Here is a 115343-nt window from a genome sequence, read left to right on the forward strand (position 1 = left end):
GCAATTCCGATGAACTTAATCGGCGAAAAAGGCAAAGCACTTTATTTAACCAGCGGACACTGGTCGGCGACTGCAGCAAAAGAAGCTCGCAATTTCTGTGAAATTGATGAAATCAATATTTTAGAGCAGGGTGATGAACTTAAAGTGGGCAACCTTGATTTCAGCGAGATTGCAGAGCAGTACGACTACGTTCATTACTGCCCGAACGAAACCATCAGCGGTGTGGAAATTTTTGAGGAGCCGAAAGTAGGCAATGCAGTGTTAGTGGCGGATATGTCGTCTAACATTCTGGCTCGCCGTATTGACATCAGTAAATTTGGTATCATTTACGCTGGTGCTCAGAAAAACTTAGGACCTGCTGGGATCACTCTTGTGATCGTGCGTGAAGACTTGATTGGCAAGGCTCGCAAAGCAACGCCATCTATTTGGAATTACGAAACTCAAGCTAACAATGATTCAATGATCAACACGCCACCGACATTTGCTTGGTATCTCTGTTCATTGGTATTCAAACATCTGCTTGAACTAGGCGGTTTAGCTGAAATTGAAAAACGCAATCAAGCCAAAGCGGAACTGCTTTATCGTTATCTTGATAACAGCAATTTCTACCACAACACCGTCGCCAAAGCGAACCGCTCTTTAATGAATGTCACCTTTACCACAGGCAACGACGAACTCAATGCAAAATTTGTGGCGGAAGCGACCGCTTGCGGATTACAAGCCTTAAAAGGTCACAAAGTGTTAGGCGGTATGCGTACGTCAATCTACAACGCAATGCCAATTGAAGGTGTACAAGCGTTAATTGCGTTTATGCAGAAGTTTGAAGTGCAAAATAAATAATTTGACGTATTGAACGGACGCCAAGCGTGGCGTCCCTACAATAACGTTTGAATTATGAATACAAAAAATTAAATCCGAAGTATTTGTAGCAACTGTGTTTACACACAAAAAAGTTATTCAATTTTGACCCACAGATTCTGTGGATAAGTAGCGTGTAGCATCCCATTTTTCATTGCGTCTAACCAACGCATTCATAATGGTTAGCAGTTTACGCATACACGCCATAATAGCGACTTTCTTCGCTTTGCCTTTTGCAACCAATCGGGTGTAAAAGGCTTTAAAAACAGGTTCAAAGCGAATTGCCGATAGTGCTGCCATATATAAGGCATTACGAACAATCGCTCGACCACCATAGCAAAAGGATTTTCCTTTCCATTGACCGCTTTCCTGTGGATGCGGAATAACGCCAACGAGTGAGGCAATTCTTTTGCTGCTTAGCTTGCCTAATTCCGGCAGGCTTGACATCATCACGGCGACGCAATTTTTGCCAACGCCTTTGATGTCTGAGATAAGGTCAGCTTTATCACTAAAATGCTTACTTTGGTCGTCGATATCTTTATCAAGTTCGGCGATTAATTTATCAAGCATTTCAATGTGTTGTTGGATATTGTCCAACTGGGTTTCGTGGCTTTGTTGCAAACGATTTAGCTCTGCTACTCGCATATCGACAAGCTGACGACGGCGAACCACAAGGGCTTCCAGCTGTTCTTCTTGCTCAGAAAGCGGAACATACAACTGATGCTCTACTTCGCCTTTAAGCTCACAAGTGAGCCCATAGAAAGCGAGATTAACCGCATCTTTTGCATCGGTTTTGGCTCTCGTTTGAGATTTTGCAAACTCACTGGCTTTCAGTGGATTAGCAATAAATACACGATAACCTGCTCGAGCAAGGGCTTTTGCCACGGGGATTTCTAATCCACCCGTTGCTTCAAGCGTTATCAGAGCCACATTAAACTGGCTTAAATAGTCCAAGGTATGTTGAATACCTTTGGCGTTATTGGTTTCGGTTTTGGTCTTTTTCTGATGGGAAAAACCAATCACGAAATTGCGTTTAGCAACATCAATACCACAATAAATCGGAGCGTTCATCGGTAACCTGCCTTGTATTCGGGTTTATATTTCAACTGTTCGGTTTTGCTGATGAAGTTATCCACGCCTACGCTACAGAACGAGTTTTAGCTCTAGGGACACCCAAGCTGTGGATAACGTTATGGTTTATGTTGCTAGTTTACTATAATTTTAATATACAAGGGACACAACGCTTCGTGTCCAAATAGCAAAATGTAATTTATTGATTTTTATTGAAATTTCTCACGGAGATATAGTATAATGCACAGCACAGCACAGCACAGCACAGCACAGCACAGCACAGCACAGCACAGCACAGCACAGCACATCTGGCTGAAAATTTAGCCAATCAACAAGCCTTTCTCAACAAACTCGATGCCGACCTTTGGAAAGCCGCCGATAAACTTCGCCAACAGCTTGACGCTGCCAACTACAAACACATCGTTCTCGGTTTAATCTTCTTAAAATATGTTTCCGACAGCTTCTCGGCACAACAAGAAATCATTAAACAACGCTACACCGATCCAACGTCCGATTTTTATCTCGATCCGACTGCTTACAGCGAAAGCGAACTTGCCGATATTCTCAATGCCGAACTGGAAGAACGGGACAACTACGCCCAAGACAACGTATTCTGGGTGCCGCAACAAGCCCGTTGGGACGAAATCAAAGTCGTGGCTCGTGCTAACATTGGCGACAAAATCTGGGACGAGAAAACCTTTAAAGGCATTGCCAACTTGATTGATGACGCTTTTGATGCTATCGAACAAGACAACCCTAAACTCAAAAACGTCATTCAACGCATCAGCCCTTATAAAGTTGATGAAAGCATTTTATTAGGCTTAATCGATCTCTTTTCCGACACCAACTTCACCCGTCCAACCCTAGACGGTAAGCCGATTTCCTTGGCGGCGAAAGATATTCTTGGTCACGTTTATGAGTATTTTCTCGGGCAATTCGCCCTTGCGGAAGGCAAAAAGGGCGGTCAATATTTCACGCCAAAATCCATTGTTACCCTGATTATCGAAATGCTCGAACCCTACAAAGGACGCATTTACGACCCTGCAATGGGGTCGGGTGGCTTTTTTGTGCAAACAGAACGTTTTATCCGCGAACATCAAGGCAACGTCAGCGAAGTGAGCATTTTCGGACAAGAGTTCAACCCAACCACTTGGAAACTTGCCGCAATGAATATGGCAATTCGTGGCATTGAATTTGACTTCGGCAAAGGCAACGCCGACACCTTCAGCAATCCTCAACACCGTGATAAAAAAATGGATTTTGTGATGGCAAACCCACCCTTTAATATGAAAGACTGGTGGAACGAAAGCCTTGCCCAAGACCCACGATGGCAATACGGCATACCGCCCGAAGGCAACGCCAACTTTGCGTGGCTACAACATATGATTTACCACCTTTCGCCAAACGGACGAATGGCGTTGTTGCTTGCCAACGGCTCAATGTCGAGCAACACCAACAACGAGGGCGAAATCCGCAAAAATATCCTTAAAGCCGACCTTGTGGAAGCAATGATTGCCTTGCCAAGCCAACTCTTTACCAACACCCAAATTCCAGCCTGTATCTGGATCCTAAACAAAAACAAAGCACGCAAAGGCGAAGTGCTGTTTATTGACGCACGACAACTCGGCTATATGAAAGACCGTGTTTTACGCGACTTCACCGCAGACGACATCGCCAAAGTCGCCGACACCTATCACAACTGGCAACAATCCGCCGACTACCAAAATATCCCTGCATTCTGCTACACCGCAAGCCTTGACGAAATCGCCCAAAACGACTTCGTCCTTACCCCAGGGCGTTATGTCGGTGCTGCCGAACAAGAAGATGACGGCGTGCCATTTGCAGAAAAAATGCAAGAACTGACCGCTCTTTTACAACAACAATTTAAGCAAAGTGCAGAATTAGAAGCCAAAATTAAAGCGAATTTGGGAGGGTTGGGGTATGAGTAGTTGGAAGAAGTATAAGTTGGGAGAATTGCTTGAATTAGTTATAGATCATCGCGGAAAGACACCTAAAAAATTAGGATTTGATGACTTTCATTCTAATGGATATCCTGTTTTATCAGCAAAACACGTCAAAACATCAGGATTAGTAAATTTAGATGTAATGAGATTTGCTAATCAGGAAATGTATGAAAAATGGATGAAAATTCCTACTAAAAAAGGAGATATTGTATTAACTTCAGAAGCCCCTTTGGGAGAGCTTTTTTATATTGATGGTTCGACACAGTATCTATTAGGTCAGAGGGTTTTTGGTCTTAGAACAAAAGCAAACTTAATTAATCCTATGTATTTATTCGCTTGGTTGAGTTCGCCAGAAGGTCAATCAGCTTTACAAGCAAGAGCGACTGGTTCAACAGTACAAGGTATTAAGCAATCAGAGCTATTAAATATAGAATTATCTATTCCAGATTTAATAGAGCAGGAAAAAGTTGCAGAGATCTTATTCAATTTGAATAACAAAATCCAACTCAACACCCAAATCAACCAAACCCTAGAACAAATCGCCCAAACGATTTTTAAAAGCTGGTTTATTGATTTTGACCCCGTTCACGCCAAAGCCAACGCACTGGCAAGCGGACAAACCTTGGAGCAAGCCACCCAAGCGGCAATGGCAGTGATCAGTGGTAAAAACACGCAAGAATTACACCGCTTGCAGACGGCAAATCCCGAACAATACCAACAACTATGGGAAATCGCAGAGGCATTTCCGAGTGGGTTTGATGAAGAGGGCGTGCCGTGGGGGTGGGAAGAAAGAGAACTATCTTACTTATTTGAGTTTTTAAGCGGTGCTCAACCACCTAAATCAGAACACATTTATGAAGAAAAAGAGGGGTATGAAAGATTTATTCAAAATAGAGATTATTCTAACGATAATCATAAAACTTATATTCCTATATCCAAGAAAAATAAACGTTGTACTGAAAAAGATATTTTAATGGATAAATATGGAGAAGCCGGAAAGGTTAGGTATGGAATTAAAGGTGCTTATAATGTTGCTTTAGCCAAAATAGTTCCTCAAAAAGATAATTTGAGAGAGTTTTTAAGATCTTATTTCACTCAAGATAAAATAAGAAATTATCTTTCATCTTCATCTATGGCATCAACAAGGAACTCTTTAAATTCCACAACATTTACTAGAATGAAAGTAATTGTTCCAAATGATTTTTTATTGTCTACTTTTGATAAGTTGGCAAATGAAAAAATAGACAAGATCTTACAAATTAAACAGGAAAATATTGAACTGTCAAAATTAAGGGATTATTTATTGCCGAAGTTGTTGAGTGGGGAGGTTTAGTGTGAGTAATATTTTAAATCTCAGAAGTATAAAATCAGCGGATATAAAATTAGATATTTTTTCTCAAAATTATACTAAAGAAGAATATTCAAATGGAGACAGTATTTTTCAATGTATAAGGACTAATTTTAGGCATAATCTGAGGGCTAAAAAATCCCTCACGCTGTTTTTATTTCTGCCAAATCTCCCCTAACCCCTCTTTGCTAAAGAGGGGAACGGATTGAGGTTGGTTATATGTTCATCTGAAAAATTGACAATATTTATGTAGAACTTTGTTCTTTAAATTTTCAATGAAACCAGCTTTCCTCTTTGCTAAAAGAGGGGGACGGATCGAGGTTGGTTATATGTTCATCTGCAAAATTGACAATATTTATGTAGGACTTTGTTCTTTAAATTTTCAATGAAACCAGCTTTCCTCTTTGCTAAAAGAGGGGGACGGATCGAGGTTGGTTATATGTTCATCTGCAAAATTGACAATATTTATGTAGGACTTTGTTCTTTAAATTTTCAATGAAACCAGCTTTCCTCTTTGCTAAAAGAGGGGGACGGATCGAGGTTGGTTATATGTTCATCTGCAAAATTGACAATATTTATGTAGGACTTTGTTCTTTAAATTTTCAATGAAACCAGCTTTCCTCTTTGCTAAAAGAGGGGAACGGATCGAGGTTGGTTATATGTTCATCTGCAAAATTGACAATATTTATGTAGGACTTTGTTCTTTAAATTTTCAATGAAACCAGCTTTCCTCTTTGCTAAAAGAGGGGGACGGATTGAGGTTGGTTATATGTTCATCTGCAAAATTGACAATATTTATGTAGGACTTTGTTCTTTGAATCTTCAATGAAATCTGCCCCCCTCTTTAGCAAAGAGGGGCTGGGGGAGATTTGGCAGTAGTGATTAACAAAGAAAACAAGATTATATTCAAAAAGGAAAAAACAATGCTCATCAACGAAAACACCATTGAACAAGCCTGTTTGCAACATTTGCAGGAATTGGGCTGGGATTATACGCACGGTTCGACCATCAATGCTGATGGGGAAAATCCTTGGCGGTTGCGGACGGACGAGGTGGTGTTTCGGGCGGTGTTGCGTGAGGCGGTGGAGCGGTTAAATCCGCAGTTGCCGTCTGCCACGGTGGACGAAGTGGTAGCGTTGGTATGCAAAACGGATATTACGGATTTAACGGAACGCAATCAGCAAGCCTATCGCTATTTGCGTGAGGGGGTTCGGGTGGAGTATCGGGAAAATGATGAGCAAAAAGTGGAGTTTGCCCGTTTGATTGATTTTCAACAGCCGAGCCGGAACCGTTTTGATGTGGTGAACCAGCTGACGATTGCAGGGCGGAAAGGCAATCGCCGTCCTGATGTGATTTGTTATATCAATGGTTTGCCTGTGGTGGTGTTGGAGTTGAAAAATCCCTTGAAAGAGAATGCGGATTTGCCGCAGGCGTTTAATCAGTTGCAGACTTATAAGCAGGAAATCGGCGATCTGTTTGTGTATAACCAAGCCCTTGTGATTAGCGATGGCATTCTGGCAAAAGTCGGTTCGCTGACGGCAGATTTGGAGCGGTTTACCCCTTGGCGTGTGGTGGACGAGAAGAACAAGCAATGTATTGCCTTTGAACACGAGTTGGAAGGCTTGGTGCGTGGTTTGCTTAACCCTGTGAGTTTGTTGGATTATATCCAGAATTTTATTGTGTTTGAGCAAACATCAAGCGGTCGTTTGGTGAAGAAAATTGCCGCTTATCATCAATTCTACGGCGTGAATGAAGCGGTGGATTGTACGCTGTGGGCGGCAAGCGAGCAGGGCAATGGCAAAATCGGGGTGATGTGGCATACACAAGGTTCGGGCAAGTCGTTGTCGATGTTGTTTTATACCGGCAAATTGTTGTCGCAAGCGGAATTACGCAACCCGACTATTGTGGTGGTTACCGACCGCAATGATTTAGACGGTCAGCTTTATGCCACTTTTTCAGGCGGTCAGGCGTTAATTCGTCAGCAACCTGTGCAAGCAGACGGCAGGGAAGCATTGCGTGAAGAACTTGCCAAGCGAGAAACAGGCGGTGTGATTTTCACCACCATTCAGAAATTCGGTCTGCAAGAGGGCGAGCAGGCACACCCTGTGCTAAACGAGCGACACAATATTATTGTGATTAGCGATGAGGCTCACCGTTCGCAATATGGGTTTAGCCAAAGTATGAAGCTCAACGAAGCAAACCGCACGGGGACATATCGGGTGGGCTATGCGAGGCATTTGCGTGATGCTTTGCCAAATGCGTCTTTTATTGGTTTTACCGGCACGCCGATTAGCCTTGAAGATAAAGATACGCAGGAAGTGTTCGGTAAATATGTGTCGATTTACGATATTACCGATGCGGTGGAAGATGGGGCGACTGTGCCGATTATCTATGAAGCACGGCAAATTCCCATTGCACAGAGTGCCGAGTTTGAGAATGTGGTGCGTGAAGCCCAAACCTTGCTTGATGAAGATGATGAAAGTAGCTACAACTTCCGTTTGCGTGAAAAATTGATGGGAACAGACGGACGTTTGAGCCGTTTGGCGGAAGATTTTGTCAAACATTTTGAACAACGCACCGCTTTAATTGATGGCAAGGCAATGGTGGTGGCGATGAGCCGTCAGATTTGTGTGAAATTGTATGAAAAAATCACCGCACTTCGTCCAGAGTGGCATAGCGATGATGTGAATGAAGGGGCGATTAAAATTGTGATGACGGGCTCGGCGAGCGATCCTGAGGAAATTCAAAAACACATTTATTCTTCGCAAGATAAAAAGCTGTTGGAACGCCGTTTTAAAGATCCGGACGATCCTCTAAAAGTGGTGATTGTGCGTGATATGTGGCTAACAGGTTTTGATGCCCCTTGTTGCAATACGATGTATATTGATAAGCCGATGAAAGGGCATAATTTAATGCAGGCGATTGCAAGGGTAAACCGTGTGTTTCGCAATAAAAGCCGTGATAATGGCGGTTTGATTGTGGATTATGTGGGGCTAACCAGCGAACTTCGGGAAGCCACCGAGCAATACACTCGCTCGCACGGCAAAGGGCAGATGACCCACAATATCGCCGAAATTAAGGCGAAGATGTTGGAATACATTGATGTTGTGCGTGGGCAGTTTGCCACACCTGTGAACGATCAGCCGTTTAAGCTGTTTGATGCCTTGAAAATCGAAGATGAACTGGCGTTGTTCCAGCAAGTGATGTTGGGGGCGAACTATATTTTAGCCTTAGATCATCAAATGGTTGCGGATAAAACGGAGAAAACCCCAAGACGCAATGCGTTTTTAAAAGCGGTGCGTTTGGCGAAAAAAGGCTTTAGCTTATGTGGTGCAGACGGCGATGTTCAGCAATATCAAAAAGAGCTTGCCTTTTATGATGCGGTGCGTGCGATTTTGGCAAAACGTGAGCCAAATTCAACCGCTTCAAACGAAGAACGCCAGTTGCAGTTGGTGGCATTATTGAATAAGGCGGTGGACGCAAGCGGTGCGATTAACCTGTTTGATTTGCTTAACCGAGAACAGCCGAACATCAATATTTTGTCGGACGAATTTTTAGAGAAAATCAAAAACAGCCAAACCAAAGAACTTTGGTTGTTGGCAGTGGAACGTTATTTGCGTAGCCAAATCAATGAGAAAGGGGCGGGCAATTTGGCGGTGCAAAAAGATTTTGCCGAGCGTTTGAAACAGGCGTTAAATCAATACCACAACCAAAATCTCACCATTATGCAAGTGTTGGAAGAGTTGCTGAATATGAGCAAGGAATTTACCGAACGCTTGCAACGTGGGGAAAAATTGGGTTTATCACCTGCGGAAATCGCCTTTTACGATGCCCTTGCCCGCAATGAAAGTGCGGTGCGAGAATTGGGCGATGATGCCTTGAAAAACTTGGCAAAAGCGATTACCGATAAATTACGCAAATCCGCCACTATTGACTGGCAATACAAAGAAGCCGTGCGAGCCAAAATGCGAAACTTGGTGCGTGTAACGTTGAGATTATTCAAATATCCACCGGATAAATGCGATGAGGCAATCCAATTTGTGTTGGAACAAGCGGAAGTGATTGCGGATGAATTGACGACGGTATAAACTGCAACGAAATATCAAGAAAAAAGGAACAACAATGCAATTTATCAACATCGCCAATGAGGGCGTGAAAACCCTTGCCCCTTATCAAGCAGGTAAGCCGATTGAAGAACTTGAGCGTGAGCTTGGGATTTCAAATATTGTGAAACTTGCTTCCAATGAAAACCCTTTTGGTTTTCCTGAAAGTGCGAAACAAGCGATTTTAAAGCAGTTGAATGATTTAACTCGCTATCCTGATGCGAATGGTTTTGAGCTGAAAGCGACCATTGCGAAAAAGTTTGGGGTTCAGACGAACCAAATTACGTTAGGTAATGGCTCAAATGATCTGCTTGAGCTGTTCGCCCATACGTTTGCCAGTGAAAAAGATGAAATTATCTATTCGCAATATGCCTTTATTGTCTATCCGCTTGTCACCAAAGCGATTAATGCGGTGGCACGTGAAATCCTGGCAAAAGATTGGGGACACGATTTGAGTGCCTTTGAGCAGGCAATTAATAACAAAACCAAGTTGATTTATATCGCGAATCCAAATAATCCGACGGGGAATTTTTTATCGCAACAGGAAATTGAACACTTTTTAGATAGAGTGCCTGTAAATGTGATTGTGGTGTTGGACGAGGCTTATACGGAATTTACCGACCCTGCCGAGCGGTTAGATTCGTTTGCTTTAGTGCAGAAATATCCGAATTTGATCGTTTCTCGTTCCTTGTCTAAAGCCTATGGTTTGGCTGGTTTGCGTATTGGTTATGCGGTTTCGCACCCTGAAATTGCGGATTTATTAAATCGTGTGCGTCAGCCATTTAACTGTAATAGTCTTGCGTTAGCGGCGGCAATTGCAGTGATGCAAGATGATGATTTTATTGCGAAAGTGGCAGAAAATAATCGTAATGAAATGCAACGCTATGAGGCGTTTTTTAAGGCAAATCAGTTGGAATATATTCCATCGAAAGGCAATTTTATTACGGTAGATTTGAAACAGCCTGCACAGCCGATTTATCAGGCGTTGTTGCACGAAGGGGTGATTGTTCGTCCGATTGCAAGTTATGGTATGCCAAATCATTTGCGTGTGAGTATCGGGTTGCCAGAGGAAAATGATAAATTTTTTATGGCGTTGAGGAAGGTGCTGATTTAGAAGGTATAGTAGACAAATTTGTGGCGTACCACTTAAAAAAAATAGGCTTCCGATGGAAGCCTATTTTATTTGTAAGAAATGGGATTTTCTTAGAATTTATAAGAAATACCGGCAAAGTAAACGATAGGATCAAGTTTGATCTTCACTTCGTGTGATAAACCTAAAGCATCAAAATTTGATCCAAAACAAATATCTGTATCTATTTACAGTTAAACTGGTTTTATATATAATGTTTTTATATACAGTAGTCAGGTGAGGAAAATGTTATGCAAGCAACCATTGATATTCGTTTAGCCAACTTACAAAAAATGGATCAAGGTAAATTCAACCGACTTTTATACATTGTGGCAGAGCAAGTCGAAAAAGCATTTCCAAATGCGATTGTTCGAGTTCGACCTTCGGTATCCAATAGCGATCTTAGCGTTTTTGGGCTAGGCAAAGAGGGAAAACAAAAAGTAGCCACCTTTTTGGAGCAACTTTTTGAAGAAGGATCAGCCTTTGACGAATTACAAGACGAGTATTATTGATCGTTTTGTTTTTGCCAAAACTGACCGCTTGGTAAGACACGAACGCTGATAGGTTGTGAGTGATAATAAAAATCGAGCTGATAGGCGTGTAAATAAACTCTATCGGCTTTTTCACCACCATAAAGCTCACCAAAATAACTTGCACTCGTTGGGTTTAGGGCAAGGATTAGCAAGCCTGAAGTGACTTTATCAAGACGATGAACCAACCACACTTGCTCTACGCCAAGCGATTGAAAGTCAAGGGGAAAAGCGAGAATTAATCGAATTTAATAAGACAGAACATTTATAAATCTCTTCCTAAATAACTTACTAAAATTGGTGTAATAGACAAATTGGCACAGTAGACAAATTTATTGCTAAAAACGGGCTTAAAGCCTTATCATTCAAGGTTTAAACAATAAGGCGAGATATTCTCTCGCCTTATCTTATCTTTTTCCAAAAATTAGAAATTCGCATTACGCGGTGCGCGTGGGAATGGAATCACCTCACGAATATTTTGTAAACCAGTTACATATACGATTAAACGCTCAAAGCCTAAACCGAAGCCTGAGTGTGGCACAGTACCGTAACGACGTAAATCACGATACCACCAATAATCTTCTGGGTTTAAGCCCATTTCTACCATACGTTTATCTAACACATCTAAACGCTCTTCACGTTGTGAACCACCAATGATTTCACCGATTCCTGGCGCTAATACGTCCATTGCTGCCACAGTTTTACCATCATCATTTAAACGCATATAGAACGCTTTAATGTCTTTTGGATAGTTTTTCACGACTACTGGTGATTTGAAATATTCCTCTGCAAGGAAACGTTCGTGTTCAGAAGAGAGGTCAATACCCCATTCAACTGGGAACTCGAAGTTTTTACCTGATTTTAATAACACTTCAATCGCATCGGTATAGTCAATTTGAGCGAAGTCTGAATTAATAAAGTTCTCTAAACGGCTGATTACCGTGTTATCAACGTGTTTCTCAAAGAATTTTAAGTCATCTTTACGTTCTTCAAGTACTGCACGGAACACATACTTCAACATATCTTCAGCCAGTTTTGCATTATCCGCTAAGGTTGCAAACGCAAATTCAGGCTCAACCATCCAGAACTCTGCTAAGTGACGGGTAGTGTTTGAGTTTTCTGCACGGAATGTTGGACCAAAGGTATAGACTTTGCTTAATGCACAAGCATAGGTTTCGCCATTTAATTGACCAGATACGGTTAAGAAAGACTCTTTTCCAAAGAAATCTTGGCTGAAATCAACTTTGCCATCTTCACCACGCGGTAAATTTTCTAAATCTAAGGTTGAAACACGGAACATTTCTCCTGCACCTTCTGTATCTGAAGCGGTGATTAACGGTGTTGCAACCCAATAGAAACCTTGCTCGTGGAAGAAGCGGTGAATGGCTTGTGCTAAACAGTGACGCACACGTGCTACCGCCCCGATTAAGTTAGTACGAGGACGTAAGTGAGCAACTTCACGTAAGTATTCAATAGAGTGGCGTTTTGCTGCCATCGGATAAGTATCAGGATCTTCAACCCAACCCACGACTTCAACAGATTTTGCTTGTAATTCAACCGCTTGTCCTTCAGCTGGTGATTCTACAATCACACCAGTCACAATCACAGAACAGCCTGCAGTTAAACGTAATACTTCATCTTGATAATTGCTTAAATCGTTATTGATAATGGCTTGAATTGGATCGAAACAAGAACCGTCATACACGGCTAAAAATGATAAACCTGCTTTAGAATCACGGCGGGTACGAACCCAACCACGTACGGCAACTTCTTCCCCTACGGCAACTTTGCCAGAAAGAATCTCTGAAATTGTTGGAAATTTAGACATATTTATACCTTTTAAAATTTTGCTCAAGATTTTGTGGAAAAATCGTTAGATTTATCGCAGACGGTCGATTATAGAGAAATTTTCCTTGTAAGACTAGTAAAACAAGCGGTTAGATCCCCTTTAAAGAATACGATATTATGTGGCAGCTAAAAACTAGTGTTGTGTAGGGTGGGGATAACCCCAGTCCCTACGAAAAGTTATAATTTATGTAAGTGCTACATAATGTTAGGTTTTAGAAACTAAGATCTAAGCCTAAGATAAAATTTCTGCCTATTTGTGGTACATAGGGGTGATAAGAGTTGTGAATGTAAACGGCTTGATTTAACAAGTTATTTCCCGTCAAACTAACGGTATATTCCACACCTTTTATTTGTTTGCGGTAATTTAAACTCGCATTGAGTAATTGATAGCCTTTTGTTGAACTTTCTAATTTGGAGACTTTATTTTGTGTAAAGACTTTCATCCATTCAACTGAACCTGAGAGGTAGTCTGTCAATTGTGCGTTAAATCTTGCCCCTAAACGTATAGGCGGTAGACGTGGCGAAACACGATCTGCCTGTTTAATCATCTCTTTGCCTAAGTAAGGACGATAGTATTGGTCTTCTGGTTCATCATATTCAGGATCGTAATCAGGATTAAGAATTGGCTCTCCATAGACATCATTTAATCCTTTTATGTCGGGTAGCTGTTTTAATTTTCCTTTTACCATATCGCCAAATACACTGAATTGATAATCAGGCGTAAAACGGTAGTTAATAATGCCTTCAAGTCCATAAAATGTGGCTTTAGCTTGATTATAACGGCGCATAAAGAGGTTATTAGAGCGATATAATGTTTCATTGTAGATATAATTATCAAAATTATTGTAATAGGTTGATAATTTGTAATCTAATTTTTCTGTATGGTAGCCCAAACCTAATTCAAAATTATTGGAAATCTCTTTTTTTAGATCTTTGTTTCCATATTCAAACGAGTTTGTTGCCAAATGTTGTCCGTGATAATAAAGCTCCATCGGAGTTGGTAAACGTTCATTATGGGAAGCTGTAAACGAGAGCTGATAGTCTGGGTGGAAAAACCAATTAAATGCCCCAGTATAGGAGATGGCTTTTTCATCATAATCAGATAAATCAGGATCAACCTGTTTACCATAAGTCCTCTCATTGAATTTTTGTTGTTTTTGAATCTTAGCTAAATCATAGTCAATATGAATATTCTGCTTTTCAGTTCGCAATCCTAATTCAATCGCAAAGTTATCCCAAGCGTATTGTTCCAAAGCAAATAAGCTAATTTGCTTGTTGCGATTATCCACTAAAGGCCATTGAACTTCACGGTTGCTTGGTGTATTAGCGCTGCTTTGCAGGGTTTGATACTGTACGCCAAACATTCCAGTTAAGCCACCAATTGGCGTATGAAAAAACTCCAAGCGGGCATTTTTGCCTTGATTTTTGAAAATATTGACGGGTTTACCAAAATCTTTGCTCTTATCTACTCGGTTTGGGTTGATTGTATCGCCTGATTTTCCTGCGTCTTTTTCATCGTGATAGTAATCTGTTTGAGCATAACTTAGCTGAATTTTATCCAACATCGGCAAAGGTTGTTTAATCTCTCCCTTTATATCAATTCGTTTAGAGTGTAAATCTACCCAAGGTCCAATATGGGTATGATCGTGGTCGTGTCCATAAGGGTGATCGTGGCTATGGCTTGGATCGAGATCGTAGTCTGTACCACAATGAAAGTGAGGATTTTCTGTGACCATTTCATCACTCATTAAATGGGGATAAAGATTGGTATAAGAATGCTTTCCTTGCAATCTCATATCGTAAATATGGGCAATACAAGTATCAAATTTATGATTATGCCCAGGTAATCCATATCTGTCTTTACGCTGATTATAAGACGCTCCGAGATAACCTTTTTCACCAATAAAAGATAAACCAATAGTTCCTACTTTTGATTGATGATAAGTATCTGGCACATAATTTAATGTTTCACCTAGTTTAATTTGTGGCACTTTATAATTTTGCGATTGACGATCTAACCCTTCAAGTCGTAAAGCTAAATGTTTCCCAATTCCAATGGTTGTACCTAGTGCATACACTTTCTCTTTGCTTGCCGTATCAAATCGACTGGAAAGTGTCACTTCATAACCTTTTTTAGGCATTTTATTTGGAATACGTTGATCAACGATATTCACAATTCCAGCGGGAGAGCTACTTGCATAAAGCAATGTTGAAGCACCGCGTAAAATTTCCACTTGATTAGCAAGTAGAGTATCTGCAGTGATAGCGTGATCGGGAGAAATATTTGACATATCAACAACATCAGCATTATTTTGCAAAATCTTAACTCGAACACCTTCTTGCCCTCGAATAATTGGGGCGCTTGCTCCACCTCCAAATGGGGTACTATGTACGCCTAATTCACTAGATAGAGCATTCCCTAATGTTGCAGAACGATTTTTGAATTTCTCTCCATCAATAATAGCATCACTTACTTTTAGAAAACTTACCGAATTTCCCTCAGGAACTTTTCCCATTACAGAAATTTCATCAAGTTCAAGCTGCTCTGCATTAATACCTAAGCAGCATAGTAATAAGCTAAATGCTAAGCTAAATGCTGTTGTTCTGTTGTTGATCATTACCTCTCCTTTTAAAGCCATAAAAAAATAATGGGATAATGTAACAAAAAGACAAAAACGGATCAATAACCTCAAATTAATAATGGGTATATAACTTAAAAAATGAAAAAATAATTGTTCAGTACCACGATTTTGAATGAAAAAGTGATACACTTTGCTTTGAATTATTCTATTTGGGGTGCTTTATGTCGGAAATGCCTTCACGCGAATTTGCTGCGATTGATTTAGGCTCAAACAGTTTTCATATGATTGTTGCAAGGATTGTTAATGGCTCAATCCAAATCCTTTCTCGTATTAAACGTCGTGTACGTTTAGCAGAAGGATTGGACGAGCATCGCCACTTAAATCAAGAAGCTATAGACAGAGGCGTTGCTTGTTTAGCACTCTTTGCTGAACGTTTAAAAGGGTTCTCGCCTGAAAATGTGAAAGTCGTAGGAACTTACACATTACGCAGGGCATTAAACAATCAAGATTTTTTAACACAAGCACAACAAGTATTCCCATTTCCGATTAAAATTATCTCAGGGCAAGAAGAAGCACGCTTAATCTATTCAGGGGTAAGTCATACACAACCAGAAAAAGAGCGTAAATTTGTGGTTGATATTGGTGGTGGTTCGACAGAAATGACGATAGGGGATGGCTTCACTCCATTACGAGCAGAAAGTCGTCATATGGGCTGTGTGAGTTTTGCAAAACGTTTTTTCCCTGCTGGTGAACTAACTCAAGCACGTTTTGAACAGGCATATCAAACAGCGATGGAAAAAATCGATGATTTGGCGTGGGAATATCGTGAGTTAGGTTGGCAACACGTTCTAGGCTCTTCAGGAACAATTAAAACCGTGAGCAAGGTGTTGATTGCAAATGGCTATCGAGATGGATTAATTACAGAAGCACGTTTACAAACCTTAATTGATCGTTGTTTAGCATTTCATTCACTCAAAGAAATTCAGCTCAAAGGATTATTGGAAGAGCGTGCCGATGTCTTAGTGCCAGGGCTTGCCATTTTACTGGCGTTATTTCACACCTTCCATATTCAATCAATGCGATATTCCGATGGGGCATTGCGTGAAGGAATCTTATATGGTGTTGAGAGCGGATTCCAAGTTGGAGATATTCGACAACGGACAGCAAAAGCCCTCGCAGAACAATTTAATATCGATCAACATCAAGCAGAACGCATAAAAGACACCGCATTACGTTTGTTTGATCAAGTGACCGCTTGGAAAAATAAACGTCAAATACAGGAATTACGAGAAATCTTACAATGGGCAAGTTTATTGCACGAAGTCGGTATTTCAATTAACCACAACGGTGTTCACCGCCATTCTGCGTATATTATTGCAAACCGAGATTTACCAGGCTTCGACTCTGAACAACAAACTTTGTTAGCCACATTAATGCGTTATCACCTCAAAGGATTTAAACGACACGATCTCAAAATTGCAAGTCGCTTTCAGCACCCTGATATTTTAACCTTATTACGCATATTCCGCTTGGCAGTGTTACTAAATCGTTCACGTCAGGCAACGAATATTCCAATGGAACTTAATTTATCTATCCAAAATTCATCGTGGCATTTATCCTTTGATAAAGTATTCTTGGCGCAGAATCCTTTGATATTGGCGGACTTGCTTGATGAGGCTAGGTATTTACAAGCAGTTAATTTGACGATTGATTTTAGCTAAAAGCACCTTATTAAATTTATTATTATGCTATTAAAGTAAAAATTGAGTAAAAATAAAATTTTCTTATTTATTTCATAAAAAAAACTAAATACCATTGCCATTTGCTCTCTTTTTCGGTATATCTACACCCAGTTAATTTTTATCGAAAAGAGGACATTTTATGAGCCAAATTTATGAATCCATGCGTAGTAATATTCATATGTTGGGAGATTTTTTGGGCGAAACGATTCGCGATGCCCAAGGGAATGAAATTTTAGATTTAATTGAAAATATTCGTATATTGTCTCGTGCATCACGCTCAGGTGATGAAAAATCACGTGAGCAACTTCTTGATATTCTTGCCAATATTTCAAACGAAGATGTTATCCCTGTTGCTCGTGCCTTTAGCCAATTTTTAAACTTAACGAACATTGCAGAGCAATATCACACGATTTCTCGTCACAATAAAGATGCAGCGTTAGGTGAACGCTCTATGGGTGCTTTATTTACTCGCTTAAAAGCGCAAAATGTGCCTGCTGAAAAAGTAATTGCGACCGTTGAAAAACTGTTGATTGATTTAGTGCTAACCGCTCACCCAACAGAAGTTACTCGCCGTTCTTTAGTGCATAAACACGTTGAAATTAATCGCTGTTTAAGCCGCTTGGAACACGATGATTTAACCGATGCAGAAACCACAAAACTTAAACGTCGTTTGATGCAATTAATTGCGTTAGCTTGGCATACCAATGAAATCCGTACTCAACGCCCGACCCCTGTTGATGAAGCAAAATGGGGTATGGCGGTAATTGAAAATAGCCTTTGGAAAGCGGTACCTGAATTTTGTCGTCAATTAAATTTCCATTTAGAGAAAAACTTTGGTGTTCAGTACCCTGTTGGGCTTGCACCTGTGCGTTTTTCTTCTTGGATGGGTGGTGACCGTGATGGTAACCCGTTTGTTACCGCAGAAACGACACGCAAAGTGTTGCGTATGAACCGTTATAAAGCAGCCGAGCTTTTCCTTGAAGATATTAAATCATTAGCCGACGAGCTTTCTGTTATTCACGCAACAGATGCCTTCCGTGCAAAATATGGCGATCATTTAGAGCCATATCGTGTGGTGGTGAAAGATCTGCGTGCCAAACTTATCAAAACCTTAGCTTATTATGATGAACTCTTGCAAGATAAACCGCTTACCATTAGCCGTGATGAAATCTTAACCGATGACGAGCAACTTTGGGAACCGCTCTACGACTGTTATCAATCACTACATCAATGCGGAATGCGTATTATCGCTAACGGTGGCTTATTAGATTGCTTACGCCGTATTCGTTGTTTTGGTTTAGGTTTATCTCGTTTAGATATTCGTCAAGAAAGTACTCGTCACGAAATGGCGATTGCGGAAATTACACGTTATATCGGTTTAGGGGATTATTCACAATGGACGGAAGATGATAAACAAGCTTTCCTTGTGCGTGAATTAAGCTCTCGCCGACCGCTTGTCCCAACCAACTGGACACCAAGCCCTGAAACCAAAGAGATTTTAGATACCTGTAAAGTGGTTGCCGAACAGCCTGAAGGTGTGATCTCTGCCTATGTGATTTCTATGGCACGTGAAGCCTCTGATGTACTAGCGGTTCATTTACTTTTAAAAGAAGCAGGTTGCAAAACTACTATTCCTGTTTCACCGCTATTTGAAACCTTAGACGACCTCGATCATTGCGAGAAAGTGATGACAGATCTCTTTAATATCGGCTGGTATCGTGGTGTTATCAACAACAAACAGATGGTAATGATCGGCTATTCTGACTCAGCAAAAGATGCCGGTATGTTAGCCGCTTCTTGGGCACAATATCGTGCGCAAGAAGCATTAGTTAATCTGAGTGAGAAATACAATGTGGAATTAACTTTATTCCACGGTCGTGGCGGTACAATCGGTCGTGGTGGTGCACCAGCTCACGCTGCATTACTTTCACAGCCACCTCGCTCACTCAAAAATGGCTTGCGTGTAACAGAACAAGGGGAAATGATCCGCTTTAAACTGGGTTTACCTGCCGTTGCCGTATCAAGCCTAGACTTATACGCCAGTGCGATTTTAGAAGCCAACCTTTGCCCGCCGCCAGAACCAAAACAAGAATGGCGTGATATTATGGACAAAGGCTCAGAAATATCTTGTGACATCTATCGTGGCATTGTGCGTGGCGAACCTGATTTTGTGCCGTATTTCCGTGCAGCAACACCAGAACAAGAACTGTCAAAACTACCGCTTGGTTCACGCCCTGCAAAACGTAATCCAAATGGTGGCGTAGAAAGTTTGCGTGCAATTCCGTGGATCTTTGCGTGGATGCAAAACCGCTTGATGTTGCCTGCGTGGTTGGGGGCAGGTCAAGCCTTACAACAGTTGATTGAACAAGGTAATGAAGTGCTATTAAAAGAAATGTGTACCGAATGGCCGTTCTTCTCAACCCGTATCGGCATGTTAGAGATGGTCTTCAGTAAAGCGGATTTATGGCTTGCGGAACATTACGATCAACGTCTTGTGCCACAACATTTACACCGTCTAGGCAATACCTTACGCAATCAGCTTGCAGCGGACATCAACACCGTTCTCTCGCTTGCTCACGAAGGGCAATTAATGGCGGATTTACCTTGGGTTGCAGAATCTATTGCTCTGCGTAACGTTTACACTGACCCACTTAACTTACTTCAAGTTGAGTTGCTTCACCGCTTACGTGCTGAGGGCGAAAATCCAAATCCAGCCCTAGAGCAAGCGTTGATGATTACTATCACAGGTATTGCGGCAGGTATGCGTAATACGGGGTAGGGGAGTATATTCTGGATTACAACCTCTTAGTGAATTCTAAGAGGTTGTTTTTTAGATATTATAAAAACTATTTAATTATTGGGATTTCATTATGGAAAAATTAACACTAAATCCTATCGCTCGTGTTGAGGGCGAAATTAATTTACCGGGTTCAAAAAGCCTTTCAAATCGTGCGTTGTTGTTGGCAGCCTTGGCACAGGGGACAACGCAGGTAACAAATTTATTGGATAGCGATGATATTCGCCATATGCTCAATGCCTTGAAAGCCCTTGGGGTGAATTATCAGCTTTCTGATGATAAAACCGTTTGTACCGTTGAGGGCGTGGGCGGTGCGTTTCAGTGGCAAAATGGTTTGTCGCTGTTTTTAGGTAATGCAGGCACCGCAATGCGTCCTTTAACAGCAGCACTTTGTTTGAAAGGTGAGCAAGAGGCTGAGGTGATTTTAACGGGCGAGCCGCGTATGAAAGAGCGTCCGATTAAACATTTGGTTGATGCGTTATTGCAAGCGGGAGCTTCCGTGCAATATCTTGAAAATGAAGGCTATCCGCCGATTGCGATTCGTAATTCGGGGATTCAAGGTGGCAAAATTCAGATTGATGGTTCGATTTCTTCGCAATTTTTGACCGCACTTTTGATGTCTGCTCCCCTTGCCTCCGGCGATATGGAAATTGAGATTGTCGGTGAGTTGGTCTCCAAGCCTTATATTGATATTACCCTTGCGATGATGAAAGATTTTGGCGTGACGGTGTCGCACAATAACTATCAGACTATCTTTGTGAAAGGTAATCAGCATTATGTTTCTCCGCAAAAATATTTGGTTGAGGGCGATGCGTCCTCTGCCTCTTATTTCTTAGCCGCAGGGGCAATTAAGGGGAAAGTGAAAGTGACGGGGATTGGTAAAAATTCCATTCAAGGCGACCGCTTGTTTGCGGATGTGCTTGAGAAAATGGGCGCGAAAATCACTTGGGGCGAAGATTTTATCCAAGCAGAGCAGGGGGAGCTTAAAGGCATTGATATGGATATGAACCATATTCCTGATGCGGCAATGACGATTGCAACTACCGCTCTTTTTGCTGAGGGTGAAACCGTTATTCGTAATATTTATAACTGGCGTGTGAAGGAAACGGATCGCTTGACAGCAATGGCAACAGAGTTGCGTAAAGTTGGGGCGGAAGTGGAAGAAGGGGAAGATTTTATCCGTATTCAACCGCTTGCGTTAGATAAGTTCCAGCACGCTGAAATCGCAACCTACAACGATCACCGTATGGCGATGTGTTTCTCTTTGGTGGCGTTGTCAAATACGTCGGTGACGATTTTAGATCCGAAATGTACGGCAAAAACTTTCCCGACGTATTTTGATGAATTTGGGAAGATGTATTGTAATTTTAGTAGGGAAGAAAAATAATCTTATTGGGATTGAGGCTATTTTAAACAAGCATTAAGAGGATTCAAAAGACGGGTACTGTCTACCTGTTAAGGTTTTAATTACTATTTTTGTCTATTATGCCAAAGTCTTTATTAAGGGTAACAAATTAGGGGCTAAAGTAGCCCCTAAGAAATTATTCAGTAATTGGTACAATGCGTACAGCTGAAGCTCCCTTATCTCCATGAGTGAACTCAAAATGAACTTTTTGTCCCATTTTTAAAGAGCGGTAGCCTTCTCCTTCAATAACTGAAAAGTGAGCAAAAATATCACCTTCATATGAGTCCGAAGTGATAAATCCGAATCCTTTGGCGTTGTTAAACCATTTTACAATACCAACTTCCATAATAATGTTTCTCCCTTGGTTAGATTATGATGTAAATTTTAGTCAAATATGTAAAATGCGCAATAGGAAAAATTAAATTTTACGACATAGATCACAAATTTTTATTTAAAACCGAATTGTGAAAATCTTCCTATGCTTAATATTTTAGTGCATATTTAGAATATGATATACTTATTGCCTCTATAATGGGCTAAAAGGAATAATAATGGATACATTAAAGGTGGGCGATACTGTACCATCATTCTCTCTATTAGATCAAAATTTTAATTGGGTAACTCTAGATCAATTTCCAAACAAAAAATTTCTAATTTATTTTTATCCTAAAGCATTAACACCAGGTTGTACATCACAAGCATGTGGTTTACGTGATAGCAAGGAAGAACTTGATTCTTTAAATGTGATGGTTCTGGGCATTAGTCCTGATTCGCCAGAAAAGCTAGCAAAATTTCTTGAGAAGAATAGTTTGAATTTTATTCTATTGTCGGATGTGGATCATAAGGTAGCAGAAGCATTTGGCGTGTGGGGAAAGAAAAAATTTTTAGGAAAAAGTTATGATGGGGTTCACCGAATTAGTTTTTTAGTGGATGAGTATGGCAAAATTATGTCTGTATTTAATAAATTTAAAACAAAAGAACATCACCAGTTGGTAATTAACTTTTTAAAAGGAAATAGTGATGGCGAATAAAGCTATTTTTCTAGATCGAGATGGTACAATTAATATTGATCATGGCTATGTACATAATATTGATGATTTCAGGTTTATTAAAGGTGTTGGCCATGCATTAAAGCAATTACAAGATAAAGGATATATGCTAGTGATAGTGACTAACCAATCTGGAATTGCTAGAGGCTATTTTAGTGAAGCACAATTTCATCAATTGACAGAATGGATGGATTGGTCATTAGATGAAGACTATGGTGTGGTATTGGACGGTATTTATTATTGTCCTCATCATCCTGAAGGAATTGGTAATTATAAAAAGGCTTGTGATTGTCGTAAGCCAAAAGCTGGTTTATTGCTACAAGCTATTTCTGATCTGGATATTGATCCTTCAAAATCTATCATGGTAGGAGATAAATTAGAGGACATATTAGCTGCAAAGAACGCTGGGGTGAAAGTGAAAATATTGGTTCGGACAGGTAAACCAATTACACCTGAAGGTGAATTAAACGCTGATTATGTTATTGATAGTGTTGCTGATTTACCTAAATTCATAGATGGCCATGTAGATGAAATGATGTAGTGAACACATTTAAATGTTGATTAATCTTAAAAGGAGAATAGGTAGTTTTATTTAATCAAAGAATATTGAGGTATAATGGCATTTGATACATCATATTGTATTTTTAAATAGTATATAGATAAAAGGTTTGTTTATGAAAAAACATCACATTGAAACTATGATATCTTCTCAAGAAGTTCAAAACCGCATTACTGAGTTAGCAGAACAGATTAATCAACATTACCAACATAAAAATAGCCAGAGTCTGGTTGTTGTTGGACTGTTGAGAGGATCTTTTATGTTTATGGCTGATTTGGTGCGTAAGTTAAATTTACCTGTCGAGGTCGATTTTTTAACGGCATCAAGTTATGGATTAAGTACAGAATCGAGCAGAGATGTGAAAATCTTGAAGGATTTGGATAGTGAAATTCAAGGCAAAGATGTATTAATTGTAGAAGATATTATTGATACTGGTTTTACCCTTAACAAAGTGCATGATATTTTAAATTTGCGCGAACCTTCCTCACTTGCGATTTGTACTTTATTAGATAAGCCTTCTCGTCGAGAAGTGGATGTACCAGTAGAATGGGTTGGCTTTGCTATCCCTGATGAGTTTGTGGTGGGATATGGTATTGATTATGCACAGCATTATCGTAATTTAGATTACATTGCGAAAGTGATTATTGATGAATAAGAAGTGAAACTTTCAATTAAATTAACCGCTTGTTGATATAAACTTCAAGCGGTTTTTAATTTCTAATTGGGCTTTAGTATCTAGGAGAGTTTATGGGGAAAAAAATATTATTTGTTTATTTGGCGATGTGTTTATCTGCTTGGGCTACGCAGTCTCAGTCATCTCCAGAAATTGAGAAACTAAAATTACAATGGCAGAACGAGCAACAACATATCTACCGTCAATTGGAAAAGCAAAGAGTAAATTTTTTGCTGCTTGAGACTTTATTACGAGAGATGGAACGAGAGGGAAAATTTTCTAATGCGATATTTGAGCGAGTGGTGCATTTAGAGGCAATGTTGCTTGATTACCCTCTGATTGAAGAGATAAAATGGGCTATATTAAATACTAAACTAAAATTGAACGCTATTTCGCAAGAAGAAATTCTGCACTTTATCAAGCAATATCCGCATATCGCAAAACGCAATAAGCTGGAACAGTTCCCGATAGAAATGTGGTACAAACAGCAAAAATGGTCAGAGCTTCTAGCCTATAGCGACAAAGTCGGTGAGCTAAGCGTTGCTAATCAATGTCGAGTGTGGGCGGTTCAATATCAAAGCCAAGCAGATAAATTACAGTTAAATCCAGAAGCGGCACAAGCAAATAATCTGGCTCAACCTTTATCGCCTGAGTTAGCTCAGCTTTTAGCAAAGTTTGATGATTTTTGGATCAATAACGGCTCATTGCCCTCTGACTGTGCGAATTTGGAAGCCTTCTGGCGAGATCAGGGGTTAAAAACCGAAGATAAAGTGAAGCAAAAAGCGGTCAAATTATGGATAACAAATGCAAAAGCGGAGTTAAGCCAGTTAGCGTTAAATAACCAAGATGTCGAGTTAGGAAAATGGCTTGCCGATTTACAAAAACTCTTGTCTGAGCCGAATTATTTGCAACATTTTATTGCGAAACAACCGCTTAACGATCTCAATAAACAGCTTGTATTGCACGCTTTCCCCAAATTTCTCAAAACCTTGCCTGAACAAATGCAAAATGTGGATTTTGCCCCATATCAAACTTGGGCAGAGCAGTGGCAACTCAGCGAAAATCAAGTGCGTGAATGGAAAATCCAGTTTCTACAACGCTTTTTTGATAACACCTCTTCCCCGTTCCAGCAGTGGCGAGATGCACAGTTAGCCGAATTAAAAGAGGACAGTTTAACCGAACGCCGCTTGCGAACGGCGATTTGGCAGAAAAGCGATTTAAATAGATGGTTAGCACTATTAAGCCCAGAAACCAGAGCCAAAGCGGAATGGCGTTATTGGTTAGCCAAAAGCCAGCCGGCACAACAAGCGGCTATTTTCCAGCAACTTGCCACAGAGCGAGGATTTTATCCTATGTTGGCGGCTCAAGCCCTAGGGCAGCCTTATCAGCCCGTATTGCCGGCGATTAACAAATTAACAGAACAACAAACCCTTAAATTTAAGCCTCAGCTTGACCGCATTGCAGAGTTAAGGGCGTTAAAACGGCTGAGTGCTGCTAAAATTGCTTGGGTAGATTTACTGCAAGCGGCGAGTTTTGACGAAAAAATTGCATTGAGCGACTTTGCTTTGCAACAAGATTGGTTTGATTTAGCCGTTGAAGGAACCATTCAGGCAAAAGCGTGGGATTATTTATCGCTACGTCTGCCAAATGCTTATTCGGATTGGTTTGAACTCAATTTACAGCATAAAAAAATCACTAAAACCTTTGCAATGGCAATCGCTCGCCAAGAGAGTGCGTGGAATGCTCAAGCACGTTCGCACGCAAATGCAATAGGGTTAATGCAGTTATTGCCAACCACCGCAAGCCAAACAGCCAAAGCAAATCAACTGAGCTACACAGGCGAAAAAGATTTACTCGACCCTTTTAAAAACATTATGTTGGGGACAACCCATTTAGCAGAGTTAAATGAAACCTACCCAAATAACCGAATTTTAATTGCAGCGGCATATAATGCAGGGCCTCACCGAGTGAGCCGTTGGTTAGAACGTGCAAACGGCACTTTGGCGATGGACGAATTTATTGCCTCCATTCCTTTTGTAGAAACAAGGGGATATGTGCAAAATGTGTTAGCTTACGACTATTATTATCAGTTTTTGTATAATAAAACATTAGTTTTATTTACGAGAGATGAAAGAGAAAGAAGATATTAACTCTTTAATGAATAAAAAGAATAATGAAAAGTTTTATTGGAATACTTTAACTAAAGTCTATTTTACATATGAGGAACAATAGCGTGACAATGTTACGAAAATCCTTTTTTTTACCGCTATTTTTAACGGGCTGCGTGGTAACACCACCGCAATTTTCGATACCTGAACAGGTCAATTTTCAAGGTAAAACCTACCAAAAAGTGACCCAAAATCAGCTTGATGAAATGCAACAATCGCTTTTTTTACTCAAAGAAAGCTCGAAAGATCCGAATAACTGGCAACAAGGCATATTGTTGTTTACCGATAAAAACAGCCAACAAAAAAGTCTTGCTGATAGGGTAGAGTTACGTCAGCAAACCTTCGCTAAACAGTCTGATACCAAAGCGAAAGTAGCGATTGTTGGTGACGAGCTACAAAGCCAAGTGCTTTATCCACCGACAGAACGTTTCAATGATTATCAGCTAGAAGTCACTCGTGGACGAAATTCTCAGTGTGGCTACAGCCAAATGCAGTTCTCAGACAAGCGGTCAGTTTCTGCAAAAAATTTGCAAAATCCAACCGCTTATATTAAAGAGCTTCAACAAATGGCGTGGCAGTTTTCGCAATTAGCGTGGCAAATTGAGTGCAAATAATGGAAAAACAGTATAACCAATATGTAAAACGGGCGGCGAACTTTGCAGTAATTGTCGCTGCCACCTTAATTATTGCAAAGGCGTTTGCGTGGTGGCAGACAGGATCGATGGCGATTTTAGCGGCGATGACGGACTCGTTAGTGGATTTGTTCGCCTCTTTAACCAATATGCTCGTGTTACGTTTTGCTTTACAGCCGGCCGATGATGATCACACCTTCGGACACGGCAAAGCGGAATCCCTTGCCGCCCTTGCTCAAAGTGCCTTTATCACTGGTTCTGCAACATTCTTATTGCTACAAGGTATTCAACGTTTAACCGAACCACAATTAGTACAAAGCAGTGAATTAGGCGTTGCGATTAGCTTGTTCTCCATTGTTCTCACTGCAGCATTAGTTTGGTATCAGAAAAAAGTGGTAAAGCTCACCCAAAGCCCAGCGATTGAAGCCGATTCGTTACATTATCAGACGGATCTCTATATGAATGCGGCAATTCTTGTGGCAATGATTTTAAATATCTACGGCGTAATTTATGCTGATGCACTATTTGCCATTGGCATTGCCCTTTATATTCTGTTTAATGCTGCCAAAATGTGTTGGGAAGCGGTGCAATCTTTGTTGGATAAAGCCTTACCTCAAGAAGAAGTCGATCAAATTTGGGCGATTGCTTTACAACACCCTCGCATTATCGGCATACACGATGTCAAAACTCGCAGAGCAGGGGCAATTCGCTTTATTCAGCTACATTTAGAACTGGACGATCATCTGCCTTTGGTTGTGGCACACGATATTACCGACAGTCTTGAACAGAAAATATTGGCAGCCTTTCCCCATTCGGAAGTGATTATCCACCAAGAGCCGACGACGATTGTCAAACAAGAAAGAAGATAATTTGTAGGGGCAAATTACATTTGCCCCAGATATTACCGATGATTTTGGGGCTAATATAATTAGCCCCTTGTATTAGAATATGGGCAAAAGAAAACCCCATTACGAGTACCTTCATAATGGGGTTATAGAGAAAGTAGAGTTGCTTCGCCCCTTGTGCCATTAAGCACGTAGTGTAGATATAAGCCTACTTTCTCATCCACTATCACCCCGAATGGTATCTCAGGCACGTTTTCCGTAGCCCGCATTCACAAGGTTTGGAGGTCAAATGGATAACCCATTATATTACGTTGGCATTGATATTGCCAAAGCTAAATTTGATGTTGCCATTAAATTACAAAATGGCAAACATAAGCATAAAGTGTTTAAAAATAATCCAGAAGGATTTCAATCACTTATGCAATGGCTCAATACATTTGGTGAAACTTTTCACTGCGTGATGGAAGCCACCAATATTTATCACGAAGCTTTGGCAGATTTTCTGTTCCAACAGCAAATCACCGTTAGCGTGATTAACCCTAAATGCAGTGCAAATTTCACGAAAACCGATAATTTACGCTCTAAAACCGACAAAATCGACGCAAAAATGCTTGCTGATTATGCCGATGAAAAGCGTCATAAATTACCGATTTATCAGCCAATTTCACCTGCTCAACGGGAATTGTTGCGTAAAAATCGCCAACTTGACCACCTGAAAAAACAGTTGGCACAAGAAAAAACACGGCTAACAATGTTGCTTGACAGCGATTGCATTGCTTCAACACAGCAGATGATTGCCTTCATCAAAGCGCAAATTAAGGCTTTGGAAAAAACAATTAAACAGTGCATTAATGCAGATAATACATTGAAAAACAATGTAAAATTACTTTGCACTATTCCTGCTATTGGCTTTGCAACCGCCGTTCAACTGATTGCCCATTTAGGTGATGGAAATCGTTTTAAAAACGCGAAAGCAGCCGCCACTTTTGCAGGTTTAACCCCGATGATTAAAAGTTCGGGGAAAAGTTTAAATACCGTTATTGGTATTTCAAAAATCGGGCAATCCGACATTCGTAAGGCACTCTTTTGCCCTGCAATGAACTTTGCCTTTGGCAGCTACAAAAACAGCGTATATCGCTCGTTTGTGCTGCGATTGCTTGAATGCGGCAAACCTAAAATGGTGATTATCACGGCTTTAATGCGTAAATTAGTCACTATTGCACAGGCTGTTTTGCAAAAACAGACAGCATTTAATTTAGACACATTTATGAAATAAAATTTGTTGTGTCTTATGGTATCTACGTGTATGAAGGATTTCTATAAGTGATTATCCACCAAGAGCCGACGACGATTGTAAAACAGGAAAGAAGATAATTTGTAGGGGCAAATTACATTTGCCCCAGATATTACCGATGATTTTGGGGCTAATATAATTAGCCCCTACGTGTATGAAGGATTTCTATAAGTGATTATCCACCAAGAGCCAACGACGATTGTAAAACAGGAAAGAAGATAATTTGTAGGGGAAAATTACATTTGCCCCAGATATTACCGATGATTTTGGGGCTAATGTAATTAGCCCCTACGTGTATGAAGGATTTCTATGTACCAAGCCTTAGCCCAAGCGGAAGAAGCTGGCGTGGTTTTTGAGTATTAAGCGGTGTAATTTGAATGTTTTTTCGGTATTATGTATTAGCTACGTAAATATCTCAGTCCTTTTGAACCGAGGGCTGAGAGTAATTTGTTGTCTGAATATAAATACAAAGTTAACCCCGATGAAAACCGCTCAACTTTACCGTTATTCCTTACCTGTTGAAACAGGCATTATCTTACGTAACCGCCGTTTAAAACAACGAGATGGTTTGATTATTCATTTGAAACATGCTGACAAAGAAGGCTGGGGGGAAATCGCCCCATTGCCTGAATTTAGCCAAGAAACCTTAGCAGAGGCGGAAATTGCAGTTCGCCAATGGATTGAAAAGTGGCTAAATCATCAAGACGATTCTTTAACATCCTATCCACCGTCCGTTGCATTTGGGGTCAGCAGTGCCTTAGCAGAACTCAATGAAACATTAAGCGAAGAAGCCAACTTTCAAACTGTGCCACTCTGTTATGGCGACCCAGATGAACTTTATGCAGAATTGAACCAAATGCAAGGGGAAAAAATCGCCAAAATTAAAGTAGGGTTATATGAAGCTAATCGAGATGGGCTTATTGCGGATATGTTTTTAGAAGCGATTCCCGATTTAAAATTGCGGCTTGATGCTAATCGCTCATGGACGCTAGAAAAGGCGTTGCTTTTTGCAAGTAAAATTTCCCCTGAACGCAAAAAGCGCATTCAGTTTTTAGAGGAACCCTGCAAAACTCCAGAACTTTCACGTCAGTTTGCTGAACAGACAGGGATAAATATCGCTTGGGATGAAACAGTACGAGAGCCTGATTTTTTGGTAAAAAAAGAGCCAAATCTAACCGCTATTGTGATTAAGCCAACGCTCGTTGGTTCCCTTGAAAAATGTATTTCACTCATTGAACAGGCTCATCAGCAAGGTTTAATTGCTGTGATAAGTTCAAGTATTGAATCTAGTCTTGGGCTTACGCAACTTACTCGCTTTGCGACTCAATATACTCCAAACACTTTGGCTGGTTTAGATACTTTAGATTTAATGAAAGTACAGTTATTGCGGGAGTGGAATAATTCAACTTTACCGATAGTGCATTTAAATAGCCCGTATATTTTGGGATTAGACGACAATGTTAAGTAGGCTATGTGATAATGATTAAATAGCAGCCTGTTCAAGAGACGATGCGATGTAAAATATCCCATCTAAATCACCGCTTTCATCAGATTTCCCGCCTATTATTTCTAACTTTTTTAATAATTGACAATAAAAGTTGAAAAATGCTTGTTATTTTATTCTTTATTTTATGTAAATGTTGTTTTTTTTTTACAATGGAGTGGGGACATCTGTACACCCTGAAAATGTAAATAAAAGTTTATGATGCTTTATTAGGAAAAGCGTTAGAGAAGAAGATTATTATGGAAAGTTATTATGAATAAAATATTTAGAGTTATTTGGAGTCATGCTCAACAGGCTTGGGTGGTTGTGTCTGAGTTAGTAAAGTCTTATACCAAAACATCCACTTACACGGATAAAAGAGCTCAAGTATGCACCTCAGATTATTTTTTAGATAAACAGCAAGATAAATTTAAATTAAGTCTTTTAAGTCTAGTATTACTAGGTATATTTTTTAGTCCAGTAGGTTTAGCAGCAACTGCTAGCACAAGTAACGAAAAACCATATTTTCTAGATGGTGCTAGTGCATCGACTTCAGGATCTGACAACGGTACTATTGGTATTGGTAAAGAGAGTAAGGCTGCGCATGGTGCTATTGCTATCGGTCAGAAGTCAAAAGCTGAAGGTAGGCATAATATTGCGATAGGTTATGATGCAAATGCAGGAGAAAAGAACAACTCTATTGCGATAGGCAACAATACTGTAGTAAATGAGACTGAAGCAGTTGCTATCGGGAGTGCTTCAAAAGCGGGAAAGGGATCTGTTGTCTTAGGCAGACAAGCCAGTGCGGCAAATATTGAACAAGCAGTTGTAATAGGTCACTCTGCTACTGCAAGTAAGGCAAAATCTATTGTTATCGGGGCAAATGCCAAAGCGGAGGGGTATGGCTCCATATCAATCGGTGGAGATGATTTAAAAACAACGAAATATCAACCTGATGATACAGTCCAAGGCCAAGTCCAATCCCAAGACCAATCCCAAACACCAAAAATAACAACTGCGAGTGGTGGAGCCTCTATTGCTATTGGGGGTGGTTCTTTGGCTAAGGGCGAAGGATCTATTGTTTTAGGTCCTTTAGCATCTGCAAGTAAAGATGAAGGCATTGCTATCGGTGCGAATAGTAAGTCTACCAATGAGTACGGTATTGCGGTTGGTGGTAGTGCAACTGCTAATGGAAACTACGCCGTTGCTCTTGGTTGGAACTCGAAAGGTGTTGGGACAGATTCCATTGCGATAGGTAAGTCTGCGACAACAGCAGGGGCATCTTCTGTTGTTGTGGGTGCCCATATCGGTGTGACAGGTCAAAACTTAGTGGCAGTTGGAAGCCTAGCAAGTGCTGAAAGTCATGCTACTGCCTTGGGTTATAAAGCCTCTGCCGGTGGTATGAGCTCTGTTGCTGTGGGTGATAATGCCAAAACAAATGGTAGTGCTGCTAGAGCAACCGCACTTGGTCATAATACCGTTGTCACCGTGGGTGGCGGTGTGGCATTAGGTTATGGATCTAATGCAAGTACAGCTGGCGGTGTAGAGGGGTTAAAACAAACTCATTCTGTCACAACGGGAGAAAGCACTGAAGCTAACGGCTTTAAATCAACACAAAGTGTTGATAATAATGCTATTGGTGCGGTTTCTGTCGGTGGAGGCTCAGGTAATAAACTCATCAAACGCCAAATCACCAACGTTGCTGCAGGTAAAGAATTAACCGATGCAGTAAACGTGGCACAGCTTAAATCGCTTACAATGCAAATTGGTGGTGATAGCAACGCAAATAACCCTAAAGTAGGGATTTGGGATGGCAAACTTGAAGTTAAGGGCACTAATAATGAAATCAAGACCAATGCGTCTGGCTCAACCATCACAATAAGTTTAGATCAAGACGTTAAGACTAAACTGGCTCAGATTGCCGATAAAATGTCATCCTTTAAGATTAAAACGAATAACACTGAAGCTACAATTCAGAATGGAAATACGATCCAGTTTACTGCAGGAAGTAATATTAAATTAGAACAAACGGGCGGAAATATTACGATTTCTACGATTGGTAAGTTAATTAAAGAGACTAAAATAGTAGATGGTAATTTGCAAATTACTTATACGGATGGCTCCCATGATACTATTACTAAGGGGAAAGACGGTAAAAATGGTGAGAAAGGTGATAGAGGGGAACAAGGCCCTCCAGGGCCTAGAGGCGAAGCTGGTCCTGCTGGAGCAACAGGACCACAAGGTCCAGCAGGACCACAAGGACCTACGGGTCCAGCAGGGGCTAATGGTGTGAAAATTACTCCAGATGCGACTACGACCACAAAAACTGAAGGTGCAGGTGCAGATACGAAAGTAACTACTGCAACAGCAGGTGCTGACGGTACAAGCATTGTTCAGAAAGATACAAATAATCAACCATTGAAATCTGCGGATTATAAACTTGATGGCACAACGGTTAAAGCCAAAGATGCAGAAGGTAATAACTTAACAACAACCGTTAAAGCAGATGGCGTAACGGCAACGGATAAAGACTCTAAAAATACTGTCAATGCAGATGGTATGACTGTTGGTCCGAAAGACGAAAATCAAACGGATAAATCAGCTGCGACTTATGGCAGAGATGGTGTAACGGTTAAAGGAAATGACGGTGCAGATGCAATTGCCTTAACTAGCAAAGAAGGTCAAGATGGTAAAACAACTAACACCTTGGCACTTAAAGGCGAAAATGGCAAAGATGCAGTAAGCATTACTTCGGGGGCAGATGGCACAGCACCAGAAATTAGCTTTGCTAAAAATGGTGAGGGTACGGATGCTAAAGGCACGGGCTCTATCACTGGCTTAAAAGATGTTGAACGTAATCCAGACGGCACGGCGAAAGACAGAACGGCTGCAGCGAATACGGGTTATGTCGATGATCGCTTAAAAGAAATCAACGATCGAAAACCGTTTGAGTACTTTGAGAAAGATTCTGTAACAGGCGAAGTAAAAACTGAAACTGTAAATGGTAAACAAGTACCAGTTACGCTTGTTCGAGGAAAAGATGGTAAATTCTATAAAGAGAGTGACTTAAAAGGGAAAGTTTTCGATCCTGCAACAAATACATATAAAAATGCAGATGGTAGACCTGCAACATTAACTGAGGTTGCTTCAAATAATGTTACTGTTCAAGCAATGCCATCTGATGCAAGCAATACACCAATTGCGATGAGCAATGTGGGAAGTGGTTTAGGTTTGAAAGATGATGCTGAATCAAATAAAACGGCACTTACCCCTACAGATGCACAAAAAGCTATTGCTGGTGATAACAAAGACGGTAAAGGCGGCTTATTGGCTCAAACGGGTAATGCGTTAAATAATGTAGCGACAGTGAAAGATTTACAAGCCATTGCACAAGCGGGCTTAGACTTGACGGGTAACAACGCCGATACCACTGTACATCGTCCATTGGGTACGAAGTTAACCGTTGAGGGTGAAGGCAAATGGAATGGTAAGGACTCAGCGGCTAATAACCTTTATGTGGAAGCGCAAGTGGCAGATAACAAACTTGTTGTGAAAATGAACAGGGATTTAACGAACTTAAATTCTGTGACTTTAGGCACTGCGACAATGACTGGTGATAAGAATACAATCAACCTTACTGGTGCAGGAGAGAAAGTCGAGGAAGAGTTTGTTAAATGGGACCCAGTGACTAAACAACCTATTCTTGATGAGAATGGCAATCTCCAGAAATATAAAGAGAAAGTTGATCCCCGTGTGAAACTGAGTGGTATTGCTGATGGTGATATTTCACCAAATAGTACTGATGCAGTGAATGGTCGCCAAGTTTATGTTTTAACCAATCGTATCAGGTTCTTCCACACCAATGATGGTCATAATGCAGAGGAGCAAATTAACCATAAGTCGAATACAGTGGACTCTCGTGCAACAGGTTCATACTCTACTGCAGTTGGTTACAAAGCTCACGCGAAAGGGGAGAGTTCTGTTGCTTTAGGTAACGGGGCTACAGCTGGAGAGCAAGGCGTGGCTATTGGTCACGGTGCTGTGGCGTCAGGTAAACAATCTATTTCGATTGGTACCGGCAATGTGGTGAGTGGTAATAACTCAGGTGCTATTGGTGACCCTAATACAATTAAAGCAGATCGCTCTTATGCATTAGGTAATAATAACCAAGTGAATGCAGGTCAATCTGATGTGTTTGTTGTCGGTAACAACGTGAAAAACACAACCAGCAACTCGGTATTCTTGGGAACAAACTCAGGCTATGTGGCAGCAGGTGCAACCACTGCGGGGGCAGGTGCTTTAGAAAGCCAAGTAACAGGCGGCGTGTATAACGCTTACGCAGGTGGCAAAGCTACTGAAGTGAAAGGCGTGGTGAGCGTGGGTAATGTAAACAGCGATGGTACAATGGAAACTCGCCGTATTCAAAACGTTGCACCTGGTTTAATCTCTGAGCAAAGTACCGATGCGATTAATGGTAGCCAGTTGTATAATGTTGCACATAGATTGGGTGCGAAGTTAGAGAGAGAAGGGCGTCAACTTCGTGCGGGTATTGCTGCAACAACGGCTATGAGCAATATTCCACAAGTGACTTTACCAGGTAAAAGCACATTGGGTGCTGGTATTGGTACTTTCGAGGGACAAAATGCAGTTGCTGTTGGATTCTCAAGAATGTCTGATAATGGTCGTGTGATTCTTAAAGTTTCTGCAGGTGCAACTTCGCAAGGCAAATACAATGCTGGTGCAGGTATTGCATTACAGTGGTAAGATATTAAATATCTGAGTAAATATTAATAATAAAGGCTGCCTTCAAGTGTATTGATGGCAGCCTTTGATTCTTTGTGTGATTTTTAATAGGATGGTGCTGGTTAAGTCTGTTAGAGGTGTATTTTCTGTTCTTGCATAAGCTGACCTGCTCTTGCCATTTGCACCAACGCATAGCCATTGTTGCTATAAACTTGGCTTTGGGGTTTTAATTTAATTTGATGACCGTTTTCATTAAATTGCCATAAAGTTTGGTTTTCATAGAGCAAACATTGATGTTGCTGTAATTCCAAAGCGGTTTGTGGCGTGCCAAATTTTTCAAAAGTGGGTTTAGTGGTAGGTTTGAATAAATTTTTGATAGGCATTCAAAAACATTTCAAAATCTTCTAATCCACAAAAGGCGATACTTTCTTCATCATAGAAACTAAAGCCGTTTTCGACATCTTCGATTTCTTCAAATGTCATATCCAGATTATTTGCTTTCACCATCACTTCTTCAATGTTGATATAAAGGCTATATTCTTTACCTTCAAAAATCCATTCGTAGTTTTGATCTTTGGTTTGGCGACAATGCTCAATTTCGGCAAAAATGGCGGTTAACTCCTTTGGATTCGGTACAATCTCAGTGTTTAACCAACGAGCAAACGCTTCGTGATCCATTGAACATTTGGCTATGACACCATGCATGGTGTGAGTAAATTGATATTCCATTTGATCCTCCTGTTAAGCGGTCGGATTCGATTAAAAATTTGCAAAATTTTTGAGAAAACGCACCGCTTACTTTGTTTTGATGAGTTATTTCTTTTTTAAGATTTCGTTTAAAAAACGTGCCGTATGGGATTTCTTATCTTTTGCCACCTCTTCAGGTGTACCTTCAGCGATAATCTGTCCGCCGCCGCTACCGCCTTCTGGGCCTAAATCGACAATCCAGTCTGCGGTTTTGATCACATCTAAGTTATGCTCGATCACCACAATGGTATTTCCTTGATCACGCAAGCGGTGTAATACGGTCAATAATTGTTTAATGTCGGCGAAGTGCAATCCCGTCGTTGGTTCATCAAGAATATAGAGGGTTTTGCCCGTATCACGTTTAGATAATTCCGCCGCCAGTTTCACCCGTTGAGCTTCACCACCTGATAGGGTGGTAGAAGATTGCCCTAAACGGATATAGGATAAGCCTACGTCCATCAAAGTCTGTAACTTACGAGCAATCATCGGCACGGCATCAAAAAACTCACGCGCTTCTTCCACGGTCATATCTAACACCTGATGAATGGTTTTGCCTTTATAGCGAATTTCAAGGGTTTCACGGTTATAGCGTTTGCCTTTACAGTGGTCGCACGGCACATATACATCAGGTAAGAAGTGCATTTCAACTTTGATCACCCCGTCACCTTGGCAGGCTTCACAACGTCCGCCACGCACGTTAAAGCTGAAACGTCCGACAGTGTAACCCCTTGCCCTTGCTTCCTGAGTGCCTGCAAAGAGTTCACGGATCGGGGTAAATAATCCAGTGTAAGTCGCAGGGTTTGAACGTGGAGTACGTCCAATCGGACTTTGATTGATGTCGATTACTTTATCGAAATGTGCCAAGCCATCAATGCTCTTATAAGGGGCGACATCGCTGTTTTCTGCACGATTTAACGCATTTTGAGCAATCGGGAATAAGGTATCGTTAATTAAGGTGGATTTGCCCGAACCCGATACCCCTGTAATACAAGTAAACAAGCCAACAGGAATAGCTAAATCGACTTCTTTTAAGTTATTACCGCTTGCTCCTTTTAACACCAGCTGTTTGCTTTCATCTCGTGGGGTACGCTGTTTCGGGATCTCGATTTTTTCCTTACCAGATAAGAATTTACCCGTAATCGATGCTTCATTTTGCATAATTTCTTGAGCTGTGCCTTGAGCAATAATCTGACCGCCGTGTACCCCTGCCCCTGGTCCAATATCGACAATATGATCTGCCACCATAATCGCATCTTCATCGTGTTCAACCACAATCACTGTATTACCCAAATTCCGAAGATGAATAAGAGTGTTCAATAAACGTTCGTTATCTCGTTGGTGCAAGCCAATAGACGGTTCATCAAGCACATACATCACCCCCACTAACCCAGCACCGATTTGGCTGGCAAGGCGAATACGTTGGGCTTCACCGCCTGATAAGGTTTCTGCCGAACGAGAGAGCGAAAGGTAGTTCAACCCAACATTGACAAGGAAAGACAAACGCTCACGGATCTCTTTGAGAATTTTTTCCGCAATTTGTGCTTTCTGCCCAGATAGATGTAAGCCTTCAAAAAATTCTAAGGCTTCGCCGATACTTTTTTCCGACACCATCGGCAAGTTGGTTTTCTCTAAAAAGACATAACGGGCTTCACGACGTAAACGAGAGCCTTCACAATCGGTACAAGTACGATTATTAATATATTTAGCCAGCTCTTCACGCACTGCATTTGACTCGGTTTCCTTATAACGACGAGCCATATTATTCAGCACCCCTTCAAAAGTGTGAACTCGCTTAACGCTATCACCCCGATCATTCACATAGACAAATTCAATTTCATCTTTTGAACCATTTAAAATGATATTTTGAATTTTCTTCGGTAACTGATTAAACGGCATTTCAATATCAAAATCATAATGTTTCGCCACTGATTTCAACAAACCGAAATAGTAGAAACTACGGCGATCCCAGCCCTTAATCGCACCGCTTGCTAAGGACATATCAGGATTTTGCACCACTTTACGTTCATCAAAATATTGCTGAACTCCCAAACCATCACAAGTTGGGCAAGCCCCAGCAGGATTATTAAACGAGAAAAGACGTGGCTCTAATTCCGTCAGCGAATAGCCACAGTGAGAGCAAGCAAAACTCGACGAAAACACTAACTCTTCTGCATTTGGATCGTCCATATCGGCAATAATCGCTGTTGAACCTGAGAGTTCCAATGCCGTTTCAAAGGACTGCGCTAAACGGGTCGCAATATCGCTACGCACTTTAAAACGATCAATCACCACTTCAATCGTATGTTTTTTCTGCAATTCAAGTTTTGGCGGATCGGACAGATCACAAATTTCCCCATCAATTCTGGCACGGATATAACCATTAGCGGTCAGATTTTCTAATAATTTTGCGTGTTCACCTTTACGATCTTTCACCACAGGAGAAAGCAACATCAAACGCTTACCTTCAGGTTCTTCCAGCACTCTATCCACCATTTGCGAAATTGTCTGAGCCGCTAACGGCACATCGTGATCAGGACAGCGAGGCTCGCCCACACGGGCAAACAACAAACGCAAATAATCGTGGATTTCCGTCACCGTCCCTACCGTAGAACGAGGATTGTGCGAGGTAGATTTCTGCTCAATTGAAATCGCAGGGGAAAGCCCTTCAATGTGATCGACATCAGGCTTTTCCATCAAAGATAAGAACTGACGAGCATAAGCGGATAAACTTTCCACATAACGACGTTGCCCTTCAGCATAAAGAGTATCAAAAGCCAAAGACGATTTGCCTGACCCTGACAACCCTGTAATCACAATAAATTTATCTCTCGGAAGAACCAAATTCACGTTTTTTAAATTGTGGGTTCTCGCCCCACGAATATCAATATGTTGCATAACTGCCTTCTAAACAAATGTAAAGCAAAAATTTCCGAATTTTCGATTATTATCGCATAAATTGATTAACTGTACAAAATATCAGTTTTAGTAGATGATTTTTTTTTTATTTTCAGGCAGAATATCACAAATTTTACCAACACAATTTATTTAAGAGGATTTGATATGGCAGGTGTAAATAAAGTAATTATTGTCGGCAATCTCGGTAACGACCCTGATATGCGTACAATGCCAAACGGCGATGCGGTTGCAACATTAAGTGTAGCAACCAGTGAAAGTTGGAACGATAAAATGACAGGCGAACGCCGTGAAGTCACTGAATGGCACCGTATCGTTTTCTTCCGTCGTCAAGCAGAAGTAGCAGGACAATACTTACGCAAAGGTTCAAAAGTCTATGTAGAAGGCAAGCTCAAAACACGCAAATGGCAAGATCAAAACGGTCAAGATCGTTACACCACAGAAATTCAAGGCGATGTACTACAAATGTTAGACAGCCGTAGCAGTGGCGGTGATTTTGGCGGAAATCAAGGTAGCGGTTGGAACCAAGCACCAGCGCAAACCAACTACAATCAAGGCGGCTACAGCGACAACTATGCTCAAAATAACAACTTCAATGGGGGCAACGCAACCAGACCGCAACCAGCCCAAAAACCTGCGGCTCAAGCAGAACCACCAATGGATAATTTTGATGATGATATTCCATTTTAATCTTATATTAGAGATGAAAGCCCAGCAGTTTGCTGGGTTTTTTATTATAGCTAGGACTGCTTTAATCCCCCTGAAAGCATTAAGATGATGTTAACTAGGTAATTTTATAATTGGAATTATGCGTAAATTTTAAAATGGTTTCAATTATAATTGAAACTTTTTCTATTTAAAGGTAAAGTGTCGAGTATAAATTAAGGAATTTGCTATGAAGAAAGATTTAGTTTATCGCCAAAAATACCTTGAAACGGTGCGTCCGTTTATGGGAAAACGTCTAATAAAAGTGTTCACTGGGCAGCGCCGTGTGGGGAAAAGTTATTTGCTGTTTCAGATTATGCAAGAGATTCAAACGGCGGATGAAAATGCCCACATTATTTATATCAACAAAGAAGACTTGGCATTTAGCCACATTACAACCGCTGAAAACCTAAATGATTTTGTGCAGGAGCAGAAAAAGAGCGGTCAAAAAAATTACATTTTTATCGATGAAATTCAAGAAATTACAGATTTTGAACAAGCGTTGCGTTCGCTTTTATTAGATGACGAATTGGACTTGTATTGCACGGGCAGCAATGCCCATTTGCTTTCTCGGGATATCGCAGGCAGCCTGAGTGGGCGAGCCATTGAAATTAATGTCCACTCCCTTTCCTATTTTGAATTTCTTGAATTTATGAAACTGGACGATAGCGATAAATCAATGTCGCTGTTTTTGAAATACGGCGGTCTACCTTATTTGAAAGACTTGCCGTTGCAAGACAATATCGTGTTTGAGTATTTACGCAATATTTATTCCACCATTGCGATTCGGGATATTGTGAACCGCTATGCGTTACGAAATGTGCAATTTTTAGAGCAACTTACGCAATTTTTAGCAAGCAACATTGGTAATCTGTTTTCCGCCAAAAAAATCTCTGATTTTTTAAAATCACAGAAAATTACTACTTCAAGCACGCAGGTGCAAAATTATGCGGAATACCTTGCCAATGCCTTTTTGATCCACAAAGTGCCACGCTATGATATTGAAGGTAAACGGATTTTTGAGATTGGCGAAAAATACTATTTTGAAGATTTAGGTTTGCGAAACGCCCTGATTGGCTATCGAGTGCAAGACCGTGGCAAATTGCTCGAAAACTGCATTTTTAATCATCTTCAAATCGCAGGTTACGATGTCAAAATCGGTGGTTTAAATAGCCAAGAAATTGACTTCGTAGCAGAGAAAAATGGCGAACGCATTTATGTGCAAGCCACACTCACGATTAACGAAGAAAAAACGCTCGAACGAGAATTTGGCAACTTGCTCAAAATTCAAGACAACTACCCCAAATATGTGGTGACGATGGATGAATTTGAGGGTAATACCTTTGAGGGAGTGCAGTGCTTGAGTTTGAGGAGGTTTTTGAAGGAGATTTTGGGGCAAATGTGATTTGCCCCTACGATGAAATGTTTGTGTAATTGCTACATAAAAATCAATCCAACCCCTTCTCCTTCAACCACTTCGCCAAATACGTCCCAGAAAGAAACTGGAAATCCGTTTAAATATGCTTCACCACCCAGTCCAAATTGATCGATACGTTCTGCAATTTTTCCTTGATAACTTCCCGCTTGCACTAAGCCGGATAAGTCACCTTTGACATCAACTAGGAATACGGGAACGCCATCATTGCTAAAAGTTTCAGCAAGTTTTCGCAATGTAACAGTTTTCCCTGTTCCTGTTGCTCCTGCAATTAAACCGTGGCGGTTTGCCATTTTAGCGGTCAAAGAAATGAGATTGCCTGACTTGCTGTGTGCAATGGTGTAATTAATTTTTTCTCCTTATTTATATTTCTTGCCTTGTGGTGTTCTTGTTTTGGCTTTTTGTGGCTTTGGCAATGCTAAAAGCACTTCACTATCGTATTGACTAACAGGGATAGCGTGTCCGATATATTCTTCAATGGCTGGTAGATTTACGGCATAACGTTCACAAGCAAAGCTGATCGAAACTCCACTTTCCCCTGCTCGTCCTGTTCTTCCTATACGGTGAACATAATCCTCACGGTCGTCTGGTAAATCATAGTTAAAGACGTGTGTCACATCTGGAATATGTAATCCTCGAGCGGCAACATCTGTTGCTACTAAAATATCTAATTCCCCTTGCGTAAAACTATCTAATAATGCCAAACGTTTTTTCTGTGGTATATCGCCTGTTAGCAAGCCAACTCGATGTCCGTCTGCACTAAGGTAGCTCCAAATTTCTTCGCATTTATGTTTAGTATTGGCAAACACAATGCAACGATCAGGCCACTCTTCTTCCATTAATGTTAGAAGTAATGCCATTTTATCTTCATTAGAAGGGTAGAACAGTTCCTCTTTAATCCGATGCCCTGTGCGTTGTAGTGGCTCAATTTCCACATATTCTGCATTGTGCATATCTTCAAATGCCAGTTCACGCACACGATGAGAGAGCGTTGCAGAGAACAACATTGTGAAACGCTCTTCGGGTTTCGGACATTTTCGCATTAAATAGCGAATATCTTTGATAAAACCGAGATCGAACATTCGATCCGCTTCATCTAACACCACGACTTGAATTTTATCGAGATCAATAATGCCTTGTTTGACATAATCAATCACCCGTCCTGTTGTGCCGATTAAAATATCAACTCCACGCTCAATCTCTTTTAGCTGTTTGTCGTAGCCGTCACCACCATAGGCAAGAGCTAAACGCAGATCCGCATACTGCGTTAAAATTGATGCATCAGAGGCAATTTGTACCGCAAGTTCACGGGTTGGTGCAAGAATTAAAGCACGAGGTTGATTATGTTTGGTTGGAATATCGTGATTTAATAGATGATGAAAGGTCGCAACGAGGAATGCAAGGGTTTTCCCTGTTCCTGTTTGGGCTTGCCCTGCAATATCTTGTTTGATCAGCGTATAAGGTAACGTTTTCGCTTGAATGGGTGTACAAAATTCAAAGCCTTTGCTATCAAGAGCAGCCAAGACACTGTCGTGAATCGGAAAATCAATAAAACGTTGTTCAGTAAGGTGTTTAGACATTATGTTCTCCTATAAGCAACAAGCGGTAAATTTTGAGCAGAACGTTGCAACATACAACAAGTGCTATGCAAATAACGGCTGAATATTAAAACTTGGGCGTTGTTCAAGCTGCCAAAGATCGTATTGGGATTGTAAACCAAGCCATAATTCTGGGCTAGTTTTTAATAATTGGCTTAATCTAAGAGCCATTTCAGGTGAAATTGCGGCTTTGCCATTTAAAATACGAGAGAGCGTGACACGAGTGACACCTAAACGTTTAGCCACTTCTGTGACATTATATCCTTCAATATATTCTCTTAAAATAAGCCCTGGGTGAGCTGGATTGTACATTTTCATTGATAGCTCCTTAATGATAATCTTGATAGTCCACGACTTCAGCGTGACCATTTTGAAATTTAAAAGTTAAACGCCAATTTCCACTTACCTTGATAGACCAATGCCCAGCTAAATTATCTTGTAATTGGTGTAAATTCCAGCTAGGTGCATTCATATCTAAAGCACTTTTTGCTTGGTTTAGAGTGGCTAATTGAAAAGCAAGTTTACTAGCGTGATTTGCTTGAATACCTGCGGTTGATCCTGTTTCAAAAAATAATTTCAATCCTTTATGCTTAAATGAAATAATCATTTGACCTCCTGATTGTATCGCCAAACTATACAAAAAAAGAGATAAGATGTAAAGCAATAAGATACATCCCCCACAAATTCCCATTGTTCTCTTATTGAAAGGATTTATAATAAAAGCCTTATTTATTTCAAATCAGGAAAATTATGATGTCAGCAAACACCATCAATCTTAAAAATCGCCATTTTTTACGTCTAATGGATTTCACCCCAAATGAAATTCAATACCTGCTAGATTTATCTGCAAAATTAAAAGCAGACAAAAAAGCAGGTCGAGAAGTCCCAACAATGCAAGGCAAAAATATCGCATTGATCTTTGAAAAAAGCTCAACTCGCACACGTTGTGCCTTTGAAGTGGCTGCTTTCGATCAAGGGGCGAATGTGAGCTATATTGGACCTAGCGGATCGCAGATTGGGCATAAAGAGTCAATGAAAGATACCGCTCGTGTACTGGGTAGAATGTATGACGGTATTCAATACCGTGGTTATGGACAAGTGTTAGTTCAAACATTAGCAGATTATTCAGGTGTACCTGTTTGGAACGGTTTAACCGATGAATTTCACCCAACTCAAATTCTTGCCGATTTCCTTACGATGATCGAACATTCAAATAAGCCACTCAATCAAATTAAGCTCGCTTATTTAGGTGATGCGCGTAACAATATGGGAAATTCCTTTGTTGAGGGCGCGGCATTAATGGGGGTAGATTTACGTTTAGTTGCTCCTAAGCAGTTCTTCCCTGAACAAACATTATTAGATGAAGTCGCAGAAATGGCTACGAAAACAGGAGCAAAAATCACCTGTACGGAAGATGTTGCAGAAGGGGTTAAAGGTGTTGACTTCGTCTATACGGACGTTTGGGTATCAATGGGTGAACCAGAATCCACTTGGGAAGCTCGTATCAATTTAATGAAGCCTTATCAAGTGAATGCTGAATTGATGAAATTAACGGGCAATCCAAATGTAAAATTCTTACATTGTCTACCCGCTTTCCACGATGACCAAACCCTTGTAGGTAAAGAAATTGCAGAAAAATATGGAATGAACGGCTTAGAAGTAACGGATGAAGTATTTGAATCCGAAGCCTCTATTGTTTTTGATGAAGCAGAAAATCGTATGCATACGATTAAAGCGGTGATGGTGGCGACATTGGCAGGGTAGAGTAGGTGCGGGATTTACTTGCATCTTTCCCCCCATCCGCCCTTCGGGCACCTTCCCCCGCAAGCGGGGGAAGAATTTATGGCTGTGCAAACGAATAACACCATTTACCCTCTAACAAAAGGGTGTTTTAATGCTAACGCATGCATGGTTTCGTGTAAAAGGGTAGAAATTCCTTGATTTTCTGGGGTGAGCTTGTCAGAAAATTTCAAGGCATTCAGTCTTAGTTTTAGTTTGCTTCTTGATATTTTTATTACAATCATCAGAAAAAACTGCTATCTAAAGTCAAAAAAACTGCGTAGAATATGGATAGATCAATTACGCAAACGATTACTTATAGGAGGAACCAATGTTAAGACGTGATATGAATATCGCAGATTATGATCCAGAATTATGGCAAGCTATTCAAGGCGAAAATCGTCGTCAAGAAGAGCATATTGAACTTATTGCTTCTGAAAACTATGCAAGTCCTCGTGTGATGGAAGCTCAGGGTTCACAATTTACCAACAAATACGCAGAAGGTTATCCTGGTAAACGTTATTATGGCGGCTGTGAATATGCAGATATTGTAGAGCAGTTAGCGATTGAACGTGCGAAAGAGTTATTCGGTGCAGATTATGCCAACGTACAACCGCATTCAGGCTCTCAGGCAAATGCGGCAGTTTATGGTGCATTATTGATGCCAGGTGATACTATTTTAGGTATGAGCCTTGCACATGGCGGACACTTAACTCACGGTGCTTCAGTTAGTTTCTCAGGAAAAGTGTATCACGCAGAACAATACGGTATCACTGCTGAAGGGGTTATTGACTATGATGCACTACGTAAACAGGCTCACGAAGTTAAACCAAAAATGATTGTAGGTGGCTTCTCTGCTTATTCTCAAATTGTTGATTGGGCGAAAATGCGTGAAATTGCAGATGAAGTTGGCGCTTATTTATTCGTCGATATGGCTCACGTTGCAGGTTTAATTGCAGCAGGTGTTTATCCAAGCCCACTCCCTCACGCACACGTTGTAACAACGACAACACATAAAACTCTTGCAGGTCCTCGTGGTGGTTTAATTCTTTCCAATGCGAAAGATGAAGAAATCTATAAAAAACTACAAAATGCGGTATTCCCTCGTGAACAAGGTGGCCCATTAGTTCACATTATTGCTGCAAAAGCAGTTTGCTTTAAAGAAGCATTAGAGCCTGAGTATAAGGTTTATCAGCAACAAGTGGTGAAAAATGCAAAAGCCATGGTGGAAGTATTTAAACAACGTGGCTATAACGTTGTTTCAAATGGTACAGAAAACCACTTATTCCTTGTTGATTTAGTGAGCCACGGTTTAACGGGTAAAGCGGCAGATATAGCTTTAGGTAAAGCAAATATTACTGTTAATAAAAATGCAGTACCGAACGATCCACAAAAACCATTCATTACTTCTGGTATTCGTGTTGGTACTCCATCTGTAACTCGTCGTGGTTTTAAAGAGGCTGAAGTACGGGAACTTGCAGGTTGGATGTGCGATATATTAGATAACATCGGTAAGGATAACGAAGCTGCGGTAATTGAAGTGACTAAAGTGAAAGTTTTGGATATTTGTAAACGTCTACCTGTTTATCCATAAAATTAACAAAGAGATTTGTTGTGTTATCCTCTTGTCATTATTTGTTTTAGTTACAATATTGACAAGGGGATAATTTATTTGAGGATAACATATTGAATCCTTTAAATTTTATTATGAAAAACCATATCCTAACCATCAGTCAGCTCAATTACTCCGTTAAACAGATGCTTGAAGTCGAATTTGGCAGTGTTTGGCTTATCGGCGAGATTTCAAACTTTTCGCAACCTGTTTCTGGGCATTGGTATTTAACCCTGAAAGACGAACAAGCGCAGGTGCGTTGTGCAATGTTTCGTATGAAAAATATGCGAGTGAATTTCCGTCCGCAAAATGGAATGCAAGTATTAGTGAGAGCGAATGTTAGCTTGTATGAGCCACGAGGTGATTATCAAGTGATCATTGAAACGATGCAACCTGCTGGCGATGGCTTGTTACAACAGCAATTTGAACAGCTTAAAATGAAATTGGCTGGGTTAGGGTTATTTGCTCAAGAACATAAAAAGCCTATTCCTACGTTCGTTAAACGTGTTGGCATTGTAACTTCATCAAGTGGTGCGGCGTTGCAAGATATTTTGCATATTTTACAACGTCGAGACCCAAGTCTTGAAGTGGTGATTTATCCGACCTTAGTGCAAGGCAAAGAAGCGACAGCTGATATTGTGCAGATGATCGAGCTGGCGAACCGCCGTCAAGAATGTGATGTGCTGATTGTTGGGCGTGGCGGTGGCTCATTGGAAGATTTATGGTGCTTTAATGAAGAAGCGGTCGCTTGGGCGATTTATCACTCTCAGATCTCGATTATCAGTGCCGTTGGACACGAAACCGATGTGACTATTGCAGATTTTGTGGCAGATTTGCGTGCGCCAACGCCGTCGGCTGCGGCAGAGTTGGTCAGCCGTGATCAACAAGAGTTGTTACGACAGTTACAACATCACGCTGATAAAGTGAATTTAGCTTTTGATCGCTTATGGAGTGAAAAATTAGCCCGATTTGACCGCTTGCAACTTCGTTTACAGGCGCAACACCCACAGCGTCAATTACAGCAACGTGTCCAACAGCTTTCGCACTTAGAAAAACAGCTGAAACAGCAGATGGAACAGCTATTGTTGCGTAAACAACAGTGTTGGAAAAATACACTACAACGAATGGAACGAAATCCGCTTCCTTACCGTATTTCAGCTCAAACACAACATTTGCACAAGCTAGAGCAACGTTTAAGCTATGCCATTGAGAAGAATATCAGCCAACGTCGCCAGCAATTTCAAACCCTTTGCACGCAGTTAGACGGCTTAAGCCCGCTTGCTATTTTAGCAAGAGGCTACTCCGTAACACAAAACCAACAAGGCAAAGCACTGCTATCCACTCAGGATATTTCAATCGGTGAAACGATAGTCACTCGTTTAGCACAGGGGAAGGTGGTAAGTCAGGTGGTGGGTATTCTCTAGAATGTATTAAGGGGAATACCATTCCCCCCAATCCCTAATCTACAATTTCAACTTCAACATTACCACTTAGCCCTCGAAGTTGCGTGCCTTTTCTTGCTCGTTCGCCACGATAATGCTCAATATCTGTTGGTTTTAGCGTAATTTTACGTTTACCTGAAACGAAAACCAGCGAACTTGTTGGGTTGATTATAAGTAATCGAGAAAGTAGCTCTGCTCGTTCTTTCGCAGCTTGTGCAGAAATGTTGATGATCTTATTTCCCTTGCCTTTAGATAACTCAGGCAATTCAGAAACTGGGAAGACTAACACTCGCCCTGTATTGCTCATTGCCACTAACAGATTTTCTTCACCCTCTTTTAACAACTGCGGTGGTAGCACTTTTGCATTTTCCGTTAAGGAAATAACCGCTTTCCCTGCCTTGTTGCGAGAAACCAGATCTTCAAATTGGCAAATAAAGCCATAGCCCGAATCCGAAGCCATTAGTACCTTACGACTTTCCTCAGCCATTAGCACATATTGCACCGTTGCCCCATCAGGTAAACTGATTTTGCCCGTAATAGGTTCACCTTGCGAACGAGCGGAAGGCAGGCTAAGAGGATCAAGAGCATAGCTACGCCCTGTGCTGTCAATAAAGACAACTGGCTGATTGCTCTTACCATAAGCGTGGGCAAGGTAGCTATCGCCAGCTTTGTAACTTAGGTTCTGCACATCAATATCGTGTCCTTTAGCACAACGTACCCAGCCTTTTTCGGAAAGAATTACCGTCACAGGCTCTGTTGGCGTTAAATCGCTTTCTGAAATCGCTTTCGCTTCAGCACGCTCCACAAGTGGTGAGCGGCGAGGGCTGGCAAAGGCTTTGGCATCGGCTTCAATCTCTTTCTTAATCAAGTTATTTAAACGACGCTCTGAACCTAAGATCCCTTGCAAATGTTCCCGTTCTTCTTCAAGTTTCTGCTGTTCTGCTTTTAACTCGTGTTCTTCCAGTTTTGCCAAATGACGTAATCGTAAGTTTAGAATGGCTTCGGCTTGCTCATCGCTTAATTGAAAACGTGCAATTAATTCAGCTTTGGGATTATCTTCATTGCGAATAATCTCAATCACTTCATCAATATTAAGGAACGCAATCATCAAGCCCTCTAAAATATGTAAACGGCTGATGATTTTATCCAAACGGAAATTTAAACGACGCGTGACCGTTGTTCTACGGAATGCTAACCACTCAGTAAGAATGGTCAGCAAATTCTTCACCGCAGGTTTACCATCAAGCCCAATCATATTCATATTGATACGGTAGCTTTTTTCAAGATCAGTGGTAGCAAACAGATGATCCATTAAGCCATCATAATCAATACGGTTAGAACGTGGTTCTAACACAATGCGGATAGGGTTTTCGTGATCAGACTCATCTCGAATATCATCAACCATCGGCAATTTTTTATTTCGCATTTGCGTGGCGATCTGTTCAATCACTTTAGATGGCGAGGCTTGGTGAGGTAAGGCATTGATAACAATATTATTCTCTTCTCGTTTCCATACCGCTCGCATTTTAATAGAGCCTCTACCCTGCTCATAAATCTTTGCAATTTCTGAGCGAGGCGTAATAATTTCAGCTTCTGTTGGGTAATCAGGCCCTTGAACCACTTCCAAAATATCGCTAAGACTAGCGGTTGGATTATCTAAAAGTTTTACTGACGCCGCAGCAAGTTCATTAATATTGTGTGGTGGAATATCTGTCGCCATACCAACAGCAATACCTGTTGTGCCATTTAACAAAATATGAGGTAAACGAGCTGGCAGATATTTAGGCTCTTCTAATGAACCATCAAAGTTTGGCTGATAATCAACCGTACCCTGTCCTAACTCTCCCAATAGAATTTCAGCCATTTTGGAGAGTTTTGATTCGGTATAACGCATTGCAGCAAAGGATTTAGGATCGTCTGGCGCTCCCCAGTTTCCTTGTCCATCAATTAATGGATAGCGATAAGAGAACGGCTGTGCCATCAAAACCATTGCTTTATAACAGGCACTATCACCGTGCGGGTGAAATTTACCTAGCACATCACCGACAGTACGTGCAGATTTTTTATATTTTGCTGCAGCATTTAAGCCAAGCTCAGACATCGCATAAATAATACGACGTTGCACAGGTTTTAGACCGTCGCCAATAAAAGGCAAAGCACGATCCATAATGACATACATTGAGTAATTGAGATAAGCGTCTTCCGTAAAACGCTTAATCGGCATTTGTTCAACGCCTTCGTAATTGATTTCAGTGGTCATTGGAATATAAATACTATTGAAAAATAAAAGAGCTTATCTTGACAATTCTCTCTTATTTGTAGAGAACTGTCTACTTAATTAGTAAAGTGTTGCACATGCGAGATGTTCAAGCTATTTTTGATAAAGAAGAGATATTCTCAACCAAAGCTCGTCGAACACAATTAAAGAAAAATATAAAACAAAAATCAATAGAAGATTATATTGATTCAAATACAGAAAAAGTAGAAGAAAATGTCACCACTTCAGAATCTACAGATATTGATGAAGTAAAAAAGAATGAATCTTCTGTATCCTCTAAGGAAGTAGTTGAAAATACAACTTTGGTGTCAGATGTTGCTGCTCAGAGTAGTAGTGTTATTTCTAATTTAGCTTATCTCGGTGGAGGGATTTTAGGTGTTGGAGCGGTTGTAGCAGCAATAAGTCAAGGTGGAAAAGAAAAAGCTTCTCAGAATTTGGGATAGGGTCACTGGAGGTAATGACATCATTTTTGCTCAGTTGACTACTCATTTAGAATTGTCCGAAAAACACTTTGGTATTATTTGATGAGAAGTAAGGGGGAGACTGGATTAGAAAGCAGTCACCCCCTTTGATTTTTAGTAAATTAGGGGCATTTTTATATAAACTTAACCATCGCCCTGACCACAGCTTCTGGTTTTTCTGCGTGAACCCAATGGTCTGCACCGCTAACAATAAAGGATTTTGCTTGTGGGAATTGAGCTAAGATGGTTTGGGTGTCTTTTTCTTGTAAGTAATCCGATAACGCTCCTTTGATAAAGAGAGTAGGTTTATCCACAAAAACATTTTGCCAATCCATTAGATTGGGGTAGTTTTGTTTTAAACCCGATAGATTAAATTTAAAGAATTCTGGGCTTTGTGGATCGAATGATTTCAGCATAAATTGTTGTATGCCTTCATCTTGAATACCTTTTGCAATTGCTGTTTTGGCCTCTTGGCGGTTAGCTGGTTTGGTAGCTTTAACCGCAAAAAGTCCTGCAAAAATGTCGTCGTGGCGGTTGAGGTGATAAGCAACGGGGGCAATGTCAATGATGATTAGTTTTGCCACAAGCTCAGGGGCGATGTTGGCTAACATCATTGCTGTTTTTCCTCCCATTGAATGCCCAACGAGAATAACATTGTTAAGTTGTAAGTGGTTGAGTAGATCTCGCAGATCTTCTGCCATTAAGGTATAGTTCATTTCATCACTGTGGAAAGATTGCCCGTGATTGCGTAAGTCGATGCGGAGTAGATTAAACTGTTCCGCAAAGGCTCTGGCAATTACGCCTAAGTTATTCATATCACCAAATAAACCGTGAATAAAGACCATTGTTTGTGGTGATGAAGTCGCTGGGTTGGTTGCTGTTTGAAATTGGTGATGAAGAAACATTTTTTCCGCCATAATTTAATTAAAATTTATTCAATTATCGTGTTTAGATCCTGTTAAAAAGATCGGAAATGCGTATAATGCCTAGAATTTTCCAGTAATCAAGTTATTTAGGGGACAAGATGAAAACAATCGAAGTTGATGATGAATTATACCACTATATTGCAAGCAGAACTCAGGCTATTGGGGAAAGTGCGTCAGATATTTTACGTCGTTTACTCCGTTTACCAGCATCTCCCCAACCTTTTGTACTTGTGCAAGAGAATATGATCAATGAATTGAAAGATCTTGCAAAGCTGCCTAAGCAAAAAAAGAAACAACTCCATCAACAAGATAAGGTGATTAAGCAAGTTGAATTTGTGTTGGCTTCGAGCCTTTTTAACAATGAAAAAAAAGGCGTAAATCGCTTTTTACACTTGTTGTCTGCCTTGTATAAAGCAGATCCTGAGGGCTTTTCTCATGCGACGGAAAATGTGCAGGGCAGTGAGCGAATTTATTTTGCTCGTGATGAACAAACTATTCTTGCGACGGGTTCGAGTGTTAAAGCGAAGCAAATTCCAGAGTCGCCATTTTGGGTGATTACGAATAATAATACGGAACGAAAAGGGATTATTTTGTGTGCATTAATGAATGCAATGGAATTACCTGAAGAGTTAGTTGCTCGTATTAAAGCTCAATTCAATTAATTTATGTCAAGGGTAGTATTTCCGACATTCCCCACAATATATTGGGCAGAAAAACAGGCTCAAGATATTGCTATTGTTTGGGATAGAGGAAATGCTACCTTGTTTTCTTACTTACCCCGTCAAATTTCGTGGCAACAGTTGCAACTGTTGATTGAACAAGCGGTGAGATTGCTTGAGCAGTTAGCATTGCCGAATAGCTTGGTGGCTTATTCAGGTTCTCACCGTTTAATCGGTTTGCTCTGTTATTGTGCTGTGTTGGCAAGTGGCAGAAAGATCTTAACGCTTAATCCTGCAATGAGCGAGATCCAACGCCAACAGATATTGCAACAAAACCAAGTATCTATTTTGCTGACCGATCAGGATTTTTATTCTCTAGATAGGGGTTTTCAGTTATCTAGAAATCAAGACAATGGCTTATTTTCTTTCGATAAACCAGCCACTTTTACCCTTACGTCAGGTTCATCAGGCAATCCCAAAGCGGTAGTGCATTCTATTGCTCAACATCTTGCCAATGCAATCAGTGTCTGTGATTTTGTTCAATTTGATCGCCATTGTTCTTGGTTGTTAAGTTTGCCTCTTTTTCACGTTTCGGGGCAGGGGATTGTTTGGCGTTGGTTATCGCAAGGGGCAATCCTTTATCTGACGGAAGATAAAGCGGAATTTTGGCAAATGTTATCGCAAGTCAGCCACGCTTCTTTAGTACCAACACAATTACAGCGTTATTTAGCTTGGCTTGGTGAAAAGTTAGTATCACAGCATATTTTATTAGGTGGCTCGGCAATTCCGGCAGATTTAATTGAACAAGCTCAACAGCATCAGATCACAACTTATGCAGGCTATGGAATGACAGAAATGGCATCGACCATTTGTGCTGTTAAAAATGAGAGTGATAATGTTGGCAAACCGTTAGCAAATCGAGAAGCTACCCTCGTAGAGGGGGAAATTTGGGTAAAAGGGCAGAGCCTTGCGTTAGGCTATTGGCAACAAGGTAAAATTGTTGCCTTACACAATGCTCAAGGCTGGTTTGCGACAAAAGATAAAGGGCGTTGGAATAATGGCAAATTGGAAGTGCTAGGGCGATTAGATAATATGTTTATTTCGGGCGGGGAAAATATTCAGCCCGAAGAAGTGGAAAAGGCGCTACAAAAATATCCGCTTGTAAAACAAGTGTTTGTTGTGCCAGTTGCCGATCAAGAATTTGGCGAACGTCCTGTGGCGTTAGTGGCTTTTAGCGAACCTTTTTCAATACAAGCGGTCAATCTGTTGAAATCTTTTGCAATGCAACGATTAGAAAAATTCAAACAGCCGATTGCTTATTTCCCTTTGGAAGATGAGATAGGGCAATCAAATGGCATTAAGATGTCTAGAACCCATTTAAAAGCGTATATCGCCAACAAGTTGAGAGAAAAAAATGTGTAAAAAATCATTTTGGCTTGCGTTATGTTTATCTTTTTTCACGGCAACGGTTCAGTCTGCGGTGGAAGATTTTGTGTCTGCGGAAGATTTGAAAACGCAGTTAGAAGCAATAAAAACCAATCCTTCTGAGCAAACAACTGAACCGGTCAAAAACATTGAAGAAGCCTTGCTATTCATTGAGAAAACTAAAAATCAAAATAGTGAATTAGAGGCTTTAGAAAAAAAACTTACTAATGCAACTGCAACTTTAGATACTTATAAGAAAAATATCGACAAATTAACTAAGGAGTTAAACAGTGAAGTTGAAATTTCCAGTAAACTCAGTAATGAAGAGTTAGAAAAACGTTTAGACAATACCCGTCAAGAGTTAAACAATGTTCAATTGACCTTGAATGAAACAAACTCTAGTGCGGTAACTTATCGTACAGCCTCAGAACAAACACGAAAACAGATTACCGAAAATAATCAACAAGCGGATAAATTAACACGTTTAAAACACAATAACCAAGCAAGTAAATCGCTGATTGATAAATACAATGCGGAATTAAAATACCTAGAGGCAAGTAATAAATATAATCAATATTTAGCACAAAACATTGATCTGCTGATTTCGTTGAAAGAGGCGAAACGTAATGAATTAACGTTAAAACAGCAATTGTTACAGAAACAGCAGGCAACGTTACAGGAAGTCTTAAATGCCAAGCGTTTAAAAGAGTTTGAGGCTCAAGCAAAACAGGCTGAAGAACTAAAAGCTAACAATAAAGTTGAAAATCCGATTATTCACGATGAGCTTTCATTAAACACCGATTTAAGTCAATTTTTGGTTGAACAGACACAAAAAACCAATACGTTGTCACGGGATAGCCTGCGTGCTAAAAATGTACTAGACAGTTTGATACAAACCCAGCGAAACATTGAAGAGCAGATCAGTGCATTACAAGGTACTTTGGTGCTATCTCGTATTATTAATCAGCAAAAACAATCTTTGCCAACAGATAGCTTAATTAAAGGGCTTTCCAAAGATATTGCAAATTTACGGGTAGAAATTTTTGATTTATCGCAAAAACGTGATGAACTCTATAACCTTAATAGCGTTATCGAAAAATTAGAAACGACCCACAAAACCTTATTTGATGATGCGGAACGCAAAACCTTAACAAACATCTTAAAAGAGCGTGAAAAAATTTTAGCGGACTTAATTAAAACGCTTAATATACAGCTTAATTTGTCTAATGAGATTGAGCAAACACAAAAGCAGATTATCACCATCAGTGATACCTTGCAAAATCAGCTACAACAACAAAGTTTTTGGGTTCAAAGTAATAACCCGATTGATTTAACTTGGTTAGAAACCTTTCCAAAACAAGCAATTGCTGAGATTTCAACATTAACGGACTATCTTGGCTTTGAAAATTTGGGGCAGAACTTGCCTTCAACCCTAACTTTTATTGCGATTTTGTTATCCCTTTATGGCTTAATTATTTGGAAAAAAACAGACATAAAACACCGCTTGGCAACCATTGGTGGCCATGTTAATACCCTAAAAAATGATAGCCATTGGCATACGCCAGAAGCGATGTTTTGGACGATAGTATTAGCCTTACCAAGCGGTTTGATGTTTTTGACCCTTGCAACTGTGGCACTTTACCTATTTGTGCCTGATCCATTATTAGCTTCAACTTGGGTAACCGAAGCCTTTGAATATTGGTTATTTTTTGCTACCGTTTTATCACTATTGCGACCAAATGGGTTAGCTTATCGCCATTTCGGTATGCCACAAGCAAGTAACGAAATTTTCCAACGCATTATTAAGCAGTCTGTGTGGATTGTGGTGTTGCTCTTAGTTTCCTCGATTTTCTCTCAAATTGAGGTGGTCGGGTTTACTAATGATGTGATCGGTCAAGTCGTGACGATAGTTGCTTTAGCTTTGTGTACTTTTGTTGTACGCCCTCTATTAGATCGGGGTATTCAAGAGTATGAAAATGCTAAAACGGAAGATGGTAAAAAACGCAGTGTCAGCCTGTTTAAACTCTTGCGTTTTGTGCTGTTTATCGTACCGCTTACCTTGATTGTGCTGATTGTATTAGGTTACTACTACACGGCAGTTTATTTAATCGACCACATTATTACGACCTATTTAGTCGCATTAGTTTGGGTATTTGGACGCTACTTTGCTTATCGTTCTTTAACTATTTCTTCACGTCGAATGGCATACCGTCGCTTACAGAAAAAACGGGAAAAAATCAGAGAACAAAATTTAGAACGTTTAGAGCAGGGGGCTAAAGAGGAAGCCAGAGAGAAACCAGAGGAAATCATCAAGATTTCAACGGTTAATGAGCAGATTTTCCGGTTAGCTGATTTAATCGGCTGGGTGATTTTATTCGTATCGCTTTATGCGATTTGGTCAGATTTAATCAGTATTGCTTATTATCTCAATAATGTGATTTTATGGGAAAACATCGAAACTACCTCTAAAGGTACAGTGGTAGAGTCCATCACCTTATTGAATATTTTACGTTCGATACTTTATATTACCGTCACCTATGTGCTGGTGAAAAACCTGAAAGGGATTTTAGAAGTGACCTTCTTCTCACGGATTAAACTATCCAAAGGAACACCACATACGATCACTGCGGTAATGACCTATCTGATGGTCACGTTCGGTAGTATTTCTGCCTTTACCTCACTTGGTATTTCGTGGAGCAAAATCCAGTGGATTTTCACCGCATTATCTGTGGGTCTTGGTTTCGGGGTGCGTGAAATTTTTGGTAGTTTTGTATCAGGTACCATTTTATTATTTGAACGCCCAATTCGCGTTGGTGATAAAGTAACGGTTGGCAATTTTACAGGGGTGATCAGCCGTATTCGCCTACGTTCAACAACTTTGATTGATGATGATAACAAAGAAGTGGTACTACCAAACCAAGCCTTTGTGACAGATAGATTTATTAACTGGACCTTTAATAACACCATCACACGCTTGCAGTTTATTTTGAAAATCAGCACCGAAGCAGATTTATCACTGGTTCGTCGTTTGCTAAACCAAGCTGCAAGCGAAGCGCCAAAAGTAATGGACGAACCAAGCCCAAGCATTAATTTGCAAAGTTTTGGTGATGGTTGGATCGAACACGAATTTACCGTATTTGTACCGGAATTAGACGATCGTGCCGCAACACGCAATTTCCTCTATCAGCGGATCACAGAACTCTTTAACCAACACCAAATTAAAATGACCTTCAATCAAATGGAAGTGCATTTAAAAAATGGTATAAATAGCGACATCAAATGATTTGTAGGGGCAAATCATATTTGCCCCAAACAATTTTTGGAATATCAGATTTGTAGGGTGGGGTTTTAGCCCACCATTTTAAAACCTATTGATTTTATACCCAACAATAAAAATAAGGAAAACAAATGGCAGGCAACAGCATTGGACAACTTTTTAAAGTCACCACATTCGGAGAATCACACGGCATTGCATTAGGTTGTATTGTAGATGGCGTTCCCCCTAATATGGAACTCAGTGAAGCCGATTTACAACCCGATTTAGATCGCCGTAAACCTGGTACTTCTCGCTATACCACACCCCGTCGAGAAGATGATGAAGTCCAAATCTTATCGGGCGTATTTGAAGGCAAAACCACAGGTACAAGTATCGGCTTAATCATCAAAAATGGCGATCAACGTTCCAAAGATTACGGCGATATAATGGACAAATTCCGCCCAGGACACGCCGATTATACCTACCAACAAAAATACGGTATTCGTGATTACCGTGGTGGCGGACGATCTTCTGCCAGAGAAACTGCAATGCGTGTAGCGGCAGGGGCAATAGCGAAAAAATATTTAAAAGAGCAGTTTGGCGTAGAAATTCGAGGCTACTTATCACAAATAGGCTCAGTCAAAATCGACCCACAAACTGTTGCAAATATCGAACAGATTGATTGGCAACAAGTTAATAGTAACCCGTTTTTCTGCCCAGATCCTGTGGCAGTGGAACAATTTGACGAATTAATCCGAGAGCTGAAAAAAGAGGGTAACTCTATTGGGGCAAAATTAACCGTGATTGCAGAAAATGTCCCAGTTGGTTTAGGTGAACCCGTATTTGACCGCTTGGACGCAGATCTAGCTCACGCCTTAATGTCGATCAATGCAGTCAAAGGTGTTGAAATTGGCGATGGTTTTGCAGCCGTTGAACAGAAGGGTAGTGAACATCGTGACGAAATGACCCCAGAAGGTTTCTGCTCAAACCACTCAGGTGGCATTTTAGGTGGAATTAGCTCAGGTCAGCCAATCATCGCTCATATTGCCCTAAAACCTACTTCAAGTATTACCGTACCTGGAAAAAGTGTGAATGTACATAATGAACCCGTCGAAGTAGTCACCAAAGGGCGACACGACCCTTGCGTTGGTATCCGTGCTGTGCCGATTGCAGAAGCAATGATGGCAATTGTGGTGTTAGATCATCTATTGCGATTTAAGGCACAGTGTCGTTAATTGTTAAATCAAGAACGCCACATTTGGCGTTCTCATATACTCTTATTTGTCCTTTATCCAATTATCAATCATTTAAAATCATTTTTTCGATCTACGTCGAAAAAATAAAAATTTATCCTTTTGCTTTATTATGAATAGGGAATAATTATTACAGTGTTTTATCTTTTGTGTGATATGATTATATCACACTCTTTGAAGGGAGCTGTAATGATTAAGAGTTTTAAACATAAGGGGCTAGAGCAATATTTCCGACAAGGTATAACGCGAGGGCTACGGATAGATCACATTAAGAAAATCAATGGTATTTTAGATGTGATAGATCGGGCAAAAGTTGTTGATGAATTTCTTCCTTTTTATCAATGCCATAAATTAAGAGGCGATAGGGAAGGCATTTGGTCAATGACTGTGTCGGGCAACTGGCGGATTACTTTTGAATTTATTGACGGCGATGCTTATGTTTTGAATTATGAAGATTATCACTAGGAGATAATATGAGCGAAAGAAAACCCTCTCACCCAGGGGAAATTTTATTAACAGGATTTATTGAACCTAACAATATTAAAATCAAAGCGTTAGCGGAACATTTGGGCTTTTCTCGTGAAACACTTTCTCGAGTATTACACGGTAAAACTCCGATGACGGCAAATTTAGCTATTGCTTTGGAAGAAGCGGGGATCAGTTCGGCTAGATTATGGCTAAGTTTACAAGCCGCTTATGATGTTTGGGAATTAAAACAGCGCCGCACAAATCCTATTCATCCTTTTATTTTTGGTGAATTGGTTGGTTAAAACCCACCCTACGTTTTACACCTCTACAATCCCCTTTAATAAACAGCCCTCATAAATGCCTAATTTAATTGCAATAGAAGGAATGAGAGGGCTGTCCCAATCGTATTGGCTGGTGACAATATCAATTCGTAGTTCATTAAGAAGCAAGTTTTGCTGTAGTTTGGTTTGCAGTTGTTCAAAAAGTGGTTTTTTAATGCGTAATAGCGGTGAGTTCAACATAATTTTTTCCGTAGAAAATATGTTGATTAGGTTCATCAGCATATAAGCAAGGTTGTCGGTAAGATGCGATAAAATCTGCATTGCTTGAGGGTTTTCGGCTTCTACTTGTTCGCAGAAGTAGTTGATTTTATCTTCAAGGCAAGTGTGTTGGTGGTCAAAATAGCGGTCGATCAAGTTGGCTAGTGCAGGGAAAGTCACTTGATTGGTGAGTTGATAACGTTCGATTTCTGTCTGTTGTTCAGCAATTTCATCACTAAGTGGACTGAATTTTGGCATTATCATTTTATCAACATTCATTCGTTTATGTTCGTCTTGATGGAGTAATGCCCCTTTGAGTAATACACTTAAATTCACTTGATCATCAAGCTGTAAGAAAATAACGTTGTCATTGGCAATTAAACTTCCTAAGGTTGCTTCCGCTAGAAGCCAGAGTTGAAAATGCTCGTTGAGTAAAATCGGTTGATTAAAGTGACGATGCAATGTTTCAACGAGAGGGCAGGTGAGGGGCTGTTGCCCTAATTGCGTGATAATCGTTTTTGTGCGGTCAATTTTCCCCACTACGCTGATAGAAATGGCAAGCAAAGCTTCGTTGGTAAGCGGTGTGTTGAGGGAAAAAGTTTGTATGCAGTTCAGGATATGCTGATCTAAGCTAAGATATTCGTCGGAAGTCAGGCTATAATGTTGTTGGTAAATGAGCTTGCCACTCAAATCGCAAAGTGCGATAGAGAGTTTTTGTGGTGCAAGGGTTAAGCAGAGATAACGCCAGTGGAACGGGGAAACCGACAGCCCTACGGCAGGTCTGCCCCTTGAGGGTAAATTTTGTGAGGTTCTTTCTAAAATCAGTTTATGGTCAATGAGTATTTTCGTCAGCACTGTCATTGATGCAGGGGCAAATCCTGATAATTTCGCTAAGTCAGTACGAGAAATCAGCTCAAATTGTTCAACTAAACGGTAAACCGTGCCGAGATGTTGATATTTATAATCCGAAGAGGTGATTTTCATAGCTATAATCCTTACAATCTTTTTACTCCCTAAGTCGTTACTTTATTGTGCTATTTTTATAATGTGTCTGGCAAATTGTTTCCTTCAATTATGAGAGTGATGTCACAAAATTATTTTATTTTTTAAAATAAATGGTGGAAAATTACGCTAACTCGTGGAAAGTATTAGAAAAAATGAATAAGTATATAGAATATCAGTGGGTTGATGATAATCCTAGTTTGGCTCAGATGTGTCTGCAGGTTGCAGAACAATCGGTGATTGCATTAGATACTGAGTTTGTTCGTACTCGAACTTATTATCCGAAGTTGGGGTTAATTCAGCTTTTTGATGGTAAGCAGGTGTATTTGATTGATCCGTTAAGTATTACGGATTTTTCCCCTTTTACGGCGTTGTTAGCAAATGAAAATGTGCTTAAGGTGCTTCACGCTTGTGGTGAAGATTTGGAGGTTTTTCAACACTATTTCAAACAGTTACCACAACCAATGTTAGATACACAGGTAATGGCTGGGTTTGTAGGTTTAGGTATTTCAATTGGCTTTGCCAAACTTGCGTTGCATTATCTTGAGGTTGAATTGGATAAAGGGGCTTCCCGTACAGACTGGTTGAGCCATCCTTTGAGTGAGATACAACTTCAATATGCCTGTGCAGATGTGTGGTATTTGTTGCCGATTTATCACAAATTGGCGGAAGATTTGGCAAAAACACCGTGGCAAACTGCTGTCGTAGAGGAGTGTGCAACCTTGTTAGCTAAACGGCAGATCGTAGAAGATCCGAATAAAGCCTATAAGGAGATCAGTAATGCGTGGCAACTTAACCAACAAGAGCTGGCAATTTTGCAGATATTAGCTAAGTGGCGGATAGAAGAAGCAGAAAAACGTGATTTGGCATTAAATTTTATTATTAAAGAGCAGAGTTTGTTACAAATTGCTAAATTACAACCGAAACATACTTCAATATTGTTGGAATTTATGCACCCAAATGAAGTGCGTATTCACGGTAAGAAAATTTTGTGGTTAGTCGAGCAGGGTAAGCAAATTTTGCCAGAGAACTATCCGCCTGTTATTCGTCGTTTGGTTGATGAGGCTGGCTACAAAACTACTTTCAAACGCTTGCAAAAGCGTCTTACAGAAGTTTGTCCTGAAAATTTGGCGATTGAGTTGTTGGCGAGTAAGCGTCAATTAAATCAGTTGTTTAAATGGTATAGAAATGGGCAAGATAGGCAAAAGTTACCTGAGTTATTGTGTGGGTGGAGAGAGCAATTCGGTAACAAATTATTGCCAGAAATTGATCTAAGTAAATAAAAACATAGAGAAATGTTTTGTGATGTAAAGTTGCTATATTTTTACTAAATGAAGGAGTACCATGAGTCGTAGTATCTTAGGTAAGTGTACATCCAAAATCATTTAAAACAAGCGGATACTTTGATTTGCAAGTTGGCGATGTAATTTTAGTTCCTGCTGACGATAAGTAATCTTAGATAAGGATATTTTCCTTTAAAATCAAATTGCTACAAGTGTTAAAATGAAAATATCCTTATAAATCAATTGGTTATATCCTATTCTGTTCGCATAACGTATATTATGTTAAATGACAAATTTAAGCGGATAAATTTAAGACTTTTCTTTCTTTTTTCTCTTCCCTTTTTTACTGAGATCAATTTATTTTCAAGTGTAAAAGGCGTATCATAGGCACGCAGTCACGTTTACCCAAAACGTGTTAATTTTTTCTTATCACATAGGTGTTTCGACAATGTCAAAAAATATTCTTATTCTTAACTGTGGTAGCTCATCTTTAAAATTCGCTATCCTTGATCCTGCTTCTGGCGATGAAAAATTATCAGGTCTAGCTGAAAACTTTAATTTAGTTGATGCTCGTATTAAATGGAAATTAAACGGTGAGAAAGGTGCAGCAGATTTAGGTGCAGGTGCGGCTCACAGTGAAGCACTTAACTATATCGTGAAAAACATTTTAAGTGCAGAATTAAAAGACAGCATTGGTGCTATCGGTCACCGTATCGTTCACGGTGGTGAAAAATATACTTCATCTATCGTTATTACAGATGAAGTGGTTGCAGGTATCAAAGAAGCTGCAGCATTTGCACCACTTCACAACCCTGCTCACTTAATCGGTATTGAAGAAGCATTCAAAGCATTCCCTGAATTAAAAGAGAAAAACGTTGCGGTATTTGATACAGCATTCCACCAAACAATGCCTGAACACGCTTATCTCTATGCTCTTCCATACTCTTTATATAAAGAACACGGCGTACGTCGTTATGGTTTCCACGGTACAAGCCACTATTATGTGAGCCGTGAAGTCGCTAAAGTTGTGGGTGTTGAACCGTCAAAAGTGAACGTGATTACTTGTCACTTAGGTAACGGTGCTTCAGTTGCTGCAATCCGTAATGGTGAATGTATTGATACTTCAATGGGTTTCACTCCATTAGAAGGTTTAGTAATGGGTACTCGTTCAGGTGACTTAGACCCTGCAATCATTTTCTTTATGCACAATACGTTAGGTATGTCTGTAAAAGAAATTGAAGAAACATTAGTGAAAAAATCTGGCTTATTAGGTTTAACGGAAGTGACAAGCGACTGCCGTTATGCAGAAGATAACTACGCAACTCACGCAGATGCAAAACGTGCAATGGACGGTTTCTGCTACCGTTTAGCGAAATACATCGGTGCTTATATGGCTGTTTTAGGTGACGATCACTTAGATGCAATCGTATTTACTGGTGGTATCGGTGAAAACGCAGGCCTAGTGCGTGAATTAACCTTAAATTACTTAAAACTGTTCGGTATTAAAGTTGATAGCGAGAAAAATACGGCAGCACGTTTTGGTAAATCAGGCGAAATTACTGCTGCTGATTCTGCATTCCGTGCATTCGTTATCCCAACAAACGAAGAACTTGTTATTGCACAAGATACAGCGCGCTTAGCGTTATAATATCTAAAACCTGCCAGATGGCAGGTTTTTTACTTTTTACATCACAAAAGCGGTGAGATTTTGCAAAATATTTGACTACTCTACCCGCTTGTAACAAGGAAAAAAACAATGTCCAGAACAATTATTTTAATTCCAATCAGTACCGGCGTTGGTTTAACCAGTGTAAGTCTTGGTTTAGTCCATTCTCTTGAACAAAAAGGGGCAAAAGTTGGTTTCTTAAAACCTATCGCACAACCTATTAGTGGTGAAGATACCCTTGACCGTTCAACCACTATTATCCGCCTTTCACAAAGTACCGAAACAGGCACACCATTTATGCTAAGTGAAGCGGAAACATTGATTGCAAAAAACCAAACCGATGTATTACTTGAAAAAGTGGTTGAGCGTCATCAAAAACTCACCAAAAACAGTGATATTGTTATTGTGGAAGGCTTAATTCCAACGCGTAAAAACTCTTACGCAAATAGCATTAACTATGAAATTGCACAAGCATTAGACGCTGAAATCGTGTTAGTTGCAGCACCGGCAGCAGACAAACCGGCACAGCTTAAAGAGCGTATTGATGCTGCAGTTTCTTTATTTGGTGGTCGCCACAACCCTAACCTACTCGGTGTGGTTATCAACAAATTTAATGCCCCTGTTGATGAGTCAGGTCGTACACGCCCAGATTTAACCGAAATCTTCGACTCGTTCCAACACAGCAGCAATAACATTCTTGAAATGGAAAATCTGTTCAAAGCTGGTCCAATCAAATTACTAGCTTGTATTGCGTGGAAATCAGATTTAATTGCAACCCGTGCAATCGATCTTGTAAAACACCTAGGTGCGGCAATTATTAATGAAGGCGAAGTACATAAACGCCGTATTCGTAGTGTAACATTCTGTGCAAGAAGCCTACCACATATGGTTGATCACTTTAAAGCGGGCAGTTTATTAGTCGCTTCTGCAGATCGTCCTGATGTCATCGTTGCAGCTTCTTTAGCAGCAATGAACGGCGTGGAAATCGGTGCATTACTCTTAACGGGTGGCTACAAAATTGATACTCAAATTACCAAACTTTGCCAACAAGCCTTTGAGACCGGCTTACCAATTTTCCGTATTGAAGGCAACACTTGGCAAACTGCATTAAGCCTACAAAGCTTCAGCCTTGAAGTACCAGTAGATGATAAAGAACGTATTGATGCGATTAAACAATATGTCTCAGAACAATTCGATGCAGGCTTTATTGATGGTATTTCAAAAGGTGCAGTTCGCGCTCGTCGCCTCTCCCCTGCTGCATTCCGTTATCAATTAACCGAACTTGCGCGTGAAGCGAAAAAACGCATTGTGTTACCAGAAGGTGATGAGCCTCGTACCGTTAAAGCGGCTGCACTCTGTGCGGAACGTGGCATTGCAGAATGTGTACTTTTAGCGCCACCTGCGGATGTTCAACGTGTTGCTGAAGCTCAAGGGGTTACTTTAGGCAAAGGCATTACCATTATTGACCCAGCTGAAGTGCGTGAAAACTATGTAGCTCGTTTAGTCGAATTGCGTAAAAACAAAGGTATGACTGAGGTTGTTGCTCGTGAACAGCTGTTAGATACTGTTGTACTCGGTACAATGATGTTAGAAGCAAACGAAGTAGATGGCTTAGTTTCAGGTGCAGTTCACACGACTGCAAATACAATCCGTCCACCAATGCAAATTATCAAAACAGCACCAGGTAACTCTATTATTTCATCTGTGTTCTTTATGTTATTACCAGATCAAGTACTTGTTTACGGTGACTGTGCGGTAAACCCAGATCCAACACCTGAACAATTAGCCGAAATAGCTATCCAATCGGCTGAATCGGCAAAATCATTCGGTATCGATCCTCGTGTTGCAATGATTTCTTACTCAACAGGAACTTCTGGTGCTGGTGCAGACGTAGAAAAAGTAGCTGAAGCAACTCGTATTGCGAAAGAAAAACGCCCAGACCTTATTATTGACGGTCCATTACAATACGATGCGGCAATTATGGAAGATGTGGCTCGCTCTAAAGCGCCTAACTCCCCTGTTGCAGGTAAAGCGACCGTATTCGTCTTCCCAGACTTGAACACAGGTAACACAACTTATAAAGCGGTTCAACGCTCTGCGGATCTCGTCTCTATCGGTCCAATGCTACAAGGTATGCGTAAACCTGTGAATGACTTATCTCGTGGTGCTTTGGTTGATGATATTGTTTATACCATTGCATTAACGGCAATTCAGGCGACTCAGTAAAAAATAAACTGCTAGTTCAAGGACTGAATCCAGTTACTACTGGACTCAGTCCGTTTAAATACGTCAGTTATACAGCCCAATATATTATTCTTTAGGATATACAGCCTCTGTTAGAATAATTCTTTTGCCTCTTGAAGCAATGATTCTGGTATTGAAAGTCCCAGTTGTCTTGCTGTTTTTTGATTAATGGATAATTCCATTTTACTTACAGACTGGGTTGCGATATTACCTGCTTTTTCGCCTCTGAGGATTTTTGCTGCAACTTTACCTGTTTCTGCACCAATATCATATTGATTCACTGCGTAAGCAGCTAGAGCTCCTCTTTTTACAGTGTCTTTATCCGCAGCAATAACAGGAATTTTTGCTTCAAGTGCTGCTTTGTGTAATGCTTCATAGGCAGATACTACAGCATTATCTTCTGTAATATAAATAGCTTGCACCTTTCCACTTAAACTACGAGCAGCTGTGCCAATATCTGCACTACGCTGCACAGCTACAGGCATAATCTCAATATTAGAACCTCTTATTGCATTCCTTAATTCTTCTAACACAACAGCTGAATTTACCTCTCCTGCACTGTAAACATATCCGAGAGCTTTAATATTTGGTACTAGTTTTTGGATTAGTGCCAATTGTGGTTCAATTGGTTTATGATCTGAAATACCCGTTACATTTGTTTTACTTGGTTCCCAAGATTTAATCAGCTTGGCAGCTACAGGATCTGTTACACCTGAAAATACAATAGGAATTGAACGTGTTGCTGCAACAACAGGTTGAGCACTTGGTGTCGTAATAGGAATAATAATATCTGTTTTATCACCTACAAATTTACGTGCAATTTGAGCTGCAGTTGATGTACTACCTTGAGCAGATTGGAAATTAATACTAATATTTTTTCCATCAACAAAGCCTTCTCTAGCGAGTTCTTCAATAACACCCTGTCGAATAGTATCTAATGCAGGATGCTCTACAATTGCAGTAATTGCAACATTATGGATTTTATCCTGCGCAGATGCATTAAATGCGAAAGCAGCAAGTGCAGAAAAAAGAATTGTTTTTCTCAATTTCATATGAATTTCCTTAATTTAACTTGATGTATTAATGTACTATTAAAATAGTACAAATAAGGATATAAAAATTAATATACTATTGCAAGAAAATTCTAATCGAAATAAGGAAATAATATAATAAACGTTTGTTTTTTAAACTAGACAGAAGGGGGAATGCACTATTTCCCCCTCAGATAACTCATTTAACCAACTTTAAATGAGATGATTTTTTCTTAGTAACTTTTTTGAGTGACTGCGCTCTATTTACTCTATCTAAATATGTGTCTTCTTGATAGAAAGCTTCTTCTTGAAACATTACACCGTCACCATTTTCCTGTGCATAAATAGCCTCGACAGCACCGAATGGAATATAAACTCCACGAGTAATTCCCTGAAATCTTGCATTGAAACTAATTGCTTCATCAGTAACAACATATTGTCCTATAGAGCGGGGAGAAATATTTAAGATAATTTTACCATCACGCACAAATTCTTGGGGAACATCTGTATCTACGTACTCCGAATTTATTAATAAATATGGGGTATTTTCATTATCTAAAATCCAATTATAATAGGCTTGGTATAAATAAGGTCTTAAAGGTTTCATATCAGTCTTTATCATCCATTAAATTTTTGGGTGTACTACCTCCAATAGATTGCACAAAGCTATCTCGTTTAAAAACTCTATTCATATATGCTTTAACCGCTTTTGAGCCTGCCCCATTAAATTCTACACCTAGAGTATTCATTCTCCACAATAAAGGGGCTACATAGCAATCAACTAGACTAAAATCTTCACTCAAAAAATAATCAGAATCTGAAAATACTGGACCTAATGCTAATACTTCTTCGCGTAGCTGATTTAATGCTCTTTGAGCTTCAGCTGTAGTTGGATCACGTTCAATAAAATCAATTAAAGAGAACCAATCATTTTGAATACGATGTATATTTAAACGACATTGAGCTCTCAGTATAGGATAAACAGGCATTAATGGCGGGTGAGGAAATCGTTCATCAAGATATTCCATAATGATTCGTGCATTTGATAATATGAGATCACGATCAACCAACACTGGCACAGTACCTCTAGGATTGACTTCAATTAAATCTTCCGAAATTGTGCCTGGTAAAATATTTTCAATTTCATAAGCAACGCCTTTTTCAGCTAAAACGATACGTACTTGATGACTATAAATATCTGTTTTAGTAGAAAAAAGCGTCGGAACAGAACGTTTATTTGCACTCATCATTTATTTCTCCCAATATTTAAATTTTCTCAATATTCGATCTTCCGATTTTAGCATAGATTATCTGTTAAATAACAGTGCTATTTTTCTTATCCTATATCCTTTACTTAGGATTGATTTAGAGCAACTTCTTGAAAATTTTTATATAAACCTTTTGACGATAGAGTATAAAACGTCTAGCATAACAGGAATCTTTTATCAAAATAGAGGAACTATAGATGGAAAATAGCAAAAAACAATCATTTCAAGATATGCTAGATTATGTGCATCTTTATCGTTTAAAAAATAAATTATTACGTGAAACAGCAGATAATGATCGCAAAATCCGTGATAATCAAAAGCGTATTTTATTACTTGATAATCTAAATCAGTACATTACTGACAATATGTCTATCCAAGACATACGTGTAATCATAGGTAACATGAGAGATGACTATGAAAACCGAGTTGATGATTATGCTATCCGTAATGCTGAACTTTCTAAAGAACGTCGAGAAATTAGACGTAAAATGGCTGAACATTCTAGTAAAAAGTAAATGAACAGAACGGTAAGTCGCCAAACTTACCGTTTTTCATATCCTACTGTTCAATCCACATCACAAAATCTGCAACAGTATGAAATGAACCAAACACAAGAATAATGTCTTGTTCGTTCGCTGTTTCAAAAAGAACTTGGCTTGCTTCAATAACATTTTCATAGGCAACGGCTTTGGCGTTTGGTAAGGCAGTAAGTAATTTACTTTTTACCTCTGTGCCACGTTGCCCACGATAACCTTGTAGCCCAGCACAATACCATTCGTCAATCAACTCTTCCAAAGGCTCAACGATACCCGATAAATCTTTATCAACCAATGCACTAAACACTGCATATATTTTGCGGTTAGGTTGAACCCATTCTGCAAGACGATCCGATAAATAACGTGCTGCGTGGGGGTTATGTCCAACGTCAATAATCACCTGTGCAAGCGGTCTATTTTGTGAAAAAGTTGCAAAATCTTGTTCGCCTAATAATTGAAAACGCGCTGTCATCTTCGCCTCTTCGACCGCTTGAACAAGAATTTCATCACTGAGTTCAAAAGGTAACTGAGTTAAAACCGCTAAAGCTGTGGCACAGTTTGGCTGTGGAATTTTAGGCAGTGGAACAGTTAAAGATTTGGTTTTCGATTGCCATTGCAAGCAGTCAGATTCTGCTGAAAATGTCCAATCTATATCTCGTCTAAAAACGTGACATTGCAACTCTTTTGCATAGTCTAAGATACTTTGGGGGCAATCAGGCTCGCCAATAACCACAGGAATATTTGGACGGAAAATCCCTGCTTTTTCACGACCTATCGCTTCACGGTTATCGCCTAAAAACTCAACGTGGTCAATATCAATCGAAGTGATTACCGCAAAATCAGGATCGACAATGTTTGTGGCATCTAAACGCCCACCTAATCCTACTTCCAAAATCGCTACATCAATCTTTGCCTTACGGAACAGATCTAACGCTGCTAAAGTACCGAACTCAAAATAGGTTAAAGAGGCTGATTTGTGCTGTTCAATATAGTCAAAAGTTGTAATTAAATCAGCATTTCCGACCGCTTGTCCTTGAATACGCACACGTTCGTTATAGTGGATTAAGTGTGGTGATGAATAGACCCCTACCTTTAAACCTGCTTTTAATAACGCCATTTCTAGCAATTTGCAGGTTGAACCTTTGCCGTTTGTACCTGCAACGGTAATCACATAAGGGGCTGGCTTGAGTAAATCCAATTCTTCCGCGACTTTTCGGATACGTTCCAAGCCCATATCAATCGGTTTGAAATGGCTTTTTTCTAAATAGGAAAGCCACGTTTCCAATGAATCCGTGGCTTTTGGTGAAATTAATGCGTTCATTACACTTCTTCTGCAACAAGTTCGCCCGTTTTAAATGGCGTCGGCTGATGAGTAATTTTCGCAAGTAAACGAGCAAGGGTATCACGCATTTCTTTGCGGTGTACGATCATATCAATCGCCCCTTTTTCCATTAAGAACTCACTTCGTTGGAAGCCTTCTGGCAATTTCTCACGCACAGTTTGTTCAATCACTCGTGGACCAGCAAAACCGATCAAGGCTTTAGGCTCTGCGATATTAATATCGCCTAACATTGCCAAACTTGCCGACACACCGCCTAAAGTTGGGTCTGTTAAAACAGAGATAAACGGCACGCCTTTTTCTTTCATTTTTGCCAACACCGCACTGGTTTTTGCCATTTGCGTTAATGAAAATAATGCTTCCTGCATACGAGCCCCGCCTGACGCAGAGAAACAGATAAACGGAATATTCTCGCTTAATGCTTTTTCTGCCGCACGAACAAATTTTGCTCCAGCGACAGATCCCATTGAACCGCCCATAAACTCAAAGTTAAAGGAAGCAACAACCACAGGCATATCATACAACTTGCCATACATTACGATGAAAGAGTCTTTTTCACCCGTTTGCTTTTGAGCCGCACTTAAACGATCTTTATATTTTTTCAGATCTTTAAACTTCAACACATCTTGTGGTTCAAGCTCTGCCGCTAATTCTTCAGCAGTATCTTGGTCTAAAAGGGATAATAAACGTGTACGCGCATCAATACGCATATGATGATCGCATTTTGGGCAAACTTGCATATTGCGTTTAAGTTCCTCGCTATAAAGAACCTGCTCACAACTTGTACATTTTGTCCAAACGCCCTCTGGAATTTTTGATTTACCACTTGATGATGAGGACGTTTTTCCTAAAATTTTTTCAATCCAGCTCATTGTTACACCTTAATTGTGTTGAGAAAATTGAGCGTATTAAAACATAAAATTATATAAAAATACATATGTAAAATAGCCCTAGATGTTTTATTGTGGATCAATTAAGTCAACTAATTTCATAATGACTTCGTCAATTAAATAATCCTCTGCTTTAGTCGCATACTTAGCTTGGCGTTCTTTTAAATCTAAGGCTCTTACTTGGTGACATAAAATAACACCTGTTACCTTACCTGATTCTGTACTACTACCATCAAGTACAACAGTTATATTCTGCGAACGAGCCGCATTGCCACCCGCAGATATTGGGCAACAAATTGCTGTGCCTAATGCTTGATTCAATAATTCGTCCGATACCACAATAAAATAATGAGGAGAGCGAAGCTCGTGACCTTTCGTTGGATTCGGATCAACATACCAAATCTCTCCTTTTTTCGGAACACGCATTACCATACTTCTTTCCCAGTGGGTTGAGATTGGGAAAATTCTGCCACTGTTGTATTCAACTCCGCAACTTCTTGACTATCAATACCTGCTAACAATTCTGCAACTGTCTTACGACCTCGTGCTTGACGCTTAATAGGGGTGAGTATGACACTTTCTCCCCTTGTCTCCAAATTGACTTTATGACCAATTTGCCACCCCATTTGTTGCAATATTGCCATTGGTACAGTCAAGACAGCGGCCCCACCTTGTTGTCTTAATGTCGCTTGCATAACTACCTCTCTCAGTGTTACTTTGTGCAACATTATAGAGCAATTTATCTCACATTCAAGTGATGATTGTGTGCTAATTTATTTCTGCTTGTTCAAACTGTAAAAAGAATATCGTAGCTTGGAATATTTACATTTTTATTCTATTCGCAAATAATTTACTAAAAATCACCGCTTGCCCCTTGCCAAAAGGTATAAATCCTCGTATAAATCCACCTATTTGCAAACACATATTAAGAGGAAAACTATGTCAATGTTTAACCACATTCAAGCAGCACCAGCCGATCCAATTTTAGGTTTAGGCGAAGCATTTAAAGCAGAAACTCGCCCTGAGAAAATCAACTTAGGGATTGGGGTTTATAAAGATGCGAAGGGGCAAACGCCTATCGTTAAAGCGGTAAAAGAAGCAGAAACGCGTTTACTGGCTAAAGAGAATACCAAAAATTACCTAACGATTGACGGTATTGCTGATTTCAATGCACAAACCCAAGAGTTATTATTCGGGGCAGGTGCGGAAGTAATTACCTCTGGACGTGCTAAAACGGCACAAAGCCTTGGCGGTACTGGTGCGTTACGCATTGCGGCAGAATTTGTTAAACGCCAAACCAATACACAAAACGTATGGATTTCAACCCCAACTTGGCCAAACCACAATGCAATTTTCAACGCAGTGGGTATCAATATTAAAGAATATCGTTACTACAATAAAGAAACTAAAGCATTAGATTGGGATAATCTTATTGCAGATTTAAGCCAAGCAGGTAAAGGCGATGTCGTGCTTTTCCACGGTTGCTGCCACAACCCAACAGGGATTGACCCAACCCCAGAACAGTGGCAAATCTTAGCCAATATGTCTGCGGAAAAAGGTTGGTTGCCATTATTTGACTTTGCTTATCAAGGCTTTGCAAACGGCTTAGAGGAAGATGCCTTTGGCTTACGCACCTTCGTGAAAAATCACCGTGAAGTGTTAGTGGCAAGCTCTTACTCTAAAAACTTTGGTTTATACAACGAGCGTGTTGGGGCATTTACCTTAGTTGCAGATAGTGCAGAAGTGGCAAATAATGCGTTCAGCCAAGTAAAATCGATTATTCGTGTACTCTACTCTAACCCATCTTCACACGGGGCAAGTGCCGTTGCGACAGTGTTAGCTGATCCACAATTAAAAGCTAACTGGATTGAAGAACTGGCTGAAATGCGTAACCGTATCAAAGAGATGCGTGCAAAATTTGTGGCATTGTTGAAAGAGAAAGGTGCAACTCAAAACTTCGATTTTATCATTGCACAAAACGGTATGTTCTCGTTTAGTGGCTTAACCCCTGAACAAGTGGATCGTTTACGCGATGAATTTGCGATTTATGCAGTGCGTTCAGGCCGTATCAATGTGGCAGGTATTACCGAAGATAATATCGACGCATTGTGTGAAGCGATTGTAAAAGTACTTTAATTTTAAATGCATAGTAGACAAGCCTTTATACTTTAATTATTTTTGTCTGCTATGCTCGTAGTTTTTCAGGAGAGAATAATATAATTTACTCTCTCTTTTCCTTTAATGTAATAACCCCAATGCCATACTCGCCCCAACAATCACAATCCCTGCAAACACAAGTTGCATTGATGAAATGGTTTCACCTAGGAGCAGATAAGCAATAAATGCGGTTGAGATCGGCATTAATAATTCAAGTATTTGATAAGTAATGATACCTTGTTTCTGAATAACGTGAAAAGCCAGTACCATACCTGCGCCTATGGCATAAATACCGACTAAAATCAGGCTAACTAGAAGAAAAGTTGAAATTTGGTTGAGTTCGGACAATTTGCCGCTTTGTTGGCTAAATAAGAGGCTCAATATACCGGCAGTAAATGAGGTGAGAAAACTTAATGTCACTACACTTATATGGTGATTAACGAGTTTCACCAATAAATTTTGTACGTTACGGATTAAAATAGAAAGCAACAAGAAAAAAGAACCCAGTATAAAATACTCCCCTACTTCGATCTGCTTTCCATACCAAACAAAGCCCAAAGCCCCTAAAATCGTCAATAAACTTCCGAACCAAAAGGTTTTGCTTTTGAGTTTTTGTCGTTCATCTTGAAAGAAAATCCCAGCGACTGCAATCCCAAAAGGCATTGCTAACACCCCTGAAACAGACGCAGTCACTGCATTAGTTAATGCCACACCTCTCAGCCAAAAGTACATATTGCCACACATCATCACGCCCATCAGCATACCTATCAATGCTAATTTAGGTGTTTCGATTAATTTACGCAAATCATAGCGGTGCTTTAACCAAACTAATCCAAGTAGCACCACTCCGCCAACCGTAAATCGCACCCCATTATTGTTTAACGCATCAATATGTAGGCTAAAATAGCGAAGAAAGACAATATTTAATCCAATCGCAAGTATATAAAGAAGATTAAGGATCAGGGGATTTTTTAGCATAATCGGTATAAAATAGCGAGAGATACGCTATTTTAGCGGTAACCACAATAATTTCAAACAAAAAGGGCGATATGAAACAATTTGATGCAATCATCATCGGTGCTGGAGCGGCAGGTTTATTTTGTGCGGCACAGATCGGGCAAGGGGGAAAATCGGTACTGGTGCTAGATAACGGCAAAAAAATCGGGCGGAAGATTTTAATGTCGGGCGGTGGCTTTTGTAATTTTACCAATCTAGATGTCACTCCCAACCATTATATTTGCCAAAATCGCCATTTCGTCAAGTCAGCACTGGCTCGCTATACCAACTGGGATTTTATTTCGCTGGTGGCAAGCTATGGCATCTGTTATCACGAAAAAGAGTTGGGGCAACTGTTCTGTGATGAAAGCTCGCAACAGATTGTCGATCTGCTACAAGCCGAATGTGAGAAAGGCAACGTAGATATTCGGCTTCGACAAGCGGTCAGTTCCATCGAAAAATCTGCAAATTTTTTCCACATTCAGACCGCTTGCGAAAGCTATCAGACGGAAAATCTGATTATTGCTACAGGCGGTTTGTCAATGGCTGGCTTAGGGGCAAGCCCATTAGGTTATAAAATTGCCGAGCAGTTTGGTATTCCCGTTATCCCTGTTCGTGCAAGCCTTGTGCCGTTTACTTGGAAAGAAAACGATAAGATTTTTGCCACCTTATCCGGTATCGCTTTACCCGTTAGCGTAAGCAACCGTAACAAAACCTTTAGCAATCAGATGTTGTTTACCCATCGTGGTTTATCTGGGCCTGCTATTCTACAAATTTCAAACTACTGGGATTTGGGTGAAACGGTAGAAATTGATTTATTACCGTCCAATTCTATCCTTGATATTTTGAACGAACTGCGTCAATCTTCGCCGAAATTGCAGTTAAAAACCGTATTATCCCGCTATTTACCGAAAAAACTAGTCGAACTGTGGATTGAGCAACAGATGATCAAAGATCAGATTATCGCTGAACTGAACAAAGCTGATCTTGCCTTTTTAGATCACTTTATTCATCACTGGCAGTTTTTACCTAATGGTACTGAAGGCTACCGCACCGCTGAAGTCACAATGGGTGGCGTTGATACCGATTATATTTCGTCCAAAACAATGGAAGCGAAAAACGTTCAGGGTTTATATTTTATCGGTGAAGTGCTTGATGTGACAGGCTGGCTCGGCGGCTATAATTTCCAATGGGCGTGGTCGTCGGCATTTGCTTGTGCGGAAGGGGTAAAAAGTAAATGAAACATTTGTAGAAGATCAATTCTGATCTTCTACAAAAACTATCAATATTTATAGGAGGGTTACTTATGAAAGATATTTTGCTTTTAATTCTTTCACAACCGCTTTTTGTTGTGCATTCAATTCTTTCGTCATTGGCTCACGGCAGTAACCTGCTTGTACGCCTTCTTCTTTCAATAAGCCTTTGATGGTTTGATATAAACCATTACCCAAAATGCCTTCGATTAAATCGTTAGTCACATTTTGAATTTCAAGCGCTTCTTTGATTTTGCCTTGTTGGGCTAATTCAAAAATTTGACGAGCACGGATACCGTTGACGTTGAAGGTACTACCGATTGCACCATCTACACCTAATACGGTTGCAGGTAACATCATTTCATCAAAACCTGCATAGATTAAGTGGTTCGGGAACGCTTTGCGTAAACGTTCTAACAGGTAGAAATCGCCTGCGGTGAATTTTACACCAATGATTTTTTCATTTTGGAACAGTTCTGCAAATTGTGAAACGCCGATGTTTACCCCTGTTAAGAATGGGATAGAGTAAACAATCATTTTGTTACCTGTTTCACGAATAATGGTTTCGTAGAGGTTTTTGATTTCTGGGAAGCTGAATTTGTAGTAGAATGGTGTTACTGCAGATAAGCTGTCATAGCCTAATTCTGTTGCATATTTACCAAGTTCTACCGCTTCTTTTAAGTTTACGCTACCGACTTGAGCGATTAATGCAATGTCATCTTTCGCTTCATCTTTTGCGATACGAAAGATCTCTTTTTTCTCTTCCGTTGATAGCATAAAGTTTTCACCTGTTGAACCACCTACATACAAGCCATCGACTTTCATTTTGTCGATATTGTAACGGATAATTTGGCGTAAACCTTTTTCGTTGATTGTGCCATCTGCATTAAAAGAAACTAATAATGCACTGAAAATACCTTTTAAATTTTTCATATGGGTTTCCTTATTTAATATGGATAAAAATGGTAAGCGGTCAGTTTCACAAAAAATTTTCTAAAACCTACCGCTTGTAGTTTATTTAAGCCGTTGATCTAAAATAACACTCAACGTTTTCTGTTTTTGTTGAATCGCTTTTTCTGGTTCAGCTTTCACTAACAAGGCATAAATTAAATCCAGTACAAAAAGTTGGGTCATTTTTGTACCAATTGAATCCCCCTGCATATGCCCCTGACGGTTACCATTGATTAACACATAATCCGCTTCTTTCGTAATAGGCGAACGTAAATTATGGGTAATAGCAACCGTTTTTGCCCCATTGTCTCTTGATATTTTTAGGGCTTTTGTCGTTTCTTCTGAATAACCAGAATGGCTAATGCCAATAACAATGTCTCCTTTTTTCAGCAAGGCTGCTTGCATATACATAAAATGGTTATTTGTCACAGCAGCCGCGTGTAGCCCAATTCGCATTAATTTGTGCTGAGCGTCTTCTGCTGTTAGACCTGATGAACCTACACCAAATAAGAAAATACGATCTGCTTTACGCAATTCTTCCACCACTTTTTCTAGCTCTGCATAATCGAGTAGATTGACGGTTTCTGCAATCACATTATTCAGCGTATTCTGCAACTTAATTGCAATTTCTTTAGGTGTATCAGTTTCCGCAACGTACGTATCTAACAACGTACTACTCTCTTTTTGCTGAGTAGCCAATTCAATGGCAAGATCGAGTTTAAAGTCTGTATAACCTTTAAATCCCAATGTTCGACAAAAACGAATAAAGGTTGCTTCGCCGACATCTAATTGATTTGCCACTTTAGATAAAGAACATTGGTTCAATAGATCGGGCTGAGATAAAATCGCCGTCGCAATTTTTTTCTCTGTTTTAGTTAAACTATTTTGTAACGCACCAATCGTATCTAGAATTTTACCTCGGGCTGACATTCTAGCCTCCTATCATCTCCACTGGCACTTTCACCACTAATTTTTTCAATGGCTTACTTTCGGTCACAAAATTGCCTGGTGTGTGTGGCTCATAAGGTAAGAAAATAGCAAACATATTAGGTTTTAAAATTACAACATTTTTATGTTCTAAGGTTGGTGTAAGCTGATAATCGTCCTCATCACGATATTCATCATAAAGTGCTAAGTTAGGATAGGCTAAACTGTATTCAATCGCCTCTTCACCTGAGATCAACAATTGAATATCAATAAATTTACGATGGAGCTCCGCTTTTTTTCCTTCTGGGGAAGAGGTTTCAAATTCCATCACATTCATTCTTACTCCCTCTTCTAAATCTTGCCAACCTAGTGGCAGATTAACTAAATCAAGGGTTTTAAGTTTAGTACATAGTCTTGCAAAGACAGGCGGAAGTGAAAGAATATAATCATCACGAGAAAGATCACCTAATAACATATAGCCTCCTAATGTTTCACCGCACATTAAATGAAAAGATTACTCCATAAAAAATAGCATAAAAGAAAATATACTCCATAGAGTAAAACTTTCTCGACCAAATGACAAGGTATAAACCTAAAAAATGAGAGGTAAATCACAATTTACTTGATTTAAAAGAATAATTGTACACAACAGAGCCTTATTCCCTATATCATAGTTTTTTATTGGCAAGCCGTCAGATTATGAGGATCTGTTAAAATGAGATATGCTATTAGCGTAGCCAAGGCAATCATTGGGACAAATCAAATGACTTTCTCCATTTAATTTGTTGATAATTTTATTCGCAATACGGGTTGCTTGATGGTGTAACTGAGTAGGAATAGCCTGAATAATAACAGCTTTTATATCCTCAAGTTTGATCACTTTATTTTTATAGGTTTCATAAAATCGATCTAAAGAAATCGATAATTTTTCGAGAGTTTTATGATGTTTTAGTTGTTCATTTTTTCTAAATTCATCAATAATGGTACTGTGAAGTAATTCAACAGCCTTGCTAGGCGTTATACCCTGGGTGTAGGAAAAAGCCTCTGCAAAATACCCTGTTGTTATAGATTGACTTTGTGGACTTACAAAACTTAGATAAATTGGTCGCTCAATTATTTCTTCCTCTGAATTATCAGCATCTATTTTTTCTAATATGTTAGGCTTTTGATCCAAAAATGAAATATAACGGTTTATATCAATTTGTAATGCCTGGTGTAAACTATTTAAATCTAATATCTCTAGATTGGGCGGAATTTTTGCAACTTGCCACTACACACCAACCCAAACGGCAGATTTAACCGCACTTGGCATTCACGGTCAGCCGTCGATAAATACGGCAAGCCCTTTTCCGTGTCCGAATCAGGGTGCGAATGAACAACCGCCACAATTTCCCCCACACTTTCCGCCCGAATCCAATCATCGGGCGAGATTTCAAAATGATTAATCGGATCGACAGCAACATTTTCACAAGGGAAATAACGTAACTCACCGCCCTTAGAAACGACAAAACCGCAACTTTCATGCAGTTTTGAGCGTGTGGCGTGATATAAAATTTGTTCTGTAAAAGAGATATTTTGCATTATTGTACACAACCTATTTACAACTTAAGATTTAAGTGTATACTTACTGTATACAAAAAGGATACCCACAATGATTCTCTCGTTTAAACATAAAGGCTTAAAGCTATTTTTTGAAACAGGTTCAACAGCAGGTATTCAAGCTAATCACGCTTCTAAATTGCGTCTTCAACTTGCGACACTAGAGAACGCTGAAACTGTTTCTGCAATGAACTTCCCTAGTTGGGATTTACACCCATTACAAGGTAATCTTGTTGGGCATTGGAGTGTCAAAGTCAATAAAAACTGGCGTTTAACCTTTAAATTTGAAAACGGTCACGCAGAAATTGTGGATTATCAAGATTATCATTAAGGAGCTGAAGAATGAGAATGTTTAACCCACCACATCCAGGCTTGTTGCTAAAAGAATACCTAGATAATGCCGACACTAGCATTACTCAAATTGCTAAACAACTTGGTGTCACTCGTGTCTGTCTATCTCGTATTATCAATGAAAAATCAGCGATTACCCCTGAAATGGCACTCCGTTTAAGTCAGCTATTGCCTAATACCACACCAAAATTATGGTTAGGTATGCAAGCAGATTTTGATTTGTGGCAATTAGAACAGCGTGCTACATTTCACATAGAACCGCTATTTGCTTAAGCCCCATACTGCGTCGTACTTGGAAAGCCACCAAACGGCAAAATGGCGTTAGCCCCAAATCTCAGCTTGCACCCACGCAAACAGTGAGAGCAAGCGTCTTTTTTCGGATCGGTTGTCGGATTATCTTTTTCATCGGCAACTGGTCCGCCTGTATAGCCACACTCCGCAGAACGATATGGCCAAATGCAAGTATCAGATGTAATCATCAGCAACGGTATGCGTGCATTATCTGTTTCTGCGGGTAAAGCCAGCTCAAATGTCGCCACTTCATCATTTAGGCTTTTTAGCTGTTCAATGATGAACAAACTCACACTTTCCTGTGTCGGATCGGCTTGTGAGTTTCGTCCGTTAGGGAAATTTCGTGCATCAAGGAATTGAGCGTAAACTAAACGACGGGTCACTTTCGCCCCAATCCCTTGCCCGAAATCTGCGGCTAATGCGGTGACAATGCCGTACAGGTTTGAGATTGTTAAAGTTGGTCGATTACTCGGACCTTGACCGCTAATCTCAAAACCGTCCGCTTGAATTGGATAGGCTTGGTACTCATTACCTTGCCACCAAACATTCTGCTGACCTTGATTTAAGCCATTGTGAAAGCGTAACAACTCCCCTTTTCGTGTTTGGTCGCTATTACTGCTGATATGCCTTAAATCAATTTCCCACAGTTCAATCAAGGCATTTTGTTCAAGTTTTGGCAGTTCGTTTGCCATTTTTTGGGGTAGGGCTTTGGGCATTACATACTCCTATCTTCTAAATTGACCGCCCGCACGAGCAAAATTATTGGTAATCGCTTTCTGACTTTCGTCCCTTGCGATACCTCTCATTGTTTTTAATAATTCCACTGTGATGTGAGTTCCATCTGGCGTTTCTTCTTGTGAAACTTTGGCATCTACTGCATTACCATTGTTGATGATTTTGACATTTACAGATGATTTACCCGATGCTTGATTTCGGTTTCCTTGATTTGCTAAAAAGGCTTTTAAATCTTGGTTAGTACGACTATCAACAACGCGCTCACCACGATCAAGCAACCACGTTCCTTCTTTTGGTATGCTATCAATACCAGAGTGAGCCATACCGCTTAATGAAACAGATTGAATAGTAGAAATAATGCTTGCAGTTTCAGATGCTACTGTTGCCATCGCTGCAATATTTGCAGGGAATGGCTGAGCAGCCGCATTGGCGAGCCTCTCCCACAATTTGTGTAAATATCTGTTTCTGAGATAATACATTCAGACACAGGTATTTTATTATGAACGAAAAACAACTTCACGCCTTGGCAGCGGAATTTGCCAAAAACCTAAAAACACCAGAAGACCTCAATCAATTTTCACGGATGCTCAAGAAAATTACCGTCGAGGCCGCGTTAAATGATGAACTGACCGACCATCTTGGTTATCTAAAACGAAGATTCAGCTTTGCATTGTGCATTTAGTGCGTAACAGCTTGAAATTCGTTTCGTGGAAAGATTACAAAGCCGTCACCGCAGATTTAAAGCAGGTTTATCAAGCCCCGACGGAAGCACAGGCTCGCGAAAATCTGACCGCGCTTTCGCAAAAATGGCAGGCAAAATACCCGCTTGTGGCGAAAGGCTGGGAAGATAACTGGGCAAATATTGCCACATTTTTTGATTATCCGGCTGATATTCGTAAAGCGATTTATACCACGAATGCCGTGGAATCGCTTAATAGCGTGATTCGTCGCGTGATTAAAAAACGAAATGTATTCCCGACGGATGATTCAGTTTTCAAAGTGATTTGGCTTGCGATTAAAGATGCATCAAAAAAATGGACAATGCCGATTCAGAACTGGAAACTGGCGATGAATCGATTTATGATTGATTTTGGTGATCGCCTAGACGATCACCGTTAAGTTGAAATGGGTGTTTACACAGAATTTGGGATAGGGTCCTCTCTTAATTTAGATTAAATTGACTCAATCATTTCATCAATATCTTCATATTGCGACTCAGATAGTGATGTAAATTTACCTTCTTTTTCTAAAGATAAAGATTCTAAATATTCTTTAGCCTCAGCCAACATAGTAAATTCTACTTCATACCCTAATTTTTCAGCTTGCTCTTTTATCTCAAGTAATGGCACTTTGAAGAACTCTTTTCTAGGATTTACTCTATTTATTTGTTTATCTGCAAAGAGTTTATGTAGTTCACGCTCTAATTCTGGAGCATTATTACTATATATCATTGCATGTACATCAAAAGAGAATGGTACACTTGCATCGCCCAATTCACGAATACGATCCAAGGGCTCTAACCGTCTAGTCATTCCTATTTTATAAACATCTTCACCAAACGAACCAATGTTGGAAATAACATAAACGTGTCCAGACTTCGTTAATTGAGCTTGTGAAATCGCTCTTTGTCCATTCTCAATAGCTTTCTGCAAATCTTTTTCTAATTTTGCAAGTTTTTCTCTTAATTTAGAATTTTGGGCGTCTTTTTCTAACAGTTTTTTAGTATATTCCAGCTCTTTTTCGTATTCACGTTGTTTCTTTTCAGCATCTAACCTTGCTTTTTCCAACTCTTTCTGAACACGCAATTCTTCTCGCATTTCATCTTTAATTCGTTGCTGTTCAGCTCTTTCTTCCTCTTTTTTTAATGCATATTCATAAGTAGCTTTCAGTTCTTTAATCTTTAACTCGAGATAGCTATTTTCTAACGTAATATCGTTTCTAGCATTCAATTTGTTAATTTGATCAAATGATTTTCTTATTCGCTCAATAGATTGATTTACATTCTTAAAGGTTACTTTTGCAATGACTGCATCACACTCATTATTAAACGAGCGAATTGCTAATTTAATAGCATTTTTCTCCATTGCCAGACCTTTTGCTCTTGAACCATCAACAGTCCAAGGTGTACTACATATACAAGCTATTTCTAAAGTTACTTGTTGTTTTTGTTCCTCACGAATGGAGATAATTTCCTGCTTAAATTTCTCAGACGTGTCAAAATCAAAGCTTGGTCGATATAACCCGAATTCTTGCATAGCAAGTACGTCTTCATATTTCATCACTTCGGAGATCAACCGTTTTAGTTTATCTTTCTGTTCTTTGATTTTTTCCTGAATAGTTAGGCTTTCACCATACTGTGCCATTTGAGCATCATAAGTAACAATCTTATCTTGTAACACCTTTAATCTATTTGTCTCAGCGATATATTTTTCTTGAATTTCCGAAATAGATTTAATCATTTCATCTAATGATTGGTTTTCTTCTGCTTTTTTCTGCTCTAATGTATTAATTTCATCTTTTAACGAATTGATAACCTCATCTTTGATTTCATTCTTAACAATAGCTTTTAAATTTTGTAATTTGCTTTTAAAAATAAAATATGAAGTAAAAAAGCCGATTATTATCCCTACCAAAAGGAATAAAATTTCTGCAAGTCCCATAATTGATTAAACCTCAGTTAATTAAACAGTTTCCAAATCATATATTCTTTCTAAAAGCATTTCTATGATTTTACTCACAATATTCACTCATTTGACACCTGCCTTTACCTGATGTTTTTATATTCTACATCTTTCTGTTGCTTCTTTTAATCTTTTAGGTATAACAGCCCAATCACTACTTGGAATGAATGATTCAACTTGAATATGGCGTTCATCTTTTTGTTTAATATTGATCAGAAATCCTACATACCCCATATCTGCTTTAAAAAAACGTTTACCGTTAGGGATGTTCATTTCTTGAATACCTGAAACTTGCATACCCCATTCCATACGAATGCAATTACTAAATTCTTCTAGGGTTTTATTTGCAATAAAGCTATTAGATGGTGTCGTCTTTTCAATTTCGCTAATTGAATAGCATCCAACCATTACAAAGCTAAAACAAGCTATTAATAATTTTCTCATATTACAGTTCCTACTTTATAAAGGTTAGTTATGTTTACTGAGTAACCTTAACATTTCTATGAAGCAGATCACAAATTTACAAAATCACCTCTCTAAATTGTGCCGAAAGCGTCCAAAAGCCTTGTTGTTGGTTTGTTTTCCATTCATCACAACGAAATTTTCCTTGTGTTGAGCCGTGCGGAGTCCATAAAAACGATTTATACCCACCGTGTCTATCTAAAAATACATCTATTTGCTTAATGCGCTCTTCTGTGCCACTAAAAGAAACATCATAAACACGGAGATTGTGATTTAATCCTTTGGGCGATACTTGCTCGTATCCATTACCAAATTTAAGCCTGATTACATCAGGTTTCTTAGCAAGTTGCATTCCCCAATCGGGAGCAAAATTAAAGGTTTCCACACTAAATCTCCGCATTTTGTACATTCAGAAAAATCACATCAAGCTGTTTAATTACTTTGATTTCCCATACTGCTAAATCTCTCTGAAACAGTCTATTCCACGCTTCAATCTCAGTATAAGTAATAGGACAAAGCCCCATACCTGACTGTCGAGAAAGAGATAATTCATAAAAAAAGCCCAGCAGATAACTTATCGCTGGGCTAATTTCGATATTCTCAAGCTCTTCAGGAACACTGCCCGTCTGCTCTTGAATAGCCAAAAGATGTTCTCGCAAGGTGCAATTAGAATCTTTTGGCTTTTTGTCTAATTCAAATTCTTTTTTAGCGTATGCCAACAAATCATCAATTAGCTCTTCAAGAACTTTCCCAAATCGTTAGAATGTTCAAGGACTTGTTCAATAATCCAATCACATTCCGTTAATAACATTCGGGCGTTTTCTTCCGTGAATGGCAGTTCTTTTTTGTCGCCAAATTCCACATTTTCCCAACCAACCATACGATTTAATGCTAACTCGATAGGTAGATTAAGATATGCCTCACGACCGTGCTCCTGAATAAACTTGTTCATCTCTTCAGGGGTCATTTGGCTACGTTTAAATTGTTTGCCAGCGGGAGAGCCTGCACCACCGCCACCACCGCTTGAGCCAGAGCCTTTTAGAATAGAATCTTTGTTAGGGTAAGCATCCACTAAAGCCTCTAACGCCTCTTCAAAATCCGCACGTTGCCCTGGTTTCACTCGACTGAAAATTTCGTTGCCAAGCGCATCTTTTGCCAAAATTGCACCGTTTTCATCAATGCTAAAATGCTTACCAAAGAACGCTTGAGCCACATCAACAGGCATTGCCAATTTCTCTGTGACAAACTTAGAGCGAGCGAATGAGCCGCCGATCAACTCAGTATGCAATTGACCTTGCACTTTCTCTGCTAACGCTTTGGCATCTGCCAGCTTTTGCTCATAACCCTTAATCACTTCTTGTTTAACCTTTTCCGCTTCACCTGCATCAATCAGTTTTTTAGCGTCAAGGTTTTCCACCGTTTTTAAGGCTTCTTTTGCTTTTGCCACATCATCAATCCCGTCAAACTTTTTGAGTTCTGCTTCCGCTTTCTCTTTAGCCTCACGGTGTTGTTTGTTTTCAGCATTGAGCGAAGAAATTTTTTGCATTGCTTGCGGTGCATCAAAAGGGATTTCCTTCCCGTCATCGTGGGTATACACAGGTTTACCATCTACAACCACAACATTGCCTTTTTCATCAAGTTTTAATTTCATTTGGATTTCCTTCCTAAGTAAGTTTGTGTTTCTTCCGAAACGTGGATAATAAAAACCGCACGATCTTGCGAAAGTGCGGTTAATTTTCATGTAATAAAAAAGGTGCGATCGTTATAATCACACCTTAAATATCAAGTAATAACTGTTCCATTCTATCTAGCCGTGCTATACCAATTTCATAAGTATGCTTTTCTAATTTTCGTTTTTGTAATGCTCGTCCTGCTTCGCTTGCGCGTTTTTTTGATGCGTTTTCATTTTCTTCTAGAACTTCTCGCCGTTGTCGAATTTCATCCCACTTCGCTACGCCCGTAGTCCAGTAATCCCAAAGCACTTCATAACATTCTTTTTGATAACGAATAAGTTTCTCTTTTAATTCTGGCTTAACTTTGGAAACTTTGACCCCAAATAGCCACCCATTGAGATAGTGCAATGGTAAACAAACCGCTTCTTGTTCACCACCATTTGAAGGTATTCGTATAACACGAATACCTTGCGAAAGAACCTCATTGCGCTGTAATCGCTCGAATTGTGCGTGCCAGACTAAACCGATATTTTCTACAATCTGTTTCATCGGCACATAAGGCTTGCTGTTATGATTGATGACTAAAATTTCTGAACCAAAGAATTTTGCTTTTAATGCTTGCATAAATGCCTCCTAGTTTCTTCCCACTAAAAAGAAACCTGTAAGAAATAGCGAGTGGGAGACACAAACGCTACTTGTCGAGTGTACTTTTCTATCTTACAGGCAATAAAAAACCGCTTACACATTGCTGTATAAGCGGTTTAGTTGAAATTAGGTATAAAAAACCTAGCACTTAGGCTAGGTTAATAATTGTAGCTCCACAAAATGAGAAAGGGAGCTACAACGGAAATAGCTCTACTTAATTTAATTTCATCATTCTTTCATAGGCTTCACGCTTGCTTTCTCGCAATGATTGTATTTCTGACTTCGTCAGCTGTCTTACGTGAATTGAGGATAAATCTCGCTTCCCATTCTGTGAGTTTTGAGAAATCATAGCCAAATTCTTCTGTCCACCAGTGTTCAATACTGCCATATTTTTCCCTCAATTGATTCAGTGTTTCTTTAGATAATCGTAATTGTACAGAATATTGTTTTCCTGTCAAAGCATAAGCACCAACAACTTTGCCATTTTGTTGCTCAATATACCCTTTAAGGCTGGCTAATGTACCGCCTTGCGTTTGAGTATCATCGAGAATAATAGCCAGTTGACCTTTAGGATATTCTCCATCAAATGCAGGGGAATAAATCAATCTATGCCAACCATCACCTGCTGTTCTAGAAACCTTAGTTGCTTGAACAATGGAAAGATCGACTTTTACATTCAATTTCTTCGCTAGCACTGTAGCAGTTGCTACAGGAATCATATTTCTACCAACAGCTTCTTCAGCGTGAACTGGAACAATAATAACATTCCGACCAGCGATGATTTTACGCAATTTCTCAATTGCTTCATCTGAAACAAGATCTTTTGCTAAATGATAAGCCGCATCAATATCCCCCTTCTTAGCTAATTCATAAAGAGGGTGAGATGTTGCATCACCTAATTTTCTATCTATAACTGTATCGGGGAAATCGTCTGACCAATTTGAACGCATTTGTTTTATTACTCCATCTTGAGTATTAAATTTTGCATTTAAATTTGCCAAAGTCAACGGTCTACCACTCTGATTCAACATATCCCGAAATGTAATCACATTCCTCTTTGAATGAGATGATTTTAGCTCTCTTGATAGGATCAGAAACTTTTTTAGGTTGCAAAGAATATAACCAAGCTGGAAACTTGCGTAAATTCATACAAATCATTAGTTGCAAACCGCCATTTGTAGGTATCAAGATTTCCTTGATACCTTTCCCAAAATGCTCAACTAATTTTTCGTGCTGACCTTGCCACGAAAGACCAATACTTTCTGTGATAGTTTTCATTACAACATATGGTTGCTCATCGTGTTCTACTAACAACAATTCTGTACCAAAAAAATGGAACTTTTAGTAAATTGATTTCCTTCTTCATATATATTCTCTCTTACTCTCGCTAAAAGAGCCTGTAAGAAACGGTAAGCGAGAGAAACAAACCGCTTTCGGGTGTACTTTCCTATCTTACAGGTATAAAAAAACCGCTTACACATTGCTGTATAAGCGGTTTAGTTGAAATTTAGGTATAAAAAAACCTAGCGCTTAGGCTAGGTTAGTAGAAATAGTTTAGCTTGCTGATATTTCTGCTGTCTTACAATATCTTTTTCAGTGACTTTTGCTAGACGACTTAGATCCATATTAGACCCTATCCCAAATTCTGTGTAAACACCCATTTCAACTTAACGGTGATCGTCTAGGCGATCACCAAAATCAATCATAAATCGATTCATCGCCAGTTTCCAGTTCTGAATCGGCATTGTCCATTTTTTTTGATGCATCTTTAATCGCAAGCCAAATCACTTTGAAAACTGAATCATCCGTCGGGAATACATTTCGTTTTTTAATCACGCGACGAATCACGCTATTAAGCGATTCCACGGCATTCGTGGTATAAATCGCTTTACGAATATCAGCCGGATAATCAAAAAATGTGGTAATATTTGCCCAGTTATCTTCCCAGCCTTTCGCCACAAGCGGGTATTTTGCCTGCCATTTTTGCGAAAGTGCGGTCAGATTTTCGCGAGCCTGTGCTTCCGTCGGGGCCTGATAAACCTGCTTTAAATCTGCGGTGACGGCTTTGTAATCTTTCCACGAAACGAATTTCAAGCTGTTACGCACTAAATGCACAATGCAAAGCTGAATCTTCGTTTTAGGAACTGCATTGATGGCTTCCGGGAAGCCTTTTAAACCTCGATTTTGAAGCTCTGTCAGCACATTCGCCCAGAACTTCGCACCTTCATTTTCAGCAATCCAATCACGGTCACGAGGCGTCTCAATTTCTATCTCACCTTCATCACAAATGACGGTCTTAGATGTGTAACCGTTACGTGCATTTTTACCTTTTCTAGGCTGATGTTTTTCATAACCAAGATGGTCGGTCAGTTCACCATTTAACGCAGCCTCGACGGTGATTTTCTTGAGCATCCGTGAAAATTGATTGAGGTCTTCCGGTGTTTTTAGATTTTTGGCAAATTCCGCTGCCAAGGCGTGAAGTTGTTTTTCGTTCATAATAAAATACCTGTGTCTGAATGTATTATCTCAGAAACAGGTATTTACACAAATTGTGGGAGAGGCTCTTTTAATAGCCAATCTGCAGTTATGGCTTTCTATGATTCCTTTTGTAACAGCATGATCCATGATAACGCTGACAAGTTGATGGACTTTTTTCAAAGTATTACTACGATTAGCAGCTTTTTCATAAACTTGTACTAAAGTTCTTACCGTAATTTCTGATACGTGCTTTTCTCCAATATAAGGAAAAATATGATTTTCTAATCTAGTCCAATTATTTTCACGTGTTTCTGCATTTTTGGCTTTCTGTTTGTAAATACCGTTGAAATAGCTTGTTGAGACTGAATAGAAAGTATCTCTAATTTGGCTTTGAGCTTCTTCTTGTTGTCTAAGTTTCTCTGCTTGTAGATCTATGTTTTGAGCAAGTAAAGCCCTAAATTCTTCACGTTTCGCACGAGCTTGAATCAGTGAAATTTCAGGAAAAGAGCCAATTCTTAGATTAGTTCGCTTTTTTGTAAATGGGATTGAATAATTAAAGAGCCAAGTTTTACTTCCAGTAGGTCTAATTCTTAATAGTAAACCATCCCCATCATGCAGACTATATTCTTTATTTTTGGGTTTAGCTTCTTTAATTTCCATTGCTGATAATCGTGTGAATTTTCTTGCCATGAGTATTTTCCCAACAATTAAACGGTTTTTGGATAGTAACACGAGATTGTTCTGTGTTACTAACTGTGTTACTAAAATGTGAGATAGGTAGCGATAAATTACGATATAAAAAGATAAGAAAAAAGCCTTGAATCATTGATATTCAAGGCTTTATTTAGTTTTTACGATAAGCTACGAACAGCTACGTAAAGTCAAATGGTGCTCTGGGCGAGACTCGAACTCGCACATCCTCTGGACACTACCCCCTCAAGATAGCGTGTCTACCAATTCCACCACCAGAGCGTAAATTCTATTTTTATTGAGGAATATCGCTATTTTCTGTTTTAGCCGGAGCAACTTCTTGTTTTTGCTCTACGTTACTTAAATCTTCAAATTGGCTTTTTGGTGCTGCAGTTTGTGAATTTAAGTTGCCGATAACGAGGCTTACGCTAAAAAAGATAATCGCTAAAATCGCTGTTGTTCTTGATAAAAAGTTTGCAGAACCAGCTGAACCAAATACCGTTCCAGCTGCACCAGCGCCAAACGAAGCACCAGCGTCTGCACCTTTACCCTGTTGCATTAAAATAAAGCCAACGAGGAAGATTGCAACAACGAGATAAACAATAGTCAGTATATTAATTAACATTGTGTTCTCTTTAATCTGTTCAAAATAAAATTCCGCAGGTTGCGGAATTAACTTTCGATGGCGTAAATAATAGCTATCTTTACTTTTCCTTGCAAGCGGATTTTATTAATTTCTGTGTATTCGGTTTATTTTTCAACATTTTGCGTAGATTTACGGGTATAACGTGATTTAGAACTTGTTGTAAGCGGTGTTATTTTCGCCAAACTTTGCAAAATCTGCTTGTTTGGAGAGCTTAATAAACTTGGCAAACGCTGGTTTAAATCTGCCATAAATTGTTGATAACTGGCTTGTTTTTTGCTGATGTCTGTTAGTTGCATTTCCCAGTGAGCTGTCATATCAGGCTGTGTTGCAACATCTGGCAAGGCACTAATTAAGGTTCGCCCTGCTTCTGTACTATGAATATTTCTGCCTTTTTTGATTAAAAAACCACGTTTGAATAATAATTCAATAATGCCAGCTCGGGTGGCTTCTGTACCCAAGCCATCGGTTTCTCTCAACACTTTTTTGAGCTGTTTATCTTGTACAAAGCGAGCAATACCCGTCATTGCTGACAACAAGGTCGCATCAGTAAAATGGCGTGGGGGCTGTGTTTTTTTGCTGACGATCTCGCCGCTTTCACACCATAACTGCTGATCTTTTTTAACCACAGGTAGCAAAGGTTCAACGATTTCATCATTATCTTCTTTGCCTAACAAAGACTTCCAACCTGCGACAACCAAGTTTCTAGCTTGAGCAATAAAAGTCCCCCCTGCGATATTTAACACAATTTTTCCTTTACGATATTCTGCGTCAGGGCAAAATTGCATTAAATATTGTCGAGCAATAAGCTGATAAATCCACTGTTCATTCTGAGTTAAGTGAACTTGCCGCCCTTGACGTGCCGTCGGGATAATGGCGTGGTGAGCTTCTACCTTACTGTCATTCCAGCAACGGTTTTTCTTATTCGGATCAACCGCATTGGGCTTTTGTGCATACTCAGGCAAATGATGAACAATTGCCGCCATCACTTTTAGGCGATCGGCAAAATGTTCATTCGGCAAATAACGGTTGTCGGAACGAGGGTAAGTAATCAATTTATGGGTTTCATACAGCCGTTGGCAAACATCAAGCACATCTTGGGCAGATAAGCCAAAACGGCGAGCCGCATCAATTTGCAAGGCTGAGAGTGAATAAGGGAGTGGTGCTGCTTCACTTTCCATTTTATCTTGATATTCGGTAACGCAAGCGGCTTGATCCGTGATACGTTTTACCACATTCTCAGCAAGTGGGCGAGAAAGCACTCGTCCATCTTCATCTTGATAATCTTCGCAGGCTTTACTGGGTTGCCATTGTGCTTGAAAACGCTCTTGGGTTTCAGGGACAACCACATTTGCCAACACTTCAAAATAATCTTTTGGGATAAAATTTTCGATCTCAAGATCCCGTCGAACAATCAAGCCCAACACGGGCGTTTGTACACGCCCAACGGAAAGCACGCCTTTATAACCTGCCCAACGCCCTTGTAGCGTATAGGCTCTGGTCATATTGATCCCATATAGCCAATCTGCCCTTGCACGCGCTAAAGCCGATGTAGCAAGCGGTACGAAATCTCGGTTAAATTGCAATTTTTCAATCGCTTTTTTGACGGCATTAGGGTTGAGATCACTAATCAAACACCGTTGAATTTGGGATTTACGCTCAGGGGATAAATTTAAGTAGCCAAAAACTTCGTCCACCAACAGTTGCCCTTCACGATCAGGGTCGCCTGCATTGACTAAAATATCCGCTTGTTTAATTAAACGCTCTACCACTTTAAACTGCTTAAGCGTTTCTTTTTTGGGGATCAGTTTCCACTGCTCAGGAATAATCGGCAAATGTTCCATTCGCCACATTTTAAAACGTTCATCATAAACATCGGGTTCGGCTTGTTCTAACAAGTGACCGATACACCAAGTGACCACATTGTCTTCGCCACACTGAATAAAGCCGTCCCCACGGGTATGGGGTTTCGGCAATACATCAGCAATCGCACGCCCTAAACTTGGCTTTTCTGCAATGAATAAACGCATAAGTTGCTTATAGACCTTGTGATGATAAGAGCATTTGACAAAGTTGTGGCGGTTGTGGAATAGTTTTTGCTTTTGGTGTTGTTGATGGCGGTGCAGGCTCAAACCAAGAATAAAGTTCTTCACCACAGCCATCGCCAGCAGGCACTGGAGCTTGATTTTCACAGTTCGCCGCATCTGCAGGGCAAGTTAAACGAACGTGAAAATGCGAGTCGTGGGCGTACCACGGACGAATTTTGCGTAGCCAGTTGCGATCCGTTCCTGCGGTATTACAGAGTTTCACTTTAATCGCTGGATTGACAAAAATGCGATCAACTCTTGGATCTGAAGCGGCAAGTTTGAGTAGTTTTGTATGGTTTGCCGTCCATAGACGTTCATCTACTACGTTAGTCTTACGATCAACCATAATGGTCGCTAAACCAGCTGGATTTCGAGCTGTTTCATCGTCCATTGGGCCAAAACGAAGCCAAATATCGGCATCTAGCCCCGTTTGATGGCTAGCGTGTCCAGAAGAAAAACGCCCCCCAGCAGGCATTCCCATATCCCCAATTAAAATCGGTGGAATGCCTGATGCTTTAGCATTTTTTGCTAAGGTTTTTAAGTAGCTTAATAATTGAGGGTGTCCGTAGTAACGATTTTTGACAGAACGAATAACTTGGTAGCCTTCGCCTTTTAATGCAAGCGGTTGAGCGCCAATAATACAGCCGTTGCTATATCTCCCAATGGATTGAGCCTTACCCACCACAGGCGTGCGGATTTTTTCCCATTGGGTTGCAAAAGCGGTGGCGGATAAGAGTGCTAAACCTGAAACAAAGGCGGTTTTAATCAATTTCATTTTCTTCTCCAGACCTATACTAATTTAATATGTATGGTAATCTCTTCCCTATCGTGATACAAATGTTTTGTCTGAATAGCAAATTTCAGCCCTTGTTTCTCTAATAACGAAGCAATCGTATCTCCTGCAACAACTCGCCTACCACAATCATTTGACGAACAAAAATCAACTGATTAAAGGCTAATTCTCTGGCTAATCTATCCGCTTCTCCTGCCTGATAGCACTCAAAAATCACATAACCACTGTTCTCTTTGAGATTAGCAAACCCATAAATTCCCAATTGAGCCGCTTTATCATTGATTTCACCTGCCACTTCCTTTTCAAAACCTGCACGGCAGTATAAAGCTAATTTATTCATTACTTCTGACTTCTCACACTAATATAAACCAACGCCGCCCAGCCCACTAAAAATAGCGTACCGCCAATAGGCGTTGTCCAAACAAAAACTCGGCTTGCCCCTAGGGCTAACGCATATAAACTGCCACTAAACAGCAAAATCCCTAACACCCAACTACCGCCAATAATGTTAAAGGCTTTGGCTCTACAAGCGGGCGGATTTTGCGAAAAATTTGCAATTTGAAACAGCCCCAACGCCATCAATGCTAACGTATGAAACATCTGATATTGCAAGCCTGTTTCAATCCACGCCAACGCTTTCTGATCTAAAACCTTCTCCAAACCGTGAGCCGCAAAAGCCCCAAAAGCGATACAGAAAAAACCACTTAGGGCTGAAAAAGGAAGAAATTTGTTTTTCATCGTATCTCCTTAAAATTTTCGTGCAATATATCACATTCCTTTTTAAGCAAAAACAAAAGGCTAAGCACTTTCGTACTTAGCCTTTGTTGGTAATACGTTGTTTAATGATATTACCACCCAAATGGGCATCTATTAGACCATTCTTTGCACGTTGAATGGCTTCAAGCAGTTGAGTATCTGTAATATGTTGCTTTGTTGCAAATAACCGCTTGAATGACAGCATATCAAATGTTAATGGGGAAAAAATCCCACATAAAACAATACTATACTGTCTGAATAAGGATATCCGCACTAATTCCCATCTTATGATGAATATTGCGGATCATATTTAGTGTCAATGGTCTTTTCTTATTAAAAACTTCTGATACACGATTAGGTTTTCCGATAATACCATCTAAATCTTTGATATTAAGCCCCTCCTGCTCCATTCTAAATTTTATCGCTTCAATCGGGGTAGGTGGATCAATCGGATAATGTTTTGCTTCATAATTTTCAATCAATGTCACCATTACATCAAAATAGTCTAATTCATCTTGGGTTAGCTCATCTTCTTTATCAAAAAAAGGTTCAATAAGAGAAAGGGCTTCTTGGTAATCTTGTTCAGTTCTAAGTGGTTTAATATTCATTTATTTCTCCTATGCTTGTTCGTGGCTATTTGCGTCTATCTTGTCATATTCTTCGTGAGTACCAATAAATTTAATATAAACCGCTCCTAATTTATAGGCAATTGCAACAACTAATCTATGGTGGTTTCCTTTAATATTAAAAACAACTCGTCTATCTTTTAGAATACTCGCATTTCTATATTGTTGTTTAATTTCATTTGCGGTTTGCCAATTCGCTTTTTTTACTTCTGAAATCCAAGCCTTTAATGGTTGCTCTGTTTCAGGGTGCTTAGTGTAATAATCCACCAATTTTGATGTTGAAATAATTCGCATAACGATCCCTCTGAATAACTTACACTTTATCCCAGTTTGGGATTTTTTGCAATTCTTTTAAACCCCCTGATGTATCTTTCCACTCTAAAACCACCGCTTGTGTATCGACCAAGCACGACCAGTGTGTGCGTTTATCCATTACTCTTTTTCCATTAAATAAAAATAGGATTAGCCTAACAGAAACCATCATAAAAACCTTGATATGTATCAAAAGGGGTTTGCCCCGATAAAATAACGTTGCTTAATTAAACAATTACATAACAACCCCTTGCTTAATTGTCATTCAGTTACTACAATTCCTCAAATTATCCGACCCCGAGCCTGTTTTCCTAAGTCTAGCGATATGGAAACTGTGCCTGTAATTTGTTGATTACACAGGGAAAGTTGAGAAATCGGCTCTCCTCTCATATTTAGAAAGGTGTCACATTGCAAATCCCAATTAAAAATGTCGGGAACGAGTTTGAGCAAGGTTTGATCGACCGTTTCCAACGTCAATACACTTATTTACGGTTGTCGATTACCGATGTCTGTAACTTTCGTTGCAACTATTGTTTGCCCGAGGGGTATCGTCCGCCGTCGCATAAACAAACCTTTCTGTCTGTCGATGAAATTCAACGTGTTGCTCAAGCCTTTGCCAATTTAGGTACAGAGAAAATCCGTATTACTGGTGGCGAGCCGACTTTACGCAAGGATTTTTTAGAAATCGCTCATCGCCTTTCACAAACGGCAGGTATTCGCCAAATTGCATTAACTACCAACGGTTATCGAATGGAACGTGATGTTGAGTTATGGCAACAAGCTGGAATTACCCATTTAAACGTGAGTGTTGATAGCCTTGAGCCACGTCAATTTCATTTGATTACAGGGGAAAATAAACTCGCAACGGTGTTAAACGGTATTGAGCGTGCCTTTGAAATTGGCTATAAAAAAGTCAAAGTGAATGCCGTGTTGATGAAGCAATATACCGCTAAAGGTTTGGACGATTTCCTGCGTTGGATTAAAGATCGCCCTATTCAAATGCGGTTTATTGAGTTAATGGAAACCGGCGAAATGGATCACTTTTTCCAGCAACAGCACCTTTCAGGGCAATCCATTTTAGAACAATTGACCCAAGAAGGTTGGCAATTACAACCCCAAGCGATGTCTGACGGCCCTGCTAAAGTTCTCGCCCACCCTGATTATCAAGGGGAAATCGGTTTGATTATGCCTTATGAAAAGAATTTTTGTGCCAGCTGTAACCGTTTGAGAGTGTCGGCATTAGGCAAATTGCACCTTTGTTTGTTCGGCGAAGAAGGTATTGATATTCGGGATTTATTACAATCGGACGAGCAACAATTTCAACTCGAAGCCAGATTAAAATCCGCTCTGCAAGGCAAGCGCGAACACCATTATTTGCATATTGGCGATAGTGGCGTGAGAAATAATTTGGCATCGATTGGGGGGTAATCTGTAAGGACACACTGCGTGTGTCCAAAAATCTATTATGAAACATTGTAGGGACGCTTGGCGTCCATTTTCTGATTTTTCAAAAATATATTTAATTAATGCGGACACACGCAGTGTGTCCCTACATCATTAATATTTTACAAAGAGAAAATAATGAACACCTTTACCCATATAAACCAAAACGGCGAAGCCAATATGGTTGATGTTTCTGCCAAGCAAGACACCGTGCGAGAAGCTCGTGCGGAAGCCTTTGTAACAATGAACCCTGAAACGTTACAGATGATCATTTCAGGCAACCACCACAAAGGCGATGTTTTTGCCACTGCTCGCATTGCCGGCATTCAAGCGGCAAAAAGAACGTGGGAACTCATTCCCCTTTGTCACCCTCTTCTGCTTTCTAAAGTGGAAGTACAACTCGAAGCCCTGCCTGAAAAAAATCAAGTACGGATTGAATCCCTGTGCAAACTGTCGGGCAAAACCGGCGTAGAAATGGAAGCCTTAACCGCAGCCAGTGCCGCTGCTTTGACGATTTATGATATGTGCAAAGCGGTGCAAAAAGATATGGTAATCGAGCAAGTTCGATTGCTCAGTAAAAGCGGTGGGAAATCAGGCGATTTTGTCGCTAAATCGTAGGGTGGGTTTTAACCCACCGACAACATCAAAATGGGATAAGAAAATGGTGGGTCAAGACCCACCCTACTACGAGATAAATACACAATGATTAAAGTACTCTTTTTCGCCCAAACCCGTGAATTAGTGGGCGTAGATAGCTTAGAGGTTGAAGCAACCTTCACTACTGCTGAGCAGCTTCGTCAACATTTAGCCGAACGTAGCGACAAATGGGCGTTAGCACTACAAGCAGGGAAATTGTTAGTCGCCATTAATCAAACCATTTCCCCTTTGTCTGCTGAAATTAAAGACGGCGATGAAGTGGCTTTCTTTCCACCAGTAACTGGGGGCTAAATGGAACAAACACTTATTCAAGTTCAACAAGATCCCTTCGATCAAAATGCGATCTATAAATGGTTGAGTGAACAACATTCCGTTGGTGCAACTACCCTTTTTGTCGGCAAAGTGCGTGAAATGAATTTGGGCGATAGCGTGTCAGGTTTATACTTGGAACACTACCCTGCAATGACCGAAAAAGCCTTGCGAGAAATTGTTGATGAAGCAAGAAGCCGTTGGGAACTGCAACGTGTTGCGGTTATTCATCGTATCGGACAGCTTTATACGGGTGATGAAATTGTTTTAGTCGGTGTCAGTTCTGCTCATCGTGGCAACGCCTATCACGCCAATGAATTTATTATGGACTATCTAAAAACCAAAGCTCCATTCTGGAAACGTGAAACCACCGATCACGGCGACCGTTGGATTGAAGGGCGTGAGAGCGATCAGGAAGCGGCGGATAAGTGGTAATAAGCGGTTAGATTTTAGGAAAATTTTGCAAATGAATTTATATATCGATCTCCAACTTGCCTCTGAAAATACAGCAGGCTTACCGACGGAAGCTCAATTTCAACACTGGGTGGATAAAGCGTTAGCAATGGAAGCGAAAACGGCGGATTATCCTGAAACGGAAATCACTATTCGGATTGTTGATGAAGCCGAAAGCCACGAGTTAAATTTAACCTACCGTGGCAAAGACAAACCGACTAACGTACTCTCTTTCCCGTTTGAAATGCCAGAAGGGATTGAGTTACCGCTGTTGGGGGATTTAATTATCTGTCGTCAGGTCGTCGAAAAAGAAGCGGTTGAACAAGAAAAACCGCTCGAAGCTCACTGGGCGCATCTGGCAATTCACGGTACATTACATCTGCTTGGCTACGACCATTTAACCGATGAAGAAGCCGAAGAAATGGAAAGTCTGGAAACGGAAATTATGCAGTCGCTAGGGTTTGATGATCCCTATATTGCGGAAAAAACGATTGAAGAATAATGCGTCATCTAACGGTTATCGATCATCTCCCATCTTCTTTTGAGACTGCCGATGTCGGCGGTATTTTCTTACCTGATTCGCCGACATCTCTCCCCTTCTCCAACGCCAAAACATTACTCGGTCAAGAGTTTCCCTATGCTATTTACGATATGCGAACCGAAGGCGGTGTTTGTCTTAATCTTGACGCATTGGCGATTGTGGCAGGCACTATTCAAGAAGGTGGCACGCTCTATTTGGTCTGTCCAGAATGGGATAATTTAGAGCAACAAGTCGATTTTGATGCGTTACGTTGGAACGCTCAACAGCCGATTGCTACACCGAATTTCTTTCGTTATTTTAAAACGCTGGTCAATGAAATTCTGCCCCCGTTTACGGGGGAAGTACCCTGCGAAGCAGGGGGAAGGGGGGAAATTGTTTTTACCCAAGATCAGCAAAATATCTTCGATAACTTACCGCTTGATCCTGCCGATGTTCATCTTATTCTCGCCTCTCGTGGTCGTGGAAAATCGACATTATCGGGCAAGCTCGCAGAAAAGCTCTCTCAGCAATATACGGTATCCATTACCGCCCGTAGCCATTCAGCCTTACCAAATTTTTGGAAGGGGATTGAAAGTGATAAAGTGCAATTCTTTGCCCCTGATCGTTTAATTCAGATGATCGAACAGCAAAATATCTCACCGAAGCAATGGCTATTTATTGATGAAGCAGCGAGTTTACCTTTGCCGATGTTGCAACAGTTTTGTGCCTATTTTGATAAAGTGGTGCTAACCACAACAACTCAAAATTATGAAGGTACTGGGCGTGGTTTTTGTTTGAAGTTTTTGCCGACATTAAGCCGTTCTACGAAACAGTGGACATTGAGCCAACCGTTGAGGTGGGGGGAGAATGATCCGTTGGAGGCTTTTGTTAATCAATTGTTATTATTAGAATATCAAATCCCCCCTAGCCCCCCTTTTTCAAAGGGGGGAAGTTATTTGGATAAATTAATTAACTTTTATCACCTACTCGCCCAAGCACATTACAAAACAACGCCAACGGATTTGCGTCGTCTGTTTGACGCACCTGATCAACGCTATTTTTATCTTGAAGAGCAGGAAAAGTTGATCGCGGGTTGCTGGGCGGTGAATGAAGGGGGATTAGATGATAAACTCACTCAAGCTATTTGGCGTGGCGAACGCCGTCCGCAAGGGAATTTGGTTGCTCAATATCTCTGTTTTCAAGGCAATTTACCTGATGCTTGCCGTTTGAAGTCTGTGCGAATTTCCCGTATTGCGGTACAGCCTGAATATCAAAAGCAAGGCTATGGCAAGCGGTTGGTTTCGCAGATTATTTCGCAAATGCCACCGCTTGTAGATTTTGTTTCGGTCAGTTTTGGGCTTACTCCTGAATTATTGTATTTTTGGCAATCTTGTGGCTTTAATTTAGTTCAGATTACGCCAACCCCTGAAGCAAGCAGTGGCTATCACAGTGCAATGATGATTTATCCGCTCTCTGTACAAGGGAAAATATTTGCTCAACAAGCAAAGCAACAGTTTGAACGAGATTTTCCGCTGTTGCCTTTTGCGGATACATTGCAAAATACGATTTCAATTTTGCCAGCAAAAGAGCAGTATCTTTTTAATTTTATTGATAAAAAAAATGTGCAAGGTTTTGTTTTTCATCAAAGAACTCTTTCTGCTTGTTATGCAAGCTTAAAACGTCTGTATATTAACCAACCCTCGATTACATTTTTACAAGCAGTGTTTGAAAAACAATCTGAAGATAAAAAAATATCGCAAAAACAATGGGTTAGAAAAATTAAGTGTAAGTTAAAAACAATTTCAGCAATTGGTGAAATGTAATGAAAACGTTTGCAATTTTGTGAGTGTGATCACATTCTTTTTTCCTTTTTTGGAGTAAAATTCCAAGAGTTACTGTGATAGTGACAATTTTATCTCATTCAAAAATCCATATAGGAGCTAATTATGAAAAAAGCGGTACTTAGTACAATCGCATTAGCAGTAGGTTTAGGTGCAATCGCATCAACAGCACAAGCAGCGGATCGCATTGGGGTGACAATCTATAAATATGACGACAACTTTATGTCGTTAATGCGTCAAGAAATTGAAAAAGAAGCGAAAGTAGTGGGTGGTGTTGATTTATTAATGAACGACTCACAGAATGCTCAATCAATTCAAAACGACCAAGTTGATGTATTAATTTCAAAAGGCGTTAAAGCTCTTGCGATCAACTTAGTTGACCCATCAGCAGCTCCAACCATTATCGGTAAAGCAAAACCAGAAGGTATCCCTGTGGTATTCTTTAACAAAGATCCAGGTGATACAGCTATCGGTAGCTACGACAAAGCATTCTACGTTGGAACTAACCCACAAGAGTCAGGCGTAATTCAAGGTGAATTAATTGCGAAACACTGGAAAGCAAACCCAGCGTATGACTTAAACAAAGACGGTAAAATCCAATACGTTATGTTAAAAGGTGAACCAGGTCACCCAGATGCTGAAGCTCGTACTAAATATTCTGTTGAGCAATTAAATAAATTAGGTATCCAAACAGAAGAACTCTTCGTAGATACTGGTATGTGGGACGCAGCGCTTGCAAAAGATAAAGTAGATGCTTGGTTATCTAGCTCAAAAGCAAGCAACATTGAAGTTGTGATTGCAAACAACGATGGTATGGCGATGGGTGCATTAGAAGCAGCTAAAGCACACGGTAAAAAATTACCTATCTTCGGTGTTGATGCGTTACCAGAAGTACTTCAATTAATCCAAAAAGGTGAAATTGCAGGTACTGTATTAAATGACGGTGTAAACCAAGGTAAAGCAGTTGTGCATCTCGCTAAAAACTTAGCCGCAGAGAAAGCACCAACTGAAGGTACTAAATGGGAATTAAAAGAGAAAGTATTACGTATTCCTTATGTTGGCGTAGATAAAGATAACCTTTCTGAATTCTTAAAATAATGATTTGTAGTTTGGGGGAGGGAAACCTCCCCTTATTTTGTGAGGTTGGATATGACAGAAAACACAGAACATCCAGAGAGCCAAGTGCTTCTCCAAATGACCAATGTCAGTAAATCCTTTCCTGGTGTAAAAGCATTAGATAACGCAAACTTGACTGTTCGTTCTCATTCGGTTCACGCTTTAATGGGTGAAAATGGGGCGGGTAAATCAACGTTGCTGAAATGTTTATTTGGTATCTATGCCAAAGATGAAGGCGATATTCTATTTCTAGACAAACCTGTTAATTTTAAAACCTCTAAAGAAGCCTTAGAGAATGGAATTTCAATGGTTCACCAAGAATTAAATCTTGTCCGTCAGCGTAACGTAATGGACAATCTTTGGCTTGGTCGCTACCCATTGAAAGGTATGTTTGTGGATCACGCAAAAATGTATCGAGACACCAAAGCGATTTTTGATGAACTTGATATTGATATTGATCCAAAAGAAAAAGTGGCAAATCTCTCTGTATCACAAATGCAGATGATCGAAATTGCCAAGGCGTTCTCTTATAACGCTAAAATTGTGATTATGGACGAACCAACGTCTTCACTTTCAGAAAAAGAAGTGGAACATCTGTTCAAAATTATTGAAAAACTAAAAAATCGTGGCTGTGGCATTATCTATATTTCTCACAAAATGGACGAAATTTTCAAAATTTGTGATGAAATTACGATCTTGCGTGATGGTAAATGGATCAATACTGTCCCAGTAAAAGAAACGACAATGGACGGCATTGTATCTATGATGGTAGGACGTGAATTAACTCAACGCTTCCCACCAAAAACCAATACACCAAAAGAAGTGATTTTAGAAGTACAACACCTGACTGCCAAAAATCAACCGTCTATCCAAGATGTCAGCTTTGAATTACGCAAAGGGGAAATCTTAGGGATTGCAGGCTTAGTTGGGGCAAAACGTACGGATATTGTCGAAACCATTTTCGGCGTGCGTGAGCGAAAAGAAGGCTCAGTGAAATTACACGGAAAAGAAATGGCAAATCACACCGCTTTAGAAGCCATCAACAACGGCTTTGCACTGGTGACGGAAGAACGCCGTTCAACAGGGATCTATGCGAACTTAAGCATTGAATTTAACTCATTGATTTCTAATATGAAATCCTACTTAGGTTCGTTTGGATTACTCAGCAGTGCTAAAATGAAGAGCGATACCCAATGGGTGATCGATTCCATGAATGTGAAAACACCATCTCATAAAACAAATATCGGATCGTTGTCAGGTGGTAACCAACAAAAAGTAGTTATTGGACGTTGGCTATTAACGCAACCTGAAATTCTTATGCTTGATGAACCTACTCGTGGTATCGACATCGGCGCAAAATATGAGATTTATCAGCTCATTATGCAACTGGCTCAAAAAGATAAAGGCATTATTATGATCTCATCAGAAATGCCTGAATTATTAGGGGTGACAGACCGAATTTTAGTGATGAGCAATGGTAGAGTTGCAGGGATCGTAGAAACAGCTAAAACATCTCAAGAAGAGATTTTACAGCTTTCTGCGAAATATTTATAAAAGAAGGAAGTGAATTATGTCCACACTTACTCAAACTAAATCTTTAGATTTTCTTAAACAAAATGCGATTTATTTTGTATTGCTTGTGTTATTAGTGATCATTATCGCACAAGATCCAAGTTTCTTAAGTTTACGCAACTTTAGTAACATCTTAACCCAATCTTCAGTGCGTTTAATCATTGCACTTGGGGTTGCTGGTTTGCTTGTATCACAAGGTACTGACTTATCCGCAGGTCGCCAAGTTGGTTTAGCCGCTGTGGTTGCTGCAACAATGCTACAAGCAATGGATAATATGAACCGAGTGTTCCCAAATCTAGGCGAAATTCCAATTCCAGTGGTTATTTTAACTGTATGTGCTATCGGTGCTGTCATCGGTTTAGTCAATGGTTTAGTTATCGCCTATCTCAACGTAACGCCGTTTATCGCGACAATGGGAACAATGATCATCGTCTATGGTATCAACTCACTCTACTATGATGCTGTAGGTTCATCACCAATCGCAGGCTTTGACGAAAGTTTCTCAACCTTTGCACAAGGCTTCTTCCAAATCGGTAGCTTTAGATTGTCTTACATTACCATCTATGCGGCGATTGCCTCAATCCTTGTTTGGATTATGTGGAACAAAACTCGCTTTGGTAAAAATATCTTCGCTATCGGTGGTAACCCAGAAGCTGCAAAAGTATCTGGTGTAAACGTTGCTCGTAACTTAGTGGTTATCTATATGATCGCAGGTATTTTCTATGCATTCGGTGGTATGTTAGAAGCTGGCCGTATCGGTAGTGCAACTAACAACTTAGGCTTTATGTACGAGTTAGATGCGATTGCCGCTTGCGTAGTAGGTGGTGTATCTTTCGCTGGAGGTGTAGGTACAGTAATCGGCGTGGTAACAGGAGTACTAATCTTCACCGTTATCAACTACGGCTTAACCTATATTGGTGTAAACCCATACTGGCAGTACATCATCAAAGGTAGTATCATCATCTTTGCAGTTGCAATTGACTCGCTCAAATATGCGAAGAAAAAATAGTCATACATAGATAGGGCTTAAAATCTTTTATAATACAAGGCTTTAAGCTCTTTTTTAAAAATGAATAAAAAGAGTTGGTAATAATTAGAAAAATAATTAAAACCAACTCTTTTGTCTATATGCCAAACACATTTCACAACAATTCGCTGCTAAATAATATCTATATTTTTATAGCAAATATTACCAGCCTTTTACCATCGCACCTTTGAACACTTCGTTCGCTTTATTGAACACTTCTTCAGATTGATAGGCTTTAATAAAATCTTTGACAATTTCCTTATCTTTGTTATCTTCACGAGAAACTATTAAATTCACATAAGGTGAATTTTTATCTTCTACAAAGATGCCATCTTTGGTTGGCGTCAAACCAACTTGACCCGCATAAGTTGTATTAATGATAGAAAATGCTACATCATCAAGGGTACGAGGAAGCAATGGCGCTTCAACTTCTTGAATCTCTAAATTTTTCGGGTTTTCCACAATATCGACACGAGTTGAAAGTAAGTTAGTATTGTCTTTTAACTTAATTAACCCTTGTTTCTCAAGTAGAATTAGTGCTCGACCTAAATTTGTTGGATCGTTTGGTACCGCAATTTTATCGCCTTCTTTAAGTTCATTAATTGACTTAATTTTTTTAGAATAGGCTGCAATCGGATAAACAAATGTATTACCTACTGGTATTAATTTGTAGCCTTTATCTGCGATTTGTTTGTCTAAATACGGCTTGTGTTGGAACGCATTGACATCTAAATCGCCTTTATTTAAGGCTTCGTTTGGTGTTGCGTAATCGGTGAAAATCACTAACTCTAAATCACGGTTATACTTCTCTTTGGCAACTTTAGCTACCACTTCCATGACTTCATGCTCAGGTCCTGAAATTACACCAACTTTTAATACTTCTTTTTTCTCATTACACCCTGTTAAAACCAAGATAGAAACAAAGGTTAATCCTAGCAAGTGTTTGAAATTCATATTATATCCTCTCAATAATAAAAAAGAGTGACTAGTACCTAGACTAAATCACTCTCTTTTATTTAGTTAAATTACCAGCCTTTTACCACGCCATCTTTGAAATGTTTTTGAGCTTCTTGGAACACTTCTTCAGTTTGGTATGCTTTCACGAAGTTTTGTACTGCTTCACTTGCTTGGTTATCTTTACGAGCTACGATTAAGTTCACATAAGGTGATTCTTTATTTTCAACGAAAACACCGTGTTCTGTCGCATTTAAACCAACTTGACCTGCATAAGTGTTATTTACAACCGCTAAATCTACATCATCTAATGCTTTCGCCGCAACAGAAGTATCAACTTCCTGAATTTTTAAGTTTTTTGGATTTTCAACGATGTCTAATGAAGTAGAGAATAAGTTGGTGTTATCTTTTAACTTAATTAAGTCTTGTTTTTCTAATAAAATTAATGCACGAGCAAGGTTACTTGGGTCATTTGGTACAGCAACCGCTGCACCATCTTGTAACTCAGCGACATTTTTGATTTTTTTAGAGTAACCTGCTAATGGATACACGAAAGTATTACCCACGATCACTAAGTTATCTAAACCTTTTGATGCAGAATCTTTATCTAAATAAGGTTTATGTTGGAAAGCATTTGCATCTAAATCACCTTTGCTTACCGCTGTATTTGGTAACGCATAGTCATTGAACAACACAAATTCAACTTCTAAACCATATTTTTCTTTTGCAATTTGAGCTGCTTTTTCAGCAACAGTATGCTCAGGACCAGACATTACACCCACTTTAATTTTTTGTGCTTGTGCTGCTGGAGCAGGTGCTGCCGCTGGTGCTTCTGCTTTTTTCTCTTCTTTACAGCCAGTTAATGCTAAAGCAGAAACCACGGCTAAACCTAATAATTTTTTAAAGTTCATAGGAAAGTCCTCTTAAAAGTTATGTTTGCAAATTAACGATGATCGTAACGTTTTGCGAGATCATCGCCTATTTTTTGGCTAATCATCACAATCGCTACGATAATAACAGTTGCGATCCATTTTACATAGACCATATTACGATGTTCGCCGTAACTGATAGCTAAGTTCCCCAAGCCACCACCACCAACAGCACCAGCCATTGCTGAATAGCCAATTAAAGCGACCAACGTTAGCGTAATGCCATTGATTAAAATCGGCAAAGATTCAGGCAAATAGAATTTAGAAACCACTTGCCAATTTGTTGCCCCCATTGATTTTGCCGCTTCCGTCAAACCACTTGGAATTTCTAAGAGTGCATTTGAGGTTAAACGTGCAAAAAACGGAATAGCAGAAACACTTAATGGCACAATCGCCGCCGTCGTTCCTAGTGTTGTACCAACCAGTAAACGCGTAAAAGGCAATAACACCACAAGTAGAATAATAAAGGGAACTGAACGCCCAATATTGATAATCACATCAAGCACTTGATGTAAACCTTTATGCTCTAAAATTTCTCCTTTGCCTGTTAAAAAAGCAATGAAGCCAATCGGCATACCAACAACAACCGCCAAAGCTGTTGCAGCAAACCCCATATAGAGCGTTTCTAATGTGGACAACGCCACCAATTCCCACATTTTTGGTGTGAGTTCATTGATAAAATCATTCCACATAACCTAATACCTCAACTTTGACATTATTATCAATCAAATAAAATCTTGCCTCTGCAATCGCATCGTGATTACCTTCTACTTCAGCAATCACAAAACCAAACTTCACACCACCCGCATAATCAATCTGCGACATCAAAATACTAAAGTCGATTCCAAATTTCTTCGATGCGTGAGAAAGTAATGGTGCATCAACAGAACGCCCTGTAAATTCAAATTTAATGATCGGCTTACTGGTTGGCGTTTGTGTTTGAGAAAGCTGTTCCATATATTCCTGCGGTAATTCAATATGGAAAGTAGATTGAATAAAACGTTGTGCCAATTCTGTTTTTGGATTGGAAAAAATCTCACTAACCGAACCGCTTTCCACCAAATGCCCTTTCTCAATCACTGCTACACGATCACAAATACGTTTAACCACTTCCATCTCGTGCGTAATCAACAAGATCGTCAAGCCTAAACGTTTATTAATATCTTTCAGCAATTGTAAGATCGACTGCGTTGTTGCAGGATCTAACGCACTGGTTGCTTCATCACACAGCAATACCTGCGGATCATTTGCCAATGCACGAGCAATTGCTACACGCTGTTTTTGACCACCTGAAAGATTGCTCGGATAAGCATCGTGTTTATCCGCCAAACCAACTAACTCTAGCAACTCACTGACTTTTTGCTGAATTTGCTCTTTCGGCGTATGGTTTAACTCTAACGATAACGCCACATTCTCAAACACAGTACGAGAAGAGAGCAAATTAAAATGTTGGAAGATCATACTGATCTTACGACGAGCAAGGTTTAACTCTTTCTCAGAAAGCGTCGTTAAATCTTTACCATCAACAATCACTTGCCCGATAGTTGGACGTTCTAATAAATTTACGCAACGAATGAGCGTACTTTTACCCGCCCCCGAAGCACCGATAACACCATAAATTGCACCTTTGGGCACTTCAAGGCTAACATTATCAAGGGCAGTAATTTTCTTCCCTTTCACCTCAAACTGCTTGCTGATATTTTTCAGCTGAATCATAGTTATCAATCCACACTTTATCAAAAATTAAAATCTAGGCTATTTTAGACGTCTAGATTGCTATGTCAATTCAAAAATGAAATTTTTTATTCAAAAATGGAATATTATGATAGATAGCTTTCCTGAATGCCTTATGGAACTACTGAAATAGATTCACATCAAATCTCTACAACTTCGTCTATTGATTATCCTCGATAAGAAAATTAAATTTTTACAAGCCTTTTCCAACATTCCTGATTATAATAGTCCGAATTTTTTAGTCCTTATTTAGAAGCCCGTGGATATTATTATTAATTTTGCGATTTACCTTCAGTTTTTTATCGGTTTATTCGCTATCGTAAACCCATTCGGAACTTTACCGATCTTTTTTAGTATGACTGCTCATCAGTATGAAGCTGATCGCAATCGTACTAATTTGATCACCTCTGTTTCTGTTGGGGTTATTTTGCTTGTCAGCCTATTTTTTGGAAAAGTGATTTTAGATGCTTTCAGTATTTCCCTGAATTCTTTCCGCGTCGCTGGGGGGATTTTGATTGTGAGCATTGCGATGACGATGATTAGCGGTAAATTGGGCGAACATAAGCAGAATAAGGAAGAAAAAAATGCTGACCTGTCTGAATATGAAAATATCGGGGTTGTGCCTTTAGCAATGCCGATTATGGCTGGACCTGGAGCGATAGGTTCGACCATCGTTTGGGGAACACGTTATCATACTTGGGTAGATCTGGTTGGATTTAGCGTGGCAATCATCTTATTTGCAGGTATCTGTTATATTTTATTCCGCTTCTCAGCCCCTTTGGTGAAACGCCTTGGTAAAACTGGCTCGAATGTCGTTACTCGTATTATGGGCTTAATTCTAATGGCATTAGGTATTGAAATTATTGTTGCTGGATTAAGCAACCTATTTCCTGGATTAACGGCAATTCATTAAAATGGCATTTATTCAACGCATTATGCAATTTATCAAAAAAGGGCTTTTTGTGACCGCTTGTATCGTGGGGTTTGTTGCCTGCGATCCAGAAGAGAATAACGGTTCCGTTAGACCTTTGCCTAATGCAGAACCAACCAATGTTTTAAGCCGTGCAATTTACGCAACCGAGCTACAATTAGACCCTCATTTTGTCAGAATATCTGCTGAGGCTGGGGTTGTTCGAGATCTATTTTTAGGCTTGATGGCGTTTGATCCTAAAGGGCAAATTCAGAATGCTGTGGCAAAAGAGTGGTTTAGTGAAGATGGTAAAAACTGGCTGTTTATTTTAGATGAAAATGCGAAATGGTCGAATGATCAAGCGGTGACTTCCGCAGATTTTGTTGTAAGCTGGCAACGGTTGAGTGACCCTAAAAATGCCTCACCACTAGCACATTATTTAGTCTATATGGGGATTGTTAATAGCCGAGCTGTCTTGGCTGGTGAATTACCCCCTGATGCTTTGGGAGTTAAGGCGTTAAACCCTTACACTTTACAAGTTCAGCTGGAAAAAGCGAATTATCAACTGCCTAAAATGCTGGCTCATTCAGCATTATTGCCAACCTATCTAGGTGAGAAACCAAATTCAACGGATCTCGTTAGTAACGCTAGTTATCGAGTTGAGCATCTTGAAAAAAATCTGTTGCAACTGAAAGCAAGGGATAAAAATACGCCTTTCCAAGTAGTGCAATATCATTTAATTACCTCAGTACAAAATCCAAGCCGTTTCGATATTATTGAAAATCCGTTGGAAAACTATCATCAACACGAAAAACGTTTTGCTCGCTTGTGTAATTACTTTTATGAATTTAACTTCAATGATCCGTTATTTGCTCAGAAGCCAATACGTCAAGCAGTGCGAGCAATGATTTCCCCGATAGAAATCAGCAAAGGCAATGGCATACCTTCACATTTAATGATACCGAAACAACTATTTAGTGAAATGGGACATTCGCTTTCTCATACCAATGTAGAGCAGTTATTAAATGAACAAGGGATCCATTCCGGCAATCCGCTAAAATTAACCTTGAGTTATGATAGACAAGGGCAACATTCACAAATTGCTGAAAGAATAGTAAGAGCATTAGGGCAATCTGAACTATTTAGAGTACAATTACAAGCGGTTAGCTGGGAAGAATTACTTGCAAAACGAGAGCACAAAGATTTCCAACTAATTCGTTCAGGCTGGTGTGCGGATTATCCTGATCCTGTACTCTTTTTAACGCAATTTCATAGCCAAAGCCCTGATAATAAAAGTAGTTATAGCAACGCTAAAGTAGATGAACTGTTGTTACAATTACAAGAACAGCCTTTAGATACAGTTAAAAGGCAAAGAATAATTGCTACAATAGCACATCAATTGGAAGAAGATGTCGCAATCTTACCGCTTTTTCAATATCAACGCCGAATGAGCATTGCTCCAACAATTCAAGGCTTTGATGAACAAAATGCAAGTGAAACTATTTATAGCAAAGATTTAACTCGACAATATCATAAGGATAAGTAAATGAACCAACTTACCGAACAGCAATTAGCTGGCATTAAAAGTGTTTTACAAGGTTTTCAACATTCAACCTTACAAAAAGATTTAATCGCATTAAATGCGTTAAAAAAAGCCGAATTAGGCGCTGGGATTTTACGTCTTGAATTTACGCTACCTTTTGCGTGGAACAGCGGATTTGAACAATTAAAGGCAACAACGGAAGCAAAACTGAAAGAAATCAGTGGTGCAAGCGGTGTGAAATGGGTGTTAAATTACCAAATTGCGACCTTAAAGCGTGCCAATAGTCACCCTGCGGTAAATGGTGTGAAAAACATTATTGCGGTCACATCGGGTAAAGGTGGCGTAGGTAAATCTACCACATCGGTCAATCTTGCGTTAGCTCTTAAAGCACAAGGTGCAAGGGTGGGTATTTTAGATGCGGATATTTATGGCCCTTCAATTCCACATATGTTAGGCGCAGCAAACCAACGCCCTGTATCGCCAGACAATAAACATATTACCCCGATTGAAGCCCACGGTTTATACTCTAATTCTATCGGCTATTTAATGGATCCTGATAACGCAACTATTTGGCGTGGACCAATGGCAAGCAGTGCATTAAGTCAGTTACTCCAAGAAACGTGGTGGCCTGATTTAGACTATTTGGTCATTGATATGCCCCCAGGTACAGGCGATATCCAACTTACCCTTTCACAACAAATTCCAGTAACAGGGGCAGTGGTGGTGACTACGCCACAAGATATTGCGTTGCTTGATGCGATCAAAGGGATCGCAATGTTCCAAAGAGTATCGGTGCCAGTGTTAGGTATTATTGAAAATATGAGCGTTCATATTTGTGCAAATTGCGGACACCACGAAACCATTTTCGGCACAGGTGGTGCAAATAAAGTGGCAGAAAAATACCAAACGCAAGTGTTAGGACAAATGCCATTACATATTCGTTTACGTGAAGATTTAGATAAAGGTACGCCAACGGTGGTAGCAGATCCTAACCACGAAATCAGCCAAGCCTACCTTGATTTAGCCTTAAAAGTTTCGACTGAGCTGTATTGGCAAGGTAGTGTAATCCCATCAGAAATTATGATTCGTGAAGTGAAGTAATCGTGATATCAAAATAGGAGCTTATAACAAAATTTGTTATAAGCTCCTATCATATCTACCACTGATAACCTACCCCCACAGAGCCGCCCATTTCACCACTAGTATTTGCATTACCTTGTAATTTAAGGATCAGCTTGCCGTTATCTGATGCTCTTGAGTAACCCACTGCTAATGCAGATTGACCTTTGAAAGTCCCCGCTGATACCGCAACCATTGATTTACCAGGGATATAAACCTGTGGTAAACCTGCTGCGGCGTTAGAACCTGCAATACCCGCACGCAGAGCTTTATTATTACGGTTGATCTTATTGTGAATATCGCCCATCTGCACCTTGTGCTGAGATATTAAGCTATACAACTGGCTACCATTAATCGCATCGGTACTTTGCTCAGAGATTAAACCAGGTGCAACGTTTTGAATACGACGAGTTTCCATTTTGCCATTACTGTCTACATTACCCACGCTCACCACGCCTTTCACTTCAGTAGCTTTGCCACCTGCGTAAGCGTTATACATACCACCTGTTACTTGGCTTTCTAAAGCACCTGCCCCCGCAGTGGTTGCACCTGCTGCTACATAGCCTGAGTTTGTTCCCAAGAATACCGAGTTGCTGGTTGTGTTTTTCACGTTGTTACCGACAACAAACACATCAGATTGACCTGCATTCACTTGGTTATTATTACCTAATGCATAAGAGCGATCTGCTTTAATTGTATTAGGGTCACCAATAGCACCTGAGTTATTACCACTCACCACATTGCCGGTACCAATCGAAATAGATTGTTTACCTGACGCCACAGCACCGTGACCAATAGCCACGCCTTGCTCTCCAGCTGTAGCCCCGTTACCTAAAGCAACAGAACTCTCCCCTTTCGCGTGAGCCTTGTAACCAACTGCAGTAGAGTATGAACCTGTTGCACGAGAGTCCACTGTATTCGACTTATGGTTAATTTGCTCCTCTGCATTATGACCATCATTGGTGTGGAAGAACCTGATACGATTGGTTAAAACATAAACTTGGCGACCATTCACTGCATCAGTACTATTTGGTGAAATATCACCATCAGCAATACCACTCAGTTTCACACGGGGATCAACTTTCTCTTTATATTTCTGGAGATTGCCATTCTCATCAAGAATAGGTTGTTTAGTCACTGGGTCCCATTTAACAAACTCTTCCTCGACTTTCTCTCCTGCACCAGTAAGGTTGATTGTATTCTTATCACCAGTCATTGTCGCAGTGCCTAAAGTCACAGAATTTAAGTTCGTTAAATCCCTGTTCATTTTCACAACAAGTTTGTTATCTGCCACTTGCGCTTCCACATAAAGGTTATTAGCCGCTGAGTCCTTACCATTCCATTTGCCTTCACCCTCAACGGTTAACTTCGTACCCAATGGACGATGTACAGTGGTATCGGCGTTGTTACCCGTCAAGTCTAAGCCCGCTTGTGCAATGGCTTGTAAATCTTTCACTGTCGCTACATTATTTAACGCATCACCCGTTTGAGCCAATAAGCCGCCTTTACCGTCTTTGTTATCACCAGCAATAGCTTTTTGTGCATCTGTAGCAACTGTGTTTACACACAAAAAAGTTATTCAATTTTGACCCACAGATTCTGTGGATAAGTAGCGTGTAGCGTCCCATTTTTCATTGCGTCTAACCAACGCATTCATAATGGTTAGCAGTTTACGCATACACGCCATAATAGCGACTTTCTTCGCTTTGCCTTTTGCAACCAATCGGGTGTAAAAGGCTTTAAAAACAGGTTCAAAGCGAATTGCCGATAGTGCTGCCATATATAAGGCATTACGAACAATCGCTCGACCACCATAGCAAAAGGATTTTCCTTTCCATTGACCGCTTTCCTGTGGATGCGGAATAACGCCAACGAGTGAGGCAATTCTTTTGCTGCTTAGCTTGCCTAATTCCGGCAGGCTTGACATCATCACGGCGACGCAATTTTTGCCAACGCCTTTGATGTCTGAGATAAGGTCAGCTTTATCACTAAAATGCTTACTTTGGTCGTCGATATCTTTATCAAGTTCGGCGATTAATTTATCAAGCATTTCAATGTGTTGTTGGATATTGTCCAACTGGGTTTCGTGGCTTTGTTGCAAACGATTTAGCTCTGCTACTCGCATATCGACAAGCTGACGACGGCGAACCACAAGGGCTTCCAGCTGTTCTTCTTGCTCAGAAAGCGGAACATACAACTGATGCTCTACTTCGCCTTTAAGCTCACAAGTGAGCCCATAGAAAGCGAGATTAACCGCATCTTTTGCATCGGTTTTGGCTCTCGTTTGAGATTTTGCAAACTCACTGGCTTTCAGTGGATTAGCAATAAATACACGATAACCTGCTCGAGCAAGGGCTTTTGCCACGGGGATTTCTAATCCACCCGTTGCTTCAAGCGTTATCAGAGCCACATTAAACTGGCTTAAATAGTCCAAGGTATGTTGAATACCTTTGGCGTTATTGGTTTCGGTTTTGGTCTTTTTCTGATGGGAAAAACCAATCACGAAATTGCGTTTAGCAACATCAATACCACAATAAATCGGAGCGTTCATCGGTAACCTGCCTTGTATTCGGGTTTATATTTCAACTGTTCGGTTTTGCTGATGAAGTTATCCACGCCTACGCTACAGAACGAGTTTTAGCTCTAGGGACACCCAAGCTGTGGATAACGTTATGGTTTATGTTGCTAGTTTACTATAATTTTAATATACAAGGGGTAAGTGCCGTTTTATTTGATTCAGCATCATCTTTCAAACCTAAACCACTTCCCACATTTTCTCCTTTTGGACCAGCAGGCCCCATTGGACCCGTAGGGCCTTGTGGTCCTGCTGGACCCGCAGGGCCTTGTGGTCCTGCTGGACCCGCAGGGCCTTGTGGTCCTGCTGGACCCGCAGGTCCTTGTGGTCCCGTTGGACCCGCAGGCCCCGTTGGACCCGTAGGTCCTTGTGGTCCTGCTGGACCCGTTGGACCCGCAGGGCCTTGTGACCCTGTTGGACTCGCAGGGCCTTGTGATCCCGTTGGACTCGCAGGTCCTTGTGGTCCCGTTGGCCCCGTAGGTCCTTGTGGTCCCGTTGGACCCGTAGGTCCTTGTGGTCCTGCTGGACCCGTATCACCTTTGTCACCCTTAGGTCCCGTAGGACCCGCAGGGCCAGTTTCACCTTTCTGACCTGCATCTCCTTTTGGACCCGTATCTCCTTTAGGACCCGCAGGGCCTCGTGGTCCTGCTGGACCAGTTGCACCCGCAGGACCTCGAGGGCCCATTGGTCCTGCTTCACCAGGGTCACCCTTATCGCCTTTTGGTCCTGGATCACCATTATCGCCCTTAGGTCCTTTTGGACCTTGTGGTCCTGTTGCTCCAGCTGGACCTGCAGGACCAGTTTTACCTTGTGGTCCAGCTGGACCTACTGGCCCTGCTGGACCAGCTTCACCTTTAGGACCAGCTTCACCTCTAGGCCCTGCTACCCCTGGAGACCCTTGTTCCCCTCTATCACCTTTCTCACCTTTCTCACCATTTTTACCGTCTTTCCCCTTAGTAATAGTATCATGGGTGTTATCCGTATAAGTAATTTTCAAATCACCATTATTTAGGATTTTAGTCTCTTTAATTAACTTACCAATCGTAGAAATCGTAATATTTCCGTTCTTTTGTTCTAATTTAATATTATTTCCTGCAGTAAACTGGATCGTATTTCCATCCTTAATTGTAGCTTCAGTGTTATTCGTTTTAATCTTAAAGGATGACATTTTAGCGTCAATCTGAGCCAGTTGCTTTATAACACCAATATCTAAACCTATAACAAGTTTTTTATTTTTTGCAGTAACAACTGTTTCATTGTCTCTCCCTTCAACGTTTAGTGTTTCCCCTAGCTTAATTGAATCAGTTTGAAGAGCGTGATCTCCTTTAAAAGTAATACCTTTATTTATTTTAGTCTCTAATTCATCAATCTTATCAATTTTGCTTTTAGTCTCATTGGTTAATTTAACCGTAATCGTATCGTTATTAGCATGGGAAGTAAGACCGTTGCCGCCTTTTACCTTGAGCGTACCATCCCACAACCCCACTTTTGGTGTATTATCATTGGTATCACCACCAATTTTCATCGTCAAAGATTTAAGCTGTGCCACGTTTACCGCATCGGTTAATTCTTTACCTGCAGCAACGTTGGTGATTTGGCGTTTGATGAGTTTACTACCTGAGCCTACACCGACAGAAACCGCACCAATATTATTACCATCAACCTTTTGTGTGGATTTAAAGCCGTTAGCTTCAGTGCTTGCTTCCGTTGTGACAGAATGATTTTGTTTTAACCCCTCTACACCGCCAGCTGTACTTGCATTAGAACCATAACCTAATGCCACACCGCCACCCACGGTGACAACGGTATTATTACCAAGTGCGGTTGCTCTAGCAGCACTACCATTTGTTTTGGCTCTTTCACCCACAGCAACAGAGCTCCTACCACCAGCAGAGGCCATATAACCCAAGGCAGTAGCATGATTTTCAGCAGTTGCTTGGCTTCCAACTGCCACTAAGTTTTGACCTGTCACAGCGATATGGGCACCCACAACAACAGAAGATGCCCCTGCTGTTGTCGCAGACTTACCTATCGCAATGGAATCTATCCCAACACCTTTCGAGCCCCAACCAAGAGCAACGGCGTATTTTCCAGTAGCAGTTGCACTACCACCAACCGCAATACCGTACTCATCGGTAGACTTACTATTCGCACCGATAGCAATGCCTTCATCTTTATTTGCAGATGCTAAAGGACCTAAAACAATAGATCCTTCGCCCTTAGCCAAAGAACCACCCCCAATAGCAATAGAGGCTCCACCACTCGCAGTTGTTATTTTTGTTTTTTGGGGTTGGGGTTGGACTTGGGCTGTATCATCAGGTTGATATTTCGTTGTTTTTAAATCATCTCCACCGATTGATATGGAGCCATACCCATCCGCTTTGGCATTTGCCCCGATAACAATAGATTTTGCCTTACTTGCAGTAGCAGAGTGACCTATTACAACTGCTTGTTCAATATTTGCCGCACTGGCTTGTCTGCCTAAGACAACAGATCCCTTTCCCGCTTTTGAAGCACTCCCGATGGCAACTGCTTCCTTCCCATCTATTTTAATATTGTTGCCTACCGCAACAGAGTTTACGTGGTCTTTGTGGTCTCCTGCTTGTGTGTCATAACCTATCGCAATATTATGCCTAGCTTCAGCTTTTGACTTCTGACCGATAGCAATAGCACCATACGAAGCCTTACTCTCTTTACCAATACCAATAGTACCGGCGTCATATCCATTATTCGATGTAGTAGCACCATCTTGAAGATATGCTTGTGCGGTATTTGTTGTGTTAGCAGCAGCTGATGGACTAAAAAATATACCTAGTAATACTAGACTTAAAAGACTTAATTTAAATTTATCTTGCTGTTTATCTAAAAAATAATCTGAGGTGCATACTTGAGCTCTTTTATCCGTGTAAGTGGATGTTTTGGTATGAGACTTTACTAACTCAGACACAACCACCCAAGCCTGTTGAGCATGACTCCAAATAACTCTAAATATTTTATTCATAATAACCTTCTCTACTGTTTTTCCTAATAAAACATCGTAAACCTTTATTTACATTTTCAGGATGTACAAATGCCCCCATCGCCCTCGCTTTCGCTCGGGCACTTCCCCCGCAAGCGGGGGAAGTTAACTCCTTGACAAACCATATATTAGATGGATTGAATATTGTAGGGTGGGTTTTAACCCACCAATAAAATCAATATGTTACGGCTACATGGTGGGTCAAGACCCACCCTACAAGCTAATAAGCATCATAAACCTTTATTTACGTTTTCAGGATGCACAAATGTCCCCGCACGCTATTGTAAAAAAAAAAAAAAAAAACAATGCGTAACACAAAACTAAAGATAAAATAACAGGAATTTTTCGTTTTTTTTTTGAAAAAGATGAGTTAAATATTGATATGATTATACTTACTTTCCTTAAAATACTAACAAGCTGTGTTTCTATACTCTTCTCAAGAAAGGATCAATAAATGACAACACATCTCTCTTTTATTGAGCGTTATCGCCAATTAATTCAAATTCCTACCATAAGTAGCCTGAATGAAAAATATGACATATCCAATAAAGCATTGATTGAGTTATTGGCTTATTGGTTTAGCGATTTAGGATTTAAAACAGAAATCATTGCCATTAACGGCTCTCATCAAAAATATAACTTACTTGCAACTTATGGCGAAGGAGATGGTGGCTTATTACTGGCTGGGCACACAGATACTGTGCCTTATGATGAGGGGCTCTGGAATTTCAATCCTTTTCAGCTTACAGAAAAAGAAGGGAAATTCTACGGATTAGGTACTGCAGATATGAAGGGCTTTTTTGCTTTCGTGGTTGATGTGCTCAATCAAATTGATTTAGCAAAACTTAAAAAGCCATTACGGATTTTAGCTACTGCGGATGAAGAAACAACGATGCTTGGTGCAAGAACCTTTTCACAACATGCACATATTCGCCCAG

At 40.0% G+C, this 115343-nt stretch carries 103 protein-coding genes, 1 tRNA gene, 5 pseudogenes and 1 riboswitch (2 of these 110 cut by a window edge); of the genes and pseudogenes, 53 read left to right on the plus strand and 56 right to left on the minus strand.

Annotated features, from left to right (window positions below; all coding sequences use genetic code 11):
• Positions 1 to 840: the 3' portion of a 3-phosphoserine/phosphohydroxythreonine transaminase gene (gene serC / locus J1G47_RS05805; RefSeq protein ID WP_160405071.1), read on the plus strand. Its footprint begins 243 nt before the window's first position; the window shows 840 of its 1083 coding nt (coding positions 244-1083); its start codon lies beyond the left edge, outside the window; its stop codon occupies positions 838 to 840.
• 117 nt (positions 841 to 957) lie between these two features.
• Here the strand turns inward: serC and J1G47_RS05810 are convergent, their stop codons facing one another.
• Positions 958 to 1929, minus strand: coding sequence for an IS110 family transposase (locus J1G47_RS05810; protein ID WP_012621529.1), 972 nt, complete (start codon positions 1927 to 1929; stop codon positions 958 to 960).
• A 308-nt stretch (positions 1930 to 2237) separates the two neighbouring features.
• Between J1G47_RS05810 and J1G47_RS05815 the strand changes: the two genes are divergently transcribed.
• The 5 genes from J1G47_RS05815 (at position 2238) to J1G47_RS05835 (ending at position 10985) form a co-directional block, all read left to right on the plus strand.
• The gene (locus J1G47_RS05815) at positions 2238 to 3878 is read left to right on the plus strand and encodes a class I SAM-dependent DNA methyltransferase (protein WP_207326850.1); all 1641 of its coding nucleotides are present in this window, start codon (positions 2238 to 2240) and stop codon (positions 3876 to 3878) included.
• The gene (locus tag J1G47_RS05820) at positions 3871 to 5226 is read left to right on the plus strand and encodes a restriction endonuclease subunit S (protein ID WP_207326492.1); all 1356 of its coding nucleotides are present in this window, start codon (positions 3871 to 3873) and stop codon (positions 5224 to 5226) included. Before J1G47_RS05815 ends, J1G47_RS05820 begins: the two co-directional genes overlap by 8 nt.
• Positions 5227 to 6164: 938 nt before the next feature.
• Positions 6165 to 9329 (plus strand): type I restriction endonuclease subunit R, encoded by a 3165-nt coding sequence (locus tag J1G47_RS05825; RefSeq protein WP_207326493.1) that lies wholly within the window; start codon positions 6165 to 6167, stop codon positions 9327 to 9329.
• Positions 9330 to 9363: 34 nt separating this feature from the next.
• A complete protein-coding gene (hisC, locus tag J1G47_RS05830) occupies positions 9364 to 10458 on the plus strand; it encodes a histidinol-phosphate transaminase (protein WP_207326494.1) in 1095 nt (364 codons plus the stop codon).
• A gap of 266 nt (positions 10459 to 10724) precedes the next feature.
• Entirely contained in the window at positions 10725 to 10985 is a 261-nt protein-coding gene (locus tag J1G47_RS05835) for a DinI-like family protein (protein ID WP_075592362.1), read from the plus strand.
• An 89-nt stretch (positions 10986 to 11074) separates the two neighbouring features.
• On the opposite strand, the pseudogene J1G47_RS12105 reads toward J1G47_RS05835, so the two are convergent.
• From J1G47_RS12105 to J1G47_RS05850, 3 genes and pseudogenes are all read right to left on the minus strand, one after another.
• A pseudogene (locus J1G47_RS12105) lies at positions 11075 to 11218 on the minus strand (pseudouridine synthase); the annotation flags it as partial.
• A gap of 209 nt (positions 11219 to 11427) precedes the next feature.
• Positions 11428 to 12831: an asparagine--tRNA ligase gene (asnS, locus tag J1G47_RS05845; RefSeq protein WP_021109484.1), complete on the minus strand. Its 1404-nt coding sequence runs from the start codon at positions 12829 to 12831 to the stop codon at positions 11428 to 11430.
• 232 nt (positions 12832 to 13063) lie between these two features.
• On the minus strand, positions 13064 to 15469 hold the full coding sequence (locus J1G47_RS05850; RefSeq protein ID WP_234924147.1) for a TonB-dependent receptor: 2406 nt from the start codon (positions 15467 to 15469) through the stop codon (positions 13064 to 13066).
• 185 nt (positions 15470 to 15654) lie between these two features.
• Between J1G47_RS05850 and ppx the strand changes: the two genes are divergently transcribed.
• The 3 genes from ppx (at position 15655) to aroA (ending at position 21359) form a co-directional block, all read left to right on the plus strand.
• Positions 15655 to 17154, plus strand: coding sequence for an exopolyphosphatase (ppx, locus tag J1G47_RS05855; RefSeq protein WP_021109485.1), 1500 nt, complete (start codon positions 15655 to 15657; stop codon positions 17152 to 17154).
• Between the two features lie 160 nt (positions 17155 to 17314).
• Positions 17315 to 19954: a phosphoenolpyruvate carboxylase gene (ppc, locus tag J1G47_RS05860; RefSeq protein WP_044009001.1), complete on the plus strand. Its 2640-nt coding sequence runs from the start codon at positions 17315 to 17317 to the stop codon at positions 19952 to 19954.
• A gap of 91 nt (positions 19955 to 20045) precedes the next feature.
• Positions 20046 to 21359, plus strand: coding sequence for a 3-phosphoshikimate 1-carboxyvinyltransferase (aroA, locus tag J1G47_RS05865; RefSeq protein WP_160413223.1), 1314 nt, complete (start codon positions 20046 to 20048; stop codon positions 21357 to 21359).
• A gap of 154 nt (positions 21360 to 21513) precedes the next feature.
• On the opposite strand, the gene cspD is transcribed toward aroA, so the two are convergent.
• Complete coding sequence (cspD, locus tag J1G47_RS05870; protein WP_005712476.1) at positions 21514 to 21723, minus strand: cold shock domain-containing protein CspD; 210 nt, start codon at positions 21721 to 21723, stop codon at positions 21514 to 21516.
• Between the two features lie 205 nt (positions 21724 to 21928).
• Between cspD and bcp the strand changes: the two genes are divergently transcribed.
• The 9 genes from bcp to J1G47_RS05915 all read left to right on the plus strand — a co-directional run bounded on the left by bcp (position 21929) and on the right by J1G47_RS05915 (position 34844).
• A complete protein-coding gene (gene bcp, locus J1G47_RS05875) occupies positions 21929 to 22408 on the plus strand; it encodes a thioredoxin-dependent thiol peroxidase (RefSeq protein ID WP_010786792.1) in 480 nt (159 codons plus the stop codon).
• The gene (gene gmhB, locus J1G47_RS05880) at positions 22398 to 22967 is read left to right on the plus strand and encodes a D-glycero-beta-D-manno-heptose 1,7-bisphosphate 7-phosphatase (protein ID WP_005712477.1); all 570 of its coding nucleotides are present in this window, start codon (positions 22398 to 22400) and stop codon (positions 22965 to 22967) included. The genes bcp and gmhB overlap by 11 nt, the downstream gene beginning before the upstream one ends.
• A 133-nt stretch (positions 22968 to 23100) precedes the next feature.
• Complete coding sequence (hpt, locus tag J1G47_RS05885) at positions 23101 to 23640, plus strand: hypoxanthine phosphoribosyltransferase (RefSeq protein ID WP_012621694.1); 540 nt, start codon at positions 23101 to 23103, stop codon at positions 23638 to 23640.
• Positions 23641 to 23732: 92 nt separating this feature from the next.
• Positions 23733 to 25808 carry a transglycosylase SLT domain-containing protein gene (locus J1G47_RS05890; protein WP_207326495.1) on the plus strand — a complete coding sequence of 692 codons (2076 nt, stop codon included), beginning with the start codon at positions 23733 to 23735 and terminating at the stop codon, positions 25806 to 25808.
• A gap of 89 nt (positions 25809 to 25897) precedes the next feature.
• Positions 25898 to 26440 (plus strand): hypothetical protein, encoded by a 543-nt coding sequence (locus tag J1G47_RS05895; protein WP_012621696.1) that lies wholly within the window; start codon positions 25898 to 25900, stop codon positions 26438 to 26440.
• Positions 26440 to 27327, plus strand: a complete 888-nt coding sequence (locus J1G47_RS05900) for a cation diffusion facilitator family transporter (protein WP_026917062.1) — start codon at positions 26440 to 26442, stop codon at positions 27325 to 27327. The genes J1G47_RS05895 and J1G47_RS05900 overlap by 1 nt, the downstream gene beginning before the upstream one ends.
• A 265-nt stretch (positions 27328 to 27592) precedes the next feature.
• Positions 27593 to 28579: an IS110 family RNA-guided transposase gene (locus J1G47_RS05905; protein ID WP_005714908.1), complete on the plus strand. Its 987-nt coding sequence runs from the start codon at positions 27593 to 27595 to the stop codon at positions 28577 to 28579.
• A 499-nt stretch (positions 28580 to 29078) separates the two neighbouring features.
• Complete coding sequence (gene menC / locus J1G47_RS05910) at positions 29079 to 30065, plus strand: o-succinylbenzoate synthase (protein ID WP_207326496.1); 987 nt, start codon at positions 29079 to 29081, stop codon at positions 30063 to 30065.
• Between the two features lie 288 nt (positions 30066 to 30353).
• Positions 30354 to 34844, plus strand: a complete 4491-nt coding sequence (locus tag J1G47_RS05915; protein WP_207326497.1) for a YadA-like family protein — start codon at positions 30354 to 30356, stop codon at positions 34842 to 34844.
• A gap of 110 nt (positions 34845 to 34954) precedes the next feature.
• Here the strand turns inward: J1G47_RS05915 and J1G47_RS05920 are convergent, their stop codons facing one another.
• From J1G47_RS05920 to uvrA, 3 genes are all read right to left on the minus strand, one after another.
• A complete protein-coding gene (locus tag J1G47_RS05920) occupies positions 34955 to 35206 on the minus strand; it encodes a type 2 periplasmic-binding domain-containing protein (RefSeq protein ID WP_041603108.1) in 252 nt (83 codons plus the stop codon).
• Positions 35172 to 35552, minus strand: coding sequence for a YacL family protein (locus J1G47_RS05925; protein ID WP_010786782.1), 381 nt, complete (start codon positions 35550 to 35552; stop codon positions 35172 to 35174). The genes J1G47_RS05920 and J1G47_RS05925 overlap by 35 nt, the downstream gene beginning before the upstream one ends.
• Positions 35553 to 35636: 84 nt before the next feature.
• Complete coding sequence (gene uvrA, locus J1G47_RS05930; protein ID WP_207326498.1) at positions 35637 to 38465, minus strand: excinuclease ABC subunit UvrA; 2829 nt, start codon at positions 38463 to 38465, stop codon at positions 35637 to 35639.
• A gap of 165 nt (positions 38466 to 38630) precedes the next feature.
• On the opposite strand from uvrA, the gene J1G47_RS05935 reads away from it, so the two are divergent.
• Together J1G47_RS05935 and J1G47_RS05940 are read left to right on the plus strand one after the other, a co-directional pair.
• Positions 38631 to 39173, plus strand: a complete 543-nt coding sequence (locus J1G47_RS05935; RefSeq protein ID WP_021115958.1) for a single-stranded DNA-binding protein — start codon at positions 38631 to 38633, stop codon at positions 39171 to 39173.
• A gap of 205 nt (positions 39174 to 39378) precedes the next feature.
• Positions 39379 to 40593, plus strand: a complete 1215-nt coding sequence (locus J1G47_RS05940; RefSeq protein ID WP_021114868.1) for an ATP-binding protein — start codon at positions 39379 to 39381, stop codon at positions 40591 to 40593.
• 71 nt (positions 40594 to 40664) lie between these two features.
• On the opposite strand, the pseudogene J1G47_RS05945 reads toward J1G47_RS05940, so the two are convergent.
• The 4 genes and pseudogenes from J1G47_RS05945 to J1G47_RS05960 all read right to left on the minus strand — a co-directional run.
• Positions 40665 to 40916: pseudogene (locus J1G47_RS05945) on the minus strand (helicase HerA-like domain-containing protein); the annotation flags it as partial.
• 66 nt (positions 40917 to 40982) lie between these two features.
• Entirely contained in the window at positions 40983 to 42203 is a 1221-nt protein-coding gene (gene rhlB, locus J1G47_RS05950) for an ATP-dependent RNA helicase RhlB (RefSeq protein ID WP_207326499.1), read from the minus strand.
• Positions 42204 to 42266: 63 nt separating this feature from the next.
• Positions 42267 to 42539, minus strand: coding sequence for a HigA family addiction module antitoxin (locus J1G47_RS05955; RefSeq protein WP_005712616.1), 273 nt, complete (start codon positions 42537 to 42539; stop codon positions 42267 to 42269).
• A gap of 10 nt (positions 42540 to 42549) precedes the next feature.
• Entirely contained in the window at positions 42550 to 42828 is a 279-nt protein-coding gene (locus tag J1G47_RS05960; protein ID WP_012621703.1) for a type II toxin-antitoxin system RelE/ParE family toxin, read from the minus strand.
• A 146-nt stretch (positions 42829 to 42974) separates the two neighbouring features.
• On the opposite strand from J1G47_RS05960, the gene argF reads away from it, so the two are divergent.
• From argF to xseA, 3 genes are all read left to right on the plus strand, one after another.
• Positions 42975 to 43985 (plus strand): ornithine carbamoyltransferase, encoded by a 1011-nt coding sequence (argF, locus tag J1G47_RS05965; protein WP_005712612.1) that lies wholly within the window; start codon positions 42975 to 42977, stop codon positions 43983 to 43985.
• 346 nt (positions 43986 to 44331) lie between these two features.
• Positions 44332 to 45594 (plus strand): serine hydroxymethyltransferase, encoded by a 1263-nt coding sequence (gene glyA / locus J1G47_RS05970; protein WP_075620774.1) that lies wholly within the window; start codon positions 44332 to 44334, stop codon positions 45592 to 45594.
• A 113-nt stretch (positions 45595 to 45707) separates the two neighbouring features.
• Complete coding sequence (gene xseA / locus J1G47_RS05975; protein WP_207326500.1) at positions 45708 to 47036, plus strand: exodeoxyribonuclease VII large subunit; 1329 nt, start codon at positions 45708 to 45710, stop codon at positions 47034 to 47036.
• Positions 47037 to 47070: 34 nt separating this feature from the next.
• Here xseA and parC read toward each other — a convergent pair whose 3' ends face one another.
• Positions 47071 to 49314: a DNA topoisomerase IV subunit A gene (gene parC, locus J1G47_RS05980; RefSeq protein ID WP_207326501.1), complete on the minus strand. Its 2244-nt coding sequence runs from the start codon at positions 49312 to 49314 to the stop codon at positions 47071 to 47073.
• Positions 49315 to 49409: 95 nt separating this feature from the next.
• On the opposite strand from parC, the gene J1G47_RS05985 reads away from it, so the two are divergent.
• Positions 49410 to 49775, plus strand: coding sequence for a hypothetical protein (locus J1G47_RS05985; protein WP_207326502.1), 366 nt, complete (start codon positions 49410 to 49412; stop codon positions 49773 to 49775).
• 152 nt (positions 49776 to 49927) lie between these two features.
• Here J1G47_RS05985 and J1G47_RS05990 read toward each other — a convergent pair whose 3' ends face one another.
• Positions 49928 to 50710, minus strand: coding sequence for an alpha/beta fold hydrolase (locus J1G47_RS05990; protein WP_021109504.1), 783 nt, complete (start codon positions 50708 to 50710; stop codon positions 49928 to 49930).
• Between the two features lie 107 nt (positions 50711 to 50817).
• Between J1G47_RS05990 and seqA the strand changes: the two genes are divergently transcribed.
• From seqA to J1G47_RS06020, 6 genes are all read left to right on the plus strand, one after another.
• Complete coding sequence (seqA, locus tag J1G47_RS05995) at positions 50818 to 51381, plus strand: replication initiation negative regulator SeqA (protein WP_035496688.1); 564 nt, start codon at positions 50818 to 50820, stop codon at positions 51379 to 51381.
• A gap of 3 nt (positions 51382 to 51384) precedes the next feature.
• On the plus strand, positions 51385 to 52800 hold the full coding sequence (gene menE / locus J1G47_RS06000) for an o-succinylbenzoate--CoA ligase (RefSeq protein ID WP_035523217.1): 1416 nt from the start codon (positions 51385 to 51387) through the stop codon (positions 52798 to 52800).
• Positions 52793 to 56086, plus strand: a complete 3294-nt coding sequence (mscK, locus tag J1G47_RS06005; RefSeq protein WP_160414708.1) for a mechanosensitive channel MscK — start codon at positions 52793 to 52795, stop codon at positions 56084 to 56086. The genes menE and mscK overlap by 8 nt, the downstream gene beginning before the upstream one ends.
• A 125-nt stretch (positions 56087 to 56211) precedes the next feature.
• Positions 56212 to 57294, plus strand: a complete 1083-nt coding sequence (gene aroC, locus J1G47_RS06010) for a chorismate synthase (protein WP_005712594.1) — start codon at positions 56212 to 56214, stop codon at positions 57292 to 57294.
• Positions 57295 to 57501: 207 nt separating this feature from the next.
• The gene (locus J1G47_RS06015; RefSeq protein ID WP_012621710.1) at positions 57502 to 57777 is read left to right on the plus strand and encodes a type II toxin-antitoxin system RelE/ParE family toxin; all 276 of its coding nucleotides are present in this window, start codon (positions 57502 to 57504) and stop codon (positions 57775 to 57777) included.
• An 8-nt stretch (positions 57778 to 57785) separates the two neighbouring features.
• Positions 57786 to 58082: a HigA family addiction module antitoxin gene (locus J1G47_RS06020; RefSeq protein ID WP_005712590.1), complete on the plus strand. Its 297-nt coding sequence runs from the start codon at positions 57786 to 57788 to the stop codon at positions 58080 to 58082.
• 15 nt (positions 58083 to 58097) lie between these two features.
• Here the strand turns inward: J1G47_RS06020 and J1G47_RS06025 are convergent, their stop codons facing one another.
• Positions 58098 to 59303 carry an ROK family protein gene (locus J1G47_RS06025; RefSeq protein ID WP_012621711.1) on the minus strand — a complete coding sequence of 402 codons (1206 nt, stop codon included), beginning with the start codon at positions 59301 to 59303 and terminating at the stop codon, positions 58098 to 58100.
• A 173-nt stretch (positions 59304 to 59476) separates the two neighbouring features.
• Between J1G47_RS06025 and rnd the strand changes: the two genes are divergently transcribed.
• The 3 genes from rnd to pta all read left to right on the plus strand — a co-directional run bounded on the left by rnd (position 59477) and on the right by pta (position 64496).
• Positions 59477 to 60604: a ribonuclease D gene (rnd, locus tag J1G47_RS06030; RefSeq protein WP_012621712.1), complete on the plus strand. Its 1128-nt coding sequence runs from the start codon at positions 59477 to 59479 to the stop codon at positions 60602 to 60604.
• A 448-nt stretch (positions 60605 to 61052) separates the two neighbouring features.
• Positions 61053 to 62252 (plus strand): acetate kinase, encoded by a 1200-nt coding sequence (locus J1G47_RS06035; protein WP_160416255.1) that lies wholly within the window; start codon positions 61053 to 61055, stop codon positions 62250 to 62252.
• Between the two features lie 108 nt (positions 62253 to 62360).
• Positions 62361 to 64496, plus strand: coding sequence for a phosphate acetyltransferase (pta, locus tag J1G47_RS06040; RefSeq protein ID WP_075592601.1), 2136 nt, complete (start codon positions 62361 to 62363; stop codon positions 64494 to 64496).
• A gap of 110 nt (positions 64497 to 64606) precedes the next feature.
• On the opposite strand, the gene J1G47_RS06045 is transcribed toward pta, so the two are convergent.
• The 3 genes from J1G47_RS06045 to J1G47_RS06055 all read right to left on the minus strand — a co-directional run bounded on the left by J1G47_RS06045 (position 64607) and on the right by J1G47_RS06055 (position 66795).
• On the minus strand, positions 64607 to 65566 hold the full coding sequence (locus J1G47_RS06045) for an ABC transporter substrate-binding protein (protein WP_005712580.1): 960 nt from the start codon (positions 65564 to 65566) through the stop codon (positions 64607 to 64609).
• A 178-nt stretch (positions 65567 to 65744) separates the two neighbouring features.
• Positions 65745 to 66152, minus strand: coding sequence for a ClpXP protease specificity-enhancing factor (locus J1G47_RS06050; protein ID WP_012621715.1), 408 nt, complete (start codon positions 66150 to 66152; stop codon positions 65745 to 65747).
• 1 nt (position 66153) lies between these two features.
• Positions 66154 to 66795: a glutathione S-transferase N-terminal domain-containing protein gene (locus J1G47_RS06055; RefSeq protein WP_005712577.1), complete on the minus strand. Its 642-nt coding sequence runs from the start codon at positions 66793 to 66795 to the stop codon at positions 66154 to 66156.
• Between the two features lie 215 nt (positions 66796 to 67010).
• Between J1G47_RS06055 and J1G47_RS06060 the strand changes: the two genes are divergently transcribed.
• Positions 67011 to 67328 carry a DUF496 family protein gene (locus J1G47_RS06060; protein WP_005712575.1) on the plus strand — a complete coding sequence of 106 codons (318 nt, stop codon included), beginning with the start codon at positions 67011 to 67013 and terminating at the stop codon, positions 67326 to 67328.
• Between the two features lie 43 nt (positions 67329 to 67371).
• On the opposite strand, the gene folC is transcribed toward J1G47_RS06060, so the two are convergent.
• From folC to J1G47_RS06080, 4 genes are all read right to left on the minus strand, one after another.
• Complete coding sequence (gene folC / locus J1G47_RS06065; protein ID WP_207326503.1) at positions 67372 to 68670, minus strand: bifunctional tetrahydrofolate synthase/dihydrofolate synthase; 1299 nt, start codon at positions 68668 to 68670, stop codon at positions 67372 to 67374.
• Complete coding sequence (gene accD, locus J1G47_RS06070; protein ID WP_207326504.1) at positions 68670 to 69560, minus strand: acetyl-CoA carboxylase, carboxyltransferase subunit beta; 891 nt, start codon at positions 69558 to 69560, stop codon at positions 68670 to 68672. The genes folC and accD overlap by 1 nt, the downstream gene beginning before the upstream one ends.
• 87 nt (positions 69561 to 69647) lie before the next feature.
• Positions 69648 to 70004 (minus strand): type II toxin-antitoxin system PemK/MazF family toxin, encoded by a 357-nt coding sequence (locus J1G47_RS06075; RefSeq protein WP_232422211.1) that lies wholly within the window; start codon positions 70002 to 70004, stop codon positions 69648 to 69650.
• Positions 70004 to 70273 carry an AbrB/MazE/SpoVT family DNA-binding domain-containing protein gene (locus J1G47_RS06080; RefSeq protein ID WP_021114881.1) on the minus strand — a complete coding sequence of 90 codons (270 nt, stop codon included), beginning with the start codon at positions 70271 to 70273 and terminating at the stop codon, positions 70004 to 70006. The genes J1G47_RS06075 and J1G47_RS06080 overlap by 1 nt, the downstream gene beginning before the upstream one ends.
• A 250-nt stretch (positions 70274 to 70523) precedes the next feature.
• On the opposite strand from J1G47_RS06080, the gene J1G47_RS06085 reads away from it, so the two are divergent.
• Positions 70524 to 71714, plus strand: coding sequence for an amino acid aminotransferase (locus J1G47_RS06085; RefSeq protein ID WP_005712565.1), 1191 nt, complete (start codon positions 70524 to 70526; stop codon positions 71712 to 71714).
• 102 nt (positions 71715 to 71816) lie between these two features.
• Here J1G47_RS06085 and J1G47_RS06090 read toward each other — a convergent pair whose 3' ends face one another.
• A complete protein-coding gene (locus tag J1G47_RS06090) occupies positions 71817 to 72713 on the minus strand; it encodes a DMT family transporter (RefSeq protein ID WP_160433651.1) in 897 nt (298 codons plus the stop codon).
• 71 nt (positions 72714 to 72784) lie between these two features.
• Here J1G47_RS06090 and J1G47_RS06095 point away from each other — a divergent pair, with 71 nt between their 5' ends.
• Positions 72785 to 73972: a BaiN/RdsA family NAD(P)/FAD-dependent oxidoreductase gene (locus J1G47_RS06095; protein ID WP_207326505.1), complete on the plus strand. Its 1188-nt coding sequence runs from the start codon at positions 72785 to 72787 to the stop codon at positions 73970 to 73972.
• A gap of 63 nt (positions 73973 to 74035) precedes the next feature.
• Here the strand turns inward: J1G47_RS06095 and nanA are convergent, their stop codons facing one another.
• The 5 genes from nanA to J1G47_RS06120 form a co-directional block, all read right to left on the minus strand.
• A complete protein-coding gene (gene nanA / locus J1G47_RS06100) occupies positions 74036 to 74917 on the minus strand; it encodes an N-acetylneuraminate lyase (RefSeq protein WP_005714470.1) in 882 nt (293 codons plus the stop codon).
• A gap of 81 nt (positions 74918 to 74998) precedes the next feature.
• Entirely contained in the window at positions 74999 to 75865 is an 867-nt protein-coding gene (locus J1G47_RS06105; protein ID WP_012621719.1) for a MurR/RpiR family transcriptional regulator, read from the minus strand.
• 1 nt (position 75866) lies between these two features.
• Positions 75867 to 76337 (minus strand): N-acetylneuraminate anomerase, encoded by a 471-nt coding sequence (gene nanQ, locus J1G47_RS06110; protein ID WP_010786952.1) that lies wholly within the window; start codon positions 76335 to 76337, stop codon positions 75867 to 75869.
• A 222-nt stretch (positions 76338 to 76559) separates the two neighbouring features.
• On the minus strand, positions 76560 to 77036 hold the full coding sequence (locus J1G47_RS06115) for a hypothetical protein (RefSeq protein WP_005714474.1): 477 nt from the start codon (positions 77034 to 77036) through the stop codon (positions 76560 to 76562).
• Between the two features lie 65 nt (positions 77037 to 77101).
• Entirely contained in the window at positions 77102 to 77443 is a 342-nt protein-coding gene (locus J1G47_RS06120; protein WP_234923283.1) for a C40 family peptidase, read from the minus strand.
• Positions 77444 to 77513: 70 nt separating this feature from the next.
• On the opposite strand from J1G47_RS06120, the gene J1G47_RS06125 reads away from it, so the two are divergent.
• Both J1G47_RS06125 and J1G47_RS06130 read left to right on the plus strand, forming a co-directional pair.
• Positions 77514 to 77792, plus strand: a complete 279-nt coding sequence (locus J1G47_RS06125; RefSeq protein WP_005714476.1) for a type II toxin-antitoxin system RelE/ParE family toxin — start codon at positions 77514 to 77516, stop codon at positions 77790 to 77792.
• Positions 77793 to 77803: 11 nt separating this feature from the next.
• The gene (locus J1G47_RS06130) at positions 77804 to 78085 is read left to right on the plus strand and encodes a HigA family addiction module antitoxin (RefSeq protein ID WP_005714478.1); all 282 of its coding nucleotides are present in this window, start codon (positions 77804 to 77806) and stop codon (positions 78083 to 78085) included.
• Here J1G47_RS06130 and J1G47_RS06135 read toward each other — a convergent pair.
• Together J1G47_RS06135 and J1G47_RS06140 are read right to left on the minus strand one after the other, a co-directional pair.
• The gene (locus tag J1G47_RS06135; RefSeq protein ID WP_207326506.1) at positions 78082 to 78819 is read right to left on the minus strand and encodes a phage minor tail protein L; all 738 of its coding nucleotides are present in this window, start codon (positions 78817 to 78819) and stop codon (positions 78082 to 78084) included. The genes J1G47_RS06130 and J1G47_RS06135 overlap by 4 nt on opposite strands.
• A gap of 9 nt (positions 78820 to 78828) precedes the next feature.
• Positions 78829 to 79317 (minus strand): hypothetical protein, encoded by a 489-nt coding sequence (locus tag J1G47_RS06140; RefSeq protein WP_207326507.1) that lies wholly within the window; start codon positions 79315 to 79317, stop codon positions 78829 to 78831.
• Positions 79318 to 79337: 20 nt separating this feature from the next.
• Here J1G47_RS06140 and J1G47_RS11825 point away from each other — a divergent pair, with 20 nt between their 5' ends.
• A complete protein-coding gene (locus J1G47_RS11825) occupies positions 79338 to 79520 on the plus strand; it encodes a hypothetical protein (RefSeq protein WP_016528517.1) in 183 nt (60 codons plus the stop codon).
• Positions 79487 to 79957 (plus strand): annotated as a pseudogene (locus J1G47_RS06145) (IS256 family transposase); the annotation flags it as partial. The gene J1G47_RS11825 and the pseudogene J1G47_RS06145, both read left to right, overlap by 34 nt.
• 53 nt (positions 79958 to 80010) lie before the next feature.
• On the opposite strand, the gene J1G47_RS06150 reads toward J1G47_RS06145, so the two are convergent.
• The 19 genes and pseudogenes from J1G47_RS06150 to J1G47_RS06245 form a co-directional block, all read right to left on the minus strand.
• A complete protein-coding gene (locus tag J1G47_RS06150; RefSeq protein ID WP_010786945.1) occupies positions 80011 to 81498 on the minus strand; it encodes a DUF4041 domain-containing protein in 1488 nt (495 codons plus the stop codon).
• Between the two features lie 117 nt (positions 81499 to 81615).
• A complete protein-coding gene (locus J1G47_RS06155) occupies positions 81616 to 81963 on the minus strand; it encodes a hypothetical protein (protein WP_010786944.1) in 348 nt (115 codons plus the stop codon).
• Positions 81964 to 82039: 76 nt separating this feature from the next.
• Positions 82040 to 82366: a phage tail protein gene (locus tag J1G47_RS06160; protein WP_012621722.1), complete on the minus strand. Its 327-nt coding sequence runs from the start codon at positions 82364 to 82366 to the stop codon at positions 82040 to 82042.
• A gap of 1 nt (position 82367) precedes the next feature.
• Entirely contained in the window at positions 82368 to 82700 is a 333-nt protein-coding gene (locus J1G47_RS06165) for a phage tail assembly chaperone (RefSeq protein ID WP_234799254.1), read from the minus strand.
• 11 nt (positions 82701 to 82711) lie between these two features.
• Complete coding sequence (locus J1G47_RS06170) at positions 82712 to 83632, minus strand: DUF6651 domain-containing protein (RefSeq protein ID WP_075605943.1); 921 nt, start codon at positions 83630 to 83632, stop codon at positions 82712 to 82714.
• 124 nt (positions 83633 to 83756) lie between these two features.
• The gene (locus J1G47_RS06175; protein WP_005714627.1) at positions 83757 to 84278 is read right to left on the minus strand and encodes a phage antirepressor N-terminal domain-containing protein; all 522 of its coding nucleotides are present in this window, start codon (positions 84276 to 84278) and stop codon (positions 83757 to 83759) included.
• 266 nt (positions 84279 to 84544) lie between these two features.
• Positions 84545 to 85300, minus strand: coding sequence for a phosphoribosyltransferase (locus J1G47_RS06185; protein WP_234924148.1), 756 nt, complete (start codon positions 85298 to 85300; stop codon positions 84545 to 84547).
• A 10-nt stretch (positions 85301 to 85310) separates the two neighbouring features.
• On the minus strand, positions 85311 to 85577 hold the full coding sequence (locus tag J1G47_RS06190) for an antirepressor-like protein (RefSeq protein ID WP_010786939.1): 267 nt from the start codon (positions 85575 to 85577) through the stop codon (positions 85311 to 85313).
• Positions 85578 to 85966: 389 nt separating this feature from the next.
• Positions 85967 to 86795: pseudogene (locus tag J1G47_RS06195) on the minus strand (IS256 family transposase).
• Between the two features lie 30 nt (positions 86796 to 86825).
• A complete protein-coding gene (locus J1G47_RS06200) occupies positions 86826 to 87467 on the minus strand; it encodes an integrase arm-type DNA-binding domain-containing protein (RefSeq protein ID WP_049753181.1) in 642 nt (213 codons plus the stop codon).
• A gap of 196 nt (positions 87468 to 87663) precedes the next feature.
• Positions 87664 to 87749, minus strand: a tRNA-Leu gene (locus tag J1G47_RS06205).
• A 13-nt stretch (positions 87750 to 87762) separates the two neighbouring features.
• Positions 87763 to 88092 carry a preprotein translocase subunit SecG gene (secG, locus tag J1G47_RS06210; protein WP_010786936.1) on the minus strand — a complete coding sequence of 110 codons (330 nt, stop codon included), beginning with the start codon at positions 88090 to 88092 and terminating at the stop codon, positions 87763 to 87765.
• A gap of 125 nt (positions 88093 to 88217) precedes the next feature.
• On the minus strand, positions 88218 to 90140 hold the full coding sequence (locus J1G47_RS06215; protein ID WP_075620991.1) for a DNA topoisomerase III: 1923 nt from the start codon (positions 90138 to 90140) through the stop codon (positions 88218 to 88220).
• Between the two features lie 7 nt (positions 90141 to 90147).
• On the minus strand, positions 90148 to 90972 hold the full coding sequence (gene mepA / locus J1G47_RS06220; protein ID WP_075620992.1) for a penicillin-insensitive murein endopeptidase: 825 nt from the start codon (positions 90970 to 90972) through the stop codon (positions 90148 to 90150).
• A gap of 118 nt (positions 90973 to 91090) precedes the next feature.
• Positions 91091 to 91330 (minus strand): annotated as a pseudogene (locus J1G47_RS06225) (methyltransferase); the annotation flags it as partial.
• Positions 91330 to 91728, minus strand: coding sequence for a DUF423 domain-containing protein (locus J1G47_RS06230; RefSeq protein ID WP_010786933.1), 399 nt, complete (start codon positions 91726 to 91728; stop codon positions 91330 to 91332). The pseudogene J1G47_RS06225 and the gene J1G47_RS06230, both read right to left, overlap by 1 nt.
• A 76-nt stretch (positions 91729 to 91804) precedes the next feature.
• Positions 91805 to 91951: a type II toxin-antitoxin system RelE/ParE family toxin gene (locus J1G47_RS06235; RefSeq protein WP_010786932.1), complete on the minus strand. Its 147-nt coding sequence runs from the start codon at positions 91949 to 91951 to the stop codon at positions 91805 to 91807.
• Positions 91952 to 91991: 40 nt separating this feature from the next.
• Positions 91992 to 92354: a helix-turn-helix domain-containing protein gene (locus J1G47_RS06240; protein WP_005712896.1), complete on the minus strand. Its 363-nt coding sequence runs from the start codon at positions 92352 to 92354 to the stop codon at positions 91992 to 91994.
• 9 nt (positions 92355 to 92363) lie between these two features.
• Entirely contained in the window at positions 92364 to 92666 is a 303-nt protein-coding gene (locus J1G47_RS06245) for a type II toxin-antitoxin system HigB family toxin (protein WP_005712894.1), read from the minus strand.
• Between the two features lie 301 nt (positions 92667 to 92967).
• Positions 92968 to 93103: riboswitch (molybdenum cofactor riboswitch) on the plus strand.
• On the opposite strand from J1G47_RS06245, the gene moaA reads away from it, so the two are divergent.
• The 9 genes from moaA to mglC all read left to right on the plus strand — a co-directional run bounded on the left by moaA (position 93093) and on the right by mglC (position 101604).
• Positions 93093 to 94112, plus strand: a complete 1020-nt coding sequence (gene moaA / locus J1G47_RS06250) for a GTP 3',8-cyclase MoaA (protein ID WP_075605930.1) — start codon at positions 93093 to 93095, stop codon at positions 94110 to 94112. Its footprint overlaps the riboswitch before it by 11 nt.
• 153 nt (positions 94113 to 94265) lie before the next feature.
• The gene (gene moaC, locus J1G47_RS06255) at positions 94266 to 94745 is read left to right on the plus strand and encodes a cyclic pyranopterin monophosphate synthase MoaC (protein WP_005712888.1); all 480 of its coding nucleotides are present in this window, start codon (positions 94266 to 94268) and stop codon (positions 94743 to 94745) included.
• Between the two features lie 84 nt (positions 94746 to 94829).
• Positions 94830 to 95075, plus strand: a complete 246-nt coding sequence (gene moaD / locus J1G47_RS06260; RefSeq protein WP_010786928.1) for a molybdopterin synthase sulfur carrier subunit — start codon at positions 94830 to 94832, stop codon at positions 95073 to 95075.
• The gene (gene moaE / locus J1G47_RS06265; protein ID WP_010786927.1) at positions 95076 to 95528 is read left to right on the plus strand and encodes a molybdopterin synthase catalytic subunit MoaE; all 453 of its coding nucleotides are present in this window, start codon (positions 95076 to 95078) and stop codon (positions 95526 to 95528) included.
• A gap of 31 nt (positions 95529 to 95559) precedes the next feature.
• Positions 95560 to 96048, plus strand: a complete 489-nt coding sequence (ybeY, locus tag J1G47_RS06270) for an rRNA maturation RNase YbeY (protein WP_160439200.1) — start codon at positions 95560 to 95562, stop codon at positions 96046 to 96048.
• Complete coding sequence (locus J1G47_RS06275) at positions 96048 to 97889, plus strand: GNAT family N-acetyltransferase (protein WP_207326508.1); 1842 nt, start codon at positions 96048 to 96050, stop codon at positions 97887 to 97889. Before ybeY ends, J1G47_RS06275 begins: the two co-directional genes overlap by 1 nt.
• Before the next feature lie 123 nt (positions 97890 to 98012).
• Complete coding sequence (gene mglB / locus J1G47_RS06280; RefSeq protein ID WP_010786924.1) at positions 98013 to 99005, plus strand: galactose/glucose ABC transporter substrate-binding protein MglB; 993 nt, start codon at positions 98013 to 98015, stop codon at positions 99003 to 99005.
• 51 nt (positions 99006 to 99056) lie between these two features.
• Positions 99057 to 100577, plus strand: a complete 1521-nt coding sequence (gene mglA, locus J1G47_RS06285) for a galactose/methyl galactoside ABC transporter ATP-binding protein MglA (protein WP_005712879.1) — start codon at positions 99057 to 99059, stop codon at positions 100575 to 100577.
• Between the two features lie 16 nt (positions 100578 to 100593).
• Positions 100594 to 101604 carry a galactose/methyl galactoside ABC transporter permease MglC gene (gene mglC, locus J1G47_RS06290; protein WP_012621733.1) on the plus strand — a complete coding sequence of 337 codons (1011 nt, stop codon included), beginning with the start codon at positions 100594 to 100596 and terminating at the stop codon, positions 101602 to 101604.
• 180 nt (positions 101605 to 101784) lie between these two features.
• Here the strand turns inward: mglC and metQ are convergent, their stop codons facing one another.
• From metQ to metN, 4 genes are all read right to left on the minus strand, one after another.
• Positions 101785 to 102576 carry a methionine ABC transporter substrate-binding lipoprotein MetQ gene (metQ, locus tag J1G47_RS06295; RefSeq protein WP_044008980.1) on the minus strand — a complete coding sequence of 264 codons (792 nt, stop codon included), beginning with the start codon at positions 102574 to 102576 and terminating at the stop codon, positions 101785 to 101787.
• Between the two features lie 71 nt (positions 102577 to 102647).
• Positions 102648 to 103487 (minus strand): MetQ/NlpA family lipoprotein, encoded by an 840-nt coding sequence (locus J1G47_RS06300; RefSeq protein ID WP_160428353.1) that lies wholly within the window; start codon positions 103485 to 103487, stop codon positions 102648 to 102650.
• Between the two features lie 32 nt (positions 103488 to 103519).
• The gene (locus J1G47_RS06305; protein WP_160428354.1) at positions 103520 to 104197 is read right to left on the minus strand and encodes a methionine ABC transporter permease; all 678 of its coding nucleotides are present in this window, start codon (positions 104195 to 104197) and stop codon (positions 103520 to 103522) included.
• Positions 104187 to 105221: a methionine ABC transporter ATP-binding protein MetN gene (gene metN / locus J1G47_RS06310; protein WP_035496721.1), complete on the minus strand. Its 1035-nt coding sequence runs from the start codon at positions 105219 to 105221 to the stop codon at positions 104187 to 104189. The genes J1G47_RS06305 and metN overlap by 11 nt, the downstream gene beginning before the upstream one ends.
• 277 nt (positions 105222 to 105498) lie before the next feature.
• Between metN and J1G47_RS06315 the strand changes: the two genes are divergently transcribed.
• The 3 genes from J1G47_RS06315 to apbC are packed head-to-tail and all read left to right on the plus strand — an operon-like array spanning position 105499 to position 108793.
• The gene (locus J1G47_RS06315; RefSeq protein WP_005712867.1) at positions 105499 to 106152 is read left to right on the plus strand and encodes a YchE family NAAT transporter; all 654 of its coding nucleotides are present in this window, start codon (positions 105499 to 105501) and stop codon (positions 106150 to 106152) included.
• Between the two features lies 1 nt (position 106153).
• Entirely contained in the window at positions 106154 to 107695 is a 1542-nt protein-coding gene (locus tag J1G47_RS06320) for a peptide ABC transporter substrate-binding protein (protein WP_207326509.1), read from the plus strand.
• Positions 107696 to 108793, plus strand: a complete 1098-nt coding sequence (gene apbC, locus J1G47_RS06325) for an iron-sulfur cluster carrier protein ApbC (RefSeq protein WP_207326510.1) — start codon at positions 107696 to 107698, stop codon at positions 108791 to 108793.
• A gap of 55 nt (positions 108794 to 108848) precedes the next feature.
• Here the strand turns inward: apbC and J1G47_RS06330 are convergent, their stop codons facing one another.
• From J1G47_RS06330 to J1G47_RS12040, 3 genes are all read right to left on the minus strand, one after another.
• Positions 108849 to 110381, minus strand: a complete 1533-nt coding sequence (locus tag J1G47_RS06330) for a YadA family autotransporter adhesin (RefSeq protein ID WP_207326511.1) — start codon at positions 110379 to 110381, stop codon at positions 108849 to 108851.
• A 9-nt stretch (positions 110382 to 110390) separates the two neighbouring features.
• Positions 110391 to 111362 carry an IS110 family transposase gene (locus J1G47_RS06335; protein ID WP_012621529.1) on the minus strand — a complete coding sequence of 324 codons (972 nt, stop codon included), beginning with the start codon at positions 111360 to 111362 and terminating at the stop codon, positions 110391 to 110393.
• Between the two features lie 142 nt (positions 111363 to 111504).
• Entirely contained in the window at positions 111505 to 114387 is a 2883-nt protein-coding gene (locus J1G47_RS12040; RefSeq protein ID WP_207326512.1) for an ESPR-type extended signal peptide-containing protein, read from the minus strand.
• Positions 114388 to 114859: 472 nt separating this feature from the next.
• Here J1G47_RS12040 and argE point away from each other — a divergent pair, with 472 nt between their 5' ends.
• Positions 114860 to 115343, plus strand: partial view of an acetylornithine deacetylase gene (gene argE, locus J1G47_RS06345; protein WP_176443658.1) — the beginning only. It continues 659 nt past the right edge of the window; 484 of the gene's 1143 nt are visible here — the first part of the coding sequence; the start codon lies at positions 114860 to 114862; its stop codon lies beyond the right edge, outside the window.

Origin of the sequence: Glaesserella parasuis (assembly GCF_017352235.1) — a bacterium.
Classification (GTDB): domain Bacteria; phylum Pseudomonadota; class Gammaproteobacteria; order Enterobacterales; family Pasteurellaceae; genus Glaesserella; species Glaesserella parasuis.

Excerpts from the sequence above, each read along its gene's own strand:
- J1G47_RS05810 (WP_012621529.1), bottom strand. The coding sequence starts at position 1,929 with ATGAACGCTCCGATTTATTGTGGTATTGATGTTGCTAAACGCAATTTC.
- J1G47_RS05820 (WP_207326492.1), top strand. The coding sequence starts at position 3,871 with ATGAGTAGTTGGAAGAAGTATAAGTTGGGAGAATTGCTTGAATTAGTT.
- J1G47_RS05825 (WP_207326493.1), top strand. The coding sequence starts at position 6,165 with ATGCTCATCAACGAAAACACCATTGAACAAGCCTGTTTGCAACATTTG.
- hisC (WP_207326494.1), top strand. The coding sequence starts at position 9,364 with ATGCAATTTATCAACATCGCCAATGAGGGCGTGAAAACCCTTGCCCCT.
- J1G47_RS05835 (WP_075592362.1), top strand. The coding sequence starts at position 10,725 with ATGCAAGCAACCATTGATATTCGTTTAGCCAACTTACAAAAAATGGAT.
- asnS (WP_021109484.1), bottom strand. The coding sequence starts at position 12,831 with ATGTCTAAATTTCCAACAATTTCAGAGATTCTTTCTGGCAAAGTTGCC.
- J1G47_RS05850 (WP_234924147.1), bottom strand. The coding sequence starts at position 15,469 with ATGATCAACAACAGAACAACAGCATTTAGCTTAGCATTTAGCTTATTA.
- ppx (WP_021109485.1), top strand. The coding sequence starts at position 15,655 with ATGTCGGAAATGCCTTCACGCGAATTTGCTGCGATTGATTTAGGCTCA.
- ppc (WP_044009001.1), top strand. The coding sequence starts at position 17,315 with ATGAGCCAAATTTATGAATCCATGCGTAGTAATATTCATATGTTGGGA.
- aroA (WP_160413223.1), top strand. The coding sequence starts at position 20,046 with ATGGAAAAATTAACACTAAATCCTATCGCTCGTGTTGAGGGCGAAATT.
- cspD (WP_005712476.1), bottom strand. The coding sequence starts at position 21,723 with ATGGAAGTTGGTATTGTAAAATGGTTTAACAACGCCAAAGGATTCGGA.
- bcp (WP_010786792.1), top strand. The coding sequence starts at position 21,929 with ATGGATACATTAAAGGTGGGCGATACTGTACCATCATTCTCTCTATTA.
- gmhB (WP_005712477.1), top strand. The coding sequence starts at position 22,398 with ATGGCGAATAAAGCTATTTTTCTAGATCGAGATGGTACAATTAATATT.
- hpt (WP_012621694.1), top strand. The coding sequence starts at position 23,101 with ATGAAAAAACATCACATTGAAACTATGATATCTTCTCAAGAAGTTCAA.
- J1G47_RS05890 (WP_207326495.1), top strand. The coding sequence starts at position 23,733 with ATGGGGAAAAAAATATTATTTGTTTATTTGGCGATGTGTTTATCTGCT.
- J1G47_RS05895 (WP_012621696.1), top strand. The coding sequence starts at position 25,898 with ATGTTACGAAAATCCTTTTTTTTACCGCTATTTTTAACGGGCTGCGTG.
- J1G47_RS05900 (WP_026917062.1), top strand. The coding sequence starts at position 26,440 with ATGGAAAAACAGTATAACCAATATGTAAAACGGGCGGCGAACTTTGCA.
- J1G47_RS05905 (WP_005714908.1), top strand. The coding sequence starts at position 27,593 with ATGGATAACCCATTATATTACGTTGGCATTGATATTGCCAAAGCTAAA.
- menC (WP_207326496.1), top strand. The coding sequence starts at position 29,079 with ATGAAAACCGCTCAACTTTACCGTTATTCCTTACCTGTTGAAACAGGC.
- J1G47_RS05915 (WP_207326497.1), top strand. The coding sequence starts at position 30,354 with ATGAATAAAATATTTAGAGTTATTTGGAGTCATGCTCAACAGGCTTGG.
- J1G47_RS05920 (WP_041603108.1), bottom strand. The coding sequence starts at position 35,206 with ATGCCTATCAAAAATTTATTCAAACCTACCACTAAACCCACTTTTGAA.
- J1G47_RS05925 (WP_010786782.1), bottom strand. The coding sequence starts at position 35,552 with ATGGAATATCAATTTACTCACACCATGCATGGTGTCATAGCCAAATGT.
- uvrA (WP_207326498.1), bottom strand. The coding sequence starts at position 38,465 with ATGCAACATATTGATATTCGTGGGGCGAGAACCCACAATTTAAAAAAC.
- J1G47_RS05935 (WP_021115958.1), top strand. The coding sequence starts at position 38,631 with ATGGCAGGTGTAAATAAAGTAATTATTGTCGGCAATCTCGGTAACGAC.
- J1G47_RS05940 (WP_021114868.1), top strand. The coding sequence starts at position 39,379 with ATGAAGAAAGATTTAGTTTATCGCCAAAAATACCTTGAAACGGTGCGT.
- rhlB (WP_207326499.1), bottom strand. The coding sequence starts at position 42,203 with ATGTCTAAACACCTTACTGAACAACGTTTTATTGATTTTCCGATTCAC.
- J1G47_RS05955 (WP_005712616.1), bottom strand. The coding sequence starts at position 42,539 with ATGAAAATGTACAATCCAGCTCACCCAGGGCTTATTTTAAGAGAATAT.
- J1G47_RS05960 (WP_012621703.1), bottom strand. The coding sequence starts at position 42,828 with ATGATTATTTCATTTAAGCATAAAGGATTGAAATTATTTTTTGAAACA.
- argF (WP_005712612.1), top strand. The coding sequence starts at position 42,975 with ATGTCAGCAAACACCATCAATCTTAAAAATCGCCATTTTTTACGTCTA.
- glyA (WP_075620774.1), top strand. The coding sequence starts at position 44,332 with ATGTTAAGACGTGATATGAATATCGCAGATTATGATCCAGAATTATGG.
- xseA (WP_207326500.1), top strand. The coding sequence starts at position 45,708 with ATGAAAAACCATATCCTAACCATCAGTCAGCTCAATTACTCCGTTAAA.
- parC (WP_207326501.1), bottom strand. The coding sequence starts at position 49,314 with ATGACCACTGAAATCAATTACGAAGGCGTTGAACAAATGCCGATTAAG.
- J1G47_RS05985 (WP_207326502.1), top strand. The coding sequence starts at position 49,410 with ATGCGAGATGTTCAAGCTATTTTTGATAAAGAAGAGATATTCTCAACC.
- J1G47_RS05990 (WP_021109504.1), bottom strand. The coding sequence starts at position 50,710 with ATGGCGGAAAAAATGTTTCTTCATCACCAATTTCAAACAGCAACCAAC.
- seqA (WP_035496688.1), top strand. The coding sequence starts at position 50,818 with ATGAAAACAATCGAAGTTGATGATGAATTATACCACTATATTGCAAGC.
- menE (WP_035523217.1), top strand. The coding sequence starts at position 51,385 with ATGTCAAGGGTAGTATTTCCGACATTCCCCACAATATATTGGGCAGAA.
- mscK (WP_160414708.1), top strand. The coding sequence starts at position 52,793 with ATGTGTAAAAAATCATTTTGGCTTGCGTTATGTTTATCTTTTTTCACG.
- aroC (WP_005712594.1), top strand. The coding sequence starts at position 56,212 with ATGGCAGGCAACAGCATTGGACAACTTTTTAAAGTCACCACATTCGGA.
- J1G47_RS06015 (WP_012621710.1), top strand. The coding sequence starts at position 57,502 with ATGATTAAGAGTTTTAAACATAAGGGGCTAGAGCAATATTTCCGACAA.
- J1G47_RS06020 (WP_005712590.1), top strand. The coding sequence starts at position 57,786 with ATGAGCGAAAGAAAACCCTCTCACCCAGGGGAAATTTTATTAACAGGA.
- J1G47_RS06025 (WP_012621711.1), bottom strand. The coding sequence starts at position 59,303 with ATGAAAATCACCTCTTCGGATTATAAATATCAACATCTCGGCACGGTT.
- rnd (WP_012621712.1), top strand. The coding sequence starts at position 59,477 with ATGAATAAGTATATAGAATATCAGTGGGTTGATGATAATCCTAGTTTG.
- J1G47_RS06035 (WP_160416255.1), top strand. The coding sequence starts at position 61,053 with ATGTCAAAAAATATTCTTATTCTTAACTGTGGTAGCTCATCTTTAAAA.
- pta (WP_075592601.1), top strand. The coding sequence starts at position 62,361 with ATGTCCAGAACAATTATTTTAATTCCAATCAGTACCGGCGTTGGTTTA.
- J1G47_RS06045 (WP_005712580.1), bottom strand. The coding sequence starts at position 65,566 with ATGAAATTGAGAAAAACAATTCTTTTTTCTGCACTTGCTGCTTTCGCA.
- J1G47_RS06050 (WP_012621715.1), bottom strand. The coding sequence starts at position 66,152 with ATGAAACCTTTAAGACCTTATTTATACCAAGCCTATTATAATTGGATT.
- J1G47_RS06055 (WP_005712577.1), bottom strand. The coding sequence starts at position 66,795 with ATGATGAGTGCAAATAAACGTTCTGTTCCGACGCTTTTTTCTACTAAA.
- J1G47_RS06060 (WP_005712575.1), top strand. The coding sequence starts at position 67,011 with ATGGAAAATAGCAAAAAACAATCATTTCAAGATATGCTAGATTATGTG.
- folC (WP_207326503.1), bottom strand. The coding sequence starts at position 68,670 with ATGAACGCATTAATTTCACCAAAAGCCACGGATTCATTGGAAACGTGG.
- accD (WP_207326504.1), bottom strand. The coding sequence starts at position 69,560 with ATGAGCTGGATTGAAAAAATTTTAGGAAAAACGTCCTCATCATCAAGT.
- J1G47_RS06075 (WP_232422211.1), bottom strand. The coding sequence starts at position 70,004 with ATGCGTGTTCCGAAAAAAGGAGAGATTTGGTATGTTGATCCGAATCCA.
- J1G47_RS06080 (WP_021114881.1), bottom strand. The coding sequence starts at position 70,273 with ATGCAAGCGACATTAAGACAACAAGGTGGGGCCGCTGTCTTGACTGTA.
- J1G47_RS06085 (WP_005712565.1), top strand. The coding sequence starts at position 70,524 with ATGTTTAACCACATTCAAGCAGCACCAGCCGATCCAATTTTAGGTTTA.
- J1G47_RS06090 (WP_160433651.1), bottom strand. The coding sequence starts at position 72,713 with ATGCTAAAAAATCCCCTGATCCTTAATCTTCTTTATATACTTGCGATT.
- J1G47_RS06095 (WP_207326505.1), top strand. The coding sequence starts at position 72,785 with ATGAAACAATTTGATGCAATCATCATCGGTGCTGGAGCGGCAGGTTTA.
- nanA (WP_005714470.1), bottom strand. The coding sequence starts at position 74,917 with ATGAAAAATTTAAAAGGTATTTTCAGTGCATTATTAGTTTCTTTTAAT.
- J1G47_RS06105 (WP_012621719.1), bottom strand. The coding sequence starts at position 75,865 with ATGTCAGCCCGAGGTAAAATTCTAGATACGATTGGTGCGTTACAAAAT.
- nanQ (WP_010786952.1), bottom strand. The coding sequence starts at position 76,337 with ATGTTATTAGGTGATCTTTCTCGTGATGATTATATTCTTTCACTTCCG.
- J1G47_RS06120 (WP_234923283.1), bottom strand. The coding sequence starts at position 77,443 with ATGCAAAATATCTCTTTTACAGAACAAATTTTATATCACGCCACACGC.
- J1G47_RS06125 (WP_005714476.1), top strand. The coding sequence starts at position 77,514 with ATGATTCTCTCGTTTAAACATAAAGGCTTAAAGCTATTTTTTGAAACA.
- J1G47_RS06130 (WP_005714478.1), top strand. The coding sequence starts at position 77,804 with ATGAGAATGTTTAACCCACCACATCCAGGCTTGTTGCTAAAAGAATAC.
- J1G47_RS06135 (WP_207326506.1), bottom strand. The coding sequence starts at position 78,819 with ATGCCCAAAGCCCTACCCCAAAAAATGGCAAACGAACTGCCAAAACTT.
- J1G47_RS06140 (WP_207326507.1), bottom strand. The coding sequence starts at position 79,317 with ATGTATTATCTCAGAAACAGATATTTACACAAATTGTGGGAGAGGCTC.
- J1G47_RS11825 (WP_016528517.1), top strand. The coding sequence starts at position 79,338 with ATGAACGAAAAACAACTTCACGCCTTGGCAGCGGAATTTGCCAAAAAC.
- J1G47_RS06150 (WP_010786945.1), bottom strand. The coding sequence starts at position 81,498 with ATGGGACTTGCAGAAATTTTATTCCTTTTGGTAGGGATAATAATCGGC.
- J1G47_RS06155 (WP_010786944.1), bottom strand. The coding sequence starts at position 81,963 with ATGAGAAAATTATTAATAGCTTGTTTTAGCTTTGTAATGGTTGGATGC.
- J1G47_RS06170 (WP_075605943.1), bottom strand. The coding sequence starts at position 83,632 with ATGAAATTAAAACTTGATGAAAAAGGCAATGTTGTGGTTGTAGATGGT.
- J1G47_RS06175 (WP_005714627.1), bottom strand. The coding sequence starts at position 84,278 with ATGCAAGCATTAAAAGCAAAATTCTTTGGTTCAGAAATTTTAGTCATC.
- J1G47_RS06190 (WP_010786939.1), bottom strand. The coding sequence starts at position 85,577 with ATGAAAACTATCACAGAAAGTATTGGTCTTTCGTGGCAAGGTCAGCAC.
- J1G47_RS06200 (WP_049753181.1), bottom strand. The coding sequence starts at position 87,467 with ATGGCAAGAAAATTCACACGATTATCAGCAATGGAAATTAAAGAAGCT.
- secG (WP_010786936.1), bottom strand. The coding sequence starts at position 88,092 with ATGTTAATTAATATACTGACTATTGTTTATCTCGTTGTTGCAATCTTC.
- J1G47_RS06215 (WP_075620991.1), bottom strand. The coding sequence starts at position 90,140 with ATGCGTTTATTCATTGCAGAAAAGCCAAGTTTAGGGCGTGCGATTGCT.
- mepA (WP_075620992.1), bottom strand. The coding sequence starts at position 90,972 with ATGAAATTGATTAAAACCGCCTTTGTTTCAGGTTTAGCACTCTTATCC.
- J1G47_RS06230 (WP_010786933.1), bottom strand. The coding sequence starts at position 91,728 with ATGAAAAACAAATTTCTTCCTTTTTCAGCCCTAAGTGGTTTTTTCTGT.
- J1G47_RS06235 (WP_010786932.1), bottom strand. The coding sequence starts at position 91,951 with ATGCTGTCATTCAAGCGGTTATTTGCAACAAAGCAACATATTACAGAT.
- J1G47_RS06240 (WP_005712896.1), bottom strand. The coding sequence starts at position 92,354 with ATGAATATTAAACCACTTAGAACTGAACAAGATTACCAAGAAGCCCTT.
- J1G47_RS06245 (WP_005712894.1), bottom strand. The coding sequence starts at position 92,666 with ATGCGAATTATTTCAACATCAAAATTGGTGGATTATTACACTAAGCAC.
- moaC (WP_005712888.1), top strand. The coding sequence starts at position 94,266 with ATGAACACCTTTACCCATATAAACCAAAACGGCGAAGCCAATATGGTT.
- moaD (WP_010786928.1), top strand. The coding sequence starts at position 94,830 with ATGATTAAAGTACTCTTTTTCGCCCAAACCCGTGAATTAGTGGGCGTA.
- moaE (WP_010786927.1), top strand. The coding sequence starts at position 95,076 with ATGGAACAAACACTTATTCAAGTTCAACAAGATCCCTTCGATCAAAAT.
- ybeY (WP_160439200.1), top strand. The coding sequence starts at position 95,560 with ATGAATTTATATATCGATCTCCAACTTGCCTCTGAAAATACAGCAGGC.
- J1G47_RS06275 (WP_207326508.1), top strand. The coding sequence starts at position 96,048 with ATGCGTCATCTAACGGTTATCGATCATCTCCCATCTTCTTTTGAGACT.
- mglB (WP_010786924.1), top strand. The coding sequence starts at position 98,013 with ATGAAAAAAGCGGTACTTAGTACAATCGCATTAGCAGTAGGTTTAGGT.
- mglA (WP_005712879.1), top strand. The coding sequence starts at position 99,057 with ATGACAGAAAACACAGAACATCCAGAGAGCCAAGTGCTTCTCCAAATG.
- mglC (WP_012621733.1), top strand. The coding sequence starts at position 100,594 with ATGTCCACACTTACTCAAACTAAATCTTTAGATTTTCTTAAACAAAAT.
- metQ (WP_044008980.1), bottom strand. The coding sequence starts at position 102,576 with ATGAATTTCAAACACTTGCTAGGATTAACCTTTGTTTCTATCTTGGTT.
- J1G47_RS06300 (WP_160428353.1), bottom strand. The coding sequence starts at position 103,487 with ATGAACTTTAAAAAATTATTAGGTTTAGCCGTGGTTTCTGCTTTAGCA.
- J1G47_RS06305 (WP_160428354.1), bottom strand. The coding sequence starts at position 104,197 with ATGTGGAATGATTTTATCAATGAACTCACACCAAAAATGTGGGAATTG.
- metN (WP_035496721.1), bottom strand. The coding sequence starts at position 105,221 with ATGATTCAGCTGAAAAATATCAGCAAGCAGTTTGAGGTGAAAGGGAAG.
- J1G47_RS06320 (WP_207326509.1), top strand. The coding sequence starts at position 106,154 with ATGGCATTTATTCAACGCATTATGCAATTTATCAAAAAAGGGCTTTTT.
- apbC (WP_207326510.1), top strand. The coding sequence starts at position 107,696 with ATGAACCAACTTACCGAACAGCAATTAGCTGGCATTAAAAGTGTTTTA.
- J1G47_RS06335 (WP_012621529.1), bottom strand. The coding sequence starts at position 111,362 with ATGAACGCTCCGATTTATTGTGGTATTGATGTTGCTAAACGCAATTTC.
- J1G47_RS12040 (WP_207326512.1), bottom strand. The coding sequence starts at position 114,387 with ATGAATAAAATATTTAGAGTTATTTGGAGTCATGCTCAACAGGCTTGG.